We start from the raw sequence: 115,343 nt of genomic DNA, 5'->3' as shown, positions 1-115,343 counted from the left end.
TTCACTCACACAGACTTTGGAGACGAAGATGGCCAATCCGATCGCGCAGGGGCCGCACGCGCGCTACATCCTGCCCCAGTTCACCGAGCAGACCACCTACGGCGTCAAGACCTCCGACCCGTACAACAAGCTGTTCGAGGAGCGCATCATCTTCCTCGGCAACCAGGTGGACGATGTCTCGGCCAACGACATCATGGCCCAGTTGCTGGTGCTCGAGTCGCAGGATCCCGATCGCGACATCACCATGTACATCAATTCGCCCGGCGGCTCGTTCACCGCGCTGATGGCGATCTACGACACCATGCAGTACGTCCGCGCCGACGTCGTCACCGTCTGCCTCGGACAGGCCGCCTCCGCCGCGGCCATCCTGCTGGCGGCCGGCGCGCCGGGCAAGCGGGCCTGCCTGCCCAACGCCCGGGTGCTCATCCACCAGCCCGCGCTCTCGGGTATCCAGGGGCAGGTCTCCGATCTCGAGATCCAGGCGGCCGAGATCGAGCGCATGCGCAGGCTCATGGAATCCACGCTCGCCAACCACACCGGGCGCAGCGCCGAGGAGATCCGCAAGGACACCGATCGCGACAAGATCCTGACGGCCGAGGACGCCAAGGAGTACGGGATCATCGACCAGGTGTTCGGCTACCGTAAGCTCAGCGCGCAGAAGTAAGGCGCGATTCCGCTGTCGCGCGGCGGCGGGAACTCCTAAGTTGCTTTATGTCAGGGAGATCCGGCCGGGCGTTTCGTCGCCGACGAGCCGTCCGGCCGGATCTCACGACACGGTCGTTTCTCACGGTAGGCGTGGCGCCGCGCGGTGAGAACTCGCACAACGCGGGCGAGAAACATGCTCGAGTTGTCGACCTCCGTCGACCTCACCGGGTACGGTCGACCTAGGAACCTTTTGCTCCCGGTTGACGGCGTAGCTCGACCCGCCCGACAAGCTCGAAGTGTTCGTTAATACACCCGGGTGCGGCGGATAGCCTGTGACCTGGACGGATGGTTGCACGCGGACAAGGAAGTAGGGACCCACGAGATGGCGCGCATCGGAGATGGCGGCGATCTGCTCAAGTGCTCGTTCTGTGGAAAGAGTCAGAAGCAGGTCAAGAAGCTCATTGCGGGACCTGGGGTGTACATCTGCGACGAGTGCATCGATCTATGCAACGAGATCATCGAGGAGGAGCTCGCCGAGTCCAGCGAGGTCAAACTCGACGAGCTGCCCAAGCCCGCGGAGATCCGGGACTTCCTGGAGAACTACGTCATCGGGCAGGACACCGCCAAGCGCACGCTCGCCGTGGCCGTCTACAACCACTACAAGCGCATTCAGGCCGGTGACAAGGGCCGTGACAGTCGCGGTGAGACAGTCGAGCTGACGAAGTCCAATATCCTCATGCTCGGCCCCACCGGCTGCGGTAAGACCTATCTCGCGCAGACGCTGGCGAAGATGCTCAACGTTCCGTTCGCCATCGCGGACGCCACCGCGCTCACCGAGGCGGGCTATGTCGGCGAGGATGTCGAGAACATCCTGCTCAAGCTGATCCAGGCCGCCGACTACGACGTCAAGCGCGCCGAAACCGGCATCATCTACATCGATGAGGTCGACAAGATCGCGCGCAAGAGCGAGAACCCGTCGATTACCCGCGACGTCTCCGGGGAGGGTGTGCAGCAGGCGCTGCTGAAGATCCTGGAGGGCACCCAGGCGAGTGTGCCGCCGCAGGGCGGGCGCAAGCATCCGCACCAGGAGTTCATCCAGATCGACACCACGAACGTGCTGTTCATCGTGGCGGGCGCGTTCGCCGGACTCGAGAAGATCATCTCCGACCGTACCGGCCACCGCGGCATCGGTTTCGGCGCGGAGGTGCGCTCCAAGGCCGAGATCGACACCACCGACCACTTCGCCGACGTCATGCCCGAGGATCTGATCAAGTTCGGTCTTATCCCCGAATTCATCGGCCGCCTGCCGGTCGTGGCCTCGGTGACCAATCTGGACAAGGATTCACTGGTCAAGATCCTGTCGGAGCCCAAGAACGCCCTGGTCAAGCAGTACATCAGGCTGTTCGAGATGGACGGGGTCGAACTCGAGTTCACCCAGGACGCGCTCGAGGCCATCGCGGACCAGGCCATTCTGCGTGGTACGGGCGCGCGCGGTCTGCGCGCCATCATGGAGGAAGTCCTGCTGCCGGTGATGTACGACATCCCCAGCCGCGACGATGTCGCCAAGGTGGTCGTGAACGCCGACACGGTGACCGAGAACGTGCTGCCGACCATCGTGCCGCGCAAGGCGCAGCGCACGGAGCGCCGCGAGAAGTCCGCCTAGCACGGCTGTCCTTCGGATCTCGGCCCGGTGTGTTCTCGGACCCGCCGGGCCGCGGGCCGTTCCGGGGTGTGTCGCGTCGGACACGGTCGATGTGTGTAGCGGGCCGAGAAACGGGTATGCCTTATCGAGGGTTGAGTAGCCAGCCCGCCATTTCTCGCCGGTACCGGTCATCTCCGGGCTGCGCGCGACAGGACCGGGGTCCTCATGTCGACCGTCAGCACCACCACTCGACTCCCTCGCACCGAACGACGATTCGGCCCGCATGACCGGCTACAGGTTTCCGTCACCGCCCCGGGCAGCAGGGTGACCCTGTGCGCCGTCGCGGGGGAGGTCGATCTCTACACCGCGGACGTATTGCGCAGGGCTTTGTCCGTAGCGGTCCATGCCGGGGCCCCGACCGTCGTGCTCGATCTGTCGGGTGTGCTGTTCTTCGGCGTCGCCGGACTGCACGTGCTGATCGAGGCCCGCGAGCGAGTCGGACGCACCGGTCGACGGCTGTGGTTGGTGGCCGGTCCGCTGTGTGTCGACCGGGTGCTCGAGGTCGCCGACGATGCGGCGGTCTTCGAGCGGGTGCCCGATCTCGCGGCGGCGGTGCTGGATACGGCCTGAGCGAGGCGTATCAGACGGTTTCGGTGACCATGTCGTCCTGGCCCCAGTAGGCGCGCATACTCGTGATCCGGCCCTCGTCGTCGAATTCCATGACGTCGATCGGTGTGATGGTCAGGCGGTTGTCGCCGAATTTCGTGACCAGGCTGAACATGAAGGCGGCGTGGTTGCCCGCGATCCGCACGGTCTCCGGGCGCAGTTCGGTTTCGCGCTCGAGGTTGGCGATGACCTCGTAGAACTCGCGGATGGCGGCGTGGCCGCGGCGTGGCTCGGTGCCGATGGGGTCTTCGACGACGGCGTCGGGGGCGTAGAGATCGACGATCTGCTCGGTCGGACCCGAGCCGACCAGTTTGACGTACTGCTCGACCACATCGCGGATCTGTGCCATCGGAACTCCTGACGGATTGGAACCTGTTCTAGTTCTGAGACTAGCAGTGTTCCACCGCCGGATCTTCGGTATCGGAGGGGCCACGGGGGCGGGCAACGATTCGGCCAACCGATGCCCGGCCCGGGGATCGCCATTGATCTTCCTTGGTTCGCCATTGAACCGTTGCCCGTCGAGCCAATTGGCCCCCGTGGTGGTTGCTCTCTGTACTTCCTGTCGTTCACCGAGGTCGTCGCGTTACCACCCCCGGTCACGAGTCGGAGGAATGCGGTCTATGGTGTAAATCAGGGGATCGATAATTCCATGACCGGATTCCTTTCGTCCGATTCGCCCGCTCCGGGCGGGCGCCTCACCGGTTACGACGGCGCGGCTTCGGAAAACTCATCGCTACCTTCACCCGGTGTGTCGGCAGGGTGCTGTCGATGCCGTGCTGTTTACTCGGTCCGGTCAACCAGATGTTCGAGTGACGAGTGAAAGCGGAGGAGACATGGCACTGCCCACGATGACCGCCGAGCAACGCACCGAGGCGTTGGCCAAAGCGGCCGCGGTGCGCAAGGCGCGCTCCGAACTGATCGGCAAGGTGAAGGCGGGCAAGGTTTCGGTCGCGGATCTGCTGAAGAAGGCCGAGTCCGACGATCTGGTGAAGAAGACCAAGGTCGCGGCGGTCATCAAGGCGCTGCCCGGCGTCGGGCCGGTGAAGGCGGCCAAGTTGATGGACCAGGCCGAGATCCCGGAGGACCGCCGCATCGGCGGCCTTGGCGCCCGGCAGCGCGCCGCGCTGCTCGAAGCGCTGGACGCCTGAGTCACGGGTACCGTCTACAGATCATGACCTCGGAACGAACGCTCACGTCGGTCGCGTGGTTGTGCGTCGAGAACGGCAGGGTGCTCGCGGTCCGCACCGAGGGCCGAGACGCGTTCTACCTGCCCGGCGGCAAACCGGAGTCGGGGGAAACACTGGCGCGAGCGCTCGTCCGCGAGGTCCGCGAGGAACTCGGCGTCGACATCGACGAGAACGGCATCACGCCCGAGGTGACCATCACGGCTGCGGCTCACGGTCGCCCGGGCGTGCTCGTCGAAATGCACTGTTTCCGCGCACCCGGGCGCGGCACGCCCGCTCCGGCCGCGGAGATCGCGGAGATGGCCTGGTTCGGACCGGATGACCTGCCACGCTGCGCCCCGGCCGTCCAGCGCGCACTGCACCATCTGACCGCGGTCGGTGGATGGGACTGGAGTCCCTCACTCGCGGCCTAGCCATTGCGGGCGCGCCCGCGCGGGAACCGGAATTCGATGGGATCCGGATCGGCGATCCGGTCCACGGGCGGGGTGACGAAGATCAGGGCGAGTCCGAGTGCCGCCAGCGCGGCCGCGGCGATCAGGCTCAGCACGTAGCTCACCGTGGTCATCTCGGCGGGGCGGTGCGCGAGGTGGTAAATCAGATGCGGCAGCGCCATCACCGTCCAGCCGATGCCCGCGGCCCGCGCAGGCACATTCTCGCCACGCAGCAGCGCGAACAGCGACACCGCGCCGAGCGCCAGGAAGAACGCGCCGACATCGGCGGCGAGATGGTGGTTGAAGGGGCCGTCGAGTCCAACCCACCGCATACCGAACCCCGGGAAATCGGAATACCACGAATGCGGCGCGAACAACGCCCACAGGCCGACGACAATGCCCTGAACGGCGAGGATTCCCAGCATGATCCGCACCGCGAGCCACCGCCACCGATGCTGTTCGTAGCGCATGCGCACCCGCACGCCCCCGGTATTACCTTCCAGCGAGATACGCATGACGGCTCCATTCCCGCGCCGATGGTGCCTCCACCGTAGTTCGCGGTCACGCGGCGGGCAATGGGCGGCCGCCGGGTCCGCGATCCGGTCAGACGGGGTGCGCCGCCGCGGGCCGGGGCAGTGCGAGGCGTTCGGCTCCCGCGTAGACGTTCATAGTGTCCCCGCGCAGGAAGCCCACCAGGGTCGCGCCGGACTCCACGGCGAGGTCGACGGCCAGCGAACTCGGCGCGGATACGGCGCCGAGCAGGGGTATGCCCGCCATGACCGCCTTCTGGACCAGTTCGAACGAGGCCCGACCGCTGACGATGAGCACGAGATCGTGTGCGGGAATACGGTTTTCGCGCAGCGCCCACCCGATGACCTTGTCCACGGCATTGTGGCGGCCGATGTCCTCGCGCACGGCGAGCGCCGCGCCGTCGGGGGTGAACAGGCCCGCCGCGTGCAGGCCGCCGGTGGCGTCGAACACCGACTGCGCGGCACGCAGCGTGTCGGGCATCCCCGCCAGGACCTCCGCGCGAACCCGCGGGCCGTCGGCGCGCAGCGGATACCGGGTGGTGGTGCGCACCTCGTCGAGCGCGGTCTTGCCGCACACCCCGCACGCGCCGGTGGTGAGGAAGGCGCGCGGCCGGGTGGCGGCCGGATTGCGCAGGGTGATGTCGAGGACGTTGTAGGTATTGTGTCCCTCGGCGTCGACGCCCGCGCAATAGCGGGCGCTGACGATATCGTCGGCGACACCGATGATGTTCTCGCTCAACAGGAATCCGTGCACGAGATCGATATCGGCGCCCGGGGTGCGCATGGTCACGGTCAACGAGCGGCCGTGTAGCCGGATCTCGAGCGGTTCCTCCACCGCGAGGGTGTCGGGCCGGGTGAGCTCGCCGTGCGGGGAGACGCGGATGGTGCGGCGACGCGCCGTGACCCGGCTCACGACTGCGCCGAGCGATGGACATGGCGTTCCAGGCGGATCGGCACCGCCTTGGACACCGGTGTATTCGACCGCGCCGCAACGTGATCCAGGGGGACCAGCGGATTGGCCTCGGGATAGTAGGCGGCGGCGTTGCCGCGCGGGGTCGGGTAGATCACGATACGGAATCCTTCGACCCGGCGCTGTACGCCGTCGGTCCACTCCGAGACCAGGTCGACCGCGTCGCCGTCGGCGAAGCCGAATTCGGCGACATCGGCGGCGTTCATCAGGATCACCCGGCGTCCGCCGCGCACGCCGCGGTAGCGATCCTCCTGACCGTAGATGGTGGTGTTGTACTGGTCGTGGCTGCGCAGGGTTTGCAGGATGAGCCTGCCCGGTGGCACCGGGACCCAGCTCAACTCGTTCACCGCGAAATTGGCTCGACCCGTGCCGGTGCGGAACTCGCGGGCGTCGCGCGGGGGATGCGGCAGGACGAAGCCGTTGCGGGTCCGCACGCGGGTGTTGTAATCGGCGCATCCGGGCACGACCCGGGCGATGGCGTCACGGATCAGGTCGTAGTCGTCGCGCAGCCGCGCCCATGGCACCGGATGATCCGGGCCGAACAGGGTCAGCGCGAGGTCGCACACGATGGCGATCTCGCTGCGCAGTTCGTCGCTGACCGGGTCGAGGCGCCCGGTGGACAGATGCACCATCGACATCGAATCCTCCACCGACACCTGCTGTTTCAGCCCGCCCCGGACATCCTTGTCGGTGCGCCCGAGGGTCGGCAGGATGAGCGCGGTGCGCCCGTGTACGACGTGGCTGCGATTGAGTTTGGTGGAGATCTGCACCGTGAGCGCGCACCCGCGCAGTGCGGCCTCGGTGACCTCGGTATCCGGGGTGGCGGACACGAAATTGCCGCCCATTCCGACGAATACCGTGGCCCGGCCGTCCCGCATGGCCCGGATGGCAGAAACGGTGTCGTAGCCGTGCTCGCGCGGGCTGGTGATGCCGAATTCGCGGTCGAGCGCGTCGAGGAACGTGTCGGGCATCTGCTCCCAGATGCCCATCGTGCGGTCGCCCTGCACATTCGAGTGGCCGCGCACCGGGCACACGCCCGCGCCGGGTTTGCCGATCATGCCGCGCATCAGCAGCAGATTGGTGGCTTCCTCGATCGTGGCCACGCCGTGCCGCTGCTGGGTAAGGCCCATCGCCCAGCAGATGATGATGTTGTTCGCCTCGGCGAACAGGGCGGCGGTGCGCTCGATGTCCGTGCGCGACAATCCGGTGGCATCGACAACGGTGTCGAAATCGACGGCGCGGGTCTGCTTTTCGTACTGCTCGAAGCCCGCGCAGTATTCGTCGACGAACGCGCGGTCCACGACCGTGCCCGGTGCGCGATCCTCGGCTTCGAACAGTAGCCGGCCCAGGCCGCGGAACAACGCCATATCGCCGCCGAGGCGGATCTGTAGGAAGTCGTCGGCGATGGGGACGCCGCCGGTGAGGCCCGCGAGCGTCTGCGGATCGCGGAATCCGAGGAGTCCGGTCTCGGGCAGCGGATTGACCGCGACGATGCGCGCGCCCTTGCGCTTGGCATGGGCGAGCGCGCTGAGCATGCGCGGATGGTTTGTGCCGGGATTCTGGCCCGCCACGATGATCAGATCGGCGGCCTCGAAATCATCGATCGTCACCGAACCCTTGCCGATGCCGATGGATGCGGTCAGCGCCGCGCCCGAGGACTCGTGGCACATATTGCTGCAATCGGGCAGGTTGTTGGTGCCGAAGCTGCGCACGAGCAGCTGATAGAGGAAGGCGGTCTCGTTCGCGGTGCGGCCGGAGGTGTAGAAGACCGCTTCGTCGGGTGAGGCCAGGGCGCGCAGTTCGTCGGCGACGACGCGGTATGCCTCGTCCCATTCGATCGGTGTGTAGTGGGTCGCACCGGGGCGCAGCACCATCGGATGGGTCAGGCGGCCCTGCTGTCCGAGCCAGTAGCCCGACCGACCCGCCAGATCCTCGATCGAATGGGTGGCGAAGAATTCCGGGGTGACCGTGCGCAGCGTCGCCTCCTCGGCGACGGCCTTGGCCCCGTTCTCGCAGAATTCGGCGGGCCGCCGGTGCCCGGTGGGCTCGGGCCAGGCGCAGCCGGGACAGTCGAATCCGTGCACCTGGTTGACCCTGGCCAGCGTGCGCGCGGTGCGCACCACGCCCATCTCCTCGACGGAGCGCTTCAGCGCCACTGCCACCGCCGTGACGCCCGCGGCCTCGATCTTCGGCGCGGTCACGGTCAGCGCGGATTCATCGATGTCCTCGGTCGGCCCGTTCCGGTGCATATCCCAAGTGTCCTCTCCAAACCGGCGGTGGCGCCCGAAAGGCCCCGTCCGCATCGTAGGACCGTGGCCGGTCGCCGGACCGGGCGCACGGGTCGCCGCCGGGCGCGACGCTACTTGACGGAGGCCGTCGGGCCATCGGAGATGTCCTCGGCACGGTAGGTGATCAGGACCTTCTCGCCGATGCGGATACTCCAGCCGGGGGCGAGTTCGCTGGCCGAGGTACCGATCCGGGTCCAGGAGTCCGCGCCGGGCGCCGCGATGTAGGTGCCCGCGGGGGTGCCCGCGTCGCAGACGTAGACCTTGCCGCGTTCCACGGTGACGAAGGCGTGGATGCGCGAGACGTGGCGGTCGCGGGGAACCGACAGCGGCGCGGCGACGGCGGTGCGGACCGACTCGTCGCCGGCGGGAGCGCGGCCGATGACATACGGGCGGTCCAGGGGGTAGGCGGTCTCGTCGTAGACGAGTGCGCCGGGGGCGGTGGTGCCGTCGCTCTTGGCGATCACCCCGCTCGGGCGGGCCGGGCGGGTGCGGGAATCGTCCGGGGGCACCTCGGTGTGGAAGGCCGAGGAGCGGCTCGCGGCGGGGGTGTGCGGCCACGGCTGTGACATGGCCTTGGTGCCGACCGGTTCGGCGGTACGCGGCGTCGCCGCGCTGCCGCCCTCGGAGATCCGGCGCGGCTGCGCGGGTTTGCCCGCGGTGCGCGGAGTGCCCGAGCGATCGGCGCTCGACCGCTCGACCTCGGGTATCGAGTGGTCGGTTCGCGTGCGTTCGAGGGGTGCGTGCCCGGCCGACCGCGCGTGGCCGGCTTCGTTCGCGCGCGGCGGGCGCTCGTCCGCGGCGTCGTCGATCACCTCGAAGCCCGCGGGGGCGGTGGGCGCGGGCTCGTCCGCGCCATCCACCGATTTCACCAGGTCGGGGCGGTTGCCACGGGAGGACTTACCCGATCTGCGCGCGGCGATCCGCAATTCGAATCCGCCGCCGGGCACCACACCCGCGCGCAGGTCGGTGCGCGGGTGCACGGTGAGCGCCGCGCCGGTGTCGGAGCCGATGGCGATGCGGCGCACGGGTTCGCGCACGATCTCGTCGACCCACGTGAAGGCGCGTGCGCCGGAGATCGTGCGCACGCCCTCGGCGCCGTGAATCTCGGCGATCACCGGACCGCGCAGCAGGATGACGGTGCCGTCGGAGGTGGGGGCGAGCACACCGAACGGCGGCGGCTCCGACCCGCCGGCGAAAACCACCGCGGCGAGGCGCTGTGCGATGGCCGCACCGGGATGGTCGGCGTCCGCGACGGCTTCGATGGCGCCGAGAATTCGGTCGGTGGAGGCGGTTTCCCCGGCCAGATAGACGACTACCGCGTCGAAACGGGCGATCAGACCATCGCCCGGCGCGATCCCTACGGTCGACGGGTTCGTGCGCACCCGGCCTCCTTCCCGCGCGTATCGGCGTCCAGCATAGTGGCGGGTCGTCGCGGCCATTCCCGGTCGCGATAACGCGCGGTCGGCCCTCGCGCGGCGCACCCGCCCGGAATGTCGAACGCGGTTCGTGTCAAACGACGTTCGCGGCTGCGTAGTCTCGGCCGCATGGCAGAGCGCAGTGAGCGACCCACCGGTCCTGATGTCGCGGCAGTGCGGAAGGACGCCGAGCTATGAGTGCCGCGCCGGTCAGCCGCAGAGCCAGACCCGCCAAGGCGCCCTTGAGCCGCGAGGTGATCATCGAGACCGGATTGCGAATTCTCGACACCGACGGCTCGGCCGCCCTGACCATGCGGCGGGTCGCTCAGGAACTGGACACCGGTGCGGCCTCACTCTATGTCTACGTCGCCAATCGCGACGATCTGATGGCCGCCATGCTCGACGACGTGATCGGCGCGGTGCCCGAACCGGTCGGCGGCAGCTGGCGCGATCGGCTGACGACTCTGGTCGAGGACACCGTCGCCGCCATCAACAGGCATCAGGGTCTGGCCCTGGTGGCGCTGGCGTCGACACCCACCGACACCGTGCGTTTCCGGCTCATGGACCGGATGCGGGGGCTGCTGGCCGAGGGCGGGGTGGACGACCGCACCGCGCAGTGGGCGGTGGAACTGCTGTATCTGCATCTCGCGGCCTCCGCGGCCGACCGCGACGGACTCGACGCGGTCACCGCCGCGCGCTTGGCCGAGGTGTCGGGTCATCGGACCGGAGTGGCCGAGGAGAAGGCCCGCGCGCGGTGGTCGCTGCGGGTGCTCATCGACGGAATTCTGTCGACACCGGCGGGCTGAGCCCGCGATACTGCGCGGATGCAGCACATACGTGCGGCCACAGAGGCCGACCTGCCGATCCTGCGCGATATCGAGGACGCCACGGGCGCACCCTTCGCGGCCGTGGGCATGACCGAGGTCGCCGAGGACGAGGCGCCCTCGCTCGAGCAGCTACGAGGTTTCGCCGTCGCCGGGCGGGCGTGGGTGTGGGCCGATGACCATGACCGGCCCGTCGGATACCTGATACTCGGCATCGTCGATGGCCTGGCGCACATCGACCAGGTCTCGGTACATCCCGATCACGCGGGTCGCCGGATCGGTGCACGCCTGATCGCGCACGCCGCGCGGTGGGCGCTCGACCACGGGATGGACGCCATCACCCTGACGACCTTCACCGAGGTCGCGTGGAACGGTCCCTACTACGAGCGTCTCGGATTCCGTCGTATACCGGACGCGGACCTGTCCGAGCAGATGCGTGCCGTCCGCGCCGCCGAGGCCGCGCACGGGCTCGACCGATGGCCCCGTGCGGCCATGAGCGCGCCGCCGGCGGTGGTGATCGATTCGGCACGGGTCGTCGTGGCCGGGTCGGTCGCCGCGGACGGGTCCGCGACGGGCGATCCCGGTGCGGAGCGGGAGGATCGCGGCTCAGCCGTGGGCGGCGAATGCGGCTTCGGCGGCCGGTAGGGCGGCTCGGCGGTCGTCGGGGACGAGGCCGATCCGGGTGCGGCGGTCCAGGAGATCGTCGGGCTCGAGTGCGGCCTCGTGGGTCCGGGCGAAGGCGAATTCGGCCGCGGTGACGTCGATTCCGGGCGCGACCGGTGCGGCGAGCGCGGGGTCGCGGCGGATGGCGGCGACGATAGCCGCGGCGTGCGAGCCGTAGCGTTCGATCAGGATGGCGGGGGCGTCGAGACGGTCACGCGCCGCGCCGGACACCGCGCCGACCAGGGGAAGATGGCGGGTCGCGCAGGGGCGGGCGATCAGTCCGGCGGCCGCGATCGCGGCGTCGACGGCGTCCTCGGCCATGCGGCGGTAGGTGGTGAGTTTGCCGCCGACCACCGTGATCACGCCATTGGGGGCGCGCAGCACGGCGTGTTCGCGGGAGATGTCGGCGGTACTGCCGTCGGCGGTGCGCAGGAGGGGGCGCAGGCCCGCGAAGGAACCGCGGATATCGCCGCGGTTCAGCGGTTCTCGCAACACGGTGTTGATGGTGTCGAGGAGGAAGTCGATCTCGGCGTCGGTCGGCTCGGGCACGTCGGGGACCGGACCGGGCGCGTCCTCGTCGGTGAGACCCAGGTATACGCGGCCGTGCGCGGCGGGTAAGGCGAAGACGAAGCGGCCGACGCGGCCGGGGACGGGGACGGTCAGCGCGGCCGTGAGCCCGCCGAAGGCCGCGGCGTCGAAGACCAGGTGGGTGCCTCGGGAGGGGCGCAGATCGATACTCGGATCCACCTGATCGGCCCATACGCCGGTGGCATTCACCACGGCCCGCGCGCGCATGGCCAGACTCTGCCCCGTGCGGGTGTCGCGAAGTACGGCCGAATCGCCGGTCACCTCCGCGGCTTCCACCCGGGTCAGGACGGTCGCGCCGTGCGCGGCGGCGGTGCGGGCCAAGGTCACCACGAGGCGGGCGTCGTCGACGAGCTGCCCGTCCCAGGCCAGCAGGCCGCCGCGCAGCTCGGCGCGGCGGACCGTCGGCGCCAACCGCAGCGCCTCGGCGGCGGCCACCCGGCGCGACCGCGGCAGCAGCGCGGCGGGGGTGCCCGCGGCGCGGCGCAACGCGTCGCCCGCCGTGAAGCCCGCGCGGATCAGGCACTGCTCGGCGGCGCCGATATCGGGCAGCAGCGGCACGATCTGCGGCAGTGCGTGCACCAGATGCGGTGCGGTGGAGGCGATCATGACGCCGCGCTCCACCGCGCTCTCGTGTGCGATGCCGATGCGCCCGCTCGCCAGATAGCGCAGGCCGCCGTGCACGAGTTTGGAACTCCAGCGGCTGGTTCCGAAGGCCAGGTCGTGGCGTTCGACCAGTACGGTGCGAAGTCCGCGGCTCACGGCATCGAGTGCGACACCGGTTCCGGTGACGCCGCCGCCGATGACCAGCACATCGATATCCGGGCTGTCCCCGAGTGCGCGTAGGTCGCGTTCGCGGCGATTCGCGTCGAGCGCCGAACCGCCGTTCGTCGCCGAATTCGAGGTCATCACAGATCCCTTCCGGTGTGCGGACGCAGATAGCCCTCGATCGCGTAAGCGAGTTCGGTGTCGAGTTCGGGGCCGGGCAGCAGTGCGGCGACGGTGCCCGCGGACTGCACCGCCGACTGCGCGATCAGCAGCAGCATCGTGGCCAGCTGGACGGGATCGCCCGGGCGGATGGAGCCGTCGCGCTGACCCTCGCCGATCGTCGCGGCGAACAAGTCGATGAGCGTGCGCTGATTGCGGCCGAGCCGACCGAACACATAGGTGAGCATGAGATCGGTGTCGGTGCGGAAAATCTTGCCGAACAGGGCATTCGAGCGGATCTCGGCGGCACCGGTCACGATTCCGCGCACCAGTCGCGTGCGGGCGGCTCCGGTGGCGGGCATGGTGTCGGCCAGTATCGCGCGCAATTCGCGCACAAGGAGTTCGGCGATGAGCGCGCCGGTGTCGGGCCAGCGTCGGTACACCGTCGGCCTGCTCACGCCCGCACGCCGGGCGACCTCGGTGAGGGTTGTCCGGCGCACCCCGAACTCCTCGACGCAGGCGCGGGCGGCGTCGAAGATCGCCAGATCGGTGGGCGCGGGCGCGGCGTCGTCCGTACCGGCCGATGCGGCGCTCGACACGGTCACCGCCGGGCTCCCGTGGTGCGAGGGGTTGGTTCGGCGCCCATCGACTCATCCGCCTTCCGTGCGTCCGGTATGCGCGACGCACCGACCCCGAACGCCCGCGAGCCGAGCGGTGCGTTGGTCCGAGGGGTGCATTGCTGCGTGGTGCATTACCGCGTGGTGTATTACTGCTTGACAATCTATGTCAAACTGTAACGCATGGTCGAGACGCAGCACAGCGGCGGTGAATCCGCCCTCGAAAATCCGGGCGCGGTGGCGTCGGCAGCGAGTATGGTGTGGGACGCCTGGGGAATTCCGGCCGGACACCAGCCGCTTTCGGCACAGATCCGTGGCTTGCTCGCGCAGGTCTTCGGCGTATCCGGTACCCCGGTGGCGCGTCGCGATGAGGGTGACGTGCCACTCCGCGAGTCGACGCTGACGACGGCTCAACGAGACGGTTTGATCGCGGTGGTCGGTGTGGAGCACGTACGGACCGACCACCACGACCGGTTGCTGCGCGCGGGTGGAAAAAGCACCCCCGACCTGCTGCGACGCCGTCTCGACGGTCCGCAGGACGCCCCCGACGCCGTGGTCTTCCCGGCCGATCACGCCCAAGTGCTCGCGGTGCTGGCCTACTGCGCCGACAATGCCGTCGCCATGGTGCCCTTCGGCGGCGGCACCAGCGTGGTCGGCGGGGTCGAGCCCGAGCGCGGCCGATTCGCCTGCGTCATCGCCCTCGACCTGAGCCGTCTCGACGGATTGCGCGAGGTCGACCCGGTCAGCGGCACCGCCACCCTCGGTGCGGGCGTCACCGGCCCGCGGGCCGAGGAATTGCTGGGCGCGCACGGACTTTCGCTCGGCCACTACCCGCAGAGTTTCGAATTCGCGAGTATCGGCGGATTCGCGGCCACCCGATCCTCCGGGCAGGCGTCGGCGGGGTACGGCCGGTTCGACGACATGGTGCAGCGAGTGCGAATCGCCACGCCCAGTGGAGAATTGAATCTGGGCCGGGCGCCCGCTTCGGCGGCCGGGCCCGACCTGCGTGAGCTGTTCGTCGGCTCGGAGGGCGCCTTCGGAGTGATCACCGAGGTCACCGTCCGTGTCCACCCGAGCCCGGAAACCGTTGTGCGCCAGGCATGGTCGTTCCCGGATTTCGCCACCGGCGCGGCGGCGCTGCGCACGGTCGTGCAGACCGGCGCGGCCCCGACCGTGCTGCGGCTGTCCGACGAGGCCGAGACCGGTCTGAATCTGGCGCGCGCGGGCGATATCGGCGGCGAGGCGGTCACCGGATGCCTCGCGGTCACCACCTACGAGGGCACCCACGCCCACGTGCGGGCGCGAGTCGCCGAGGCGAACGCGCTGTTGCTCGCCGCGGGCGGGACGGCGCTGGGATCGGCTCCGGCCGAACAGTGGGAACACGGCCGGTTCGCCGCACCCTATCTGCGCGACGCGCTGCTGGATATCGGGGTGCTCTGCGAGACGCTGGAGACCGCGACGACGTGGTCGGCGCTGGCCGCGGTCAAAGCCGAAGTCACCGCCGCGCTGACCGATTCGCTGGCCGGGCAGGGCACTCCGCCGGTGGTGATGTGCCACATATCGCACACCTATCCCACCGGCGCCTCGCTGTACTTCACCGTGGTCGCCAAGCAGGCAGACGATCCGATCACCCAGTGGGGCATCGCGAAACGCGCCGCGGGCGCGGCCATCGTGGCCGCGGGGGCCACCATCACCCATCACCACGCGGTCGGCACCGATCACCGTCCGTGGCTGCCCGCTGAGGTCGGTGATCTCGGACTGCGCGTGCTGCGCGCGGTCAAACGCGAACTCGACCCCGTCGGCATCATGAATCCCGGGAAATTGGTCCGATGACGACGCGATCCGCACATCCCCCGCGCACCGCGCTCGTGGTGACCAACCGGCTCTCCGGCGCGGGCCGCGGTCACGACGCCGCCGCCGCGGCCGTGGGCAGGCTGGCCGAACGCGGCGTCGAGGTCATCGAGATACGCGCGCCGTCGGCCGCGGAATCGGTACGGCTGGTGAGCGACGCGCTCGCCGATCCGGCGCTGCGACCCGACGCGGTGATCTGTGTCGGGGGCGACGGACTGGTCAGCGTGGTGCTTCCCGCACTGGCCGAGTCCGGTGTGCCGCTCGGGCTGATACCCAGCGGCACCGGCAACGACCTGGCCCGCGCACTCGGCGTGCCCACCGACGATCCGGTGGCGGCGGCCGACCTGGTGCTCGCGGGCCGCGCGCGCGTGGTCGACCTCGGCCGTATCGAGGCCACCGGGGTCGAACCGATGTGGTTCGCCACGGTCACCGGCACCGGCTTCGACGCGCGGGTCACCCTGCGCGCCAATGCCATGCGCAGGCCGAAGGGGCCCGCGCGCTACAGCGTTGCCGCGCTCGCCGAACTCGCGGGCGGTCTCGCGGTGCCGTACCGCATCGAACTGTCGGGTGTCGCGCCGGGCGCGCTGGACAATCCACCGGGTGACACCGTGATCGAGACCGAGGCGGTCATGGTCGCGGTCGGCAATTCGCGCACCTACGGCGGCGGCATGCTGATCTGTCCCGACGCCGAGATGGACGACGGCCTGCTCGATCTGACCGTGGTCGGCAAGGTCTCCCGGTGGGAGATGCTGCGACTGCTGCCCGCGCTGTCGGCGGGCAAGCGCATCGACCATCCGGCGACCCGGCGCTATCGGGTGCGGCAGGTCACGCTGAGCGCGCCCGGCGCACCCGCCACCGCGGACGGCGAACCCGCGGGCATGCTGCCCGCGACCCTGCGCGCCGTCCCCGGGGCGCTCGTCGTACTGGCTCGCTGAGCTGGTTCGCTCGGTGTGGTTGAGCTGGTTCGCTCGGTGTGGTTGAGCTGGTCTGCCCGGTGTGGTTGAGCTGGTCTGCCCGGTGTGGCTGAGCGGGTCACCCGGCGTACTCGAGCAGGTCTCCCGCGTACTCGAGCAGGTCCCGCGCGTACTCGAGCAGGTCCCGCGCGTACTCGAGCAGATCCCGCGCGTACTCGAGCGGGTTCACCCGGCGAAGGTGATGCGGCGGATCGCGTTGACGGCGGGCCGGTCGACCAGCACCACCGAGACCGGAGTCGGGCCGAGCCGGGCGGGCGAACCCATCAGCCGCCGCCACCGGCGCACGTGCAGGCGGAAGGACACCCCGTTCACCCGCCGCCCGCGAGCGCGCTGTCCGGCCATGGCATCGGTTGCGGGCACATCGAGCATGACCAGGTGCACCTCGCGCCCGCACCCCGCGGCCCAGCGGCCGATCATGGTGCGCACCCAGCCGAAGGTCGCGCAGTCGTGGATGACCACCGGTCCGCGCGTATCGCGCAGGGCCGTCTTGACGGCCGCGTAGTGCACGACGTGCACGACCGGTCGCCACAGCGGATACGGCAGCCGTCCGAGTCTGTGCCGCCAGCGATTTCGCGCCTGATGGGAGTCGAGCACCAGCGCGCCGTTCGCGGCGCTCGGGTTCTCGTCTTCCGGGCGCGCGCCGAAGAACTTCGACAGCGCGGTGCTCTTGCCCGCACCGGGCACGCCCGCGACCACGAGGGCGGCGGTGGCGGGATAGCGCAATTCGTCGACCGGATCGCCGCGGAGATCGTGGACGGCGGTCGGCCGCATGATTCGTTCGGGTGCGGCGGGAATACGCGGTTCCGTGGATTCGGCGGAGAGTGCGTCGGAGTCGGCGGACAGTGCGTTCAACGGGGGGCTCATCCTATCCAGAGTCCACATTGTCCGTTTCTTCGGCAACCGGGAAAACCCTGAATTCACAGCGGAAACCGGCGTCCGTCGCCCAGATCCGCGGCGGCGGCGGCCGAACGCCGGGTAGCCCGCCCGATGCGACGGACGACACACTCGGCCCGAGCGGACCCGGCTCATGGTGATGCCGCGACGGCCCGTGCGGAGCGACGATAGGCACCACCATGCCGGAAGCTGAGAATTACTTATGGATTCCGAACCTGCCCCACGATCCCCGGTAAGCTGTGTGCATAGGCGGAGTGTTCGGTGTCCCTCATCCACCGAAGGCTCCGCCTTATTTTGTCCGTAGGCCCTTTTAGGCCCCGTGCGGCACCGGCCACTAGAATGCCGGGGTGACCAGCACAGCCCCTGACAACTCGCGTAATCGTGCCGATGCCCTCCCCAAGAGCTGGAACCCCGGCGAGGTGGAGGCCGAGATGTACGAGCGCTGGGTAGCCGCGGGGTACTTCGCCGCCGACGTCTCCTCCGACAAGCCCGGATACTCGATCGTGCTGCCGCCGCCGAATGTGACCGGCAGTCTGCACATGGGCCACGCCCTCGACCACACCCTGATGGACACCCTCTCGCGACGCAAGCGCATGCAGGGCTACGAGGTGCTGTGGCTGCCAGGTATGGACCACGCGGGCATCGCCACGCAGAACATCGTGGAGAAGCAACTCGCGGTCGACGGCAAGACCAAAGAGGATTTCGGCCGCGAGCTGTTCATCGAAAAGGTCTGGGACTGGAAGCGCGAATCCGGCGGTGCGATCCAGTGGCAGATGCGCGCCCTCGGCGACGGCGTCGACTGGAGCCGCGACCGGTTCACCATGGACGAGGGCCTGTCCCGCGCGGTGCAGACCATCTTCAAACGCCTCTACGACGCCGGACTGATCTACCGCGCGGAGCGACTGGTCAACTGGTCGCCCGAATTGCGCACCGCGATCTCCGATATCGAGGTGAAGTTCGAGGACGTCGACGGCGAGCTCGTCTCGCTGCGCTACGGGTCGCTCGACGACGACCAGCCGCATGTGGTGGTGGCCACCACGCGCGTGGAGACGATGCTCGGCGACACCGCCGTTGCGGTGCATCCGCAGGACCCGCGCTACCGCGCGCTCGTCGGCACCACACTCGAACATCCGATCACCGGGCGCCGGATCCCGGTCATCGCCGACGACTACGTCGATCCCGAATTCGGTACCGGCGCGGTCAAGATCACCCCCGCGCACGACCACAACGACTTCGAGATGGGGCTGCGGCACAACCTGCCGATGCCGAGCATCATGGACGAGCGCGGCCGAATCGCGGGTACCGGAACCGAATTCGACGGTATGGACCGGTTCGAGGCCAGGCGGGCGGTGCGCGAGCGGCTGGCGCGCGAGGGTCGCGTTGTGGCCGAGAAGCGCCCGTATCCGCACAGCGTCGGTCACTCCGAGCGCAGCGGCGAGGCGATCGAACCGCGGCTGTCCATGCAGTGGTGGGTCAAGGTGGAGGCGCTGGCCGAGGCCGCGGGTGACGCGGTGCGCAACGGCGACACCGTGATCCACCCGCCGAGTCAGGAACCGCGCTGGTTCGACTGGGTCGACAACATGCACGACTGGTGCATCTCCCGGCAGCTGTGGTGGGGTCACCGCATTCCGATCTGGTACGGCCCCGAGGGCGAAGTGGTGTGCGTCGGTCCGGACGAGACCGCGCCCGAGGGCTGGGTGCAGGACCCGGACGTGCTCGACACCTGGTTCTCCTCGGGACTGTGGCCCTTCTCCACCATGGGCTGGCCCGACAGCACCGCCGAACTGGCCAAGTTCTACCCGACCAGCGTTCTGGTGACCGGCTACGACATCCTGTTCTTCTGGGTCGCCCGGATGATGATGTTCGGCATGTTCGTCTCCGAGGACGCCGCGATCACCGCGGGCAAATCGGCGGACGCGGCGCAGGTGCCGTTCCGGGATGTCTTCCTGCACGGCCTGATTCGCGATCAGTACGGCAAGAAGATGTCGAAGTCGCGCGGCAACGGCATCGATCCGCTCGACTGGATCACCGAACACGGCGCGGACGCGCTGCGCTTCACGCTGGCCCGCGGCGCGCATCCGGGCGGTGACCTGTCGGTCGGCGAGGCGCACGCGCTTGCCTCGCGCAACTTCGTGACCAAGCTGTTCAATCTGGCCAAGTTCGCCCTGATGAACGGCGCGCGTCCGGGCGACCTGCCCGAGCGCGCGACGCTGACCGATGCGGACCGGTGGATTCTCGATCGGTTCGAAGAGGTCCTGACGGAGGTGGATTCCGCCTTCGACGCATACGAATTCGGCAAGGCGTGCGAGGCGCTGTACCACTACGTGTGGGACGAACTGTGCGACTGGTACCTGGAACTGGCCAAGGTGCAGTTCGCCGCCGACGACGCGCGGGTGGAATCCACCCGCGTTGTGCTCGGCACGGTGCTCGACGCGGTGCTGCGACTGCTGCATCCGGTCATCCCGTTCGTCACCGAGGCGCTGTGGCAGGCACTGACCGGTGGCGAGTCCGTGGTGATCGCGGCGTGGCCGCGGCCCTCGGGTGTGCCCGCCGACGCGGAGTCGGCGCGCCGCATCGCCGACGCGCAGTTGCTGATCACCGAGGTCCGCCGGTTCCGCAGCGATCAGGGACTCGCCGACAAGCAGAAGGTGCGCGCCCGTCTGACGGGTCTGGCCGAGGCCGGTATCGCCGAATTGGCCGAGGAGATCGCCAGTCTCGCGCGGCTGACCGAGCTCGAGGCCGACCGGCAGCCCAGCGCCTCGGTGGAGGTGCGCTTGAGCCGCGGCACCGTGGTGGTCGGCCTGAACACCGAGGGCGCGGTCGATCTCGACGCCGAACGCCGTCGCCTGGAAAAGGATCTGGCCGCCGCCGAGAAGGAACTCGCGGGCACCGACGCCAAACTCGGCAACGAGGCATTCCTGGCCAAGGCACCGGAGAACGTGGTCGACAAGATCAAGGCCCGCCGCGAGGCGGCCGCCGCCGATGTCGAGCGCATCGGCGCGCGGCTGGCGGAGCTGGCGAGCCGATGAACGACGAGCCGGAGCGTCAGTACCGGGACGAGCGCGGGTCCACCCGGCTCGGGTCCGGTCCGTCCCCGGTGGATCTGGCCGAGATGGCGCTGGTGGAGGCCGAACTCGACCGGCGTCGGCCGGAGACCGACATCGAGCCGTCGCTGACCAGGATCGCGGCGCTGATGGATCTGCTCGGGTCCCCGCAGCACAGCTATCCGGCGATCCACGTCGCGGGCACCAACGGCAAGACCTCGGTGGCCAGGATGATCGACGCCCTGCTCACCGCGCTGCACCGGCGCACCGGTCGGATATCGAGCCCGCATCTGCAATTGGCCTCCGAGCGGATCAGCATCGACAACCGGCCGGTGAGTCCGGCGCAATACGTCGACATCTACCGGGAGCTCCAGCCCTACGTGGAGATGGTCGACCGGCAGTCGGTCGCGGCGGGTGGCCCCGCGCTGAGCAAATTCGAGGTGCTCACCGCGATGGCATACGCGGCCTTCGCCGAGGCACCCGTCGACGTCGCGGTGGTCGAGACCGGAATGGGCGGCACTTGGGACGCGACCAATGTGATCGACGGCCAGGTCGCGGTCATCACCCCGATCGGCATCGACCACGTCGAATACCTCGGCGACGATCTCGCCTCCATCGCGGGGGAGAAGGCCGGGATCATCAAACGCGCGCCGGAGAGTCTGATCCCGCGCGACACCGTCGCGGTGATCGCCGAACAGGATCCGCAGGCCATGGACGTGCTGCTGCGGCGAACGATCGAGGTCGACGCCGCGGTGGCACGTGCGGGCTCGGAATTCCGGGTACTGACTCGTCAGGTCGCCGTCGGCGGTCAGCAGCTGAGCTTGCAGGGCCTCGGCGGGGTATACGACGACATCTTCCTGCCCCTGCACGGTGAGCACCAGGCTCGCAACGCGGCACTCGCGCTGGCCGCGGTGGAGGCGTTCTTCGGCGCGGGCGCGTCCCGGCAACTCGATGTCGACGCCGTGCGCGCCGGGTTCGCCGGGACAACCAGTCCCGGCCGGATGGAACGCATGCGCAGCGCGCCGACCATCTTCGTCGACGCCGCGCACAATCCGGCGGGCGCTCGGGCCCTGGCCGCCACCCTGACCTCGGAATTCGACTTCCGCAAATTGGTCGGCGTGATCTCGGTGTTCGCGGACAAGGACGCCGCGGGCATACTCGAGGCGCTGGAACCGGTCCTCGACGAGATCGTCGTGACGACCAACGGAGCCGCCCGCGCCCTCGATGTCGACCGGCTGGCCGATCTGGCGGTGCAGCGCTTCGGCGACGAACGCGTGGTGACCGCGCCGACCCTGGCCGACGCCATCGAGACCGCCATCGCCATTGCCGAGGAGGCGGGTGACGGCGACGAGATGGTCTCCGGCGCGGGCGTGGTGGTGACCGGATCGGTGGCGACCGCGGGCGCGGCCCGCGCCCTGTTCGGCAAGGACCCGGCGTGAGTCCCGCCGCGGCGGAAAGGAACCGAGCATGACCGATCGGCCCGACGAGCAGCCGCCACGTCCCCAGGTCCCCGATCCGTGGAAGGGCCTGCGCGGTGTGATGGCGGGCACCCTGGTCCTCGAGGCCATCGTGGTGCTGCTCGCGCTGCCGGTGGTCGCCGATGTCGGCGGCGGGATCACCTGGCTGTCCGGTTGTTATCTGGTGGCATTGGCGCTGGTCATGGTGCTCGGCGCGGGTATGCAGGGCCGGTCGTGGGCGCTGTCGTTCGATCTGGGCTTGCAGGTGCTGCTGATCCTCGGCGCGTTCATCCACCTCTCGATCGGCATCATCGGCGTCGTCTTCGCCGTCGTATGGGGCTTCATCCTGGTGCTGCGCCACGACGTGCGCAGGCGCATGGACGCCGGACTGCTGCCGAGCCAGCGGGTCGATCCGCGCGAGTAGCCGGGGCCGCACGGCGTGTCCGGCCCGGACCGCGGGCTCTGGTTCGTACCCGGCGGGGGTGCCCGATAGGCTGTGCGCCGTGACTGAGCAGACGTTGGTACTCATCAAGCCCGACGGCGTGGCCCGCGGACTGGTCGGCGAGGTGCTGGCCCGCATCGAGCGCAAGGGCCTGAAGATCGCCGCCCTCGAGCTGAAGCAGGTTTCCGAACAGTTGGCCGCCGAGCACTACGCCGAACATGTCGAGAAGCCGTTCTTCGGTTCCCTGATCGAGTTCATCACCTCCGGCCCCGTCGTCGCCGCCGTCCTCGAGGGGCCGCGCGCCATCGCCGCCTTCCGCCAGATCGCGGGCGGCACCGATCCGGTCGAGAAGGCCGTCCCCGGCTCCATCCGCGGCGACTTCGGCCTCGAGACCCAGTTCAACCTCGTCCACGGCTCCGATTCCCCCGAATCCGCCAAGCGCGAGATCACCCTCTGGTTCCCGGAATTCCCCGCCTGACCTCGTTCCGCTCCCGTCCCGGCCGACCCTTGACAGGACGGATTCGGCCGTGGCAGGGCCGCTGCCCGATCCCGCGCGAGCGAGTCCGCGCCGAGACGCAGCCGAGGTCTCGTCGAGTGCCGATGGAGAATCGTCGGCGCACGATGTGGGATACTGGGGATGGTTACCAACGGTTCCGACTGTTCGCGCAGGTACGCGGACTATCGGGTTACCGAGGCAACCGGATGACACCGCGGTTCGATGCCGATCATCGCTGCCACGGATATCGGCGCCCGCTTTCGGGGGCGCGGATGCCCGCGTCGGCACGCTGGATGAGGCGCTCGATCCGAGGAGTTCAGCCAACAGCCAGGCGCCGCGTGACCAGTTGGGCCCGAAGGACGAGATAACAGGGTATCGACCGGGTGCGCGACGCGAGACCACAAGACCTTGCGCCGCGGGCGTGAGGTGTACGGACAGCGCCCTCGCGTTGGCCGCGTCACTCCGTACCGGGAGGGACGCGCCCGGGGGCCCGAGGAGACTTCGTGGCCGATCAAGAGCCGCCGGAAACAACATCACAGGATGCCGATCAATTGCCGGAGCGAATCCGAGTTCACGCGCTTGCCAAGCGGCTGGGAGTGACGAGCAAGCGAATCCTGGCCAAGCTGACCGAATTGGGAGCCGACGCGCGCAGCGCGCAGTCGAACGTGGATCGGGCGGTCGCCGAATCGGTGCGCGACGCGCTCGGCACCGCGGAAGGCGCCGACGCCGCATCCCAGCCCGCCACCGCGGGTGCGCCTGCTGCCGAGGACACCGCGTCCGTGGCGGCGCCGGTCGCCGAGCCCGAGCCCGAGCCCACTTCCCAGCCGGGGCTGATCTTCTCGTCCTCGGATTCCGTCCACGCGGGCGTGGCCGAACCCCCACCGGCCCCGCAGTCGCCGGTGCGGCTGTTCACGCATGCCGTCACCGAGGAGCCGCAGGCCGCGGTGCCCGTGGTGTTCGAGTCCGCGGTGGCCGCGCCGCTGTTTCTCCCGCCGGATGCCACGGCCGTCGAGGAAGTGCGCAAACAGCGCCGTGCCGAGCGCGAGGCGCGCCGGGCCGAGGAGGCCCGGGTCGAGGAGGCCCGGGTCGAGGAGGCCCGGGTCGAGGAGGCCCGGGTCGAGCCCGAGATCGAGTCCGAGGACGACACCGAGACCTCCGACGACGATTCGGCCGAGCAGTCCGGTGACGTGGACGGTCAGCCGCGCCGTCGCCGCCGGGGCAGGCGCGGTCGCGGCCGGGGGCGCGGCGAACAACACGCCGATGGCGAGGGTGAGAGCGACGAAGATCACACCTACGCCGAGCACGAAGAGGACGGCGAGACGGCCGAGTCCGCGGAGTCCGACGAGTCGAATGCCGACGACGGTGAGGACGAGGACGAGTCGACCGCGCCGGAGGGGTCAAGCCGTCGCAGGCGTCGTCGCCGCCGCCGCAAGGTCGCGGGCGAGGGTTCGGAGTCCGAGGCCGCCGCCGAGGACGATCCGCCCAACACCGTCGTGCACGAGCGCGAACCGAGGAACAAGAGCCGCGGCCGCGCGGGCGCCGACGAGGTGCAGGGCATCACCGGATCCACCCGGCTCGAGGCCAAGCGTCAGCGCCGCCGCGACGGCCGCGAGGCCGGCCGCCGCCGCCCGCCGATCCTCACCGAGTCGGAGTTCCTGGCCCGGCGCGAGTCGGTCGACCGCGTGATGGTCGTGCGTGAGAAGACCGTCCCGGACCACCCCACCGCCACCCAGGTCGCGGTGCTGGAGGACAACATCCTGGTCGAGCACTTCGTCACCAGCACCGGATCGGCGTCGATGGTGGGCAACGTCTACCTCGGTCGCGTGCAGAACGTGCTGCCGAGCATGGAGGCCGCCTTCGTCGATATCGGCCGCGGCCGTAACGGCGTGCTGTACGCGGGTGAGGTGAACTGGGAGGCCGCCGGACTCGGCGGCAAGGAACGCAAGATCGAGCAGGCGCTCCGGCCCGGCGATCAGGTGCTGGTCCAGGTCTCCAAGGATCCGGTCGGGCACAAGGGCGCGCGACTGACCACTCAGATCAGCCTGGCCGGGCGCTTCCTGGTGTACGTGCCGGGCGGCACCTCCACCGGTATCAGCCGCAAGCTGCCCGATACCGAGCGCAAACGTCTCAAGGAGATACTGCGCGATATCGTGCCCGCCGACGCGGGCGTGATCATCCGCACCGCCTCCGAGGGCGTTGCCGAGGCCGAATTGGCCCGCGACGTGGAACGGCTCCAGGCCACCTGGCGCACCATCGAGGAGCAGGCCGCCAAGGAGAACGGCGCGCCCAAGAGCCTCTACGAGGAACCGGATCTGCTGGTCAAGGTCATCCGCGACCTGTTCAACGAGGACTTCTCCCGACTCGTCATCGAGGGCGAGCGGGCCTGGAGCACGGTCGAGAAGTACATCGGCACCGTTGCGCCGGATCTGCTCGCGCGTGTTTCCCGCCACGACAGCGGCGGTGCGGACGTCTTCGAGACCTACCGCATCGACGAACAGCTGGCCAAGGCGCTCGACCGCAAGGTGTGGCTGCCCTCGGGCGGCACCCTTGTCATCGACCGCACCGAAGCCATGACGGTCATCGACGTCAACACCGGGAAGTTCACCGGTGCGGGCGGCAGCAATCTGGAGGAGACGGTCACCAGGAACAACCTGGAGGCGGCCGAGGAGATCGTGCGCCAGATGCGATTGCGCGATATCGGCGGCATGATCGTCGTCGACTTCATCGACATGGTGCTCGAGTCGAACCGGGATCTGGTGCTGCGCCGCCTCACCGAGGCGCTCGGCCGCGACCGTACCCGCCACCAGGTCTCAGAGGTGACCTCGCTGGGCTTGGTCCAGATGACACGCAAGAAGCTGGGCACCGGACTGGTCGAGGCGTTCTCCAGCACCTGTGAGCACTGCCACGGGCGCGGCATCGTCGTGCACGCCTACCCGGTGGAACCGACCGCTTCGGAGGACGGCAGCCGCAAGGAGCCGGGTACGCGCAGGCGGCGCGGCCGGGACAAGAGCGCCGCCCAGCCCGCGCCCGCGCCCGCGCCCGTGACAGCGACCGCATCCGCGAGCAACGGCACCGCGCCCGCCCCGGAACCGACCGAGGACGACGCGGCCGTGAAGCGGGCCCATCCGGTGGCATTGGCGATGGCCGCGCACCAGCACACCGACGAGGATCTCGCCGCCGCCGACGAGGCGGCCACGGTGGAGTCGGCGGTGGTCGAATCCGTCGCGGAGACCGTGGATTCCGTGCTCGCGCCGCGGTCGCCGGAGTCCGGTGACACCGAGGCCGGGGCGCGGGTCGTCCGGGTCCCGGCGGAGGCCGAGGACACGGTGGTCGCCGAGATTGCCGCGGATGCGCTGAGTTCCGGTACGACCGCGGTCGTCATCACCGACACCGCCGATGCGGCGGAGGCAGGGACCGACGGTGGCGCGCGGGTCGATATCGCCGCGCGGGCCGAGGAACCCGAGGCCGTGGCGGCGGCTGCCGCGAGCAATGGCGTCGAGGCGGCCAGGCCCGCGCGACGCCGCAGGGTGGCGCGTTCGGCAACGGTGACGGCCGCGGACAGCAGCGCTGCGGTGTTCGTGGTGTCGGGCGACGATCAGCCGTCCGCGCCGGTCGTCGACTTCGACGAGCCGGTGCCCGCCGAACTGGTGACGCGCAGGCCGCGCCGCCGGGCCGTCGGGCGTCCGGCGGGTCCGCCGGTCGAGGACTGAGTGACCGCAACCCCGGTTCGCTGCTCGGTAGCCGGATAGCCGCCGAGCAGCGAATTGGGTTGTGGAGTAGGGGTCTGGTAGCCTTGGACGGTCGCTGCCTGGCGATGGGCACTACTTGATGCCCCCAGTCGCAGCAACCAGCCAAGACAGTAATTCAGTCAGGGTAAGGTCACGTCGCAACCCGCGACGTGACCAAGCACGAGTAGACATCGAGTGGAGGAAGCCGACCGATGGCAACGTACGCGATCGTCAAGACCGGCGGAAAGCAGTACAAGGTCGCGGTCGGTGACCTGGTGAAGGTCGAGAAGATCGAGGGTGAGCCCGGCGCGTCCGTGGCCCTGTCCCCGGTTCTCGTGGTGAACGGCGCCGAACTGACCACCGATGCGGCCGCGCTGGCCAAGGTATCCGTGGCGGCCGAGGTCGTCGAGCAGACCAAGGGTCCGAAGATCCGCATCCACAAGTTCAAGAACAAGACCGGCTACCACAAGCGTCAGGGTCACCGTCAGCCGCTGACGGTCCTCAAGGTCACCGGCATCAAGTAAGGCATCCGAGGAGAAACTGCTATGGCACACAAGAAGGGCGCGTCCAGCTCGCGGAACGGTCGCGATTCCAACGCCCAGCGACTCGGCGTCAAGCGCTTCGGCGGTCAGTCGGTCAAGGCCGGCGAGATCCTGGTTCGTCAGCGCGGCACCCACTTCCACCCCGGCGTGAACGTCGGCCGTGGCGGTGACGACACCCTGTTCGCCCTCGCGGCGGGCGCGGTCGAGTTCGGCGTCAAGCGTGGACGCAAGACCATCAACATCGTTGTTCCCGAACCGGTTCAGGCCTGACCGCCTGAATCACTTCGACAGCGTAGAGCGGGTCAGGGTCGCAGGACCCTGGCCCGTTTTCGTGTTCGCACACGCACCGTTCGACCCGCGTACCCGCCCCGCCCGCCTCGCGGAGCGCGAAACCGAGAAGGAGGATGATTCGGCGCATGTCCAAATTCATCGACCGTGTCGTACTTCACGTGCGTGCGGGTAAGGGCGGCCACGGCTGCGCCTCGGTGCATCGCGAGAAGTTCAAGCCGCTCGGCGGGCCCGACGGCGGCAATGGCGGCAACGGGGGCGATGTCGTCCTCGAAGTCGACCCGAATGTGCACACCCTCTTGGACTTCCACTTCCACCCGCACGCCAAGGCGGGTAACGGCAAACCCGGCGAGGGCAGCAACCGCGACGGCAAGCAGGGTGGCCCGCTGCTGCTGAAGGTGCCCGACGGCACCGTCGTACTCGACACCGACGGCGAGATACTGGCCGACCTGGTCGGCGCGGGCAATAGCTTCACCGCCGCGCGGGGCGGCCGCGGCGGACTCGGGAACGCGGCGCTGGCTTCGAAGGCGCGCAAGGCACCCGGATTCGCGCTGCTCGGCGAAGAGGGCGAGGAACGTGATCTCGTCCTCGAACTGAAGTCGGTGGCCGATGTCGGCCTGGTCGGATTCCCCTCGGCCGGAAAATCCTCCCTGGTCTCGGTGCTGTCGGCGGCGAAGCCGAAGATCGCGGACTATCCGTTCACCACGCTGGTGCCCAATCTCGGGGTCGTCGCAGGCGGCGACACCACCTTCACCGTCGCCGATGTGCCGGGGCTGATTCCCGGGGCCAGCGAGGGCCGCGGTCTCGGCTTGGATTTCCTGCGCCATCTGGAACGCTGCGCGGTGCTCGCCCACGTGGTCGACTGCGCGACGCTGGAGCCGGGACGCGATCCGGTCTCCGATGTCGACGCGCTCGAGGCCGAACTCGCGGCATACAAGCCCGCGCTGCGCGAGGCCGGACTCGGCGATCTGGCCGACCGCCCGCGCGTGGTCATCCTCAACAAGACCGATCTGCCCGATGCCGCCGAGTTGGCCGAGATGGTGACCCCCGAATTCACCGAACGCGGCTGGCCGGTATTCGCGATCTCGGCGGTGAGCCGGGCGGGCCTGCGTCCCTTGACCTTCGCGCTCGCCGAGATGGTGCGTCGGTATCGGGAGGACCATCCGAAGGCGGCGCCCAAGCGTCAGGTGATCCGCCCGATCGCGGTGGACGAGACCGGTTTCAGTGTGATCGCCGATCCGCAGGAGCCCGGCGGGTTCATCGTGCGCGGTCCGCGTCCTGAGCGGTGGGTGCACCAGACCCAGTTCGACAACGACGAGGCCGTCGGCTATCTCGCGGACCGTCTGGCGCGGCTGGGCGTGGAGGACGAACTGGTCAGGTTGGGCGCCGAACCGGGCGCCCCGGTGACCATCGGCGATGTCACCTTCGAGTGGGAACCGCAGATCACGGCGGGCATCGACCGGGTGCCCACCGGTCGCGGCACCGATATCAGACTGGAACGCAACGATCGGGTCAGCGCCGCGGAACGCAAGCACGCTTCGCGCGTGCGGCGCGGTCTGGTGCGCGAGGACGAGGAATAGTCGTGTGTCACACGGCATTCGGGCGCGTGCGTGGCATCGAGGCCGTGGCGCGCACCGGATGCCGGGCGAACCGGAGGTCGTGTCGGCGCAACGCGAGCCGCGCGGGGCTCCGGTGATCGGTTCGGATGTGGTGCAGGGAGTTGTATTGTGACCCAGATTAATTCGTCGACCGATATGACGTCCGCCGAGATCAGTCCGGCGCGCGCGGCCATCGCGGGCGCGCGCAGCGTCGTGGTGAAGATCGGCTCGTCGGCGCTGACCAGTCTGAAGGGCGGGCTCGACACCGCGCGGCTGGACCGGCTCGCCGACGCCGTCGAGGCCAGGATGCGGGCGGGCGCGGATGTTGTGGTGGTGTCCTCGGGCGCCATCGGGGCGGGCATCGCGCCCCTCGGTCTGTCGGCGCGACCGCGGGATCTGGCGACCAAACAGGCGGCCGCCAGTGTCGGCCAGCTGGCGCTGGCGCACGCCTGGGGCACATCCTTCGCCCGCTACGGGCGCACGGTGGGGCAGGTGCTGCTGAGCGCCGACGATTTCTCCCGGCGCGAACATCACCGCAACGCCCAGCGCACCCTGGACCGATTGCGCGCGCTCGGGGCGGTAGCGGTGGTGAACGAGAACGACACCGTCGCCACCGAGGAGATCCGTTTCGGCGACAACGACCGGCTCGCGGCCCTTGTCGCGCATCTGGTCGGCGCGGACGCGCTGGTGCTGCTCTCCGATGTGGCCGGACTCTACGACGGCGATCCGCGCAAAGGCGGGGCCGCCTTCATTCCCGAGGTGCGCAGCAGCGCTGATCTGGACGGGGTCATCGCCGGCACCGGCGGCGCGCTCGGCACCGGTGGTATGGCCTCGAAACTGTCGGCCGCCCGGCTGGCGGCCGACGCGGGCGTGCCGGTGCTGTTGGCCGCCGCCGCCGACGCCGCGGTCGCCCTCGCGAGCGGCGAGGTCGGCACCGCCTTCGCCGCGCGACCGGTTCGGCTGTCGGCCAGGAAGTTCTGGGTTCGTCACGCCGCCGACAGCCGTGGCGCGGTGCTCCTGGACGAGGGGGCGGTGCGCGCGGTGGCCCAGCGCCGCCGGTCGCTGCTCGCGGCCGGAATTGTCGGGGTGCGCGGCCGATTCCACGGCGGTGACGTGGTCGATCTGGTCGCGCCGGACGACTCCGTGGTCGCCCGTGGCGTCGTCGAATACGACAGCACGGAACTCGCGGGCATGCTCGGCCGCTCCACCAGGGAACTACCCGACACCATGCAGCGCCCCGTGATCCACGCCGACGACCTGGTCAGCGTCCAGTAGTCGCCGGTCCGCCGCGATTCGATCGCGCCGAGGGCGATCCGGTTCCCGTGCGGAACCCGGTGCGACGAGGGTACGCGTTCGCGACCGCCGCCGCGCCGCGGTCGATTCCGTGGCGCGGCGGGAGCAGCGACGCGATGTCAGCCGAGGTCGGCCAGTTGGGCGACGGCGGGCGCCATGTCCTCGATCCAGGCGGCGGGGCTGCCGGTGGTGGGGACGACGATGACCTGGTGTACGCCCAGTTCGGCGTAATCGGCCATGGCGCGGACGAATTCGTCGCGGGTATCGGGTGTGGGGCGGGGGTTGTTGGCCATCATGGTGATGCGCAACGTGTCGAAGTCGCGGTCGGCCTCGTCGCAGTGACGGCGCAGCACGTCGAGTTTGTGTTCGACGTCGGCGGGTGAGACGCCGAAGATATTGCAGGCGTCGCCGTAGCGGGCCACCAGGCGCAGGGTCTTGCGTTCCCCGCCTCCGCCGATGAGGATGTTCGGGCGGTGCAGGGGCTGCGGCGAGTTGAGGGTTTCGGCGAGCTGGTAGTGCTTGCCCTCGAAAGGCCCGTTGTCGTTCGGATCCCACATCTGCGTGCAGATGCGCAGCGCCTCCTCCAGCCGCTCGAAGCGTTCGGAGATGGGCGGGTACGGCACGCCGAGGCCGAGGTGTTCGCGTTCGAACCAGGCCGCGCCGATGCCGAGCGCCGCGCGTCCGCCGGAGAGCACGTCCAGGGTGGTGACGATCTTGGCGAGCAGACCGGGATGCCGGTAGGTCACGCCGGTGACGAGCAGACCGAGCTCGATGCTGGAGGTGTGCGCGGCGAGGTAGCCGAGGGTGGAGTAGCCCTCGAGCATATTCGCCTCGGCCGGTAGGCCGGTGGGCTCGATCTGGAAATAGTGATCCATGAACGACAGCCAGGTCGCCCCGGCGGCCTCGGCGGCCCGTCCAACTCGGGCGAGTTCGCCGGCGATCGCCGCGGTGCCGCCGTCGATATCGAAGATCGGAATGTGAAATCCGAGCTGCATGGATGCTTTCCTCCTGTGTCGACACATCCGTGTGGCACCACGCTATGAGCTGGAGTGCGCTCCAGGTCAAGCCGAAGTCGACTACCGCACCGCGCGCGTGATCGGATAGGCGACCGGGCGCCGCGTCACCGACATCGGTTCGGCGGTCGTTACCGGGACGTCGGAGGCGAACTGCGCCGGGGACTCGGTGAAATGCCGAGTCCAGCCACGAAGGCGCGGCGCGTCGCTGCTGCCGATCCGGCGGCCATTCCGCTACGGGCCGGGCTGGGGGACGACGCCCGGCTGGTTGGTGGTGGACTCGGCGGCCGGTGTCTGGCCCTGCTCGGGGATCGGACCGGTGACGCCCGGCTGTCCGCCCGGGTCGGGCAGCGGCGCGCCCGGGGCGGGTTGGGGCGGCGGGGCCGGTGGCGGCGGGGCCTGGGTCGACGTGGGCGGCGGCTGGTTGGTGGTGGGCGGCGGCTGGTTGGTGGTGGGTGCGGGCGGTGGCGCGTCCTGTGTCGTCGGCGGCGGCGCCTGCTGTGTCGGCGGCTGCTGCTGTGTGGTCGGCGGGGCTTGCTGTGTGGTCGGTGGGGCTTCCGTCGTTGTGGGCGGTGCCTGCGTTGTCGTCGGCGGTGCTTGGGTTGTCGTCGGCGGGGCCTGGGTGGTCGACGGTGCCTGCGATGTGCTCGGCGGCGAATCAGTAACCGGCGGTGGCGCTTGCGTGGTCGACGGCGCGGGCGTCACTGTCGGTGGCGCTTCGGATGTCGTCGGCGGCGCAGGGGACGGCTCGACGGTGCGCGGGGCGGCTTCCGGTGCGGGCGTGGGCGTTTCGAGTGCCGAGGGCGGCTGCTCGTGCGGAATGTCCCGCGGTGCGGCGTTGTCCGGCGGGACCGGCGACTGCTGTGGCGTCGCGCCGTAGCCGTGCCGCGGGGCCGCGGGGGCCGAACCGTTGTCCCCGGGCGCGGACCGCGGACTTTCGGGCAGGGCGGGTACCGCGGTGCCCGCCGCGCGGTAGGCAGGCTTGTAGATCATGTTCATGGCCATGACGGCCTCTTGGCGCAGTGCCTCCTGCGCCATCTGCGCGTCGATGACATGGGCCGCCTCGAGCAACTGCGCGATCGTGCCGATCGGCCCGACGCCGCCGGGCGGCGCGACGGCGACCTTGGTGGCCTCGGCGGCGGCGGCGACCGCGCCGAGACGCGCGCCGACCTCGCCGAGTACCGCCGACAGCTCGTCCACCGAGGCGGCGTAACTGCGGGTGCAGGCGTAGGCGGCCTCGGCCGCGGCGCCCTCCCACGCCATGCCGTTCATGACGCGATCGGCATTGCCGCGGGTCAGCGGGAAGGTGGCGGCCAGCGTGCCCGCGACTTCCAACCAGGTTGCGGAGGCACGCACGATCGCCGCGGCGTCGATCTGCTGCGCCTTGGCGTAGATCTCCTCGTGCGGCATGGACTCGAAATGCTCCATGGCGCCGATGTAGTCAGGATCGTTCCCGGTCACGACCGCACTACCCGCGACTCGACCGCCCGCAGCGCGGCGGCGTTGGCGGCGTCGGCCTCTTCGTAGAGTCCGGCACTGATCAGGAACGCCTCCTTCATGCGGTAGGCGGCCTCGATGTAGTGATCGAGCAGGGCGGCGGCGTCGCGTGCCTTGTGCGCGAATCCCGCCTGGAGTTGCTGGGCGGAGACGAATCCGCCGAAGCCGTCGAGTTCGGCCGCCGATTCCAGTTTCTGACGCAGGGTCAGCAGTCGGTCGGCCTGATTCTCGTACTCCTGGGCGCAACGTCGCGCCGCGTCGGGGTCGAACTTGATGGTGCCCGCTTGCGCGTCCTGCTTGAACCGTGCGATATCGGCACGGCTGTTCTCGATAGTCATGCGCACCCCCGGGATCGGTCGGTCCGCCTCAGCGTAACCGCAAGGTGTGTCCGCAGTCAGCAATAGCCGCGCTCATGTGACGCTCAGCGGGCTTGTGCCGGAATACGTTTCTGCAATTGCACCCCGATCTGCTCGACCGAGGCCGGTACCACGTGCACCATATCGCCCGCCTTGATCAGGTAGCGACCGTCCCCCGCGACGTCGATCCAGGTGTAGTGGATCGGCGGTGTCGGCTCGGACCGGTCCAGGCGCGGTTCGATACGGATATGTCCTTCCGCGGTATGCGGTTTCAGCAGCAGTTTGCGTATCGGGGCCGCCGCCGGGACGCGCGCGACCGTCTCGCTGTCGCGCACCGTCTCGGCGTCCGCGGTGCGCGCCGGATACCGCCCCGCCGGCGCCTTGGGCAGCAGCGCGGCCACCCTGGCGCCGAGTTTGGCGCTGTGCCCGATCGAGATGCGAACCGTCCCACCGAAATCCGGTCGCGTGCCCGGTTCCTGGACGGCGAGCACCGCGCGGTCGAAGACCGTGCAGGCCAGCAGCCGGATCTCACTGCCCGGTTCGTGCGCGCCGCCGATGGCGACGACGCGGGTGTGCGGTTCGGCCAGGATGCGCAGACATGCCGTCAGGTCGGGGTCGCCGCCGCGCGGTAGTCGTTCGGCGAGTGCGGCACGCAGCTTCTCGGCCGCGTCCTCTGTACGCGGCGTCTCGAGTATCCGCAGCGGGTACGGATGCCGATCCACCTCGGTCTCACGCCACACATGCGCGAATTCGTCCGGAGTGAACGTCCATCCCACGCCGAATCACTTCCTCACCGAGCCCACCGAGACGGATCGAGCATATCGGGTATCACGACGAATGCGATGCGGAGTTGTGAACCCGCACCCGGACATTGCGGGCTAACGTCACGATGGGTTATCGGATATATCCGTAGTGAGCCCCGGATCTCATCCGGCGGCGCCGGGTCTCGGGATCGTGTTCCGGCCCGCGGGAACGGGGATGATGGGAGAGCTGCTGTGCGAGTACTGGGTCCGTGGTCCGATCCGGGCACCGTGGACGCGCTGGCGGGCGGCAAGGCCCGCGGTTTGTACGCCTTGCACAACGGCGGATTCCGGGTGCCGGAGTGGGTCGCGCTCGGCACCGATGTCTTCGACCGATTCGCCCGCGATACCGGTCTGACCGATGTCATGGCCGAACTGGCGGCGGCCGCCGACCTGGAGACCGCGCTGGCCGCAGGCGCGGCGGTGCGGTCGGGTATCGCGGCCGCGGCACTGCCGGAGGCGGTGCGGGAGGTGATCGCGGCGGCCGCCGCGCGTCTGGGGGACGAGCCGATGGCGGTGCGGTCCTCGGTCGCCGCCGAGGATGGCGCCCAGCACTCCTACGCGGGTCAGTTCGATTCCTACCTCAACGTGCGGGCCGCGGCGGTACCCGCCGCCGTGCGCGACTGCTGGGCCTCGGCCTTCTCCGAGCGCGCCCTCCGCTACGGCTTCGCCCGCGGTCTGCCACCCGTCGCCGCGCCCGCGGTGGTGCTGCAACGGCTGGTGCGCGCCCGCGCCGCGGGTGTCGTGTTCACCGTCGACCCGGCCACCGGCAGGCGCGCCACGATGCTGATCAGCGCGGTGTACGGGCTGGGCGAGGGGCTGGTTTCGGGGGCGGTGGACGCCGATTCCGTGGTCGTCGACGCCGCGACCGGCGCGATCCTCGACACCGTCATCGGCGACAAGGATCGCAGTTACGCGCCCGCGGGGGAGCGGGGCTGCGAGGTTCGCGCGGTGGATCCGGCCGAGCGGGCCCGCGCGGTGTTGACCGCCGAGGAGGTCGCCGAACTGACCGAGTTGGGCCGCAAGATCGATATCGAGCGCGGCGGTCCGCAGGACATCGAATGGGCGATCGACGACTCCGGCATCTGGCTGGTGCAGGCCCGCCCGATCACCGCGGTCGCCGTCCCGGCGGAGGTGTCCGGGCCGTCGCTGTCGCCCGACCTGCTCGGTGCGGGCGAATCCGTACCCGACGGCGAACTGCGAATCTGGGACAACTCCAACATCATCGAGAGTTTCAGCGGTATCACCTCCCCGCTGACCTACACCACCGCCGCCGACATCTACGGTCGCGTCTATCGCGGTTACGCGCGCTCGCTGCGGGTGCCGCCGCGCCGGCTGCGCCAGATCGAGGCGTGGACATCGGTGCTGCTCGGCTACTTCCACGGCCGCGTCTACTACAACCTGCTGCACTGGTACCGCATGGTGGGGATCGCCCCGGGCTATCGGCTCAACCGCAAGGTGCTCGAGGCGGCGTTGGGCGTGGACGAGCCGCTCGCCGACGATCTGGCGAAGACCTTGCGCCCCTACACCTTCGACAACCCGCTCGCCCGGCTGTGTTCGCGAGCGGTCACCACCGTGACCTATCTGCGCAGGCTGTTCGGCATCGATGGGATGGTCGAACGGTTCACCACCGAGTTCTATCGCGTCTACGACGAATACGACGCCATCGACTACGCCGCGCTGACCGGCGAGCAGGCGTATTCCGCCTACCGCGCCGTCGACCGCGATCTGGTCGAGCGCTGGGGTCCGCTCATGGTGCTCGACGCGATCCTGCTGACCTGCACCGGCCTGCTGTTCGGACTGACCAAGCTGTTCCTGCCCAACGCCCCGGAATGGTTCCTCTACGCCGTGGTCGGTCCGGGCGCGGATGTGGAATCCGCCGAACCGGCTCGCGCCATGACCGAACTGGCCCGGCTGGTGCGTGCCGATCCGGAACTGACCGAACTGGTGAACACCACCGCGCCGCGGCACATGCTCGACACCCTCCGCGCGTCGGGTCGCACGGAATTCCTGGCCGCGGTGCGGGCGTATCTCGATCGCTACGGCTACCGCAGCCTCGACGAGCTCAAATTGGAGACACCCGACCTGCGCGAGGACCCGGCGAGCCTGTTCATCATGTTGCGCAGTGCCGCGGGCCGGGTGGGTGACACCGCGTCGCCGAATCGGTCGCGGGAGGCCGAGGAATATCTGGACGCGCGTCTGCGCGGTCCGCGCCGCCGGATCTACGAGCGGCTGCGGGCCAAGGTGTCGCGCTGCGCCGCCCACCGCGAACGGCTGCGGTTCTGCCGCACCCGCGCCTTCGGCATGGTCAAGCGGATGATCCGGGCGATGGGCCGCGACCTGGTCGCACGCGGCGTACTGGACGAGTTCGACGACGTCTTCCACCTGACGGTCCAGGAACTGCGCGGCTGCTACGAGGGCGCGGACACCGCGTCGCTGCGGGGGCTGGTCGCCGCGCGCAAGGCCCGCCGCGGCACGGACGCCGATCTGGTCGCCCCGGCTCGTTTCCGCACCTTCGGCGCCGACTTCGGTGCGGCCGCGCTCGCCGCGCAGGGCTGGGTGCCGGTGACCGACACCCCGCCCGCCGCCACGGGGACGGTCCTGTCGGGAACTCCGTCGGCGTCGGGCGTGGTGGAGGGCGATGCGGTGGTGGTGAGCGAGCCGCGGGACGTGGCGGGTGGCATTCTGGTCGCCTACCGCACCGATCCGGGGTGGGTCGCGGCGCTGCCGTCGGCCTCGGCGCTGGTGATCGAGCGCGGCAGTCCGCTGACCCATGTCGCGATCGTCGCGCGCGAACTGGGGGTGCCGACCGTGGTGCAGATCAAGGACGTCACCAAGAAAGTACGGACCGGTATGCGGATTCGGGTCGATGGGACCGGCGGAACGGTTACTGTGCTGTCCGAAGGAGGGCGGCCCGATGAAGCCTGACAAAAATGTTGCGGCCGTGCGTGATTGGCTGTCGAGCCCGACGCCCGACACCGGTGTCCACCTGGCCGACGAGTCCGACGGCTGGGAATACCGCAGCTACGCCGAGATCGCCGAGCAGACCTGGGCCATCGCCGCGCGGATGCGCTCGGCCGGATTCGGCAGCGGCGACGGCGCGTGCGTCATCATGCCCACCGGATTCCCCTGCGTGGCCGCCTTCTACGCGGTGTGGGCGTGCGGCGGCGTGTTCACCCCGGTCGCGCCGCCCATGTTCGGCGACCTCGCGCAGATCGTCGCGCACATCGCGGGGATCATCGAACAGGCCGCCCCGCGGCTCGTCGTGACCTCGCCGGAGTTCGAATCCTTCGTCGGCGAGGCCGCGAAACAGGCGGGCCGGGCCGACGAAGTGCTGGTCATCGACGCGGCTACGCTGCCGCGGGCGCCCGAGACCCGCGAATTCGGCGCGCCCGACGAATGCGCGTTGTTGCAGTTCACCTCAGGATCGACCGGTAACCCGCGCGGCGTCCGGGTGAGCTGGCGGAATCTGGCGAACAATATCGCCATGATCTCCGCGCTCATCGACTGGCGGGCGGGCGAGGCCATGGTGTCGTGGCTGCCGCTCTACCACGATATGGGGCTGGTCGGCGCGTTCCTGACCACGGTGACCAATCAGGGCGAGCTCTACCTCATGCGCCCGGATCAGTTCGTGCGCGACCCGGCCCGCTGGCTGCGCGCGATGGCCCACGCCCAGCACACGCCCTCGCCCTCCTTCGCCCTCGGCTACGTCGCGCACCGGGTACGCCCCGAGGAGATCGCCGACCTCGACCTGTCGGGCTGGCGCACGCTCGCGGTCGGCTCGGAACCGGTCGAGGTCGCCGATCTGCAATCCTTCGCCGACCTCACCGCACCCCGCGGCTTCTCCCGCTCGGCCTACACCCTCGCCTACGGCCTGGCCGAGGCCACGCTCATGGTGACCTCCTCGGCGCGCGCCCGCCCCGTCACCGCCCTGCGCATCGACAATCCGAATCTGCGCTTCGGGCAACCGGTTCCGGTGCTGGCCGAGGCGATCCTGGACGACGCCCACCGGGTGTCGGGCGGTGGCTGGATCACCGGACTCGGCTGTTCCACAACCGAGTCGCGGGTGCACGTGATCGACGAGGACGGCGTCGCGCTGCCGGACGGCACCCTCGGTGAATTGGTGGTGACCGGCGATTCGGTAGCGATGGGCTATTCCGGCGAACCCGCGACGGGGTCGTCCACGCGCATCGTCGACGGTGCGCTCTATTCCGGTGACGCCGGATTCCTCTACCGCGGTGAGGTATTCGTCCTCGGGCGGATGGGTTCGAGTCTCAAGGTGCGTGGCCGCTCGGTCTTCATGGAGGACATCGAGTCCCGGGTGGCGCAGGAAACCGGGCTCACCAAGGGCAAACTCGCCGCGGTCGCGCTGACCGCGGCGGGCGCGCAGGGGATCGCGCTGTTCGCCGAGGCCGCGCCCGGTGACTGGATCCCGCAGGCTCGCAAGGTGATCCGCGGTGAGCTCGGCCCGGCCCAGACGATCGAGATCGTCACCGGTCCGCGCGGAATCATCCGGCGTACGTCCAGCGGTAAGCCGCGCAGGCGGCACATGTGGCAGCTGTATCGCGACGGCGCGCTCGAGGGCGCCACAGCGCATGGCGTCGAGACGACCGAGGCGACCGAGAGCCGGTCGGCCCTGCCGCTGCCGCGTGTGCGCGAACTGCTCGACAAGGCACTGCGCGGTGTCGAACTGCCCGCCGACGCGGCCGTGGTCTTCGAGGGTTCGCTGGCCGAGGGATTCGGCAACGAGGGTTCGGACGTGGATTTCCTCGCCGTGGTACCGGGCGATGAGCAACTGCCGACCCTGCCGACGGTGCTGTTCGTGGACGGCCGCCGGGTCGAGGTGCGCACCCGGTCGGTCGCGCAACTGCGCGGGCAGCTGGAACAGGTCGCCGGCGAACCGGACGAGGATCTGCTCAATCGCTGCCAGCGTTTCCTGCGCGCGACGGTACTGCGGCACGGCGCGGTGGACGTGGACGCGCTGCGCGCCGTCGTGAGCCACGACGAACTCGCCGCGATCCTGGACCGCTGGTGGACCGCCCGCGCGGTGCGGGCCCTGCGATACGCGGTGGCGCTGAAGGCGTTCGGCGCGGTCGCCGAGGCCGCGGAATGGGCGCGTGACGGGATCACCCAGGCGGTCAAGGCATGGGCCGCGCGCCGCGGGGAGACCTACGTGGAAACCAAATGGCTGCCGAACCAATTGGACCGGATCGGCGAGCACGCGCTGATCGAGCGTTACCGCGAACTCGCCGACTCCGCCGCTCGGACCCCAGGGCGACCCGTGGGGGACGAGTCGTTCACCGGTGTTCTCGGTGACGGTCCGGCGCGCGCGCAGGCCGAACAGGCGGTCTGGTCGCAGGTCTGGGAACTCGCCGCCGACCTGGGCGTACCCGATGTCGAGGACGATCCGCGTCGAATCGTGTTCGCCCGCCGCGACAAGGTCACCACCTGGCCCATCGGGGGCCGGGTCCATGTACTGCGCGAGGACCGTGACGTCTTCGTCCTCTCCGATACCGCCGCGGCGGCGTGGCGATCGGTGGTCTTCCGCCATTCGGTGCGCGATGTCACCGCGCGGCAGCCCGGAATCGGGGGGTATCTGGCCGAATTCGTCGCACTCGGATTCGTCGGCCTGCAATGGCGCGGCGGACCGGTGATCGAACCCGCGCTGGCCATGTGCAAGTCCGCGCGGCCCTATACGCCCGCGCCCGCCGCCGTCGCGCCGGTGCTCGGGCTGTCGGGTGCGGCACGTGGGGAGGCCGAAGTCTGTCTGGCGCCGCTGCCCGCCGACCGATTCACCGAATGCGCGCTGAATCTGGTGTGGTCCAACGTGGTGCTGGAGAACGCCCGCGAGGATCTGGCCGGCGCGGTGAAGGACGGTCAGGGCGCGGTCGCCGATATCGCGGCGCACCGACTCGTCGCCATGGCGGTGCGGGTGCTGCTGTCCGCGTTCGGCGTCCACCCGCTGCCCGCGGATGTCGCGCCTGCCGAGACGGTCGCACGACTGCTGCCGTCACGCCTGCGCGACGAGCTGCTGCCCGCCCTCGACTCCGCACGCGGCGTGCGCTTCTCGGCGCTGCTCGCCGCCGGCGGCGACGCCCTCGCCGGACTCGCGACACTCGACGATTTCGTCGTCCGCGTGCGGGGGATCGCCGCGGGAGCCGAGTCCACGCGCGGATTCCCGGCCTCCTTCGATTCCCGCGAACAGTGGCAGCGCACCCTCGCCATCGGCTACGACTGGTTGCGGCTGGCGGGTTACCTGAATTCCGAACTGCCCCTGGACGAAGCGCGCGACCTGCTCGCTTCCGGTGGCCGACAGCCGCACCTTCGCGACGAGGAGGCGATATGACCGCCGACCGGGTGCGCCGCATCATCGCGGCCATGGCGCCCCAGCCGCCCGCCGAACTGGCCGACACCGATCGTCTCGTCGAGGATCTCGGCTTCGAATCGCTGCGGCTGATGGAGCTGACCGTGGCGCTCGAACGCGGTTTCGGGCTGCCCCGCTACCAACCCGAGGAATTGATCGGCGTCCGCCGCGTCGGCGATGTCGTCGCCCTGGTGCGGGGGAGTCTGGGCGAGCGGGTGCGCCCGTGAACGGGCGGGACGCCGTCCTGGTGACCGGAGCGGCCGGACTGGTCGGCGCGGAGGTGGTCGCCCGGCTAGCGGCCGCGAGCCGGCCGGTGGCCGCGGTCCTGCACGACAAGTCCGAGATCGTCCGCAACGACGGCACCGTCCTCGAGGCGGGCACCACGGTGGCAGGCGATATCCGCGTGCCCGGATTCGGATTGTCCGACCGCGACGCCGCGGATCTGGCCGAGCGGGTCGGTGTCATCGTGCACTGCGCGGCGACCACCGCCTTCGACGCGCCGTCGAGCGTCTACGAGGAACTGAACGTGCGCGGCGCGGCAAACGCGATCGAGCTGGCCCTGTCATGGGATGTCCCGCTGGTCCATGTCAGTACCGCCTACGTGTGCGGTATGCGCGGCGGGACCATCGGCGAGGACGAACTCGAGGCCGGGCAATCCTTCGGCAACGAGTACGAGAAGAGCAAATTCCGCGCCGAACAACTGGTGCGCGCGGCGGGCGGTCGCGGCCTCGACTGGGCGATCGTGCGGCCCGGCATCGTGACCGGTGACAGCGCGACCGGCGCGATCCGCGAGTACAAGAATCTCTATACGGTCGTGAAACTCATGGTCGAGGGCAAATTGCGAACCCTGCCCGGCCGCTACGACGCCACGGTGTCACTGGCCCCGGTCGACCATGTCGCCGATGTGATCGCCGCGGCGGTGCTCGACATCGATTCCGTCATCGGGCGCACCCTGCACGCGGTCGGCGGCGATTCGCTGTCGCTGCGCGAGATATCCGACGTGCTGGCCGAATACCCCTCCTTCGCGGTGGCGACCTTCGTGCCCGAATCCGGTTTCGACGAGGCCGATCTCGACCCCGTCGAGCGCGAGTACTACCGCCGCATCGGCTCGCTCTACACCAGCTATTTCCGGCGGCGGCCGGTGTTCGACACCACCCGGGCCCGGATCGCTTGCGGCAGGCCCGCGCCCGCCACCGGTAAGCGGTATCTGCGCCTGCTGCTGGATTTCTGTCTGGAGACCGGCTATCTCGGTGTGCCGCTGCCCTCGATCGACGAGGTGCTGTCGGCCACCGATATCGGCGGCGACCGATGAGCGAGGACGACCCGCGCGCGCTGCTGCGCACGCTGACCCCGACCCCGGCGAAGGTCGAGGCGTATCTCGGCGACACCTATCTGCTCGAGACGGTGGAGCATCTGCGTCGCCGCGATATCGACCCGGCCGCCTTCGCCCGCGGCCATTCGCTGCTGCTGCTCAAGCCGGACGCCATCGTGGCCAGGGCCGTGGAACCGACCCTGCGTTGGCTGGACGCGAACGGTTTCCGCCTGCTCGGGGCCTACCGGGTGCCGGTCGACCGGCATCTGGCCCGCGCGCTGTGGTATTTCGCCTGGAATATCGCCTCACCGGAACGCCGCCGTCTGGCCGATCTGCTGGTCGGCATCTCCGACGCGCTGGTGCTGCTGGTGCGCGGCGAGGACGCGGATCTGCCGGTGCCGGTGCGCCTGGCCGAGGCGAAGGGCCCCACCGACCCGCACAAGCGCCGCCCGGGGGAACTGCGGCATACGCTCGGACTGCACAGCTATCTGCTGAATCTGGTGCACTCGCCCGACGATCCCGCCGACGTGCTGCGCGAATTCGCCATCTATTTCGACGAGCGGGCCCGCGAGGCCGTTCTCGCCGACCTCGACGCGGACACCGCGGCGGGCGAACGGGCCGAGCGGCTGGCGCGCGATCTGTACCGGGGGGTGCCCGCGGGCAGTTTCGACCGCGCCGACGCGCTGACCCGGCTGCGCGCCGACGTCGGCGACGACACCGACGGCGCGTGGTCGGATGCCGACTGCGCGCGGCTACTGTATTCGGCCTGGGCGGATGGCCGCGACCTCGATCCATGGTCGGTGATCGTGCTCGGGTCCCACGTACTTCCCATGCGGGCCGGAACTCGGTCGCAGACCCTGCGCCCGGTCACCGCCGACGATTGGTTGGGAGCTCAGCCGTGACATCCACCGCCGCCGTGACGGCAACGCACGAACGCACCATCTCGCGAACGCTCGCCCACCGGTGCGCGGTCGCCGAGGTGTTCGTCACCTCGTTGGGCGCGGTCGCCGCCGACGAATTCCTGGTCGGCGCGCAACTACCGAGGATGCACGCCTACTACGGCGACCACGCGGGCGCGCTGGCCGACCGCTACGATCCGCTGCTGGTGATGGAGGCGGCGCGCCAGGCCGCCATCGCGCTCACCCACGAGTTCTACGCCGTGCCCCCGGAATCGGCCTTCGTCGTGCGCACCTTCAACGGCACCGGCGCCGATTCCGCGGCCTGGCGGGTCACGCCCGAACCGGCCGATCTGGAGATGACGGTGCGGGTGCCGCGCGAACACCGGCGCGGGGCGAGCATGCACGGCCTGGACATGGTGCTCGACATCTCCCGTGCGGGCGAACCAATGCTGACCGTCGACGGCTCCTTCTCCTGGACCACGCCGGGGCATTGGGCGGCCATGCGCGCCGGATTCCGCGACGGTCTCGGACTCGGCGCGTTCGCGGGGGCCGAACCGCCGGGGGAGCGCGCGCCCGTGGCCCGGGTGGGCCGGGAGAGCCGGCGCAATGTCGTCATCGGGCCGCCGGACACCGACGGCCGTCGCGCCCGTGCCGCGGTGGTCGCCGACCCCGCGCACCCGTTCCTGTTCGACCACCAACTCGATCACGTCCCCGGCAGTCTGCTCATCGAGGCGGCCCGGCAGACCGCGCTGGCGGCGCTCGGACCCGACCTGCCGCGGCTGGTGTGCGTGGCGAGCACCTTCGACGCCTTCGTCGAACTGGACCTGCCCGCCGAATGCCGGGTGGAGATCACCGATGCCGGGGCGCAGGACACCGTCGTGCACTGCGAGATCCACCAGGCCGCCGCGGTGGCCGCCCGTATCGATCTCGAATTCGCCGAGGGCGCGGGCGGGACGGCCGCGTGATCGACACCGAACTGCTGACCACGACCCGGGCCTTCCGCAGGCGACTGGATCTCGACCGTGCGGTGGACCGACAGGATCTGCTGGACTGCCTCGAGATCGCGGTGCACGCGCCGAGCGGCACCAATCGTCAGCCGTGGCGGTTCGTCGTGGTCACCGATGCGCGGCTGCGCCTGGGTATCGCCGAGTACTACCGCAAGGGTTTCGCGGCCTATCTCGCGGCGCGCGCCCCGCGGCCGGATCAGATGGCCGATCTCGCCTCCGGCCGGTATCTGGCCGAGCACCTGCACGACGTGCCCGCGCTGGTGCTGGTCTGCTCGGTGGGCCGCCCGCCCGCTCAGCCGTCGGCGCTGCGGTTGGCGAGTTTCTACGGGTCGATCTATCCCGCGGTGTGGAATCTCGTGCTCGCGCTGCGCGCCCGCGGACTCGGCTCGACCATGACCACCGCGCACCTCGCCCACGAACGCGAGGTGGCCGAGCTTCTTGGCATTCCGTTCGACGAGGTCACCCAGGTCGCTCTGCTTCCGGTGGCGCACTTGCGCCCGGGCTCGGTCTCGCCCGCCCGCAATCGAACTCCCGCCACGGAACTCACCGGATGGGACCGATGGCCCGGGTGAGCGCCGCCGCGCCGCCGGAACCCTTCGCGGGCGCGCTGCGCATCGCGCGGTTCACCGCGGTCATGTACAAGCCGCACTATCTGCTCTACGGCATCCTGTGGGTGCTTGCCCTCGAGGGCACCGCGGCACTGGTCTCCCAGCCGGAGACCGCGTGGCGCCCGACCGGCGCGACCGTGCTGCGCATCGTGATCGTCGCCTTCGTCCTGCTCTATCTGCGGATGATCGACGAACAGAAGGACCTCGACTACGACCGCGTGCACAATCCGTCTCGTCCGCTGGTCACCGGTGCGGTGCGCGCGCTGGATCTGCGCGTCGCCATGGCGGTGATCGCGGCGGGCGCGCTCGCGGCGAGCCTGACACTGTCGATCGTCTCCGCCGTCGCGATCGCCGCGGTGCTCGGCTACGGTCTGCTGCTCTGGTGGCTGGAGCGGGAATCGGCGGCGGTGCGCACGGATATCCTGTTGAACCTGGTCGTCACCTATCCGGTGCAGCTACTGGTCACCGCCTACGTCGTGGTGTCGGCGATCGGTACCGGCGAGGTGTCGTGGCGCGCGTCGGTGCTTGGTGTCGCGGTGATCTTCGCGGGCGCGTTCCTCCAGTTCGAATTCGCCCGCAAGACCTCCCGGTCGTATCGGCCGGGCGAGCTGTACTACTCGAATCCGCTGGGCGCGACCGGGAGTGTGGCCGCGTCGCTGGCGTGCGCGGTCGTGGCGGTCGTCGCGGAACTCGCGCTGGTACGCCCGTGGCAGTGGGCCGCGCCCGCCGGGCTGCTCGCCTGGATTCCCTTGGCGCTGCCGCTGATCCCGGTCGCGGGGGCGTGGTCGTCGCGCCGGTCGGAGCGGGTGGACTATCCGGTGGCGCCCGCGGTGCTGTTCATCATTGCCCTGTATCTCGTCCTCATCGCGCAGGCGGCGGTGCTGACCGGTCGTTGAGACGGTTCAGGCGAGCGCCGCCTCGATCACGTTCTCCGGCGACACGGTTTCGACGGTCCGCAGCAGCGTGAAGCCCGAACGGGCCAGCAGGGCGCGGTATTCGGATTCGGTGCGCTCGCGGCCGCCGGTGTTGACGAGCATTTCGAGGTCGATGTACTTGCCCGGATGCGGTCGGCGGTGTTCGGGCAGGACCAGTTCGATCAGCAGCAGGCGCGCCCGCGGCGACATCGCCGCGCGCAGCGTGCGCAGAATGGCCGCGATCCGTTCCTCGTCCCAGTCGTGCACGACGTGTTTGAGCACGTAGGCGTCCCCGCCCGCGGGCACCTCGTCGAAGAAGGACCCGGCGCGGATCTCGCACCGGTCGGCCACGCCCATTTCGGCCAGTCGCGCGGGCGCGCCCGCGACCACCTCCGGCAGGTCGAACAGGATGCCGCGCGATCGCGGTGTGCGCCGCAGGATTTCGGCGAGGAAGCGGCCCTCGCCGCCGCCGACGTCGACCACCGTGTCGAAGCGGGCGAAATCGAAGCCGCGCAGCAGCGGTTCCACCGACATGCTCGCGATGCTGGTCATGGCGCGGTCGAAGACCTCGCCGAGTTCGCGATCGGCGGCGACGCGATCGAAGAAGGACCCGCCCCCGCCCGTGGCGTCGACCGAGGCGCCGGTGCGCACCGCGTCCACGATGCGGGTCCACTGCCCGCGGTGGAATTCGGTGCCGAAGAACAGGATCGCGTCGCGCAGCGAGACCTCGGCATCGCTGCGCAGCGCCCGCGCCGCCGGGGTGAGCCGATAGCGGCCGCGGCGATCGATGCCGAAGACCCCGTGGCTGACGAGCAGGCGCAGCAGCCGGTGCAGTGCGTCCTCGTCGGCCCGCACGGCGAGCGCCAGTTGCGCGCCCGTGCGGGGGCCGTCGGCCAGCGCGTCGGCGATGCCGAGTGCCGCCGCCGCGTGGATGGCCTGCGTCAGCCACCCCGCGGTGAACATCTCCATGAGCGCGAGATGTCCGGGTACGAGCTTGCGGTGCAGTGTCACCAGGGTGGCGCGGAGGAGTTCGACGGCGCGGACGGCAGGAAGGGGCGGCTGCCCGATCGACGGCACGGTGACTGCCTCCTCGCGCGCGGAACGTGGTCGTGAGCGGAGTGATGCGTGGTGCGTGGTGCGTGCCGAAGAATAGCCGTTGTCCGGTCTCCCGGCTACGGTCGCGCGCCGGAACGACGAAGACGACCGCGACAATTCGCCCTTATCGCCCGATGGTCGAAGGTGCCATAGTGATAACTGTCTGATTGCTCAATGAGTGTCGGCGGCCGGATCGAACGATGCCCGGACTCGCGCGCCGACCCGGGCGACCCGATGCGCGCGGGCCGCGCCGGGCCGCGCGCGCGACGAGAAAGATAACGGTTGAGTCGTTATGTGGATGGGAGAGCGAGGAATTGGGAAAGTATTGGTACGCGTCATGCGAGCGGAATGAGGTGCCTCATGAACACGTTGGTGTGCGGCGACTGCTGGCGACAGGAAAATCTGACGTTCGCGCAGCGATTGGATCCGGCCTTCATCCGGCCCGGAATCCGGTACCTGTGCCCCGAACACATGGCCAGGCAGGACGAACTGCTCGGCAGGCCCGGAATACGGAAAACGGCGGCGTGACCAGCTGAGCGACGCGTGCCGCGCTAATCGGCGCGGCGCGGCGCGTTGCCCGCGCGGGCGCGTTCGCGTTCGGCCGCGGTGGCCAGATAGTCACCGAGTTCGCGGCGCAACGTGACATCGAGCGATCGCGCCAGCGTGCTGTGCACCGAGGCCACGGCGAGCTCACGCATCTTGTTGAGCATCGTTGTGGTGTCGGCGATCTCGGCGCTGGTCTCGGGCAGCCACCCCGCGCCGTGTTCGCCGACGATGTGCTCGCGCGCGGCGCTGATCATGATGTGGGTGATGTCATCGATGCGATCGGCCACCTTGGCGTAGATCTCGATGAGAGTGCGCAGTTCCAGGCCGTATTCGTGCAGTTCGGCGAATGAGGTCAGCAGCTGGGTGTCGGTGAAGACGACCGTATCGCCGTCGAGGCGGACCAGCTTCATCTCGACCAGCCGGTCAACGAGTTCCTCGGCCTCCGCGCCGAGAATGGTGCCGATGAGTTCGCGGGAGACCTCGAAGGTCTCCTCCTCGGCCCACGGCGCGGTGAGCGCGTGCTGAAGTCCGAGCACCTCGGTGAGGTCCTTGCCGGTCTCCCAACTGGTGATGAAGTCGGCGATGTGCGCGGTGGTGAAGCCGCGCTGGAGCAGGGCGTCGATGAGGCGCAGGCGTTCGAGATGGACCTGTCCGTAGATACTGGCCCGACCATCCCTGCCGAGCGGCGGCGGCAGCAGCCCGCGCTCCTGGTAGGCGCGCACATTGCGCGTGGTGGTACCCGCGGCCCGAGCCAGATCGTCGATCCGGTACTCCACCGGCGCCTTCACCTCCTCACCCCTGCCCGTCGCCCGCGCACCGGCGATCCGGTGACTCGGCTGAGGCGAGTCTAACCGCCGGATCGCCGAGCGCCCTCACCTGGGAACGGCAGCCTGTCGCGGCTGGTCGGCGCGCGCCGCGAACGGCTCGGCCTCGTAGTCGCGCGGGTCGAATTCGCGCAACTGGCCCACGTACTGGGTGGCGAAGCCCGGATACATGGTGGCGTTGAAGCCGTCCTCGGTGAGATACCAACTGCGGCAGCCCGAATTCCAGGTGGTGGCGGCGAGTCTGCGCTGGATGGCGGCGTTGTAGCGGTCCTGGCGGTCGCGGCGCACGTCGAGCAGCCGCAGGTCGCGGCTGAGGATCGTCTCGATCGCGCCGACGATGTAGTCGATCTGGGCCTCCATGTAGACCAGCGCCGAATTGTGTCCCGGACCCGAATTCGGACCGAAGGTGAGAAACAGATTCGGATAGCCCGACACGGCGACGCTCCGGTAGGCGTACGCGCCGCGCGACCACTCCCGCGCCAGCACGCGCCCGTCGCGCCCGACCACCGGAATCGGCGTGCCGGTCTTGGAGACGTCGAATCCGGTCGCGAAGACGATGCAGTCGGCCTGGTGTTCCACGCCTTCGGCGGTGCGGATGCCGTGTTCGCTGATGCGGGCGATCGGCCAGGTGATGAGCTTGCAGTTCTCGCGTTGCAGCGCCGGGTAGTAGTCGTCGGTCATCAGCAGCCGTTTGCAGCCCGCGCGGAAGTCCGGGGTGAGCTGACGGCGCAGCCACGGATCCTTGACCTGCCTGCGCAACTGCGCCTTGCCGACCAGTTCGACCACCCTGGTCAGCGGGGTGTTCCACACCACGCCGAGCGCCACCGACTCGTGACCGTAGAACCACAGCTGCCGTGCCAGGGTCTGGGTCGCGGGCACCCGCCGGTAGATCTCCTTGGTGAGTGCACCGGTGCGCCGGTTCACCCGGGGCAGCACCCAGCCGGGCGTGCGCTGGAACACCTTCACCGCGGCGGCCCGCTCCACGAGTTCGGGAATGATCTGCACGGCGCTGGCCCCGGTGCCGACCACGGCCACCCGCTTGCCGGTGAAGTCGTAGTCGTGGTCCCAGCGGGCGCTGTGGATCATATGACCGCGGTAGTCCTCGATACCACGGATCGGGGGCAGGCTCGCGTTGGCCAGCGGGCCCGAGGCGAGCACCACCGTCCGCGCCCGCACCGGCTCCGCGCTCCCCTCGACCCGAACCTCCCACAGTCCGGCGGCCTCGTCGAAGGCCACACCGGTCACCGTGCTGTCGAATCGGATATGCGGGGCGAGATCGAAACGCCGCGCCATCGACTCGATGTAATCCAATATTTCGCGGCTGCCGGAATAGGTGTGCGACCAGTGCGGATTCGGGGCGAACCCATAGGAGTACAGCCGTGACGGAATATCGCAGGCCGCGCCGGGATAGGTGTTGTCGCGCCAGGTGCCGCCGAGCGCGCCGGCGCGTTCGAGTATCACGAAATTCGTGATGCCGCGCTGACGCAGCCGGATGGCCGCGCCGACACCCGCGAATCCGCCGCCGATCACGGCCACGTCGAGTCGGCCGGGTGCCCGAACCGAGTTCTCGCCCACGGTCGCGGAATCCTTTCGCCCGTTCATGCCGCGGGCTCGTAGGTGAGTTCCTTCGACCATGTCGGGTCCTCGCGCAGCAACCTCTTCGGCACTCGCGCGGTGATCCGTACCAGCGCGTCGGCGAAAAGGTGATACGGGTGGCCGCGGTCGACGACCCAGCCGCCGTGCGTCTTCACGATCTGGTACATGGGCAGGCGGCGGGCGAATTCGCTGCGCTCACCGACAGTGCGGTAGCGCTTGAGCGCGGTATAGAGCTTCTCCTCGTCCACGCCCATCGCGACGATATTGTCGCGCATCTTGTTCAGCAGCGGCACATAGCTGAGCACGCCGATGAGGAACGTCGGCTTGACCCACCCGCCGACCAGTTCGATCATCAGTGTGCGCAGCCGCGCGTGACCGAGCACGTCCATCACGGCGAAATCCACGGCGAGATGCCGGGATTCGTCGGCGTTGATGCGCTTGAACACCTCCTGGCAGACCGGGTCGTCGATCTCGTCCATGATGAATTTCACCAACGCGCCGTCGAGGGCCACCTCGAGCATGGGGATGACGGTGCCGAGGAACGACAGCGACATCTCGTCGGAATACTTGTCGAGGAAATCGATGACGAGTTTGACGTTCACATTCGGCTGCGGGATCGCGTCACCGTCGAGCATGCCCCACCGTCGCATGAGCGCGAGTTCGGCATTGGCGTGCTTCTGCTCCTCGGCGTGGAAATAGCGGTAGATCTCGCGCAGCGTCTCGGTCGGTGCCTTCTTGGCCATGGCGGCGAAACCGCGCGCGCCGACATTCTCGATCCACATCAGATCGGCCATGAAAGGCGCTAGCCGGGCGTGCAATTCGGGCGAGACGGTGTCCGCGCCGGGCGCGTCCCATTCGATATCGGCCAGCGCCCATTGCCGATCCTTGATCTTGGCGAGCATATCGTCGAAATCCATGGCGATGGCCATGTCAGACTCCCGTCTTGTCGGCGAGCGCGCGGTCGCCGGTGGTGGATGCCTGCTGCGGCAGCAGCCGGTCCAGCAGGCCGAGGGCGTAGGTGTACTGGGCGGGGAACCAGCGTTTGAGCCGCCAGACCACGTGCGCGTCGAACTGCGGCAGCACGTAGAGCGTGCCGCGGTCGTGCGCGTCCAGGGTGATGCGCGCGACCTGGTCGGGGCCGAAACCGGTCCAGCGCATGAGGGTTTCGGCCAGGTGCCGGGAACCGTCGGTGATGCGGCCGTCGTGGGCCACATTGGTCTTGACGAAGGTCGGGCACAGCACGGTCACCGCGACATTCGAGGCCGCCAGCTCGGCGGCCATGGTCTCCGACAGTGAGATCACCGCGGCCTTGGAGGCGTTGTAGACCGCCATCGAGGGCGCGGCGGCGAATCCGGCGGCGGAGGCGACATTGATGATGCCGCCGCGGCGCGCGGCGCGCAGTTGCGGTGCGAAGATCTCGCAGCCGTGCACCACGCCCCACAGGTTGATGCCGAGCGCCCATTCCCAGTCCGCGAAACCGATATCGCCGACGTGTCGGCCGCCGATGCCGACGCCCGCGTTGTTGACGACCAGGCTGACCGGTCCGTCGAATACGGTCTCGGCGAAATGGGCGAGCAGTTGCATATCGTCGCGCCGGGCGACATCGCAGGCGAAGGCGTGGGCGACGCCCGGATGGTCGCGTTCGATCAGCGCAACCGTCTCCGCCGCCCGCGTGCTGTCGATGTCGGCGCAGATCACCCGCCCGCCGCGCGCCGCGATCTGCACGGCGAACGCGCGGCCGATTCCGCTGCCCGCGCCGGTCACCACCGCGCGCGCGTCGCGGGTGCGCGGTGATCCGCCCGGCAGCAGTCTGTCCAGTCCGAATATTCCCATGTCAGCTCGCTTCCGTGCTCGCGCGTTCGGTCATGGCGGCCCGCAGGAACGCCGCGGCCCGGTCCAGTGCGGGATCGGCCTGCGGTGACAGCAGCGGCAGCGCCTGGAAGACGTGCACCTGACCCGGCCAGATCTCCAGTTCGCAGGTTCCGCCCGCCGCGCGCACCATGTCGCGCAGCGCCCGTGCGTCGGCACTGAGCATTTCCGCGCCGCCCGCTTGGACGAGGATCGGCGGTAGGTCGATGCCGTACGGAACCCGCAGCCGCAGGCGGGGCGTGTCGTCGGGGAGGCCGCGAGTGTAGTGGCGGGGAAGCCGAGCCGCGGCCGCGGCGGAGATGAGCGGATCGCGACGGCGCCGTTCCGCGGCGGCGGCCAGGGTGAAGGTCAGATCCAGCAGCGGGGAGAACATGGCCACGGCCGCCGGTTGCGGCCGCCGTGCGCGCTCGTTCTCGACGAGCAGGTCGAGCGCGAGATGTCCGCCCGCCGAATCACAGGCGATGACAATGTCTTCCGCGCGGATACCCCCGCCGAGCAGCCAGCGGTAGCCCGCCTCCACGTCGTCGGCCGCGGCCGGGAAGCGATGTTCGGGGGCGAGTCGGTAGTCGGTGAGGAAGACCGGCAGTCCGGTGCGACGGGACAGTCGCGAGGCGAGTGCGCGATGGGTGCGCACCGAGCACAGCACGTATCCGCTGCCGTGGATGTAGTAGACGGCGCGCGGTCCGAAACCCACACCCGCCGCCCGCACCCATTCGCCCCGGACCGCGCCCGTCGAGACCGAGGTGACCGAGGTGCCAGTGGGGACCGGCCCCGCCGTCGCCATGATGCCTGCGATGAGCGCGCGGGCGATGCGGATGCCGGGGGGATTGAGCGGGATCGCGCAGTTCACCGGTCGCATCAGGTACTCGGCGGCCACGGCGGCGAGTACGGCTCGCGTCGACGGCGGGGGGATCGAGGTCGTCGTTGACCATGTCATGAGCTAAGGATCATTTATTAATGTGCCAGTTGTCAATGGCTCATTGATAAAAGGTGTTACTTGAGGTGTCGGACAGTGTGATTCTCGCGGGTCAGTACCCGCGAGCCGGATCGATCGGGGCCAGCAACTCCCGGCCCTCGGTGAACCGACGTACGTTCTCCGCGACATGGTCGGCGAACGCGGCCATCCGCAGCTGCGGCGGATTCGAATCATGCGGCGTGACAATGATGTTCGGCAGCGTCCAGAGCGGATGGCCGTCCGGCAGCGGTTCGGGGTCGGTGACGTCGAGTCCCGCACCGCCGATAGCGCCCGAGGACAACGCCGCCACCAGCGCGTCGGTATCGATGAGCGGACCGCGCGCCACGTTGATCACCCACGACGAGGGCTTCAGCCGCGACAGTACGTCGGCATCGATCAGATGGTGGGTGTCGGGCGTCGAGGGCGCGGCCACCACGACATGATCGGTGCGCGCCCACACCTTGTGCAGCTGATCGGCGGGCAGGGTCTCGACCGCGTCCGCGATCCCGGGGCCGGTGATCGGGTGACCGGACCTGGTCACCGCGATGATGTGCGCGCCCAGCGGGGTCAGCAGGGGGATCAGCGCGCGGCCGATGCCGCCCGCGCCGACGATCGTGATCGTCTTGCCGCGCAGCGAGCCGACGTGCGGGAAGAAATCCTGTTGCCGCCAACTGCGCGCCCGCAGTTGTTCGGGCAGATAGCGCACACCCGCGAGCAGCAGCATGAGCGCGTGTTCGGCCACGCTGGCCGCGAATGCCCCCGCGGCGGAGGTGAATCGGATTCCCGGCAGCCGTGTGAATACTCCCGCGGCGAACCAGTCCTCGACACCGGCCGCGGGCAACTGCACCCATTCCACCGTGTCGGGCAGCTCGCGCGGGAAATCGGCCGGACGGCCCACCCAGATCAGGCCCCTGGCCTCCGCGAGGTCGGTGAGCGCCGCGCCGCCCTCGACCACCGCCTTCGCGAGCAGTGTCGGCGCCTGCCCGACCGGGCCGATCGCCACCGGTACGACCGGATCGCTCATCGCGGGGACCTCCTCGCCGAATACCGACCACGGCCGGTCGGGTCCCTCCCCGCCGACCTGGACGGGCCGATACCCGTCACCGCCGAACCTATCACCGCGCCCGCGACCACCCCGGCGCGCCGACGTCCTCGCCGCCACGGGTCCGGCCGTCGCGCGCGTGCCCGGCGCGCGGTCACTCCTCCGGCGGATCCTCGAGCCGGTCACGATCGGCCCAGGCCAGCAGGGGCGCGATATCGAAGACCGCGTCATCGATGCCCGCGTGCAGGTCGCCGATCTCGGCGTAGCGCCGCGGCACGGTCGACATGGTGAAATCACGCGGATCGATATTCGGGATCTCGTCCCAGCGCACCGGTGTCGACACCGTGGCCGCGGGAACCCCGCGCACCGAGTACGCGGCGGCGATGGTGTGATCGCGCGCGTTCTGGTTGTAGTCCACGAACAGCATGCGCGGATCGCGGTCCTTGCGCCACCACGTGGTGGTCACGTCCCGCGGCGCGCGCCGCTCCACCTCGTGCGCGAAAGCCAGTGCGGCGCGCCGCACTTCGGCGAATCCGTAGTCGGGCCGAATACGCACGTAGACGTGCAGCCCTCGGCCGCCGGAGGTCTTGGGCCAGCCGACCGCGCCGAGTTCGTCGAGCACCTCGTGCACCACGCCCGCGACCCGCCGCACCCGCGACCACGGACAATCCGGCATGGGATCGAGATCGATACGCCACTCGTCGGGACGTTCGGTATCGAAGCGCCGGGAGTTCCAAGGATGGAACTCCACCGTCGACATCTGCACGGCCCAGATGACATCCGCCAATTCCGAGACGCACAGTTCGTCGGCGTGGCGGCCGTAGCGCGGGAAGAACACCCGCACGGTCGGAATCCAATCCGGCGCTCCCGCGGGCAACCGCTTCTGGTGCACCTTGTCGCCCGCGAGCCCCTTCGGAAATCGGTGCAGCATGCACGGCCGGTCCCGCAGCGCGTTGACGATCCCGTCGCCGACGCTCAGGTAGTACCGCACGAGATCGAGTTTGGTCGCGCCGGACTCGGGGAAATACACCCGGTCCGGATTGGAGATGCGCACCCGATGCGGTCCGACATCCAGTTCGATCGCGGGCGTTCCCGACTTACCGGCCACCCTGCGACCCTAGCCTTTACATCCAGCCCGTACTCGCCGACACGATTCGGGTGTCCGCGCGGCGCGAGCAGGCCGAGGCATCCGCCGAGTGGGAACGCTCGGGGCGGAATGCCCGCTCGCGTGGGCCGGACTAGGTGACGGTGGCGAGGGCGAAGGGCAGGACCGCGGGTGCGCCCGCGGCGCGGAGAGCGTGGGCGGCGAGGGTGAAGGTCCAGCCGGTGTCGGTGAGTGCGTCCACCAGCAGGATCGGACCCCCGACGTCGGTGAGGTCGGGCACCTCCCACGCCTCGTAGAGGCCGGCCACGCGGTGGGCGGAGTTGGCCGCCGAGACCGGTGGACGGTCCGGGCGGCGGATCAGTGTGCCCAGGTCGGTCAGGCGGCCCACCTCGGCGAGCCGGGCGGCGAGGGTCGCGGTGAGCACCGGGTGGGTCGGGGACTCCAGTGCCATGACGGCGACCGGGCGAGTGGCCCAATCCCATTCGCGCAGCACCGTGACGCAGGCATCGAAGACGGCGTCGGGCACCGGATCGTCGGGTGCGTCGAGCAGGGCGCGCAGGCGCTGACCCCAGCCGAGATCGGTGAGCCTGCCGAGCGCCCGACCGACCTGGGCGCCCGCGGTGATCTTGCCCGACAGGGGGATGCCGAGCGTGTTCAGTCCGGTCGGCCACTGTTTGCGGGGGGCGAGGTCGAGACCCGGGCGCGTCAGGCGGGCGCGGGTCGCGGTGACCGAGGCGGCGTCGACGGTGATGTCGGGCCGCACGCCGGTGCAGTTGTCGCAGCGTCCGCAGCCAGGCGCGGAATCGGCGGGCAGACCGGGATCGTCGAGTTGGCGGCGCAGGAAGTTCATGCGGCAGTCCGCCGTGGACTGGTAATCGACCATCGCGCGCTGTTCGGCGTCGCGGGCGGCGGCGAGCCGTTCGTAGCGTTCGGCGTCGTAGACCCAGTCCGAGCCGGTGGCGATCCAGCCGCCGCGGACCCGGCGCACCGCGCCGTCCACGTCGAGCACCTTGAGCACCATCTCCAACCGGGAGCGATTCAACTCGACCCGAGGTTCCAGCGCCGCGGTCGACAGTGGCCGGTCGAATTCGAGCGCGTCGAGCACCGCGCGCACGACGTGCTCGCGCGGGAAGGCGACCGAGGCGAAATAGCTCCAGATCCGCGCGTCCTCCGGGCCGGGCAGCAGGATCACCTCGGCACGGTCGGTGCCGCGGCCCGCGCGCCCCACCTGCTGGTAGTAGGCGATGGGCGAGGAGGGCGCGCCGACGTGCACCACGAAGCCCAGATCGGGTTTGTCGAAGCCCATCCCCAGCGCCGAGGTCGCGATCAACGCCTTCACCTCGTTGTTCAGCAATGCCGCCTCGAGCGCTTCGCGTTCGGTGGGATCGGTCTGACCGGTGTAGGCGGCCACCTTGTGACCGCGGTCGGCGAGCACGTCGGCCAGATCGTGCGCGGCGGCCACGGTGAGCGTGTAGACGATGCCGGAACCCCGCAGCGCGGGCAGATGATCACCGAGCCACGCCGTGCGCTCCACGGCGTCGTCGAAGCGGATCAGCGACAGGTGCAGCGACTCGCGGTCGAGAGTGCCGCGCAGCACGAGTGTTTCGGCCGAACGGCGTCCCGAGGCCGGGTCGAATTCCGGGCCGATCTGGCTCGCGATATCGGTGACCACGCGGTCGTTGGCCGTCGCCGTGGTGGCGAGCACGGGGATATCGGCCCCGAGATCGGCGACCAGGGTGCGGATGCGCCGGTAGTCGGGCCGGAAGTCGTGACCCCAGTCCGAGACGCAGTGCGCTTCGTCGATCACCACCAGACCGGCGTCGGCGGCCAGTTCCGGCAGGACCTGATCGCGGAAGTCGGGATTGTTGAGCCGTTCCGGGCTGACGAGCAGCACGTCGACCGCGCCCGCCGCGACCCGCCGGTGTATCTCACCCCATTCGGTGACGTTGCCGGAATTGATGGTGGCGGCGACCACGCCCGCTTGTTCGGCCGCCGCTACCTGATTGCGCATGAGCGCGAGCAGCGGCGACACGATCACTGTCGGCCCGCGGCCCGCGCCGCGCAGCAGTTTCGCGGCGATGAAGTACACCGCCGACTTGCCCCATCCGGTGCGCTGCACGACCAGCGCCCGCTGCCGACGCACCACCAGCGCCTCGATGGCGGTCCACTGGTCCTCGCGCAGTCGCGCGGACGGCCCGGCCAGGTCGCGCAGCAACTGTTCGGCCCGATCCCGCAGGTCGTAACTCACCGAGGTCATGGGGTCCATCGTGCCGCAACCGACCGACAGGTGAGATCCGGCCGGAGCGGGTCAGCCCTTCACGCACAGGACCTGACGCAGGGTCGCCACCACGTCGACCAGGTCGCGCTGGGCATCGACCACGGCATCGATGTCCTTGTACGCCCCCGGGATCTCGTCGACCACGCCCGCGTCCTTGCGTGACTCGACCCCTGCGGTCTGGGCGATGAGGTCGGCCACGGTGAACTGGCGCTTGGCGGCGTTGCGGCTCATGCGCCGACCCGCGCCGTGCGAGGCCGAGCAGAACGAGGCCGGATTTCCCTTACCGCGCACCACGTAGGACCGGGTGCCCATGGAGCCGGGGATCAGCGCGAGATCGCCCGCGCCCGCGCGCACCGCGCCCTTGCGGGTGACCAGCATCGGCACGCCGTCGATCTCCTCCTCGCTCACATAGTTGTGGTGGCAGGAGATCGGGGCCTCGAACCGCACGTCCCGCTCACCGAACTCGTCCCGGATCGCACCGCAGACCAGGGCGAGCATGACCGCGCGATTGCGCGCGGCGTACTCCTGCGCCCAGGTCAGGTCGCGCCGGTAGGCGTCCATCTCGGCGGTGCCGGAGACGAACACCGCCAGGTCGCGGTCGGGCAGATCGCGGTTGTGCGGCAGCGTCCGCGCCACGGCCATATGCCGCTCGGCGAGTTCCTTGCCGATATTGCGGCTGCCGGAATGCAACAGCACCCACACCCCGTCGTGCTCGTCCAGACACACCTCGATGAAGTGGTTGCCGCCGCCGAGCGACCCGAGCTGCTTACCCGCCTTGCTCTGCAAGCTCTGCACATCCGGGTGCAGAGCGCCGAAGGACTGCCAGAAGCGCTGCCAGCCGTTGACCCGGCGCGCCGACTCGCCGTGCGAGACGCCCGAGCGCGCGTTCAGCTTCGCCACGTCGACCGGCTCGCGGTGCGCCTGGAAGCCGACGGGTACGGCCGCCTCGATCCGCCGGCGCAGCGAGCGCAGGTCGTCGGGCAGATCGGCGGCGGTGAGGTCGGTCTTCACGCTCTCCATACCGCAGCCGATATCGACGCCGACGGCCGCGGGGGCGACCGCGTCGCGCATGGCGATGACCGAACCGACCGTCGCGCCCTTGCCGAGGTGCACATCCGGCATCACGCGCACGCCGTGTACCCATTCGAGTTGCGCGATATTGCGAAGCTGCCGCACCGCGGCGGGTTCGATCTCGTGCTCGTTGGCCCACATCAGCGTCCGCGCCCGGGTACCGGGCAACTCGACGGGAAACATCGTTCGATCCTTTCGATCTCCTACCCCGTCCACGGTAGAAAGCCGGACGGTCGCCGCGCATCCGAATTTCGCTCGGACGGCCGCGGGCGCGGGGGTAGACGCGCTCGGCGTTACCGGAGGCCGCCGCCGCGACCGGCGCTCCGGCACGCGTCGGTGATCACCTCAGAATCGCCACAGGGTCTGTTCCACCAGCTCGCGCGGTGTCGCCCCGTCGCAGCGCCGCGCCTCCGCGCGCCGCACGGTCACCAGCGCGTCGTGCAGTTCCGGCCCCATCGCCGCGGCCAGCACCGCGGAGTCGGCCAGGTGTGCCGCGGCCTCGGCCGGGCCGGTGGGCAGTCGCGGGACCGCGGAGTCGGGGTCGAGGTCCGCCGGATCGCCGGTGATCTCGGCGGGCAGGCGCAGGTCGTCGGCGATACCCGCGAGTCCGGCGGCGATCACCGCGCCGACGATCAGATACGGATTGCCGGTGGCGTCGAAGCATTTGATCTCGGCATTGGCCGCCCATTCCTCGGTGCCGCGCACTCCGGTCACGAAACGCAGTGCCGCCTCGCGTGTTTCGCGTCCCCAGCACTGCCAGACCCCCGCCCACCGGGAGGGACGCATACGCAGGAACGACGCGGGATTGCCCGCTCCGACCGCGACCAGGGCGGGCAGTTCCCGCAGCACTCCCGCCAGGAAGGCCGCGCCGCGCGCGTGCATGCCGTAGGGGCCGGGGCCGCCCGCGAACAGCGATCCCTCGGCGGTGTGCACCGAGAAGTGCAGGTGCGCGCCGGAACCCGTGCCCTCGGCTTCCACACAGGGGGCGAAACTGGCGCGCCTGCCCGCGTCCGCGCTCACCTGGCGGATGGTGTGCCGCAGCAGGACCACGGCGTCGGCCGCCGCTACCGGACCATCCGGGGCCAGCGACAATTCCAGTTGCGCAAGTGCGTATTCCGGATGGAACTGCTCGACCGTGAGACCCTGCCTGCCAAGTGTCGCCACCAGATCCAGGGCGTAGCCCGCGACCGATCCGAGTCGGGTGATGCCGTAGGCGGGGCCGTAGAAGGCGGGGACGAAGTCGCTCGTACCGGCCATGCCGAGCGACCACTCGGTTTCGAATGCCATGGACAGCCGCAGTCCGGCCGCCCGCGCCGCCTCGACCTGCCGCGCCGCGAACGCGCGTTGGCATCCGACGAATCGGTCGCCCTCCTGGACGTACTTGTCGGCGGGCGCCCACGCCCACCCCGGCTGGCACGCCAGCACCGTGAGTGCGCCGAGATCCGGGATGATCCGCAGGTCGCCGTCCGGGCCGCCCAGATACCGTCCCATCGACATCACGTCGTCGAAGGTGAAGGTCTCGAAACAGGGCGAAACCCCGACACCGAAGCGCGCCGCGCGGGTCAACCGCGCGGCGGGCACCGTCTTGACCCGGGTGATGCCCGCGTTGTCGACGAACGACAGTGCGATCATCTCCGCGTCGACGTGACCGATCGAGGCGTCGTGGTCGGGGATGCACTCCGGGGTGGTCGGCATGGTCGTCAACGATAGGCGGCGCACCGGCTCGCGACCGGCAGCCGCGATCGAATACGCTTCGCGCGCCGGTCCGTTCGCGTGTCGCGCGGCGCGTTCAGCGTGCCGCCCGACCGGCGGCGACCGGTAGGTCGGCGCGCGGCGCGATCGGTGCGGGCGGCACGGTGCCGAAGGTTTCGCGCACCTGCTCGCAGGCGAGAACGATCCGCTCGACGTCGACATCGGACAGACCCGCGTGCAGGGCGAAGCGGATCAGGGTCCGGTGCCGCGGGGTCGACGGCGGGCACAGCACGGTGCCGAATACGCCGCGCTCCTCGAGGAAATCGCGGATGGCGATGGCCCGCTGGTCGGGTCCGCCGGGCAGGGCGATCAACGGGGAGGCCACCGCGCCGATCTCGAAGCCCATCGCGGCGAGCGCGGTGCGGACCTGTCCCGACACCTCGCGCAGTCGCTCCCGCCGCCAGTCGTCGGCGCGCACGATATCCAGTGCCGCGGCCAGTCCGGCGATCTCGTGCGGCAGCGGATCGGTGGAGAAGACCGTCGGATAGGACTCCATCGTGAAGTAGTCGACGAAGTCGGTGCCGTTGACGCAGACGAATCCGGCGCGGCCCGCCATCGCCTTGGACAGACTCGCGGTGCGGAAGGGCACCCGCTCGGCGAGTCCGAGTGCGACCACACCGCCCGCGCCGAGCGGCCCGTCGGTGCCTAGGGTGTGCGATTCGTCCACCACCAGCAGACTTCCGGTCTGTTCGGCCACGTCGCACAGTTGTGCTAGCGGGCTGCGACTGCCGGTGCCACCGTACATGGCCTCGACCACGATGACGCCCGGACCGTAGGTGCGGATCTTCTCGCGCAGATCGGCGGGGAAATTGTGGCGGAACGGATGCAGGGGCGCGCCCGCGACCTTCGCGCCCTGCCACAGCGACATGTGCGCGAGACCGTCGATGTACACCGGGGTGCGTGGATCGGCGATCGTCTGCAACAGCCCGATATTCGCCTGCCAGCCGGATTGACAGAGCACTCCCGCGGGCGCTCGCATATGGTCGGCCAACGCGCGTTCCAACGCGGGTTTGGCCGAGGTGTCCGGCGGTGCGGCCACGGCGTCGCCGATCGCTCGCGCGATGCGGTCGTCCCCGGAGATGCGTAGGTAGTCATCCTGATTCAGCAGTACGGCGTCGGGCCCCGGTGTGCGGCCGTGCGCGACGTGCCTGCCGCCCCATTCGCCGACCACCCGGCCGTACTGGAAACGGTCGACCCGGAACTGCACCTGCTCCGCGACAGTGGGAATCACGTAGAACTCCCTTCACTGGATATAGCTATCCGAGAGCACACATCGTGCTGATTCAACCACCGTGGCGCGTGGCGCGCGGCGCTTCCGTCGAACGCGCGGGCTCCTTCGGCGGCATCGCGCGCGAGGCTCAGGAGCGGCCGAGTAGCGAGTCGATGGCCGCGGCCGTCGGGATCGAGCGGCTCGCGCCGAGTGTCGTTGTGGCCAATGCCCCGGCCGCGCAGGCGTACTCCAGTGCCGCCTCGGGTCCGCGATGCCAGGCGGCGGCCAGCGCGCCGGTGAAACTGTCACCCGCACCGGTGGTGTCGACCACCTCGACCCGAAAACTCGGCCGAGCAATGACCAGACCGTCCGGTCCGCGGTACCGCGCGCCGTCACCGCCCAGCGTGGTCACCACGTGCGCCACCCCCGCGAGTGCCGCGCCGAGTTCGCGCGCCTCACCCGAATTGACCACGGCCACATCCACATCGGCCCACACTTCGGCGGGCAGTGCGGCCACCGGTGACGGATTGAGCACGACGGTGGTCGCGTGCGCCGCCGCGTGCGCTATTCCGGCCGCCACCGTGTCGAGGGGAATCTCCAACTGGCACAGCAGGATATCTGCGGCGGCGATGACCGCGAGATCCGCCGCGCCGAGTTCGGTGAGCGCGGCGTTGGCGCCGCCGACCACGATGATGCTGTTCTCCCCGTCGCCGTCCACCACGATGGTGGCGACTCCGCTGGGACCGGGTTCGGTGCGCAGGTGACCGATGCCGATCCCGGCCTCGGTGAGCGTCGCGCGCAGTGCGGGCGCGAAGACGTCGTCGCCCACCGCGCCGACGAAATCGACCCGCGCGCCCGCCCGCGCCGCGGCGACGGCCTGATTGGCGCCCTTGCCGCCGGGCACGGTGGCGAACCCGGTGCCGCGCACCGTCGCACCCGGTCGCGGGCGGTGCTCGGTGGTGGTGACCAGATCCATGTTGATGCTGCCGAGTACGGCGATCGACGGCAGGTCGCGTCCGGTGGTCATACCGGCCGACGCTATCCCTATCGCACGCGGGGCGCGGGTCATCGCCGATCAAGGGGGCACCGGCCAAGGGCACGGCCCGGACGAGCCCCACACGCGCGCGGGGGATGTGCCCGGCGCGGGTGCGTGCGCGCGGGGGAACAACGCGTCCGGATAGCCCCATAGCCCCGCACGCGCGCGCGGGGGATGTACGGCCGATCAGTAGGCTGTCGGGTATGACGGCAGCAACGACGACCGAGTCCGATACCCGTGAGGCGGTGCACGGGGCCGCGCGCCGGGCTCGTGTCGCGTCCCGGGCCCTCGCCCGGCTCACCGCCGCGCAGAAGAACGACGCGCTGCATGCCGCCGCCGACGCGCTGCTCGCCGCCGCCGACACCGTGCTGGCCGCCAATGTCGATGACATCGCGACCGCGCAGGCCGCGGGCACCGAGGAGGCGCTGCTCGACCGGCTGCGGCTGACCAAGGCTCGTATCGACGGCATCGCCTCGGGTCTGCGCCAGGTCGCGGGCCTACCCGACCCCATCGGCACGGTGGTGCGCGGTTCCACGCTGCCCAATGGTCTCGAGATCCGGCAGGTGCGGGTGCCGCTCGGTGTCGTCGGCATGGTCTACGAGGCCCGCCCGAACGTCACCGTCGACGCCTTCGGTCTTGCCCTGAAATCCGGCAACGCCGCCCTGTTGCGCGGGTCGTCCTCGGCCGCGCATTCCAATGCCGCGTTGGTCGCCGTGCTGCGCGATGCACTCGCCGCCCAGGGCGTACCCGCCGACGCGGTGCAGTTGCTGCCGAGCGCCGACCGGTCAAGCGTGACCCATCTGATCCAGGCGCGCGGCTTGGTCGACGTGGTGATTCCGCGCGGAGGCGCGGGCCTGATCAATGCCGTGGTCCGCGACGCCACGGTGCCGACCATCGAGACCGGCACCGGCAACTGCCACATCTACGTGCACGCCGCCGCCGATCTGGATATGGCCGAGCAGATCCTGATCAACGCCAAGACCCGCAGGCCAAGCGTCTGCAATGCCGCCGAGACGGTGCTGATCGATGACGCCATCGCCACGGTCGCCGTGCCGCGGCTGATCGAGGCGCTGGAACGGCACGGGGTCACCGTGCACGGCGACCTGCCCGGCCTCGTTCCCGCCGACGACCGGGACTGGGGTGAGGAATATCTCAGCCTCGATATCGCGCTCGCGATCGTCGCGGATCTGGACGCCGCCGTCGCGCACATCGAGACGTGGGGCACCGGCCATACCGAGGCCATCGTCACCGCTGACCTGGCCGCGGCCCGGGAATTCACCGGTCGCGTCGACGCCGCGGCGGTCATGGTCAACGCCTCGACCGCCTTCACCGACGGCGAGCAGTTCGGATTCGGCGCCGAGATCGGCATCTCCACCCAGAAGCTGCACGCCCGCGGCCCTATGGCGCTGCCGGAGCTCACTTCGACAAAATGGATCGTGTGGGGCGAAGGTCAGATCCGGCCCGCGTGATCTAAGAGAGAAGGATACGACGTGGCTTCGCAGCAGAGCGCGACCCAGGAGCCGATCTTCGGCTCGGTCGACGATGTGGTCGAGCGGCTGGCCACCACCGGCTACCTCGCCGACAAGGGCACCGCCACCTCGGTATTCCTCGCTGACCGGCTCGGTAAACCGCTGCTCATCGAGGGACCGGCCGGGGTCGGCAAGACCGAACTGGCCCGCGCGGTCGCCGAGACCGCGGGCGCGGAACTGGTGCGGTTGCAGTGCTACGAGGGTGTCGACGAGGCCCGCGCCCTCTACGAGTGGAACCACGCCAAGCAGATCCTGCGCATCCAGGCATCCAGCGAGAACGACTGGGCCGAGACCAAGGCCGACGTGTTCACCGAGGAATTCCTGCTGTCGCGCCCGCTGCTGACCGCGATCCGCCGCACCGACCCGACGGTCCTGCTCATCGACGAAACCGACAAGGCCGATGTCGAGATCGAGGGACTGCTACTCGAGGTGCTCAGCGATTTCGCGGTCACCGTGCCCGAACTCGGCACGATCACCGCCCAGCGCCGCCCCTTCGTCGTGCTCACCTCCAACGCGACCCGCGAACTGTCCGAGGCGCTCAAACGGCGCTGCCTGTACCTGCACCTGGACTTCCCGGACGAGGAACTCGAGCGTCGCATCCTGGCGAGCCGGGTGCCGGAGCTGTCGGCCGCGGTGGCGGCGCAGCTGGTGCGAATCGTGCACGTGCTGCGCGGTATGCAGTTGAAGAAGCTGCCCTCGGTCGCCGAATCCATCGACTGGGGCCGTACGCTGCTCGCGCTCGGACTGCGCGATCTGGACGACAGCACGGTGCGCGCCACCCTCGGCGTGGTGCTCAAACACCGCAGTGACCATCAGCGGGCGCTGACCGAGTTGAAGTTGGCCTAGCCGTGGTCACCGGATCGGGCGGCGAGACCGTGTCACTGGACGCGCCGCACGGGCTGCCCGGTCATCTCGTCGGATTCGTGGAGGCGCTGCGGGCCCGCGGCATACCGGTCGGGCCCTCGGAGACCGTGGACGCGGGCCGGGTGGTGACCGTGCTCGACCTATTGGACCGGGAAGTGCTGCGCGAGGGGCTCGCTTGCTCGCTGCTGCGCCGCACCACCCATCGCGCGACCTTCGACGGGCTGTTCGACCTGTGGTTCCCGGTGGCGATCGGCGAGCGGCGGGCCGCGTACGAAGAGGTCGAGATTCCACGCAGGCCGACCGGTCAGGTCGATATACCGGCGTTGCGCGATCTGATCGCCGATCTGCTTGCCCGCGACGACGCCGCCGCCCTGCTCGAACAGCTCGCCGCGCAGTTGGTCGAACAACTCGGGCAGTACCAGTCCGCGCGCGGGCCGTCCTTCTCGGCATATCAAGCGCTCAAGGAGGTCCAGCCGCAGACCCTGCTTGCCCGCATCCTGGCCGGACTCGCCGCGGGCCCGGACACCAGCGAGTTCGATGCCGAGATCGCCCGCCGCGCCGCCCGCGGTCGCATCGACGCCTTTCGCGCCACCGTCGAGGCCGAGACCCGCAGGCGGGTGGCCGAACGGATCGGGCGCGAACGCGTCGCCGGATACGGCGTCGCCCGCCAGGCCGAGGACGTGGATTTCCTGCGCGCCTCCGAACGGGAACTGGTCGAGCTGCGCCGCAGCAGTCAGCGTCTGGCACGGATACTGGCCTCGCGGCTCGCGGTGCGGCGCAGGCATTCCCGCCGCGGGGAGATCGATCTGCGCCGGACCTTGCGCAAATCCATGTCCACCGGCGGCGTTCCCATCGATCTGGTCAATCGCAAACCGCGCCCCGGTCGCCCCGAACTCGTACTGCTGTGCGACGTCTCGGGTTCGGTGGCCGGATTCAGCAACTTCACGCTGCTGCTGGTGAGCGCGCTGCGCGAACAGTTCTCGCGGGTGCGCATCTTCGCCTTCGTCGACCGCACCGCCGAGGTCACCGAATTCTTCGATCCGCACACCCAACTCGACAGCGCCATGACCAGGATCTTCACCGAATCCGATGTGGTGGGCTACGACGGCCACTCCGATTACGGCACTGCGCTGACCACCTTCGCCGCCGAATTCCCGGAGGCGGTGACCAGTCGCAGTTCGCTGCTCATTCTCGGCGACGCCAGGACGAATTACCGCGATCCCGAACTGGCCACCCTGCGGTCGCTGGTCGGTGTGGCCAAACACGCGCACTGGCTCAATCCCGAACCGGTGAATCAATGGGGCTCCGGCGATTCCGCGGCCGATCGCTATCGCGAAGTCATCGAGATGCACGAATGCCGTTCTGCCCGACAATTGACCGAGGTGGTGTCCCGGCTGCTGCCGGTGTGAGGCGCGGATGATGTTGCGTCTCGGCGCGGTCGCGCGATAACCCGGTATTCGGTGCGCGGGATTTCGCGCGCCCGGCTCGAAAGCATTCCTTAAGGAAATCGTTGGACCCGGTGTCCACGATCCACACTCATGGTGCAGACGACACCGGAGGGCGCGGACGATCCGGCCTTCCCGAAGACCGCGGTGCAATCGCCGTGCGGTCGTGCGCTGCCGATGACCAGCCGTCCGCCGCGTCGCGCCGACACCGTCCCGCCCGACCGGGCCTCCGGCGGGTTCTTCGGCCGGGCGACCCGGCGCGCGGCGGGGGACGAGGCGTGAGCGAGACGCTCGAGAGGTGAGTGTGGAAACCACGGAGATCATGGCGGAGTTGACGCGCGCCCGCGCACTGCCGCGGGGACGCGCGCTCACGCGGCGACTGCGAACCCTGGCGTCGGCCGCGGAGTCGGGGCCCGATCGGGAGCTGGAGGGTCGGGTGCTCATCGAACTGGCCACGGCGTACGCCAACGCGGGAGAAGAGGATCTGGCCCCGGTCGCCTACGCCCGACTGCTGCACATCTACGACGAGTTCCCGGCGGAACTCGGCCCATTGACCCATTCGGTGCACTGGCATCTGAAATGGATGACCGCGACGCTGGTCGACAGTCCCTCGGTCCCGCTGGCGGTGACCCGCCGCTGGCTCGACGAACTCGAGACGCGCTACCGCGTCACGGGCTACAGCGCGCGCCCGGTGCTGGCGCTGCGCGCCGGTCTGGCCCGTGCGCTGGGCGAACACCTCGAGGCCGCGCGGCTCACCCGCGCCGCGTTGTTCGCCGAACGTGACACCATGTCCGACTGCGACGCCTGTGAACAAGACAGTTGGGGCACCACCGCCGCCGCGGCCCGCGACGACGCCGCGGCGCTCGACTACTGGCGGCCGGTCCTCGACGGCGAACGGACCTGCGCCGAGCAGCCGCACCGGGTCGCGTCGAAGGCACTGCTGCCGCTGCTGCGCACCGGCCGGATCGCCGAGGCGCGCCATGCCCATCTGATCGGCTATCCGCTGGTCCGCCACGTCGAGAGTCTTCGCGACGCGCTCGCCCGGCACCTGGAGTTCTGTGCGCTGACCGGGAACGAGGCCCGCGGACTCGAACTGCTCGTCGAACATGTCGGCTGGCTCACCGATCCCGGTGCCGACGCCGCCGCGCGCCTGTCCTTCGTCGTGGGGGTCTGCGTACTGCTCGACCGTCTGGCCGAACTGGGGTTGGCGGCGGTGCCGCTCGGCGCGGGCACCATCGCCTCGGTGCGCGCCGACCTCGGCGCGGAGATCGCCGCGCTGACCGCCCGCTACGACCGCCGCAACGGCAGCGACGTGGTCGGATCGGCGGTGGCCGCGCGCCTGGCGCAGCGTCCGCTGGTCGATCAGTTGCCGCTGGGCATTCGCGCCGGACGGGCCGAACGCATGCTCATCCCGCCTCCCGCGCCCGCCGCGGCCGATCCGCGGGACGCCGATCGCGGCGAGGTCGCGCTGGAACTGGCCGCCGAGGCGGCGACCCATCTGCTCGACGATCCCGCGCTGGCCGAGGAGCGGTTGCGCCGCGCGCTGGCGCTCGGCGCGCGGGCGCTGCCGCCGGAACATCTGGCGCGACTCGGATCGCAGCTGGTCATGGTGGTCTCGGGTCAGGCAGGCCGTGAGGAGGAACTCGCCGACGTTGCCCTTCAGGCCGCGGCGCGCTGGGACGGCATCTCCGATGCCGATGCCACCCACCTGACCTTCGTGGCGGCCCGCGCGTTCTTCCGCGCGGGCCGCCACGGTGCGGCCGCGGCGCTGTTCGAACAGCCGCTCGTGGCGGGCGCGCGGCCCTATCCCGACACCGAGATGGCGGTGCTGCGCTCCCAGTACGGCAAGTCCCTGACCATGCTTGGCCGCCACCGCAGCGCGGCGCGGCAGTTCGTCGAGGCGGCGCGACTGGTCGAGCACACCCCCGACCTTCTGTTGCGCGCCGAACTCGCCGCCTCGGCCGCCTCGGCACTGGACGCCTGCGGTGCGGACGATCAGGCGCGGGTGGCCTATCTGCGCGCCGCCGATCTATGGGGGGCGCTCGACCGGGTGGCCGCGCGGTCGCGCTGTCTCCGTTCGGCCGCGTGGCTGCAATTCTGGCGCGACACCACCCCGATCGGCGAACAGCAGGCGCTGACCACGCTGCGGGATCTGCTCGCGGAACTGGAAGGGCTCGATCCCGGCCCGGAGGTGACCGTCGAGCTGGCCCAGACCCGCCGTCAGCTGGCGAATATGGAGGCGCGCGAGCAGTGATCGGGACGTGGTGATCGCGACCATTGGCCGATCGTTAGAAGGTCTTTGGCGCGATGGCCGATGGTGGACTCGACGCGGGGAGGGACCCGGCGCATCGAGTATCCGGAGCAGACAATGAAGAAGATCGCCGCCGCAGTGGCCATCGCCGGGATCATGACCGCGACGCTGACCGCGTGCGCGGCCGGGGTGGATCAAGGCGCCTCCGCGTCGCACGCGGGCATTCCGCAGGCCGCGCCGGGCGCGTTCGCCGTCTCGTCGGTCCGCCTGCAAGGGCCCAACTACACCGTCGACGTTCCGCAGGTCACCGGGGGTTCGGACGCCGCGCGCACCGAGTTCAACGACGCCATGCGCGCGCTCGCGCAGACCTGGATCGACCGCGCCGACGCCACCACCACTCTGCAACCCGGATACGGACAGGTCACCTACACCGGAACCCGGGTGGTCAGCGGCCTGCTCGTGGTCAGCGTCTACAGCGAGGGCGCCGCCCATCCGAACAATTCCATGGAATCGCACGTGACCAACGGCGATACCGGCCGGGCGATCACCCTCGCCGATCTGTTCACCGATGTGCAGGCCGGATTGAACCTGCTGGCCGAACAGGCCGCCATCGAGGTCCCCAAGACCCGCGCGGGCGATACCTACTTCAAGAGCGGTATCGAGGCCACCGAGTTCAACTATCGGCTGTGGCTGGCGACCCCCGGCGGAATGGAGATTCACTTCGGGGAGATCGCCTCGCACGCCGCGGGTGACATCGTCATCACCGTGCCCTGGTCGAAGCTGGATTCGGCGCTGAAGCCTGGCATCCGCGACATCGTCGCCGGCTGAGCATCCGGCGGCCCGCGCCGCGCGGGCCGCCGCCCCGGACCCACCGGTTAAGCTCGTCACTCATGCAAGAGACAGGGCGGTCCGGCCGCAAGCTGGGCGTCATGGGTGGCACCTTCGATCCCATCCACCACGGCCACCTGGTCGCGGCCAGTGAAGTCGCCAATCGGTTCGACCTGGACGAGGTCGTCTTCGTCCCGACCGGACAGCCGTGGCAGAAGGCGGACAAGCAGGTCAGCCCCGCCGAGGACCGCTATCTGATGACGGTCATCGCAACCGCGTCCAATCCGCGGTTCACGGTCAGCCGGGCCGATATCGACCGTGGCAAGGTCACCTACACCGTGGATACCCTGCGGGAGATGCGCGCCCAACATCCCGACGCCGAGCTGTACTTCATCACCGGAGCGGACGCACTGGCCAACATCCTCACATGGCAGGATTGGTCGGAACTGTTCGAACTGGCGAAGTTCGTCGGAGTGAGCCGACCGGGGTACGAGCTGAACACCGATCATCTGCGGGAACATCTACGCGATCTCCCCGGTGACGCGGTGACCATGATCGAGATCCCGGCGCTGGCGATCTCCTCGAGCGAATGCCGTCGCCGCGCCGCCGAGAACCGGCCGGTGTGGTACCTCGTCCCCGACGGCGTGGTGCAGTACATATCGAAGCGGCACCTGTACGTGCCCGCGGAGCGGAAGGTAGCTGAATGACGGCATCTGTCGAGTCGGTCGAGATCGCGCAGGTCGCCGCGCGTGCGGCGGACGAGAAGCTGGCTTCCGACGTCGTGGTGCTCGACGTCTCCGAACAGTTGGTCATCACCGATTGCTTCGTCATCGCCTCCGCGCCGAACGAACGTCAGGTCAATGCCATCGTCGACAATGTCGAGGAGAAGCTGCGCGAAGCGGGTCACAAGCCGGTGCGGCGCGAGGGCACTCGCGAGGGGCGCTGGGCCCTGCTCGACTACGTCGACGTGGTTGTGCACATCCAGCACAACGATGAGCGCAATTTCTATGCGCTGGAACGGCTCTGGAAGGATTGCCCGGTGGTTCCCGTGGACGGCGTCGGCGCTCCCCGCACGAGTGAGTGAGCGGCTCGCCGGATACATCAGCTCGTTCACCACGGAGGCAGGGCAAGTGAGTAAGTACGCAGGCGTGCGCACGTTGATTCTGTTGCGCCACGGGCAGACCGAATGGAATGCCACCGACCGGATGCAGGGTCAGATCGACACCGATCTGACCGAACTCGGCCGCAGACAGGCGAAAGAGGCGGCGCGCGAACTGGTCTCGCGCAATGCCATCGCGATCGTGTCCTCCGACCTCAAACGCGCGCGCGACACCGCGCAGGCGCTGTCCGACCACACCGATCTGCCGGTCGCGCTCGATCCGCGACTGCGCGAAACCCACCTCGGCGACTGGGAGGGGCTCACCCACCTCGAGGTCGACGCCGACTTTCCGGGCGCGCGAATCGCCTGGCGGCTCGACGCGGAGTACCGGCCCCCGAACGGGGAGAGCAAACTCGAGGTCGGCGCGCGTTCGCTGCCGGTTGTCCAGGAATTGTTCGCCGAGCGACACGATTGGCCCGGCCGGACTATCATCCTGGTGGCGCACGGCGGGCTGATCGCGGGCTTGACGGCCGCGCTGCTCGACCTGCCGCCGCGCAACTGGCCCGCCCTTGGTGGGCTGGCGAACACCAGCTGGGTGCAGTTGAGCAGCCACGGCCCTGCCATCGAACAGCCCGGGTGGCGCCTCGATGTGTGGAATGCGGCGGCGAAGGTAGCACCCGATGTCCTCTGAAGACCCGATCCGGTCGGTGCCGGATGAACTGTTCCGGCAGGTGACGGCCAAACCGGAACGTCAACTGCCGGACGCGTTGTTCGGCGGCCCGAGCGCACGCGCGACGACGGCCGAGGTGGCCGAGCCGGATGACGAACCGCCCGACGCGGATGCGGAACATACCGACCGGGCATCCGAGGCGATGCCCGCCCTCGATGCCGAGGCCGGTTCCGTCCTCGACGACGCCACGAAGGGTGACATCGCCGCGGATTCGAGCGCCGGGGCCGAGCGGGACACGGTTTCCGTCGAGGTCGGCGAACTCGACCTTCCCGAGGAAGAAGCGGTGACGGCCGCGGGGGCGGAGTCACCGACGGCTCCCGCCGCGGCGCCCGCGCGTCCGGTGCTGCTGGTGATCGCCGACTCGCTGTCCTACTTCGGGCCCAAAGGCGGTCTACCCGCGAACCATCCGCGGATCTGGCCGAATCTGGTCGGGGCGGAACTGGATTGGCAGGTCGAGTTGGTCGGTCGGATCGGCTGGACCTGCCGTGACGCGTACTGGGCGCTCATCGGCGATCCCCGCGTGTGGGCGGCGGTGCCGAATGCGGGCGCGGTCGTCTTCGCCGTGGGCGGAATGGACACATTGCCCTCGCCGCTGCCGACCGCACTGCGCGAACTCATCCGCTACGTGCGCCCCGCGTGGCTGCGTCGCGTCGTGCGCTCCACCTACAACTGGTCGCAGCCCAAGCTGTCCAAACTGGGTCGGCCGGTGGCCTTGCCGCCGAAGGTCAGCATCGACTACCTGGAACAGTCGCGGGAGGCGTTGGCGCAATTGCGCCCGGATCTGCCGTTCGTCGCGGTGCTGCCCTCGGTACACGATTGCGCGGCCTACGGCCACGTCCACCGGGGCCGTCCGCGCGCGGTGAAGGCGCTGCGGGAATGGTCGGCACGTACCGGGGTTCCGCTGGTGGATCTCGGAGAAGCGGTGCGCGACAACATCTTCTCCGGCGAGGCCAATCCCGATGGCATCCACTGGGGCTGGGCCGGGCACAGCGCCGTGGCCACCGCGATGGTGAAGACCATACAGGAGGTTCGGTAGTCCCGTGGCCGTCGTGGTCGTCACCGATTCGTCCGCAAGCCTGCCTGCCGAACTCACCGCCGAGTTGGATATCGCCGTCGCGCCTCTGCACGTCCTGGTCGGCGACCGTACCGTGCGAGAGGGTATCGATCCGATCGATATCGACTACGGCGCCGACACCGTCACCACCTCCGCGGCCTCGCCCGGCGAACTGCGCGAAGTCTACGAACGGGCGCTGGCCCGCAGTGACGGCGACGGCGTAATCGCGGTGCACCTGTCCCGTCAGCTCTCCGGCACCTGGGAGGCGGGCCGACAGGCCGTGCGCGATATGGACGCCGAGCAGTCGGTGCGGGTCATCGATTCACTCGGCGCCGGACTCGCCACCGGTATGCCCGTCCTCGCGGCGGCGCGGGGCGCGCGTTCGGGCGCGTCGCTGGACGCCGTCTACGATGCGGCCGTCGGTGTCGCGACCCGGGCACGCACCTTCATTCTGGTCAATCGCACCGAACAGTTGCGCCGCGGCGGCCGGTTGAGCACCGCGGCGGCGTTCTTCGGAAGCGAACTGGTCACCAAACCGCTGTTGCAGATCGTGGAGGGCCGCCTGGAACTGCGGGAGAAGGTCCGCACTCGGTCGAAGGCGTACGGCCGCCTCGTCGCGGCGGCGGTGGAGGCCGCGGGTTCCGACGGCGCGGCCGTGGCGGTGCAGCATCTCGGCGCACCCGAGGCCGCCGAGATCGTCGGTGCGCAACTGCGCGAACAGATCCCTCGCATCCGGGAGTTCATCGTGGCCGAATTCGGGCCCGCCCTCGGTGTGCACCTCGGTGTCGGCGCGGTCGGTGTGCTGGTCGTCCCCGGCGGATGCGGCCGGTGATGCGAAACTCGGTGAGCACGACGCATACCGCGTCCCTAGGCTGTTCAGCGTGGTGGACATGACGAACTCCTTGCGCCCGGCGCTGACCGTGACCGTCGTCGACTGGGATCATCCCGACGCGGTAACGCTGCGCGAGGAGATGGCCGACGAGATCGGCCCGCGCTACGCCTACCTGTCGGAGTCGCTCGCGGGCAGCGATCCCCACGCCGTCGACCCCGAGACCGTGTACCGGACCTTCGTCGTGTACTCCGACGAGCCCGCCGGCCACGCGGCGGTGCGGTGGAACGGGCAGGATCTGGAGCTCAAACGCATGTTCGTGCGCCCCGGACACCGCGGTTCCGGTGCCGCCGAGCAATTACTCGAGGCCGCCGAGAACGCCGCCCGCGAACTCGGCCTGCCCCGGCTGATCCTCCAGACGGGCCATCTGCAACCCGACGCGGTGCGGTTCTACGAACGCAGCGGATACCACCGCATACCGATCTTCCCGCCCTACGAGGTGCTGCCCGAGTCCAACTGTTATGCCGGAGATCTGTGAGGCGATCCGTCACGCGGTGACCGGTCGCTCCTCCCACAGCCGCGCTTCGCGTCGACCGACCAACGCCGCCACGCGTGCGACGAAAGGCGCGACCAGCTGCGGATCAAGACGGCGACCATCGCGCAGGCGGACCGCGACGGTGCCGTCCTCGGCTTCGGCCGCGCCGAGAATCACCTGGTAGGGAACATATCTGGCGCGCCGGATGCGCGCGCTGAGACTGCCATGGTCCGGCGGCACCACCTCGACGCGCAGATCCTCGTCGACAACGCGCCGCGCCAATTCCCGCGCGTACTCCAGCTGATCGTCGGCGATCGGCAATATCGCGATCTGGACCGGGGCCAGCCAGGCCGGGAACGCGCCGCCGTGCCGTTCGAGCAGATGGGCCACCGCCCGTTCGACACTGCCGATAATGCTGCGGTGCACCATGATCGGGCGGTGCTCGCCGCCGTCCGGACCGATATAGCGCAGGTCGAACTGTTCGGGCTGATGGAAATCGACCTGCACGGTGGACAGGGTGAATTCGCGGCCCGCGCTGTCGGTGAACTGCACATCGATTTTCGGACCGTAGAAGGCGGCCTCGTCCGGGGCGGGATCGTAGGGCAGGCCGGAGGTGTCGAGCACCTCGGTCAGCACTGCGATCGCCCGATCCCACATGTCCGGCGCGGACACATATTTCCCACCCGGTCCGGGCAACGACAGCCGATAGCGGGCGGGCGCGATGTCGAGCGCGCGATGCGCCGCGCGGATCATCTCCAGCGCGCCCGCGACCTCGGTCGCCACCTGGTCCGTAGTGCAGAACAGATGGGCGTCGTTGAGTTGGATGGCGCGCACCCGGGTCAGGCCGCCGAGCACACCGGATGGCTCCGAGCGGTACATACCGCCCAATTCCGCCATGCGCAGCGGCAATTCGCGGTAGCTGTGCGAACGGGACCGATAGATGAGCGCGTGGTGTGGGCACAGACTCGGCCGCAGCACAACCTGCTCACCGCCCAGCGGCATGGGCGGGAACATGTCCTCGCGGTAGTGCGCCCAATGTCCCGATATCTCATAGAGTTCGCGTTTACCGAGGACCGGGGAGTAGACGTGCCGGTACCCGGCGCGGCGTTCGGCACCGCGAATGTAGTCCTCCAGGGTGGAGCGGACGGCGGCGCCGTCGGGCAGCCAATAGGGCAGACCCGCGCCCATGAGCGGATCGGTATCGAATATGCCGAGTTCACGGCCGAGGGTGCGATGGTCGAACACGGGATCTCCTCGCGAACAGGGGCGAGGGACCACGAGCGGAAGCTCCGGGTTCTCGCCCGGGCTTCGGTGTGACAGAGGTCAGCGCGCCGGGACGATGTCCGGCGTCGTCGTCATAGCAGCGCGCTTCACGGCGGCTACCCTAGCAGGAGGCCGACCGTGCACGCAGCCGGATTTCCCCGGGCGTGGCGCGCGCCGAGCGTGTCCGAGCCGACCTCTAACATTTCCGGGTGACCGCATACGACGACGCCTTCGACCATCTCGACACCTCCACGCTGCCGCCGCGCCAGCAGCGCATTCTCGTCACCATTCGCGACTGGGTGCTGCGACACGGTTACGCGCCCAGCGCCCGCGAAATCGGCGACGCGGTCGGACTGCGCTCGACGTCCTCGGTCTCGAAACATCTGAAAAGCCTGGAGGACAAGGGTTTCCTGCGACGCGGCGGCACCGTCTCGCGCCCGATCGATGTCCGTCTGTTCCTGCGCGCCGAGGCGCCGCGCGCGGAATCGGCCGACGCGGTCTGTGTCCCGGTCCTCGGCGACATCGCCGCGGGCGCTCCCATCCCGGCCCAGGAACACGCCGACGACAGTCTGCTGCTGCCTCGCGAACTCGTCGGCCGCGGCACGGTATTCGGCCTGCGGGTCCGCGGTGACTCGATGATCGACGCCGCCATCTGCGACGGCGACATCGTGGTCGTCCGCCGCCAACAGGAAGCCCATTCCGGCGAGATCGTCGCCGCCATGATCGATGACGAGGCCACCGTGAAGGTCTACCGCGAACGCGGCGGCCACATCCACCTCGAACCCCGCAACCCCGCCTACGAGGTCATAGACGGCGACAACGCGGTCATTCTCGGCAAGGTCGTCTCGGTCATGCGCCGCGTGTGAGCGCGGTTCCTCCACAACACCCGGCTTATCCACAACCCTGACAAAGGCCCAGGTCGACCCGCGAATACGCAACTCACCCGCCACTACCGTCGTCCCCATGCCACGACACGAGGAACGCGAGCGCATCCGTCGGAGACTGGGCGCGCTCACCGCAATCCCCACCGACCGCGCCATCGGCAAACACCGCCCCGCCCCCGTGCTCCGAGCCGCCCACCGCCCCGACTCCACGCGCACTGCCGTACGAGAGGGCGAGCCCCGGCCCGGTACGCGCCGCCGAGCCGTCCCCGAATACCGCACCGGCAGTTGGCATCTCGACGAGCTCCCGCGCGAGTCCCCGATCGGTGCGTGGCATCGAGGGGCCGGGAGGGTGGCGGCCGATTCCGGTGCGGAGCCCGAGGCATCCGAGGAAGGAGCGATTCGTTCGAAGGGGTTCGGGGGCGCGACGGTGGATGCGGACCGACGGCGGGCGGACGAATCGCCGGCTGGTCGTCCGAAGTCGGATGCCGCGTCCGGTGCGGATTCGTGGCCTCCCGGATGCGCCGACGAAGACTTCGGTCCGCGCGATGCCTGGGAAGCCGTTGATGCCGTAAATGCCTGGGGTGCACCGGATTCGCGGGGTCGCCTTGCGCCATCTGGTGCATGCGCGGATGCGGATGATGAGGACCCGGTGCGGTCACCGGGCTGGTTGGACGATGCCGATGGTGAGGCCAGGTGGTGGGATCGGTTGATGCCGGAGCGTTTTCGTGGCGCGCGTCTGGATCCGGGGCGGCGCGGGGTGATGACCTTGGCGATCGTCGGACTGATCGCGGCGATCGTGGCGGCGGTCGTCGTGTTCCGCGAACGGCCGATCGCCCAAGCGGTCCCACCGGTGCCCGCGATCCGCACGAGTTCCACGGCAACCGCCCCGAGCGACCCCGCGCCCGAACCCCGTGCCGCGGGCTCCGTCGACAATGCACCCGTAGACGCCGCCGCGACCGCGGGCGAACTGGTCGTGAGCGTAGTCGGCTCGGTGCACCGGGCGGGCCTCGTCCACCTCGGCGCGGGCGCCCGCGTGGCCGACGCCGTAGCGGCGGCGGGCGGGGCCGCCGAGGGCGCGGACCTGACCACGCTCAACCTCGCCCAACGCTTGGGCGACGGCGACCAGGTCATCGTCGGCACCCTCGACCCGACCCCAGGCACCCCACGGCTCGGCAGCACCACGCTCGGCGCCAACGCCCGGGGCGCTACCACGCCACCCTCGAACGCGGCCACTCCCACCACCCGGCTCAGCCTCAACCGAGCCACCGAATCCGACCTCGACGCCCTCCCCGGAATAGGCCCGATAACCGCCCGCGCCATCATCACCTGGCGAATCACCAACGGCCGCTTCACCGACATAGAACAACTGGGCGACATAGACGGGATAGGCCCCACCCGGCTATCCCGCCTCCGAGAGTTGGTGACGCTATGACGTTTCCGCCGCCTCGGCCGGGTGCCGTCCTCGGTGGCGGGCAGCGGCGGGGATGCCGCGCCACCAGGATCAGCATCACCGTCGCTCGTGAAATGGGGAGTCGGTTCAGTAGGCCGTGAAGGGGGTGCGGGAGTGTTCGGCGGTGGCGAGTGGAAGACGCGGCTGCGGCGGTGGGGCTTGGAGCGGGAGGACTCGGGGGCGGAGGGGACTGCCGAGACACTCGATGCGCGATTGGCGCCGGCCGCGGCGGCTTGTTGGAGTGTGACGATTGCGGTCGTGACCCTGGGGTGGCGGGTCGGCGTCGGCCTCGCGGTGATGTCGGTGGTTGGCGCGGTGGGTGTGTGCGCTGTCTATCGCCGTCGGCGGGCGAGGATCGCGGTGGGGGAGCGCGGGAGAGAGAGGGGTTCGGGCCCGGGTGGTGGGCGGCGCGGTGTCGCGGGCGTGGTGTCGGCGGCGTTGTTGATCGGGGCGGGGTTCGCGGTGGCGGCGGTGTGGCGGGAGTACGGGGTGGCGGAACATCCATTGCGGGATGCGGTGGGTGGGTCGGTCTCGGTGGTGTCGACGGTGCGGGATGATCCGAAAGTGGTGCGGGGTAAGGGCTTCGGAGGGCAGCGATTGTGGGTGGTGCACGCGGAGCTCGAGCGGTTTCGGGGGCGGGACGGGGCCGTCGTCGCGGGTGGGACGGTGGTCATTCTGGGGGAGGGGCAAGGGTGGGGGCGGGTGGTGCCGGGGCAGGCGGTCGAGTTCCGTGCCCGAGTGGAGCCTGCTCGGTTCAGGGATCTCACCGTAGCCGCGCTGCGGGCCACGGAACCGCCGCGGCCGGTCGGTGGGGTGTCGTGGTGGCAGCGCGGGGCGGCGGCGGTGCGTGCCGCGCTGGCCGCGGCCGCGGGGCGGGCATTGTCCGAGCGGGCGGCGGGATTGTTGCCCGCCCTGGTGGTGGGAGATACCTCGAGGCTGTCGGATTCGGTGCGGACCGATTTCGAAACCGCCGGCCTGCAACATCTTTGCGTGGTCAGCGGGGCGAACTTCACGATTCTGCTGACCGTCGTGCTGTTCGTGGTGCGGACGGTCGCGCTCGGTCCGCGCTCGGCCGCGGCGCTCGCGGGGGTGGCACTGCTGCTGTTCGTCGTGGTGGCGCGTCCCGATCCGAGTGTGCTGCGGGCGGCGGCGATGGGGGCGGTCACCGTGCTGTCGCTGGTCACCGGACAGCGCAAACAAGCGTTGCCCGCGTTGTGCGCCGCGGTCATCGGTCTATTGGCGATATGGCCGGAACTCGCGGTGAGTGCCGGATTCGCGCTGTCGGTCGTGGCGACCGCGGGGTTGATCCTGTTGGCTCCCAGCTGGGCGGATTGGCTGCGGGCGCGCGGATGGTGGCGCTTGCCCGCGGAGATCGTCGCGGTCTCGGCGGGTGCGTTCGTCGTCACCACGCCGATTCTGGTCGCGCTGACCGGTCGGCTCAGCCTGATCGCAGTACTCGCGAATATCCTGGCCGCTCCCGTCGTCGCGCCGATCACCGTCATCGGGGCCCTCGGTGCGGCGACCGCCTGGATCTGTCCTCTCCTCGCCACACTGATCCTGCGCGCTTCCGCTCCGCCTATGTGGTGGTTGCTGGAGGTCGCCGAACGCACCGCCGCCCTGCCGGGCTCATCGATCGCGGTTCCGGGTGGCATGGCCGGCGGGCTCGTCGCCGCCGCGGTGGTCGTCGCGATCGTCTGGGGATTGCGTATCGCCGCCGTGCGGAGGCTCGCGGTCGCCGCCATTGTCGGATGCGCGTTGGTATTGGTTCCGGTCCGCATCTGGCATCCGGGGTGGCCTCCGCGCGATTGGGTCTTCGTCGCCTGCGATGTGGGGCAGGGTGACGCGCTGGCACTGGCGGTCGGTGACGGCTCGGCGATCGTGATCGACACCGGTCCCGACCCGCGTCTCGTGCATTCCTGTCTGAATCGACTTCGCGTCCAACACATTCCGCTCCTCGTCCTGACCCACCCGCACGCCGACCACATAGCGGGCCTCGCCGGCGCACTCGACGGCCGCTCGGTCGCGGCCATCGCCGTGGCACCACACGAACTCGATCTACCCGCGTCGGCTTCGGGGCGGCGGGCGGACGGCTCGGGCGCGGTCGCGGTAGCCGACGCCGCCCTCGCCGCGAGTATCCCGGTCCTCGAACTCTCCGCGGGCCAGGTCCTCGGATTCGGCTCGATCGCGCTCGAGGTTCTCGCCCCCACCCCCGCGTCCCGACCCGATGCCGAGGCGAACGCCAATGATCGATCGCTGGTGATCGCGGCCGAGACGCCCGCGGGCCGGATACTCCTGACCGGCGACGTCGAGGCGGCCACCCAACGCCGACTCCTGGCCACCGGCCGGGAGCGCCTGCACGCCGATGTACTCAAGGTCCCGCATCACGGCTCCCACACCACGGCGAAGGAATTCCTGCGCGCCGTGCGCCCGCGCGTTGCGGTGACCTCGGTCGGCGCGCAGAACACCTTCGGTCACCCCGATCCCGAAATCCTCGCCGAACTGGATTCCCTCGGTGTCACGGTCCTGCGCACCGACCGGGACGGCGACATTCTCGTACTGGGATCCGCGCCCGGCCTCCGAATCGCCACAACGCGACGGCGGATCAAGACGGGTGGGCGAGTGCGCGGAGCGCGCGCCGCAAGCGATCCCTCGCGGCGATGGGGCCGGGGCGAGCCGCCCGATGACCACACGGCTACCACCCGCCGAGCGCGGACACCCTGATGCCGAACCCGCGTGCCGAGACGCGGCGATCTCGGCGACATGTCGGGGCCGGACCGTAGGATCGCCTCCGTGAGCGAACATCCCCCCGCGGTTCACCTGGTGCTCGGTGAGGAAGAATTGCTGGTCGACCGGGCGATCGCCGACATCGTCGGTCGGGTGCGGGCGGTGGCGCCCGATGCCGACGCGGTGCCGGTTGATCGGTTGCGGGCCGGTGACGCGAGCACCGCGGAGTTGTCGGAACTGTTGAGTCCGTCGCTGTTCGCGGAGGACCGGGTGATCGTGCTGGAGTCGGCGGCCGAGGCGGGGAAGGACGCGGTTTCGGTCATCACCGCCGCGGCGGCGGATCCGCCGGAGGGCGTGGTGCTGGTCGTGGCGCACTCCGGCGGGGGGCGGGCCAAGGCGTTGGCGCCCGCGTTGCAGAAGGCGGGCGCGGTCACCCACGATTGCGCGAAATTGACCAAGGCGGCCGAGCGGGTGGAGTTCGTGCGCGCGGAATTCCGGGCGGTGGGGGTACGCATCGGCGGTGAGGCCGTGCAGGTGCTGCTGGAAACGGTGGGATCGGATCTGCGCGAGCTCGCCGCGGCCTGTTCGCAGCTCGCGGCCGATACCGGCGGCAAGGTGGACGCGGCGGCGGTGCGCCGCTACTACTCGGGCAAGGCGGAGGTCACCGGATTCGACGTGGCCGAACTCGCGGTCGTGGGGGACCGGCCCGCCGCGATGGAGGCACTGCGCTGGGCCACCGATCGCGGTGTGCCGCACGTACTGCTCGCGGACGCGCTCGCCGATTCGGTGCACACCATCGCCAAGGTGGGTTCGGCGGGTCGCGGTGACCCGTTCAAACTGGCGCAGCAACTCGGTATGCCGCCGTGGAAGGTGAAGAAGGCGCAGGCGCAGGCCAGGGGATGGAACCCGGCCAGTATCGGCACCGCGCTCCAAGTTGTCGCCGCGCTCAACGCGGATGTGAAGGGCGGCGCGGCGGATGCGAACTACGCGCTCGAACACGCGCTGACCCGCATTCTCGACCTACACGGAGCGGACTGACCGTCGAGTATGGCTAATGTTCGGCTACCGTTTGCGTGTCACACTGGAAGTCGGACATGGACGACGACACCACCACCCGGATTCCGCGTATCGATCGCGGTGAGCGACCGCCTCGGAGGACCGCTCGATCCGGCCGCGCCCGCGCTACGGGGCGAATGGCGGGCATCGCGGCACGGGTGTGCGCGGGCGGGCTGTCCGCGGTGGTGCTCGCGGGTACCGCGATGGGCTGGGCCACCGAGAACGGCTTCGACAACGGGTTCCTGCGCTCGAACGCGATAGGCGACGACGCGCCGCATTCCCTCGACGGCGATATGAACATACTGCTCATCGGCCTGGACACCCGAAAGGACCAGGACGGCTCGGATCTACCCGCGCAGATACTCGACCAGTTGCACGCCGGTGACGGCGACGAGGGCGGCTACAACGCCAATACCCTTATCCTGGTGCATATTCCGGCGAATATGGACAAGATCACCGCGGTGTCGATTCCGCGCGACGACTACGTCGCGGTGACCGGAATTCCCGGCTATACGCACGCCAAGATCAAGGAGACCTACGGTCTGAAGAAGGCCGCGGTCCAGGATCAACTGATGGCGAAGGGTGAAACCGACCGGGCCGCGCTGGAACACGCGGGTCGGGAGGCGGGCCGGGCCTCCGTCATCCAGGCGGTGCGCAGCCTGACCGGTGTGCCCATCGACCGGTTCGCCGAGATCACCCTCGGCGGTTTCTACGACGTGGCCAAGGCGCTCGGTGGCGTCGAGGTATGCCTGAGGAATCCGGTCCGCGACACCGAGTTCTCCGGTGCGGACTTCCCCGCCGGCCGTCAACGCCTCGATCCGGCGCAATCGCTGGCCTTCGTGCGCCAGCGCCACGGGCTGACCAATGGCGATCTCGACCGCACCCATCGCCAACAGGCATTCCTCACCGCGGTGGCCTCGGAGTTGCGCCAGGCGGGCACCCTGACCGATGTGGGCAAACTGTCGGCGCTCATGGATGTGGCGCATCGCAATGTCGTGTTGTCCGACGGTTGGAACGTCACCGACTTCCTGCGCACGGTCGGTTCGGTCGAGAGTCCCGAGGTGGAGTTCCGAACCCTGCCGGTGGTGCGCTACGACGTCATCAACGGTCAGGACGTGAACATCATCGACCCGGCCGCGGTCCGTCGCGAGGTCCGCGCGGCCTTCGGAGTTTCCGCGACGTCCACTACCCCCACGCCCACGCCGACCGCGCCCACGCCCACTGCGCCCACGCCGACCGCACTCACGCCCACCGCCCCCGCACCCACCGCACTCACGCCCACGCCCACCGCGCCCGCGACCTCGAACCGATCGCCCGCCTCCGCGCCGACCTCCGTGGTGGATGTCGTCGCAGCGGGAACGACACGCGCGGCGGCGGCGGTGGTGTCGAGCGCGGTGACCGATCGCGGCTATTCGCGGGGATCGGTGACCACAGCGGGCGCCGACGGCACGGCGAGTGCGGTGTACTACGGGCCGGACGGTTCGGTGGAGGCGGGCGCTATCGCCGAAATGCTGGGCGGCCTGCCGGTGATCGCGTCTCCGCGAGTGCCGACCGGGCGCATCGAGGTCGTGATAGCAGGTGATTTCGTCCTACCCGCGGACATAAGCGCCACGACCTCGACGGTGACTCCCACTCCTGCCGCGTCGGCGACGGACTCCGCCCCGCCGACCCCGAACGTCGGGCGACCGGTGGACGCCTCGATCTCCGGCGACAGCATCCCCTGCGTGAACTGAGGTCCGGGCCCGCGCGAAAATCCTGACGAGCGCCGGCGGGACCTCGACGGCGGATAGCCCTTCGACGCGACGAACCTCACTCGGCGGTGGTGAGTACCAGTTCGTCCTCGTCCTCGGTCCCGTCGTAGCGACCGTCCCAATCCTCGTACGCGGGCACCTCTTCGTCCCGGGTGACGATCCACTCCAGCGAGTAGCCGCCTTCGTCATCGGGCACGAGGACGTTCTCGATCTTCAGCCCGAACCCCAACACCTCGGCGGCCCGGATGACATCCGGCAGATCCTCGGCTCTGACCACAGTCTGATTCGCGTAGACGGTTACCATGCGCCGAATCGTAGCTTCCCGCACCGACATACCGGCTACTACCGGGTGAACTCGCCCGAGATCGATCTCGGGCGACCGACTGTGGCAGGGCACGACAAAACCGCCGCGGTCATCGAGGCCACGGCGGTCGCGCGAGCATGAGGTATCGGATTCCGATACCGGAAAATCAGATCTTGTTGAGCGCCAGCGCGAGGGCCGACTTCTTGTTGGCGGCCTGGTTGGCGTGGATGACTCCCTTGGAGGCGGCCTTGTCCAGCTTGCGGCTGGCGAACCGCAGACGCTCGGTGGCGACTTCCTTGTCACCGGCCGCGGCCGCCTCACGGAAGCCGCGGATGGCGGTGCGCAACGCGGACTTGACCGACTGGTTACGCTGACGCGCCGCCTCGTTGGTGCGGATCCGCTTCATCTGGGACTTGATGTTGGCCACGCCTGTTTCCTCGTGTTCCTGTCGCTCGAGTGGTGTGCTGGGCAGAAATTTCTCTGACTGAATTTCCGACTAAGCCTTCGCGTGCGACACGCCCGGACTAACCAGGTATCGCAACGCCGAATGTCAAGGCTACCAGCCCCTCTTCGGCAGGCGAAATCGGCGCGCCTTACCACCGCGCGGCCCGCGCCGCGACCCGGTAATCGACCGTTTACAACCATCCGGTCCTTCAACCGGATTTTCGATGTGTGCCGTCGAGGTGATGCAAGAAATTTACCTGTGTCACACACGGCATTACCGCTGGGTGATGCACGATTTTGGGCATGACTTCCGCCTCCCCGCCGCGTTCGGGCCGAACCTCCGCACCGAGCCCGAAGGGGTCGAACGGACAGGTCAACGGACATGCTCGCGCCATCACATCGGGCCTGTTCGAGGGGTACAAACCGGGGCGCTACGCCGGCGCGTTCGACGAGATGTTCGATGCCTCCGGGCGAGTCCGCCAGCCCTATCGCGGAATCTTCGCCGCGCTGGCGCCGATCGACGTGGCCGACCTCGAGCGCCGCTCCGACGCGCTGGACCGGGCCTTCATCGATCAGGGCATCACCTTCTCGCTGTCGGGGCAGGAACGCCCCTTCCCGCTCGACCTGGTGCCGCGGGTCATCGCGGCGGCGGAGTGGAACAAGCTCGAACGCGGCATCAAGCAGCGCGTGGTGGCACTCGAACTGTTCCTGGCCGACGTCTACGGCGAGCAGAACATCCTGCGCGACCAGGCCATACCCAAGCGCCTGGTGACCTCGTGCCAGCACTTCCACCGCGAGGCCGCCGGACTGGTGCCGCCCAACGGCGTGCGCATCCACGTCGCGGGTATCGATCTGATCCGTGACGAGCGCGGCGACTTCCGTGTGCTCGAGGACAATCTGCGCTCGCCATCGGGCGTGTCCTATGTCATGGAGAACCGCCGCACGATGGCGCGGGTTTTCCCCGACCTGTTCTTCTCCCACCGGGTGCGCGCCGTGGGTGATTATCCGGCGTTTCTGCTGCGCGCGCTGCGGGCCTCGGCGGCACCGAACGAGGCCGATCCGACCGTGGTGGTGCTCACCCCGGGCGTCTACAACGCCGCCTACTTCGAACATTCGCTGCTGGCGAGGCAGATGGGAGTGGAGCTGGTCGAGGGGCGGGACCTGTTCTGCCGCGACAATTTCGTCTACATGCGCACCACCGAGGGTGAGCGTCAGGTCGACGTGATCTACCGGCGCATCGACGACACCTTCCTCGACCCGATGCATTTCCGCCCCGATTCGGTGCTCGGCATCGCGGGTGTGCTCAATGCGGCGCGGGCGGGCAACGTGGTCATCTCCAGCGCGGTCGGCAACGGCGTCGGTGACGACAAGCTCATCTACACCTATGTGCCGACCATCATCGAGTACTACCTCAACGAGAAGCCGGTGCTGCCCAATGTGGACACCTACCGCTGCTGGCTCGACGAGGAACGTGCGGAAGTGCTCGACCGCATCGAGGAACTGGTCATCAAGCCGGTGGAGGGTTCCGGCGGGTACGGCATCGTCATCGGACCCGACGCCTCCCAGCGCGAGCTCGACGCGGTGCGCCGCAAGGTGCGGGCCGACCCGCGTGGGTGGATCGCCCAGCCGGTGGTGCAGCTGTCCACCGTGCCGACGAAGATCGGCAACGAACTGGTGCCGCGGCATGTGGATCTGCGCCCGTTCGCGGTCAACGACGGCGACGACATCTGGGTGCTGCCTGGCGGACTGACCCGGGTCGCGCTGCCGGAGGGCTCGCTGGTGGTCAACTCCAGTCAGGGCGGCGGCAGCAAGGACACCTGGGTGCTGACCGGGCGCGCCTCGCCCGAGGAACGAGAACTGGCGGGTGAGGAGTTGGTGAGCGATCCGCCGCAGTCCGACGCCTTCGAACTCGGTCGCGAACTCACCGCGGCCCAGGCCAATCAGCAACAGCAGCAACAGCAGCAGGAGCAGCGCACGCTTTCGGAAGACGGGCCGCGGTGATGCTGGCCCGCAATGCCGAATCCCTGTATTGGATCGGCCGCTATGTCGAGCGCGCCGACGACACCGCGCGCATCCTCGATGTCGCGGTGCACCAGTTGCTCGAGGACGCCACCGTCGATCCCGACCGCACCTCTCGGGTGTTGCTGCGGGTGCTCGGCATCGAACCGCCCGAGGGCGAGCTCGATGTCTGGTCGGTGACCGATCTGGTCGCCTTCAGCCACGACCACGGCGGCTCGATCATCGATTCGGTCTCCAATGCCCGCGAGAACGCCCGCGGCGCGCGCGAGGTGACCTCGAGCGAGATGTGGGAGTGCCTCAACGCCACCTACATCGGTCTTGCGGCCACCGAGAAGGCCGCGCGCAGCGTGGGCCCGCACGAGTTCTTCCACTACATCAAGGATCGCGCGGCGATGTTCGCCGGACTCTCGGATTCGACCCTGAGCCGCGACGACGGATACCGCTTCCTGCTGCTCGGCCGCTCCATCGAGCGGGTGGACATGACCGTGCGCCTGCTGCTCTCGCGCGCGGGCGACCGCACCTCGTCGCCCGCCTGGGTGACGGTGCTGCGTTCGGCGGGCGCGCACGACACCTATCTGCGCACCCATCGCGGCGCGCTCGACGCCCACCGGGTCGCGGAGTTCATCCTGCTGGACCGGTTGTTCCCGCGGTCGGTCTTCCATTCGGTGCGGGTGGCGGAGAACTGCCTCGCGGAATTGGATCAGCGCCCGAGTAGCCGAGTCGGCGCGCGGCACGAGGCGCAGCGGCTGCTCGGGCGGGCTCGCAGCGAATTGGAGTTCCTGCCGCCGGGCGTGCTGCTCGAGGATCTACAGCAGCGGCTGCTCTCGTTGCAGAAGACCTGCCGTGAGGTGAGCGAGGCCATCGCGTTGCAATACTTCCACGCCGCCCCGTGGGTGGCCTGGACCGACCTGCGCAGCAGTCAGGACAGCCGAGTGCAGGTGGAGGGCGAACTATGAGTTGGCGGATCAGGGTGGTGCACACCACCGGATATGTGTACGACGCGCCGGTGACCCGGTCGTTCAACGAGGCCAGACTCACCCCGCGCGCCGACAGCAGGCAGAACGTCATCCTGAATCGTGTCGAGACGGTGCCCGCCACCCGGTCCTATCGTTACACCGACTACTGGGGCACCGCGGTGACCGCCTTCGACCTGCACGCCCCGCACACCGAACTGGAGGTCACCGGCGCGTCGGTGGTGGAGACCGAGCCGTTCGCCGGACCGGCCGAGGAACTGTCCTGGGAGCAGTTGCGCAACGAGCAACTCGCCGACCGATTCGACGAGATGCTGGCGCCCACCGGCTATGTGCCGCGCGATCGCAAGCTCACCGCGGTCGCCCGACAGCTGTCCAAGGGGGTGCCGCCCGCCAAGGCCGTGGTGCGCGCGGCCGAATGGGTGCATCAGGAGATGGACTACATCACCGGCACCACTTCCGTGCACACCTCGGCGGTGCAGGCGTTCGCCGACCGCCAGGGCGTGTGCCAGGACTACGCGCATCTCACGCTGGTGCTGTTGCGGAGCATGGGCATTCCGAGCCGGTATGTCTCGGGATACCTGCATCCGAATCCCGCGGCGGAGATCGGGGTGACGGTGGCGGGGCAGTCGCACGCCTGGATCGAGGCGTGGACCGGCGCATGGTGGGGCTACGACCCGACGAACAATATCGCCATCAACGAACAACACGTCTCGGTCGGCGTCGGCCGAGACTATGCCGATGTGCCGCCGTTGAAGGGGATTTTCTCCGGCGGCGGCTCCACGGATCTCGAGGTCGTCGTGGAAATCACACGATTGGCATAATGCGTGTTGTGCCACGAGGTTGCCGGCTGAACTCGTAGCCTTCTGAGCAGTACCCAGAAATTTCGCTGCGGCCCGCCAGGGTCCGATCTCGAAGGGACTGCTGCCCTATGTCGCCCACGGCTCAGGAAGTTGTCGAGGAGGTCGCCGAAAACGGCCCGGTGCCCGACGTCAAGAAGTGGGGTGCCGAGGCGATCGGCACCTTCGTGCTGGTGACGAGCGGTGTCGGCACCGCCGTCCTGGCCGGTGAACGGGTCGGCCCGCTCGGTATCGCCCTCGCGTTCGGCCTCGCCCTGATGTTCCTGATGTATTCGATCGGCCCGATCTCGGGCTGTCACGTGAATCCGGCGGTGACGCTCGGGCAGTTGTTGCTCGGCCGTGTCTCGGCCGTGGTCGCGGCCGGCTACATGATCGCTCAACTGATCGGCGCGTTTCTCGCCGGACTCGTGATCTTCGCGATCGCCAAGAATTTGCCGTCCTATGACCGCAAGGTCGATGGTCTGGCCGCCAACGGCTGGGGCGCGCACAGTCCCTCGGCGCAGAAAGGACCGCTGGGCGAGGTGGTGATCCAGAACGGCTACGGCATGGCCGCGATGATCATCATCGAGGTGATGCTGACCGCGCTGCTGGTGTTCGTGGTACTCGCCTCCACCGACCAGATCTCCGATGTCCCGCTGGCCGGCCTGAGTATCGGCGTCACGCTGGCGGTGATCCACCTGGTCTCGATCCCGGTCGACAACACCTCGGTCAATCCGGCGCGCAGCCTCGGGGTGGCCTTCTACCAGGTGGGCGCGGGGGCGCAGGTGTGGGCATTCGTGGTGTTCCCACTCATCGGCGGTGCGCTCGGCGCCTTGGTCTACGGCCTGCTGTTCGGGCGCTCGCGCGACACGCTCGACTGAACTCGGCCCGCGCGAAGGCCGTCCGGTCGCTCCGGGCGGCCTTCGGCCGTTTCGCGGCTCAGCTCCACTGGTATTCGGCGACCAGCCGATGGGCCACCAGGTCGAAGGTCTTGCGCGCCAGGATCGCGCCCTCGCGCCGGATGCCTGCCTCGGGGACGTCGAGCACCCGGTCCAGGCGGACCCAGCTCGGCCTGCCCTCGTGATCCCAGCTCCCGCTGCCGATGCCGATCCAATTGTGATCGTCGGCGCGGTCCGTATTCGACGACAGCATCAACCCGAGCAGGGTCTTGCCGTCGCGGCCGACGACGAGCACCGGGCGGTCCTTGCCGTTGGCGGGGTCCTCCTCGTAAGGCACCCAGGTCCATACGATCTCGCCCGGATCGGCGCGGCCGTCGAGCCGCGGGCAGTAGACGATCTGACGGGCGCGTTCGCGGGTGGGCACCGGCGTGGAAGCGGTCGGGCGCACCGACGGCGAGGAGACACGGCGTCCGCTCAGGCCGCCCATCAGCTTCTCGACGAGTTTGGGTCCCTGCTGCCGGACGACCTTGGGACCCTGCGTCTTGGCGATTATGCCGAGTTGCTTGCCGAGGGAGTTCCAGGTTCGGGCCATCATCGAAGGATAACGGTGCCGTCACGAGTTCACATCCATGACGCGATCGCCCGGTCGGGACGCGGATTCGCGCGGCATTCGCGGCGGCCCCGCGGGCGACGACCTACCGCCCCAGCGCCCGCACCGGTCGCGCATGGGACGATGGACGGCAGTCTGCCGATACCCATGAGGAGTGGAGTGCCCGCCAGCTTCGCCGATACGACGTTCACCGATCCCTCGCGGATCCGTAACTTCTGCATCATCGCGCACATCGATCACGGCAAGTCGACGCTGGCCGACCGGATGTTGCAACTCACCGGTGTGGTCGAGGAACGCGCGATGCGCGCGCAGTACCTGGACCGGATGGACATCGAACGCGAACGCGGTATCACCATCAAGGCGCAGAACGTCCGACTGCCGTGGCAGGTGGACGGCATCGACTACGTGATGCACCTCATCGACACGCCCGGCCACGTCGACTTCACCTACGAGGTCTCGCGCGCGCTCGAGGCTTGTGAGGGCGCGGTCCTGCTGGTGGATGCCGCGCAGGGCATCGAGGCGCAGACCCTGGCCAACCTGTACCTGGCCATGGAGAAGGACCTCACCGTCATTCCGGTGCTGAACAAGATCGACCTGCCCGCGGCCGATCCCGACCGCTACGCCGCCGAGCTCGCGCGACTGGTCGGCTGCGAACCCGAGGAAGTGCTGCGGGTTTCGGGCAAGACCGGCGTCGGCGTGCCCGATCTACTCGACCAGGTGATCGCCCAGGTGCCGCCGCCGGTGGGCGAGGCCGACGCACCCGCGCGGGCCATGATCTTCGATTCGGTCTACGACACCTACCGCGGTGTCGTCACCTATGTGCGCGTGGTGGACGGCAAACTCACCCCGCGCGAGAAGATCAAGATGATGTCCACGGGCGCGACACACGAACTGCTCGAGATCGGCATCGTCTCGCCCGAGCCGAAGCCGACCCAGGGTCTCGGCGTCGGCGAGGTCGGTTATCTCATCACCGGTGTGAAGGACGTCCGCCAGTCGAAGGTCGGCGATACCGTGACCGCGGCGCGCGGGGGTGCGACCGAACCGCTCACCGGCTACCGCGAACCGCGTCCGATGGTCTACTCCGGGCTGTATCCGGTGGACGGCTCCGACTATCCGGATCTGCGCGACGCGCTGGAGAAGTTGCAGCTCAACGATGCCGCGCTCACCTACACCCCGGAGACCTCGGTCGCGCTCGGCTTCGGTTTCCGGTGCGGGTTCCTCGGACTGCTGCACATGGAGATCACCCGCGAACGCCTGCAACGCGAATTCGACCTCGACCTGATCTCCACCGCCCCCAATGTGGTGTACCGGGTGGAGATGGAGGACGGCGCCGAACACATCGTCACCAATCCCTCGTACTGGCCCGAGGGCAAGACCCGCAGCGTGTTCGAGCCGATCGTGAAGTGCACCGTGATCGCGCCGAGCGAGTTCATCGGCTCGATCATGGAGCTGTGCCAGTCGCGCCGCGGCGAGCTCGGCGGCATGGACTATCTGTCCGAGACCCGGGTCGAATTGCGCTACACCATGCCGATGGCCGAGATCATCTTCGATTTCTTCGATTCGCTGAAATCGCGCACCCGCGGCTACGCCTCGCTCGACTACGAGGAGGCCGGCGAGCAGGAGGCGCAGCTGGTCAAGGTGGACATCCTGTTGCAGGGCGAGGCCGTCGACGCCTTCAGCGCGATCGTGCACCGCGACGCGGCGCAGGCATACGGCCACAAGATGACCACCAAACTGCGCGAACTGATTCCGCGCCAGCAGTTCGAGGTGCCCATCCAGGCGGCGATCGGGTCCAAGATCATCGCCCGCGAGAACATTCGCGCCATCCGCAAGGACGTGCTCGCCAAGTGCTACGGCGGCGATATCAGCCGTAAGCGCAAACTGCTCGAGAAGCAGAAGGAGGGCAAGAAGCGCATGAAGACGATCGGGCGGGTGGACGTGCCGCAGGAGGCGTTCGTCGCCGCGCTGTCCTCCGACGCGGCCGCCGACAAGCCCAAGGACAAGAAGTAGCGGTCGCGCGCCTCATCGTGCCGCGATACGCACGGTGAGGCGCGCGCCGCCGAGCGGGCCGTGCCCGAGTTCGGCGGTGCCGGAATGCAACTCGGCCTGTTGGCGCACCAGCGCGAGGCCGAGGCCCGAGCCGGGGGAGCCCGGCCCCTTGACGAAACGGTCGAAGACGGTGCCGCCCAGCTCGCCGTGCGGGCCGCGGCCGTCGTCGTCGACGGTGATCTCGATATCGGGCCCGTTGGCGCGCGCCGCGACCGCGACGGTACCGGCACGACCGTGCTGGACGGCATTGGCGACCGCGTTGGTGACGATCAGCATGAGCCCGCCCGGCAGTCCGGTGAGCGTGACCGGGGCGCATTCGACTAGTTCGACGGTGATATCGGGATGGCGGCGGCGCGCATGCTGTACCGCGCGGTCGAGGGTGTCGCACAGGTCGAAGCTCTCGTAGGCATCGGGATCGGCGAGCTCGCCCACGGCGAGGCGTTCCAGGTCCGTGAGGGTCTGCTCGATGCGTTCCTCGGTGCGCAGGACCTCGTCGAGGACGGTCGCGCGCTGCTCGGCGGGCAGGTCCTTGGTGGCGAGCACCTGGAGATCGGTGCGCAGCGAGGTGAGCGGGGTACGTAGTTCGTGTGCGCAGACGGCGGCGAAATCCCGGGCGCTCGCCAGCGCGCGGCCGGTGTCCGCGTGCGCGGTCTCCAGGCGGGCCAGCATGCGGGTGAGGGCGTCGGACAGTTCCTCGGCTTCGCGCGCGCCGCGACCGGATAGCGGCGGCAGGGTCTCCAAGGTGTCGATCGCGTGCGCGGCGCCGGCGAGTCTGCGCAGCGGGCGCGCGACGAGTCCGGCCAGTACCCAGCCCAGCGCCGCCGCGATCAGCACACCCGCGACGGCGACGCCGATGCCGACGAGTCTGCTGCGGGCGACGGCCGAATCCACCGCGGCCAGATCGGGTCTGAGGACGACCGCCATGCCCGGCGCGCCCGCCACCGGCGCGACGGCGGTGTCCGCGAAACGTATCGTCCGCGGTCCGGTGTCCGGCGGGTCCGGGGGCGGCGCGATCGAATCCGGCGGCGCGGACCGGATGTCGATGCGCACCGGTGGCCCCTTCGGCGGGTCCGGCACGGCGGGCAGATCGGCGGGTCCGGCGACCCTGACCTCCATCGTGTCGACGGTGCGGTCGAGTTGGCGGTTGCTCGCGGTGTCGAGCAGGGCGATATAGGTCAGTGCAAGACCCACCGCGACCAGCGCCGCCACCCCGCCGGAGACCAGCGCGACCCGCGCCCGCAGCGACGGCGACCGGCGCGCCCTCACGGCTGGTCCCGCAGGACGAATCCGACGCCGCGCACCGTGTGCACGACCCGCGGCACGTCGCCCGCCTCCAGCTTGCGGCGCAGATAGGAGACGAAGACGTCGACCACATTGGTGTCGGTGGGGAAGTCGTACCCCCACACCGAGGACAGGATCTGCTCCCGCGTGAGCACGATTCCCGCGTTGTCGGCCAGCACCGCCAGCAGGTCGAATTCCCGTTTGGTCAACTCGACCGGCCTGCCGTCGGCCCACACCCGCCGCCCCGCCCGGTCCAGCTGCACCCGGCCGACCCGCAATGTCTCGGCGGGCAGGGCGGTCGCCAGTGGCCTGCGGCGCAGCAGCGCGCGCAGCCGAGCGACGAGTTCGCCGAGGTCGAAGGGTTTGGTGAGGTAGTCGTCGGCCCCGCGTTCCAGGCAGGCGATGCGGTCGCTGACCGCGGTGCGCGCGCTGAGCACGCATATCGGTATGTCATTGCCCATCGCGCGCAATGCCGTGACCACGCCCGCCCCGTCCAGGTCGGGCATGTTCACGTCGAGCACCATGGCGTCCGGCGCGGCCGTGCCGACCAGGGTGAGCGCCTGCGCGCCGCCCGCCGCGGTCACGACCTCGAAATCGGAGAGTTCGAGGCCGCGCCGCAGCGAGGTGAGCACCCGGATCTCGTCGTCCACGACCAAGATGCGCTGACCGGTCATGGGGCCACCATAGAGCGGTCCGACGCTCAGTTGTCGACGCTGCCGGTGGGGCCGGTCCGCAGCACCATCGGCCCGTCCGGTCCCGGGACCGCGCCGTCGAGGTCATGGCAGCCGTCCGGCGCGGCGCCGGGCGGGAGCTGTTCGAAACGCTGGTTGTAGATATGGGGTTGCGCGCCGTCGGGCAGCGGTCCGAGTTCCTCGATGTGGATCTTCGGTCCGTCGGGTCCGCCGGGAGCGATACAGGTGATGACGGGTGCGCCCGGTGTGCCGGGTGGGGCCGGTGCGATCACCGTTGGTTCGGCGACGGCCGTTCCCGCCGCGAAAAGGGCCGCGGCGCAGGCCGCGGCGCCCGCGGCCGCGATCCGTATGCGGTCATAGCGTGGGGCTGTCATGGATATCTCCTATTCGTCGAGGCCGCCTTCGACCGGACGCGGTGCGGCGAGATCGACAGTAGGAGTGCGATCTTCGGGGGTTCTCCAGTAATCATTAGAGTTCTCTCAGGCTTTGCGGCCACGCTCCCCGCGGACTTCCGCTGCTCGATCCGGGCCGGCATAGTGCCAGGTGCGAACGCTGTCGCAGGGTTATCCGGTAATCGGTGCCAAGGAAAGCGGGGCTTCCCATGAACGCCGTGCGATGGCAAGGTTGCCGGAGAATGTGACAGTTGGGTTCTTCGGAAATATCGTTAGATGGTCTTCACTCGGTCGGCCCGGCGCGGTGAGGATGCTGGAATCCGAGATGTGGAGTTTGGATGTCGCGTGATCTGCCCTTCGACGGCGACGCCGCCGAGGTGACCGACCCGTCAGGAGATACCGCGTATCGCGTCGCGAACGGCGTGGCCCGCGTCGCGCGCGCCGGAGCGTATGTCACCGGCGGCGCGCTCGTCGCGTCCAATGGCGGCGGCGTTCCCGCCGCGCCGGGCGGGCAGCGCCTTGACAGCTGGCACACCGGATGGTCCGGGAACAACGATCCCGATCCCGATGTGCCGAGTCCGGTGATGACCTTCCCCGATCCCGAACCGGATTCGGCGCCGCCCGCGCCCTCGCGGACCACGCTGGCCGCGCACACCGATCAGACGCACGGCGTGTTCCAACCCGGCGCCTCGGCCGGTGACACCGCGGTCGACATGCGGGGCGGCGCGCCGCATCAGGATGCCGTCACCGGATTCGGGACCGACGATTTCCCCGGCGCGCCCAGCTTCTTGGACGCCGCGCCCGGCTACGACGGGACCGACGCCCAGACCTGGTCCACCGCGACGCCCGAGGCGGGCCTGCCGGATTGGTGGACCGACGCCGCGACCGCTCCCGCGCCGGTACCCGGTTCGCACGGACTCGGTCTCGGCCTGCCCGATGGGGGCAACTTCCTGACCGATCCGAGCGCGACGCTGTTCGGGCTGCCGAAACATGCGGCGGCGGAGCGGGCGCGGGTGGGCGAGCTCACCGAGACCGTGGACGACAATGCCGCGCCGGGCAATTCGCTCGGCTTCGGCCATTCGGTGCCGTGGGCGCCGACCCAGCCGGTGGATGGCGCGCACGCGGCCCAGATGCTCGACGGGCTCGATGATTTCGGTGTCTACGTCGGCGTCGACGCCTTCGCCTCGCTCTACACCGAACTCGAGATCGACTTCGGTGTCGGCCCCAATGGCGCGTATCTCACCACCGAGATGAAGGTGGAGGCGTCGGCGGGGATGACGATCAAGACCGCCGCGGGATCGAATATCGGCGATCAGCTCGACAATCTCACCAACTGGCTCGACGGCAAATCGACCACCGGCGCGGGCCGCGCCACCACCGACCAGCACGGAATCGGTTCTGGCGCACTGGGTTCGGGGTCGGCGACGGCCGGTGTCTCCGGCGGTGTCGCGCCCGTCGCACCTGCCGCCGCGTCCGCTCCCGTGTTCGCGCCGACCGCACCGGTCGCCATGACACAGGCGCCGGTCGCCCCGCCGGCGCCCGCGCCGATGGCGGCCGCCCCGGCCGCGGCGCCGGTGGTGGCGGTGACGCCGTTGCAGACCACGATCCAGCCCGAGGCCGCGTCCTCGCCGATCGCGAATGTGCTCGCACCGCCGTCGGGCACCTCGCCGCTCACCGCGCCCGCCGCGGCGGTGCCGGCGCTGTTCGACCAGCAGCACTCGCCCAAGCCGAATCCGTACACGCCGGTGCAGCCAAAGCCCGTCGACACCGGCGCGGATAACCACCAGCCGACCGTTCCGGTGACCAAGATCCCGACCACGTTCGGACCGGGCGCCTCGACGCCGGGTGTGGATCACACCGCACCGGATCCGGTGAGCACGTCGGTTCCGCTGCCGACCAAACTGCCCGGCGTGGACGGCAAACCGACGATGCCGAGCGGTGATATCGACATCACCACCACCAAAGTGCCGGGCGCGACCCGGCCCGCCCAGCAGCCGTCCACCCCCGACGGGACCGGCACCGGCACGGGCGGTACGCAGAGCAACCCGCCGTCGCAGACCCATCCGAGCACCGACGCCCCGAGCGCCGAGGTGCCCACGGTGTCGGTGCCGTCGACCTCGCACAGCGTGCCGACGTACTCGCCGTCGCAGCCGTCGACCATCGACGTGCCGACCGTGGACGTGCCGACGGCCGAGGTGCCCTCGGCGGAGTTGCCGACTCCCACGTACTCGGCGCCGCATCCCGCGCCCGTCACCCCGATCAAGCCGCAGGTCGGCACGAACAACAAGCCCATCAGCGATCAGTGGGATTCGTCACACGGGTACCTCGCCCACCCCGCGGCCGCCTCCTTCACCGTCGATGCCGACCACATGAGCACGGCGTTCGCGGGCGGCGGACTGTCGGCGGGACTGCTGCCGGGCGGGGGGCCGTACGACCTCGACGCGACACACGGCACACTGGATCATCACTCGCTGCTGCATTAGCGCGTCCACGGTGCGAAGGGAGGACGCGCCGTCGATGTCGTCGCGCAGCGGATACGAAAGAGAGTTAGGAGGAGGGTTGTCTGCCGCAGCCGGGCTGGAGTCCGTGACGGTGAAACATCCGGACGCGATGGCCCCGCTCATCCGTGTCCTCGATGAATTGCGGGAGATGACCAGAGCCGCGGGTCGTGACGATCTGACCGGACGGCTCAGCATGGTCCGGGCCAGGGTCGCCGATCCCCGGGTGCGGCTTGTCGTGGTCGGCGAGCCGAAGAACGGGATGAGCACCCTGGTCAACGGTCTGGTCGGAGCACAGGTCAGCGCCACCGACAGCCCGCTGAGCGTGCCGGTGATCGCCGAATACGGTCCGCGCTCCACCGCCACGCTGGTGAAGGCGATCCCGGGCGGCCGCACCGAGCGCCAGCCCGTCGACCCGCTCGACCCCGGACCCGCGCTGCGCGCCGAAGGGGTGATCCGCGCGGAGTTCACCGAGCCGAGTCCGCTGCTCGCCGACGGCATCGTGGTCATGGACGCCCCGGGCGCGCCCGCCGACGAGCACGTCAAGTGGTCGATGATCGCGGCCGCGGACGCGGTGCTCTACGTGGCCGACGCGCGCTCCGAACTGACCAAGGAGCAACTCGCCTATCTGGAACGGGTGCAGCGGCTGTGTCCGACCGTGGTGTGCGTGCTGAACAAGATCGACCAGTATCCGCACTGGGCCCATGTGCAGCAGCGCAACCGGGAACTGCTCGACGCGGCAGGCCTCGGCTTCGCCGTCGCCCCGGTCTCGGCGCTGCAACATCGTCAGCATGGCGCGAACTACCAGCGCGATATCGAATCCGGTATGCCGCAGTTGATCGACCATCTGCGCGACTACGTGGTCGGCCATGCCGATTCCATGGCGATCGAGGCCGCGGTGCGCGATATCCGGCTGGTAAGTGACCACCTGGCGATGACACTGCACAGCGAGGCCGAGGCCTTGCGTGATCCGCGTCGCAAGGCGCAGATCACCGAATCGCTCGTCGTGGCGCGCGATCAGGCCGAACAGTTGCGCCAGCGCACCGCCAATTGGCAGGTCACCCTGGTCGACGGCAGTACCGAGTTGATGGCCGATATCGAACACGACCTGCGTCATCGCCTGCGCAATCTGGTGCGCGACGCCGAAGCCGAGATCACCCAGACCGATCCCGCGCGCGGCTGGAAGGAATTCGCCACCGATCTCGACGCGCGGATCTGCGAGGCCGTGGAAGAGAATTTCGTGATGGCGCACTACCGTTCGGTGGAACTGTGCGATCAGGTCGCCTCGAAGTTCCCGGCCGACAATCGCACACCGCCGCTGCCGGATCTGCGCCTGGAGAATCCGGGCGAGGTGCTCGAACCGGTGGCGCCGCTCGAGCCGCTCGACAGCGCCGATGCCGGTGTGACACAGCAGTTCCTGTCCGCGCTGCGCGGTTCCTACGGTGGCATCCTCATGGTGGGTCTCGCCACGAGTCTGCTCGGCATGTCACTGGTGAACTGGTATTCGGCGGGTGCGGGTGTGCTGTTGGGCGTGAACGCGCTGTGGGACGACCGCAAGAATCGCAAGACCCGGCGGCGCGCAGAGGCGAAGGTCGCGGTGGCCCGGCTCATGGACGACGTGATCTTCCAGGTGAGCAAGGAGTCGCGCAATCGCCTGCGCGCCATGCAGCGAACGCTGCGTGACCACTTCACCGAGATCGCCACCGAATCGCTGCGCACCGCCGAGGACGCCCTGCGCGCCGCGGAGGAGGCGTTCGGGAAATACGGCGACCGCCGTGAGGAGCGCATCGCCGAACTCGATACGCGCCTGCGCGCCCTGCGCGGGGTGCGCGATCGCGCCGACCGGTTGGTCGGCGCCTGATCCGGTGTCAGTGCGGATGCGACGCCGGGGTGTGCGCGGGCTGGAAATCGCCGACCGCCCGTGACTCCTCGGCCCTGATCACATGGGTGACGGCATTGATGAGCGCGAGATGGGTGAACGCCTGCGGGAAGTTGCCCAGGTGGCGTCCGCTACGCGAATCGATCTCCTCGGCGTAGAGCCGCAGCGGGCTGGCGTAGCCGAGCAACCGCTCGCACAGGTGCCGTGCCCGGCGCACCTCACCGATCTCAACCAACGCCGAGACCAGCCAGAACGAGCAGATCGTGAAGGTGCCCTCGGCGCCGGTGAGGCCGTCGTCGGTGGTCTCGGTGCGGTAGCGCAGCACCAGACCGTGTTCGGTGAGTCTGTCGGCGATCGAAAGTACGGTGGCCCGCACCCGGTGGTCGTCGGGCGGCAGGAAGCGCACGAGTACCACCAGCAGCAGGGAGGCGTCGAGGGTCTGCCCCCCGTAGGTCTGGGTGAAGACCCCGTTCGCGTCGACGCCGTTGGCGAGGATGTCGTCCTTGATCTCGTCGGCGACGGTGTGCCACTCGGTGGCGCGTTCGAACTGGCCGTGCATCTCGGCAAGTTTCGCGCCGCGGTCGAGCGCCACCCAGCACATGATCTTGGACGAGGTGAAATGCTGCGGCTCGCCGCGGATCTCCCAGATGCCGCGGTCGGGTTCGCGCCAGTTCGCGACGGCGGCGTGCACCTGACGTTCCAGCAGCGGCCACAGCGACTCCGGCACCTGTCCGCGTGACTTCACGTGCAGGTACACCGCGTCGAGCATGGTGCCCCAGATGTCGTGCTGATCCTGGTTGTAGGCGCCGTTGCCGATGCGCACCGGACGCGCGCCGTCGTAGCCGCGCAAATGGGTCAGTTCGATCTCGGTGAGGTCGCGTTCGCCGCCGATGCCGTAGAGCACTTGGAGCGGGACCGCGTCGCCGTTGTTTCCGGTCGACGCGTCGTTGAGGAAGGCGAAGAAGTCGTCGGCCTCACGGTCGAGGCCCAGCGTGTACAGGCCCCACAGGGCGAAGCTGGAATCGCGCACCCAGGTGTAGCGGTAGTCCCAGTTCCGTTGTCCGCCATGGGTTTCCGGCAATGACGTGGTGGCAGCGGCCATGAGCGCGCCGGTCGGCTTGTAGGTCAGGCCCTTGAGGGTCAGCGCGCTGCGTTGCAGGTAGTTGCGCCACGGGTGGTCCGGGAAGTTGCCGAGGGTGATCCACTGCCGCCAGCATTCGGTGGTGGCCCACATCTTCTGCGCGGCGTCGGCGAAGGTCTTCGGCGCGGGCAGTTCCGACCAGGTCAGTGCGACGTAGACCTCGTCGCCCTCCTGCATGCGGGTGCGCGCTCGGGCCTCGCGGCCCTCGAGTCCCAGACGCAGATCGGTGGTGAGTACCAGTGTGGGGCCGACGGTCGGGTCGTTGGTGCGCACCGCCGTGGCCTCCTCGTAGACCTTGCCGGTGTACTCCCAGGTGGTCGTCGCGCGGTGGTAGTCGAAGGCGGGTTCACAGCTCATCTCGAGTTCGACCGTGCCGTTGACGCATTTCACGGTGCGCAGCAGCATGTGCTCGGCGTCCCAGTCCATGGGGGTGCGGCGGTGGGTGCGGCTGCGCTGGTCGTTGTTGTGCCAGGGGCCGAGGACCAGCGCGTCGCGCACGATGAGCCAGCCGGTCGGGGTCTGCCAGGTGGTCTCCAGGATCATGCCGCCGGGCAGGTAGCGGCGCGCGGCGGGCACATTGCGGCCGTACGGGCCGATACGGAAATGTCCCGCGCTGCGATCCAGGATCGCGCCGAAGACGCTGGGGGAGTCGGGGCGGGGCACGCACATCCATTCGACGGCGCCATTGCTCGCGATGAGGCAGTTCGTCTCGCAGTCGGAGAGAAAGGCGTAGTCGTCGATCGGGGGGAAGGCGCCGTGGCGTGCGCCGGTCAACGCGGTCGGCACCGGCAGATCGTCGGGCTCATCGATTGTGAGGTCATCGGTGGGAGACGCCATAGACCCATCTTGGGTTGCTCCGGTCGTGCCGTCCACCGCCCCCCACGGGGTCGGCGGATACCACGGCGCGCGGACTAGGCTGGAGTGGTGCATCGCATTGCGGGTTGGTGGGACGGCTTCGAGCTGTGGATCGCGGGTTTGCCGTTCATCCCGCAGTTCCTCGTGGTGCTGGTCGGCATGGTGCCGATCAGCTTCGTGATCGCGCTCGCCCTCGACCGGACCCTGCGCGAGGTCATGCGGTTGCTCGGCCGCGACCGGGTCGAGGCCGTCGCGGTCGCGGCGCGGGTCGCCGCCCCGGTCGCGCCCTCCGCCGACGCGACCGCTTCGATGTCCGGGCCTCCCGCGCCCTCCGAATCCGCGTCACGTCGGCCCGCGCGGAGCGGAGCGCTGTAATGCCCCGTTCCCGCGTTCAGCTCGCCCTCGTCGCCCTGCTCGTGCTGATCGTCATCGCCTGGCTGGTCACTCGCTGACACCGAGCCCGGTGACGGTCTCCCCGTGACCGACCGAGCCCACCGCCGCGCCCGCATCCCCGTCCCGGTCGCGCATCCGCGCGGATCGCCGGACCTGCGAGGTGTCGAGGTTCTGCTCGTGTCCGTCTCCTCGATCCACGTCCCCCGCTTCGGTATTCGCGCCGCTCCCGCACCGCACGTGTTTCATCCGTGCGATTCGGCGGTATGTCGCAGATGTGAGGGGTTCATGGTTTTCCGGCATTTTCGCCGGTTTGCTGGTCGTCGCGGGCCTCGTCGGCCCGGGGCGGGTCGCGGCGGCTCCGCCAGGCCCGCAGGTTGTCGGCGAGCTTCCGCTCGGCGGTTCGGCCTATCGGATCGATGTCTACTCGCCGTCGATGGACCGCGTGGTGAGCAATCGGGTGCTGAAGGCCGCGGGCGGGCCCGCGCCGACGCTGTACCTGCTCGCCGGGGTCGGCGGCGGCGAGGACGGCATCTCGTGGTGGGACGATACCGATGTCGCCGCGTTCTTCGCCGACAAGCACGTCAATGTCGTCATGCCCATCGGCGGGGCCTACAGCATGTACACCGACTGGGTGTCCGACGATCCGAGGATCGGACGGGCCCGCTGGCAGACCTATCTCACCGCCGAACTGCCCGCGGCTCTCGATCCGCGACTCGGCGCGACCGGCCGCAACGGGATCGCCGGTGTGTCTATGAGTGCCGGTTCGGCGATCGACCTGGCCATTCAGGTACCGGATCGCTACCGCGCGGTGGCCGCGTACAGCGGATGTCCGTGGTCCACCGATCCGTCCGGAATCGCTCTGGTCGCCGCGCAATTGGTGCGCGGCGCCGCGAATCCGGTGAATATGTGGGGTGTGCCGGGCGGGGACGGATGGCGCGCGCACGACGCGTTCGCCCGAGCGGGAGAGCTGACCGGCAAGACCGTCTACCTGTCCTCGGCCTCCGGCCGACCGGGCCCCATCGATGCGGGCGGTTTGCCGTTCCCGCCGGTCGAGGCGATCGCCGATTCCTGCACGGGGGCGTTCGCGGGTCGGCTCGCGGCGCTCGGGGTGCCCGCCGTGCACGTGGCGCGGCCGCAGGGTTCGCACACCTGGGGGCAGTTCCAGACCGATCTGCACGACTCGTGGCTGTATCTGGCCGGTGCGCTCGGCGCCTGACCCGGGTCCCTATCGGTCCGCCGCGCACTGTTCGCGCAGGAAGGGCAGCAGGTGGTCGGCCACGGCCCGCGGGTCATCGATGAAGCACCAGTGACCGAGTCCGTGCAGCACCTCGATGCGACTGTCCGGCCAGATCATCGACTGGAGGTGCGCGTGCCGGGCGGGCAGCCACGGGTCCGCGCCGCCCCAGAGCACGAGCGCGGGTACCGCGGTGGGAATGGTCGCCAGTGATTCGGTGAGCATGGCCTCGGGATCACGCGCGGCCCGGTAGAGGGCGAGCACCGTTTCGCGGGTGTGGGCGTCGTAGTTGTCGTAGACGCTGTCGATGTAGTCGAGCGGCAGGCGCGGATTCGCGCGGCGCAGCAGCCACCGCATACCCCACCGATTGGTGAGGCGCTGGGTGAGTTCGCCCAGGATCGGCGTCTGCCAGATACGCGCGTAGACGTGCCAGCGGTACTCGTGCATGGCGCCCGCGTTGATCATGGTCAGGAAGGCGAGCCGGTCGGGGTGGGCGGCGGCCCAGGCCAGGCCCCACGGCACGCCGAAGTCGTGGCCGACGAGGTGCACCCGGTCGATGCCGAGTCCGTCCATGGTGCGCGACAGATAGGTGCGGTAGTCGCCCTCGACACGGTGGTCGAAGCCCGTGAAGGTGCGCGCGGACCCGAACCCGGGCATGTCGAAGGCGACCGCCCGAGCGAATTCGCCGGTGCGCCACAGGAATTCCCGCCAGTCCTCGGCGCTGCCCGGCGAACCGTGCAGGAACACCACCGCTTCGGTGGCCGACGGGTCGCCGGATTGCAGTACCGCCGCACTGACCTCGTGGGCGCGCATCTGTCCCGCGGTGATGCTCGCCATCGGCCACGCCTCCGAAATCCCGTCGGGCCCAGCGCCGTTCGCTGGTGATGACACCGCCGCCCGCCTCGATCCCCCTCCCGCGACCGGAGGGCGGCCTCATCACGAGTGAGCGTATCGACCGGGTGCGCGGGCCGACATCGTGCCGGAAACGGGTTCGGTCTCCACCCACGGTCGGAGGTGGGCTACGTCCACGGGCGGGGGCATACGTGGCATTCCCCCGGGACGATTCGGCGGGTCCGGGGGAATGCGCGCGCTCAGGCCCGTAGGAAGGCGAGCAGATCCTTGTTGAAGCGCTCCTTGTAGCCGGGAACCATCGCGATGCCGTGCGGGCCGCCCTCGTAGACCGTCAGGGTCGCGTCGGGGATGAGCCGGGCCGCTTTGCGGCCGGTGGCGTCGATGGGCACGATCTGGTCGTCGTCGCCGTGCACCACCAGGGTCGGTACGTCGAATTTCTTGAGATCGTCGGTGAAATCGGTGTAGGCGAAGGCGTCGACGCAGCGCACGCCCGCTTGGAGGGATTCCTGCATCGCCATGAACCAGAAAGCGTCGCGATTGCCCTGGGTGGCCTTGGCGCCGGGCCGGTTGGCGCCGAAGAATCCCTCGGAGGTGTCGCGCCAGAACTGTGACCGTTCGGCGAGGATGCCGTCCTTGATGCGGGTGAACACCTCGTCGGGCACGCCCTCGGGATTGTTCTCGGTCCTGACCATCAGCGGCGGTATCGCCGAGAGCAGCACGGCCGAGCGGACCCGTTCGGTGCCGTGGCGGCCGATGTAGCGGGCGAGTTCGCCGCCGCCCATGGAATGCGCCACCAGGGTCGCGTCGCGGATGTCCAGGCCTGTCAGCAGATCGTTGAGATCGTCGGCGAAGGTGTCGAAGTCGTAGCCGTTCCACGGTTGGGTCGAGCGGCCGTGCCCGCGCCGGTCGTGGGCGATGCCGCGAAAGCCGTTGTCGGCCACGCATTTCATCTGGTCGTCCCAGGCGTCGGCATTGAGCGGCCAGCCGTGGACGAAGACCACCGGCCGCCCCGAACCCCAGTCCTTGTAATAGATGTCGACCCCGTCACGCGTCGTACCCACAGGCATGGAACCGATTCCTTCCCTGTCGTGCGGCCCGCCGACCGGAGCGGTCTCCGGCCGTGCCTACGAGACGCCCAGTCAACGATAGTGAGCCGGTTACGGGGGTGGCTATTTCACTCAGCAAAGATTCCGTTACTTTTGTGCGGCTTCCGGCGGCGGCCGGGTCCGTAGCCGCGCGGTGATGGCCTTGACGTGACCGACGTCATCGCGGCAGACTACCGACCCAACCGGATACTACTGTCCGGTAAGGCGTCCCGCGCCATCGATCGCGCGGACGTCGGCACGGCCGATCCCTTTTCACGAAAGCCTGGTTATGCCATCAATTACGCGCCGGTCACTGCTGACCGGGGCCGCCGCGGCGGGTGTTCTGCTGGTAAGTGCGCGCACCACCGGCCCGACCAACGGTGTCGCGGCTCGCGTCGACAGCGTCCCTCTCACGCGCGAGGATCATCGCGTCGTGATCATCGGATCGGGATTCGGCGGCGGTGTCACCGCGCTGCGGCTGGCCGAGGCGGGGGTGCCGGTCCTTGTGCTCGAACGCGGTATGCGCTGGGCGACGGGGCCGAACGCGGACACCTTCCCTCGCTCGTCCGCACTGGACAAGCGCCTGCTGTGGTACAAGTCCAGCCCGAACGTCTTCGGCACCCCGCTGATCTTCGACCGCTACACCGGACTCATCGAGGCCATTCCCGGCGAGAACATGACCACCCTGTGCGCCGCGGGCGTCGGCGGTGGCTCGCTGGTCTATCAGGGCATGTCCCTGCAACCGAACGAAGCGGTGTTCAACACCCATTTCCCGCAGGAACTCGACTGGGCGACCATGAACCGGGTGCACTACCCGCGGGTGTCGCGCATGCTGGGTCTGGCGGTGGCGCCCGACGAACTCGTCGCGAGTCCGCAGTACGCCGCGGCCCGCGTCTTCGCCGACCACGTCCGGGCGGCCGGGCTCCCGTTGGAGAAGATCCCCATGCCCATCGACTGGAATTACGCGCTCGCCGAACTGCGCGGTGAGATGAAGGCGTCCTACACCAACGGCGACGGCGCGATGGGCGTCAACAACGGCGGCAAGCATTCGGTGGACGTCACCTATATCGCGGCGGCCGAGGCCACCGGACGGGTGAAGGTCGAGACCCTGCACGAGGTCACCGATGTCGGGCGGGCGGCCGACGGCAAGTGGACAGTCGAGGTCCAGGTCATCGCCACCACCGGCGCGGTGGTGGCGAACAAGATCATCACCGCGGGCACGCTGGTGATGGCCGCGGGCACCATGAACACCACCCGTCTGCTCATGCGTGCCTCCGCGAAGGGACTCATCCCGGATCTGCCCGACGAGCTGGGCCGGAACTGGGGCTCCAACGCCGACCGGATCTACATCTGGAACAACCCCGCCGCCGGCTTCGGCGCCGAACAGGGCGGCCCGGTGGTGTACGGCAGCAAGAACTGGGCAGGCGACCCGTTCGCGGCGCACACCGTCATCCAGGCGTCCATTCCGCCATTGCAGGTGGACCCGGGCAGCACCATGATGGTCGGCTACGGCGTGAGCACCGGTCGCGGCCGGTTCCACTACGACTCGGCCACCGAGGACGCGGTGCTGCACTGGCCGTTCGAGGGCGACCACGACATCCAGGAAAAGCACATCGGCCCGACCGCGCACAAGATCGCCGGACCGGGCAGCACCCTGATCGACACCAACGCGCTGTTCCCGTCGACCTGGCACCCGCTCGGCGGCGCGAGCATGGGCACGGTCTGCGATCTCGACGGCCGTGTCCTCGGCCAGCGCGGCCTCTATGTCCTCGACGGCGCGCTCATGCCCGGCAACACCGCCGCGTGCAACCCGTCGATGACGATCGCCGCGGTCGCCGAACGGGCGCTGGACAACCTGGTCCGCCAGGACGTCGGCTCGGTGATCTGACCGTATCTCGATCGCGGCGTGGGACGTCGCGGATCGGCCCGGCACGGGATCGGGGTGATCCGCGACGAGAGGCGGGGGCGACCGCTCTGCTACAGTCGCCCCGTGTCTTCGAGTGCCGTGCCGCTGGTCCGCCATGAATTGGCGTTGATCGCTGTCGGTAACCTCGCGGTCGCCGACATTCTCTGTCGCTGATCGGTCCCCGGGCACGTCTGCGCCCTTCTGCCCCGTAGACTGGCGTGCACTTTTCCGCAGACCTGTCCGTCCCACGGCCCCGTCCGGGTCCAGTCGCGCCACTGCCGTATTCCCCGGTAGGTCTACCCGACATGTCTCTTTGTCCCGTCGCGGGCAGGTTCGCCGGTGACGATCCGCAGGAAAGGTCCACCCCGTATGTCTCGCACATCATGGCTCACCCAGCGCCGCCGCTATGCCGCCGCCGCGCTCACCGCGCTCGCGGCGGTAGCCCTCACCGCATGCGGTGGTGGAGCCAGTGACACCGTGGGCGGCGACGTAGCCGACGGCAGCGGCGGCACGCTGAACCTGTACGCCTACGCGGTGCCCAAGCCGGGCTTCGACAAGGTCGTCCCCGAATTCAACAAGACCGACGCGGGCAAGGGCGTCGTGGTCAACGGCTCCTACGGCGCTTCCGGTGATCAGTCCCGCAAGGTCAAGGACGGCGCCGAGGCCGATGTGGTGAACTTCTCGGTCGAACCCGACATCACCCGTCTGGTCGACGCGGGTCTGGTGGACGTGGACTGGAATGCCGACGCCAACAAGGGCATTCCGTTCGGTTCGGTCGTCGTCATCGTGACCAGGCCCGGCAACCCCAAGGGCATCAAGGACTGGGACGACCTGCTCGCGCCCGGCGTCGAGGTGGTCACCCCGAATCCGTTCAGTTCGGGTTCGGCCAAGTGGAATCTGCTCGCCCCGTACGCGGTCAAGTCCGAGGGTGGCGCCAACCCGCAGGCCGGTCTGGACTACCTGAGCAGGCTGATCTCGTCCGAACACATCAAGGTGCAGCCGAAGTCGGGCCGCGAAGCCACCGAGACCTTCCTCCAGGGCACCGGTGACGTGCTGCTGAGCTACGAGAACGAGGCGCTGTTCGCCGAACGCAACGGCGACAAGATCGAGCACACCGTCCCGCCGCAGACCTTCAAGATCGAGAATCCGGTCGCGGTGCTGAAGAACAGCAAGAACCCGGAGAAGGCCGTCGCCTTCCGTGACTTCCTGTTCACCCCGGCCGGTCAGCGCGCCTGGGCGCAGGCGGGCTTCCGTCCGGTCGACCCCGCGGTCGCGGCGGATTTCGCCAAGGACTTCCCGACGCCGCGGAAGTTGTGGACCATCGGCGACCTGGGCGGCTGGAAGAAGGTCGACAAGGAACTGTTCGCCCCCGACACCGGCTCCGTCGCGGTGATCTACGACAAGGCCACCAAGTAGTACCGGCCCTGACCGGGCCGGATCCGATGGCGTTCGTCCCCGCTCCGTCGCGGGGCGGGGGCGGCGCCGTCACCGAACACGGGATACTGGACGACTGTGAGTGAGAGCAGCACCGACGAGACCGAGCGCGCGTCCGCTCCCGTCGGCGTCGAGAAACTCGAGAAGATCGATCGAAACGAAGCCGGACAATCGGCGACACCGGGCGATTGCGCCCCGGTCGATGTCTCGCCCCCCGTTCGCGGCCGCCCGCGGCTGCCGTCCTGGCTCCAGGTGAGCGGTTCGGTGGGGCCGCTCGGCATTGCGACGACGGTGTTGTGGCTCAGCGTCATCGTGCTGCTGCCACTGGCCGCGCTGACCGTGACCGCCTTCGACGACGGCTGGTCCGGGTTTTGGGACGCGGTGACCGCCCCCGCCGCCCTGGACTCGCTGCGCATCACGGTATTCGTGTCGGTGGTGGTGGCGCTGGTGAATGTGGTGATGGGCACACTGGTCGCCTGGGTGCTGGTCCGCGACGAATTCCCGGGCAAAGGCATCGTCAACGCGCTGATCGATCTGCCCTTCGCGCTTCCGACCATCGTCGCCAGCATCGTGCTGCTGTCGTTGTACGGCCCGCAGAGCCCGGTCGACATACACCTCAATGCCACCCAGCCCGGCCTCGTGGTGGCACTGGCCTTCGTCACGCTGCCGTTCGTGGTGCGCTCGGTGCAGCCGGTGCTCATCGAGGCCGACAAGGAGGTGGAACAGGCCGCGGTCTCGCTCGGCGCCGACAACTGGACCACGTTCCGGCGCATCGTGCTGCCCACGCTGACCCCCGCCATCATCAGCGGCGGCGGCCTGGCCTTCGCCCGCGCGATCGGCGAGTACGGATCGGTGGTGCTGATCGGCGGCGCGATTCCGCGCAAGACCGAGATGGCCTCGCAGTACATCCAGAAGCAGATCGAGATCGACCGGCCGGTCAACGCCGCCGCGGTCTCGGTCGCGCTGCTCGCGATCGCCTTCGTCACCCTGCTCACATTGCGCCTGCTCGCCGATCGCAGCGCGCGCAAGGAAGAGGCGAGTCGATGAAAGTGTCCGCGCTCACGCGCATCTCGTTGCGCACCCTCGCCCTTGCCTACCTGTTCGTCCTGCTCGTCCTGCCGCTGATCATCATCCTGTGGCGGACCTTCGAGAACGGCTTCGTGGCCTTCTTCGAATCCATCACGACGCCGGCGGCCATCTCGGCCTTCCAGCTGTCGGTGCTCATCGTCGCGATCGTCGTGCCGGTGAACGTGGTGTTCGGCATCGTCACCGCGCTCGCGCTGGTGCGCGGCAAGTTCCCCGGCCGTAATCTGGTGCAGGGCATCGTGGATCTGCCGTTCGCGATCTCGCCGGTCGTGGTCGGCGTCGCGCTGATCCTGCTGTGGGGTGCGGGCGGCTGGTTCGGCGGACTCGAGGACCTCGGCTTCAAGGTGATCTTCAACCTGCCGGGCATGGTGATCGCCACAATTCTCGTGACGTTGCCGTTCGTCGTGCGCGAGGTGGAACCCGTGCTGCACGAGATCGGCGACGATCAGGAACAGGCGGCGGCCACACTCGGCGCCTCGGGTTGGCAGACCTTCTGGCGGATAACGCTGCCCGCGATCCGCTGGGGCCTGACCTACGGCGTGGTGCTGACCGTGGCGCGCGCGCTCGGTGAATTCGGCGCGGTGATCATGGTCTCCTCCGCGCTGCCCGGCCGGTCGCTGACGCTTACCCTGCTGGTGCACGGCCGCTACATCAACGACCACAACACCTTCGGCGCGTACTCGGCCGCCACGCTGCTGATGGCGATGGCGCTGGTCGTCCTTGTTCTCATGACCCTCCTCGAACGCAAGCGGGCCGCAAAATGATTACCGTGACCAACGCGAAGAAGAACTACGGTTCCTTCGCCGCCCTCGACGACGTCTCCCTCGAGATTCCCTCCGGCGAGCTGACCGCGCTGCTCGGCCCGTCCGGTTCGGGCAAGTCCACCCTGCTGCGTTCCATCGCGGGGCTGGAGTCGCTGGATTCCGGCGTGGTGGTGATCGCCGACCGCGATGTCACCAGGGTGCCGCCGCAGAAGCGCGATATCGGCTTCGTCTTCCAGCACTACGCGGCGTTCAAACATATGACGGTGCGCGACAATGTCGCCTTTGGGCTGAAGATCCGCAAGCGACCGAAGGCCGAGATCGCCAAGCGGGTCGACGAATTGCTCGGCATCGTCGGACTCGACGGGTTCCAGCATCGCTATCCCGCGCAGCTGTCCGGCGGTCAGCGTCAGCGCATGGCGCTGGCGCGCGCGCTCGCGGTGGACCCGCAGGTGCTGCTGCTGGACGAGCCCTTCGGCGCGCTCGACGCCAAGGTCCGCGCCGATCTGCGCACCTGGCTGCGTCGCCTGCACGAGGAGGTCCACGTGACGACCGTGCTGGTGACCCACGACCAGGAGGAGGCGCTCGACGTCGCCGACCGGATCGCGGTCATGAACAAGGGCCGCATCGAACAGGTCGGCAGTCCGGCGGACGTCTACGACCGTCCGGCCAACGAATTCGTCATGTCCTTTCTCGGCGATGTCGCCCGGCTCAATGGACATCTGGTGCGCCCGCACGATATTCGGGTCGGCCGCGACTCGAGTATGGCGCTGGCCGAGCACGAGGGCACCGCGGAGTCGGCGGGGGTGACCCGCGCGACCGTCGAGCGCGTCGTGCGCCTCGGTTTCGAGGTGCGCGTCGAATTGCGCAACGGCGCCACCGGCGATCTGTTCGCGGCGCAGGTCACGCGCGGCGACGCGGAGGCGCTGAAGCTGTCCGAGGGCGAGACCGTGTACGCCCGAGCCACTCGCATCCCGGAGTTGCCCGCACGGTAGCGCCGAGTCATGGCCGAGGCGGCAAACTTCTAGCGGTCGTCGGGTGAAAAATTCACCGGCCGAGCGAAATTGGTTCACAGTGCCACTGCTTATGCTTAATTGGCTGGTCAGGGTCGTATAGAGCGGTGGATTGGACCGCCGCTCGGCGTCTTTCGGGTGCGGCGGTCTGCGGACAACCGCGTGTCCGGTGGTTGGCATAGCGATCGCGCGATGGTTGCCTGTGCACGTTCGAAGCAACTCGGCACGGCGATCAGGTGGATTGCGATGGCGGTTGGTCTCGGTCTCAGCATCGGCACGGTGAACACGGTTTCGGCGGTAGCGGAGGAGGATTCGGCCAAGCGGCCGTCGAGACGGCGCCGCGATAGTCGCGCACCCGCCATGACCCGGCGGACCACACTCACCTTCGACAGCACCGGCTCGGCCCGGTTGGGTCTGATACCCCGGCACGGTCGCGCGGTCACCGAGTTCGCCGATCTCGGCCGCCGTGGGGCCACCTGCGCCCGCGTGCGCAATCGCGCGCTGACGCCCGCTGATCTGGTCGCGCTGGTGGCCGACTGTCTGATCAGCGAGATCCGATGCGAGCGCGGATTGTCCGACGCCGGTATCGCGCTCACCCATCCCGCCGGTTACTCCGAGGATCAGGTGCACGCGCTGCGCACGGCGCTGGACGGTATCGGCCATGACGGTGTCGCCCTGATCGCCGAACCGGTCGCCGCCGCGACCTGGCTGGAGTCCGAACGCGGGCCGCTCGGCCCGGGGCTCGCGCTGGTCTACGACCTGGGCGGGGCCAGCCTCGACGTGACGCTGGTGCGGGTCGGCGCCGGTCGGCCGCACGACCCGATCGTCGGGACGTCGCTGCGGTCGGAGGAATACGGCGGCCGTGCCTTCGGCGCGATGGCGGCCCGGCGGGCGGCGGAGGGGGCCGATCCCGACGCCTTGCGCGCCGGGCACGTGCGCGCCTCGCTGGAGGTCGTGTACCGCTGTCTGCGTACCGCCGACGTGACCATGGCCGATGTCGGCTGCGTCCTGGTGGTCGGCGGGGCGGCGAGGCCCGCCGAGGTGGCGCGGGTGCTCGGCGCGGAGCTGGCGCGTCCGGTGGTGATCGCCGCCGATCCCGAACGCACCGTCGCCGACGGCGCGGCGATCATGGCGCGCCGCCGGGCCGCGGCCGCCGAACAGGAGCGGCGGCCGCGGGAACCGCGTCTGCGGCGCAGGTTGACCAGGGTGGCGGCGGCGGCGGGCATGTCCGCGGTCGGGGTGGGTATCGCGGTCGGTGTGCCCGCCGACGCGGTCATCACCGCATTCGGTATCGGTTAGTTCGGCGCGAAACGGCGACCTGGGCCGATGCCCGGTCGCCACCCCCGCTTCGGATGCCGGGTTGACGTGACTCCTCGTTGGTGTAACCATTGGGTACAGATAATTGGTCCCCGAGGAGAGGCAGTGACGACGATGTCGACAGCCGTGACGCCCGCCATCGACCCCGATCTGGCCAAGGCGCGGGAGTACGCCGCCAAGCTGCTGCTGCTGTCGGAGGGCTCGGTCAATCGGCACTTCGACCCGTTCGAGGACATCGATTGGGACAACCCCGATTTCGATCCCGACGCCGGTCCGCAGCGCTGGATCCTGCCCGTGTCCGGTGATTCGCTCGGCCGCCATCCCTGGTATCAGGCGCTGCCCGAGGAGCGCAAGATCGCCATCGGCAAATACCGCCAAGCCAATGTCGCCAAGGTCGGTCTCCAGTTCGAATCCATCCTGATCAGCGGCATGGCCACGCACAACTTCGGCCTGCCCAACGGTTCGCCCGAGTTCCGGTACTGCTCCCACGAGATGATCGAGGAGCACAACCACACCCTGATGTTCCAGGAGATGGTCAACCGCATCGGACTCGACGTGCCCGGTATGGGTCCGCTGGTCTCGAAGTTCAAATACCTGGCCGCGCCGGTCGCGGCGAAGTTCCCGAACCTGTTCTTCATGGCCGTGCTCGCGGGCGAGGAGCCCATCGACCACATCCAGAAGGCGATCCTGCGCTCCGGCGAAGAGGTGCACCCCATCATGCGCGGCGTGATGGCCATCCACGTCGCCGAGGAGGCGCGCCACATCTCCTTCGCCCACGAATTCCTCGAGCAGCACGTGCCCGAGCAGAACGCGGCGAACAAGTTGGTGCTCTCCATCGCCATGCCGATCGTCATGTGGATTCTCGGGCGCTCGATCTACACCCCGCCGCGGTCGTTCTGGCAGGAATTCGACATTCCTGCCGATGTCCGCAAGGAGCTGTTCTATGGCAGCGAAGCGGCGAAGCGGGAATTCGCCGACTTCTTCGGCGATGTGCGCGCGCTCGCCGAGAAGACCGGGCTCATGAACCCCGTCGCCCGCCGCGTGTGGAAGATGCTCGGGATCGACGGACCCGCCACCAGGTACCGGTCGCAGCCGTTGCGCGGCAAGACCGCCTGAGCGGCGGATCGAGAATGCCCTACGTCGTCACCCAATCCTGCTGTAGCGACGCCTCCTGCGTCTACGCCTGTCCGGTCAATTGCATCCATCCCACGCCCGACGAACCCGATTTCGGCACCGCAGAGATGCTCTACGTGGATCCGGCCGCCTGTGTGGACTGCGGGGCGTGCGCCACGGCATGTCCCGTGGACGCCATCACCTCCACGAAGAAGCTGACCGCGAAAGAGTTGCCGTTCATCGAGATCAACGCCGATTTCTACCGGGAACCGCGGTCGCGTCCACTGCTGGCCCGGCCCGTTCCCGCGCCGGAGATCCACACCGGGCGCGAACCGCTGCGGGTGGCGATCGTCGGCTCGGGTCCTTCGGCCATGTACGCCGCCGACGAATTGCTGACCCAGCCGAAGGTCTCGGTGACGGTCCTCGACCGGCTGAGCGTGCCCTACGGTCTTGCCCGCTTCGGCGTGGCCCCCGACCACGGGCGCACCCGGCAGGTCAGCGAGCTCTTCGACGTGATCTCGGCGCAGCCGGGCTTCGGTTCGTACCTGAATGTCGAAGTGGGCCGCGATATCTCGCACGCCGATCTGCTCGACCACTTCCACGCGGTGATCTACGCCGTCGGCGCGTCCTCGGACCGCAAACTCGACATACCGGGCGCGGGACTGCCGGGCAATGTCTCCGCCACCGACTTCGTGGCCTGGTACAACGGCCACCCGGATCATGCCGCGGACGCCTTCGAACTGTCGCACCGGCGCGCGGTCGTGGTCGGCAACGGCAATGTCGCTCTCGATGTGGCGCGCATCCTCACCGCCGATACGGAATCGCTCGCCTGCACCGATATCGCGCCGTACGCGCTGACCGCGCTGCGCGAGAGCGCCATCGAGGAGGTCGTGATCCTCGGGCGGCGAGGTCCGGCCGAATCCGCCTTCACCGTGCCGGAATTCGTGGGTCTGCTCGGCGCGGACGTGGATATCGCGGTCGAGGGCGAGATACCCGAACCCGAGGCTGCGATGCCCTACCGAGTGGAGCAGAAGCTGAAACTGCTGCGCGCGGTGCGCACTCGGCCCTTCGGTGCGCGCAGGCGGATCGTGTTCCGCTACCTGAGCTCGCCTGTCGCGGTGTTCGGCGCGGACGCGGTGTCGGGTGTCGAGGTCGTGCGCAACGAACTCGTCATCGATGCCGACGGTCGCGTGACGGCGGTCGCGACCGGTGACACCGAGCGGATCGAGGCCGGACTCGTGCTCACCTCGGTGGGATACCACGGTGTGCCGCTGCCCGGTCTGCCGTTCGACGACCGGGCCGGTGTCATCCCGAATCTGGACGGGCGGGTGCTGGACGGCCCCGGCGGTGCGGCGCTGCCCGGCAGCTATGTCACCGGTTGGATCAAGCGCGGACCCACCGGGTTCATCGGCACCAACAAGTCCTGTGCGCAGCAGACCGTGCGCCTGCTCGCCGAGGACTTCAACGCCGGTCGGCTGCGCGAACCCGTCGGCAGTGCCGCCGATTTCGACCGACTGGTGCGCGGGCGACGGCCGCAGGTCCGCGCGGGCGGCGCCGCGTCGCCGCCGGACGGCGGACTGCGCCGCCTACTCACCCGCGTCTGACGGTCCCGACGCGGCGGCGTCGCCGGTGCGAAATACGCGCCATCGGCAATGCATTGGTTACCGACTGGTCGGTGTGCGCCGACTGCCGTGCGCGGGACGGTCTCGAGATGTTCTGCGGCCCCGCCTATTCGGCGTCACGGATCGCTGATAAGTAGCGGAATCGGATCTCGCGCAGCGATTCTGCGGCGTGTCGGTACGAAGAGTCGGTTATCCGGCGACCGTCTCACCTGGGCTTTTCCGATGAAGGCGCTGTCTTCGGCGCTTTTCATATCAATTCCCTATCCCGATCTGTCGAATAACAGCTAACCTGTGTCCGCTGTTTGGAAGACGACCGCGGCCACCGAGCTCCACCGTGTGCTGGGCGTGGTCACGGTGCGTTGACGGGATGGCGATGACTACAGGTCTGGGTTTAAGCATTGGTTCGGTGAACTCCGTATCCGCGGCGGTGACCGACGCGCGGCTACGTCCGTCCGTGCGGACGCGGCGCACCGCGCTGACCTACGGTGACGGCCGCGGATTCGATCTCGCCGGAACCGAATTCGCGGATCTGAGTCGCGACCCGGCACCGGTCGAGGCGGGCGGGCGGATCTATTCGCCGGCCAATCTCGTCGCGTCGGTGGCGGCCGGGCTGGTTCAGGGCGCCGGGCCCGCGGCCGGCGCGGTGGCCACCTATCCGGCGGTGTACTCCGACAAACAGGTCGCCCTGCTGCGTCAGGCGCTCGACCTCTCCGGTTCGCGCGAGGTCCTGCTGGTGCCCGAACCCGTCGCCGCGGCGGAATGGCTCGAGTTCGAACAGGGTCCGCTCGATCCCGGATTCGTCCTGGTCTACGATCTCGGCGCGACCAGCCTCGACGTCGCCGTCGTGCGGGTCGGACCCGACTGGACCGATCATCCCGTGGTCGGGAAGCCGTTGCGCTCCTACGAATTCGGCGGCAGGCCACTGGGATCGCTCATCGCGCGCTATGCCCGCGCCGCGACACCCGACGGCATGGTCGCCTCGCTGCCCGCCCGCGATATCGAGGATCTGCGGGTCGCGCACATCAGGAAATCCTTCGGGCTCGTCCGAGCCTGTGTGCGTTCCAGCGGGCGCGCCTTCGCCGATATCGACCACATCCTGGTGGTCGGCGGCGCGGCCCGGCCCGCCGAGGTCTCCTACACCCTCACCGAATTGGGCAGGCCGGTCGTCATGTCGGCCGATCCCGGCCAGTGCTGCGCGGCGGGTGCGGCGCATTTCGCCGCGCGCGTCTTCGCTCCCGCCGAGACCACGGCCAAGGCGCCGCGAGTGGCGGTGTTCTCCAGCGCCGCGGTGGCTTCGGCGCTGGCCATGTCGGCGGCGACGGTCTTCGGCGGGTCCGTGCAGCAGGGCTCGTCGCCGATTCTGGAAATCCTGCCCGGTACCGACGTACTCACCGACACGCTGCTCTACGATCCGCGCGGCGACACCACCTTCGACCGCCTGATCCGCGATGGCGTTCCGCTGGCACTGGAACGGACCGTCGCGGCGGTGCGCCCCGTCCACCGCGGCTACGGACAAACCCTCGCCTCGACGACCCGCAACGCGTTGATGGGTCCCACCATCGAGGAATCGGGCGGCTCCCGCCTCGACCCGCACGCCACCTCGCTGGGAAACGGCATGCTGTACGGCGATCCCGCGAACTTCGTGAACCCGATACCCTTCAAAATTCCCGCACCTCGGATTGATTTACCCGACGACGAGGACTCCCCGCACCACCCGCGCTCGGCCGAGCCCCACGACAAGCAGATCCCCGAGGTCTCGTTGCCTCCCTCCCGGACCACCTCGGAGTCCGGCGGCACCGCCGCACCGAGCGATATCGCGGGACACGGCTCGCAGGCACCGGGCAGCGGACACGACCACGGCGGCTCGGGCGCATCGGAGGGCGCCGCGTCCTCGGGCGGCGCATCCACATCCACCGACGACGGCGACACCTCCCCGGGCGCTTCGGGGGGATCGGGCGGCGGCGGTTCGGATGGCGGCGGTTCGGATGGCGGCTACGGCGGCGGTGCGTCCTCGGGCGGCGGTGACGCGGGAGCCGCTGGCTCCGGCGACGGTGGCAGCACTGGCGGTTCGGCCGCTTCGGGTGGATCCGCTTCGGGCGGCGCGGGTTCCGGCGGTCCCGCCGGCGGCGGGGCATCGGGTGGCGGCGCATCCGGGGGCGGCGCATCGAATGGCGGCGCATCCGGTGGCGGACATTCACACGGCAACCCGTCCGGCGGCGCGGGCGGAATGGGCGGCAAACTCGGTGGCGGTGGCGGTGGCGGTGTGGGTGGCGGGGGCAAGATCGGCGGCGGGGGTATGGGCGGCCTCGGCGGCGGTGGGGGTATGGGCGGAGGCATGGGCGGCGCGCGCGGCAAGTGAACCGCCCCTGTCGAATTCGACCGAGTCGCGAGGGTTCCGTATCTCGATTCCGGTGGATGGGCGCGGTGCGCGCGGCGGCCGGGCGGCCCGCTGACGCGGTGCGGGATCGATTCCCGTATCGATGACGACGTCACAGTTCGCACTGCACAATGAGCGGATGGATGTTCTCGGGGGAGGGCCTCGCCTCATCGCGCTGGATGTGGACGGAACCTTGCTCGAGACCGGTTCGCCGATCAGTGCGCGCGTGGTCGACGCGGTCGGTGCGGCGGTCGCGGCGGGGGCGCACGTGGTGGTGACGACCGGGCGGACCCTGCTGACCACCCGTCCGGTGCTCGCGGAATTGGGACTCGTGGACGGTCACGCACTGTGTTCGAACGGCGCGGTCCACATCGATGTGGCGCGCGGCGAACCCGTCGCGGTACAGGCGTTCGATCCCCGGCCTGCGGTCGCGGCACTGCGAAAGTTGTTCCCGGAGATGATCTTCGCGGTGGAGAAGGTTGGCATCGGCACCTGGGCGACCGGGACGAGTCCGGGGGATTATCCGATCGGCGAATACGAGTTGGTCGATCACGAGGCATTGAGCAGTGAGCCGACGCCGCGGCTGAACGGCTGGTGGCCCGACGGGTCTCTCGAGGACATGGTGAGCCTGTTGGGGACCTTCGAGGTGCCGGACGCGAGTTGGGAACACGGCGAATTCGGTCCGTGGCTGACGGTTTCGCGCCGCGGCGTCAGCAAGGGTTGGGCACTCGAGCGGCTGCGCACCGCGCTCGACGTGCCGCGCACCGCAACCCTCGCCATCGGCGACGGCTACAACGACCGGGAAATGCTGCGGTGGGCGGCGCATTCGGTGGCGATGGGCA

Annotated in this window: 100 protein-coding genes (1 of these 100 running past the window's edge); 64 read left to right on the top strand and 36 right to left on the bottom strand. The window is 69.3% G+C overall.

Going from position 1 to position 115,343, the window contains the following annotated elements:
- The first annotated feature begins 28 nt into the window (after positions 1 to 28).
- From APZ21_RS13165 to APZ21_RS13155, 3 genes are all read left to right on the top strand, one after another.
- The gene (locus tag APZ21_RS13165; RefSeq protein ID WP_054813555.1) at positions 29 to 664 is read left to right on the top strand and encodes an ATP-dependent Clp protease proteolytic subunit; all 636 of its coding nucleotides are present in this window, start codon (positions 29 to 31) and stop codon (positions 662 to 664) included.
- 363 nt (positions 665 to 1,027) lie between these two features.
- Positions 1,028 to 2,308, top strand: coding sequence for an ATP-dependent Clp protease ATP-binding subunit ClpX (gene clpX, locus APZ21_RS13160; RefSeq protein WP_054813645.1), 1,281 nt, complete (start codon positions 1,028 to 1,030; stop codon positions 2,306 to 2,308).
- 204 nt (positions 2,309 to 2,512) lie between these two features.
- Positions 2,513 to 2,917 carry an STAS domain-containing protein gene (locus APZ21_RS13155; RefSeq protein ID WP_054813554.1) on the top strand — a complete coding sequence of 135 codons (405 nt, stop codon included), beginning with the start codon at positions 2,513 to 2,515 and terminating at the stop codon, positions 2,915 to 2,917.
- 10 nt (positions 2,918 to 2,927) lie between these two features.
- Here APZ21_RS13155 and APZ21_RS13150 read toward each other — a convergent pair whose 3' ends face one another.
- Positions 2,928 to 3,302: a nuclear transport factor 2 family protein gene (locus APZ21_RS13150; RefSeq protein ID WP_054813553.1), complete on the bottom strand. Its 375-nt coding sequence runs from the start codon at positions 3,300 to 3,302 to the stop codon at positions 2,928 to 2,930.
- Positions 3,303 to 3,786: 484 nt separating this feature from the next.
- On the opposite strand from APZ21_RS13150, the gene mihF reads away from it, so the two are divergent.
- Together mihF and APZ21_RS13140 are read left to right on the top strand one after the other, a co-directional pair.
- Positions 3,787 to 4,101, top strand: coding sequence for an integration host factor, actinobacterial type (gene mihF / locus APZ21_RS13145; protein WP_054813552.1), 315 nt, complete (start codon positions 3,787 to 3,789; stop codon positions 4,099 to 4,101).
- A 23-nt stretch (positions 4,102 to 4,124) separates the two neighbouring features.
- On the top strand, positions 4,125 to 4,550 hold the full coding sequence (locus tag APZ21_RS13140; RefSeq protein WP_082393059.1) for an NUDIX hydrolase: 426 nt from the start codon (positions 4,125 to 4,127) through the stop codon (positions 4,548 to 4,550).
- Here the strand turns inward: APZ21_RS13140 and APZ21_RS13135 are convergent.
- The 4 genes from APZ21_RS13135 to APZ21_RS13120 all read right to left on the bottom strand — a co-directional run bounded on the left by APZ21_RS13135 (position 4,547) and on the right by APZ21_RS13120 (position 9,738).
- A complete protein-coding gene (locus tag APZ21_RS13135) occupies positions 4,547 to 5,083 on the bottom strand; it encodes a hypothetical protein (protein ID WP_054813551.1) in 537 nt (178 codons plus the stop codon). The two genes, APZ21_RS13140 and APZ21_RS13135, sit on opposite strands and share 4 nt — an antisense overlap.
- Positions 5,084 to 5,171: 88 nt before the next feature.
- Positions 5,172 to 6,011, bottom strand: a complete 840-nt coding sequence (gene fdhD, locus APZ21_RS13130; protein ID WP_054813550.1) for a formate dehydrogenase accessory sulfurtransferase FdhD — start codon at positions 6,009 to 6,011, stop codon at positions 5,172 to 5,174.
- Positions 6,008 to 8,317 (bottom strand): FdhF/YdeP family oxidoreductase, encoded by a 2,310-nt coding sequence (locus APZ21_RS13125; RefSeq protein ID WP_054813549.1) that lies wholly within the window; start codon positions 8,315 to 8,317, stop codon positions 6,008 to 6,010. The genes fdhD and APZ21_RS13125 overlap by 4 nt, the downstream gene beginning before the upstream one ends.
- A gap of 110 nt (positions 8,318 to 8,427) precedes the next feature.
- Positions 8,428 to 9,738 carry an FHA domain-containing protein gene (locus APZ21_RS13120; RefSeq protein WP_054813548.1) on the bottom strand — a complete coding sequence of 437 codons (1,311 nt, stop codon included), beginning with the start codon at positions 9,736 to 9,738 and terminating at the stop codon, positions 8,428 to 8,430.
- Between the two features lie 227 nt (positions 9,739 to 9,965).
- Here APZ21_RS13120 and APZ21_RS13115 point away from each other — a divergent pair, with 227 nt between their 5' ends.
- Positions 9,966 to 10,577, top strand: coding sequence for a TetR/AcrR family transcriptional regulator (locus APZ21_RS13115; RefSeq protein WP_054813547.1), 612 nt, complete (start codon positions 9,966 to 9,968; stop codon positions 10,575 to 10,577).
- Positions 10,578 to 10,595: 18 nt separating this feature from the next.
- A complete protein-coding gene (locus tag APZ21_RS13110; protein ID WP_156371046.1) occupies positions 10,596 to 11,240 on the top strand; it encodes a GNAT family N-acetyltransferase in 645 nt (214 codons plus the stop codon).
- Here APZ21_RS13110 and APZ21_RS13105 read toward each other — a convergent pair.
- Positions 11,202 to 12,752 (bottom strand): glycerol-3-phosphate dehydrogenase/oxidase, encoded by a 1,551-nt coding sequence (locus APZ21_RS13105; RefSeq protein WP_054813644.1) that lies wholly within the window; start codon positions 12,750 to 12,752, stop codon positions 11,202 to 11,204. The genes APZ21_RS13110 and APZ21_RS13105 overlap by 39 nt on opposite strands.
- A complete protein-coding gene (locus APZ21_RS13100; RefSeq protein WP_054813643.1) occupies positions 12,752 to 13,369 on the bottom strand; it encodes a TetR/AcrR family transcriptional regulator in 618 nt (205 codons plus the stop codon). Before APZ21_RS13100 ends, APZ21_RS13105 begins: the two co-directional genes overlap by 1 nt.
- A 273-nt stretch (positions 13,370 to 13,642) precedes the next feature.
- Between APZ21_RS13100 and APZ21_RS13095 the strand changes: the two genes are divergently transcribed.
- Positions 13,643 to 15,220 (top strand): FAD-binding oxidoreductase, encoded by a 1,578-nt coding sequence (locus tag APZ21_RS13095; RefSeq protein ID WP_054813642.1) that lies wholly within the window; start codon positions 13,643 to 13,645, stop codon positions 15,218 to 15,220.
- Positions 15,217 to 16,173, top strand: coding sequence for a diacylglycerol kinase family protein (locus tag APZ21_RS13090; protein ID WP_054813546.1), 957 nt, complete (start codon positions 15,217 to 15,219; stop codon positions 16,171 to 16,173). The genes APZ21_RS13095 and APZ21_RS13090 overlap by 4 nt, the downstream gene beginning before the upstream one ends.
- A 204-nt stretch (positions 16,174 to 16,377) precedes the next feature.
- Here the strand turns inward: APZ21_RS13090 and APZ21_RS13085 are convergent, their stop codons facing one another.
- A complete protein-coding gene (locus tag APZ21_RS13085) occupies positions 16,378 to 17,076 on the bottom strand; it encodes a TGBp1 family protein (RefSeq protein ID WP_239476606.1) in 699 nt (232 codons plus the stop codon).
- Positions 17,077 to 17,453: 377 nt separating this feature from the next.
- On the opposite strand from APZ21_RS13085, the gene APZ21_RS13080 reads away from it, so the two are divergent.
- The 9 genes from APZ21_RS13080 (at position 17,454) to proB (ending at position 29,976) form a co-directional block, all read left to right on the top strand.
- Complete coding sequence (locus APZ21_RS13080) at positions 17,454 to 20,135, top strand: valine--tRNA ligase (RefSeq protein ID WP_054813545.1); 2,682 nt, start codon at positions 17,454 to 17,456, stop codon at positions 20,133 to 20,135.
- Entirely contained in the window at positions 20,132 to 21,589 is a 1,458-nt protein-coding gene (gene folC / locus APZ21_RS13075) for a bifunctional tetrahydrofolate synthase/dihydrofolate synthase (RefSeq protein WP_082393057.1), read from the top strand. The genes APZ21_RS13080 and folC overlap by 4 nt, the downstream gene beginning before the upstream one ends.
- A gap of 28 nt (positions 21,590 to 21,617) precedes the next feature.
- Positions 21,618 to 22,031, top strand: coding sequence for a DUF4233 domain-containing protein (locus APZ21_RS13070; protein ID WP_054813544.1), 414 nt, complete (start codon positions 21,618 to 21,620; stop codon positions 22,029 to 22,031).
- 79 nt (positions 22,032 to 22,110) lie between these two features.
- Positions 22,111 to 22,527: a nucleoside-diphosphate kinase gene (ndk, locus tag APZ21_RS13065; RefSeq protein WP_054813543.1), complete on the top strand. Its 417-nt coding sequence runs from the start codon at positions 22,111 to 22,113 to the stop codon at positions 22,525 to 22,527.
- Between the two features lie 521 nt (positions 22,528 to 23,048).
- Positions 23,049 to 26,255 (top strand): translation initiation factor IF-2 N-terminal domain-containing protein, encoded by a 3,207-nt coding sequence (locus APZ21_RS13060; RefSeq protein WP_054813542.1) that lies wholly within the window; start codon positions 23,049 to 23,051, stop codon positions 26,253 to 26,255.
- Positions 26,256 to 26,485: 230 nt separating this feature from the next.
- Complete coding sequence (gene rplU, locus APZ21_RS13055) at positions 26,486 to 26,797, top strand: 50S ribosomal protein L21 (protein WP_054813541.1); 312 nt, start codon at positions 26,486 to 26,488, stop codon at positions 26,795 to 26,797.
- Between the two features lie 21 nt (positions 26,798 to 26,818).
- Positions 26,819 to 27,085 (top strand): 50S ribosomal protein L27, encoded by a 267-nt coding sequence (rpmA, locus tag APZ21_RS13050; protein ID WP_054813540.1) that lies wholly within the window; start codon positions 26,819 to 26,821, stop codon positions 27,083 to 27,085.
- Positions 27,086 to 27,231: 146 nt separating this feature from the next.
- Positions 27,232 to 28,683, top strand: a complete 1,452-nt coding sequence (gene obgE, locus APZ21_RS13045) for a GTPase ObgE (protein WP_054813639.1) — start codon at positions 27,232 to 27,234, stop codon at positions 28,681 to 28,683.
- Between the two features lie 174 nt (positions 28,684 to 28,857).
- The gene (proB, locus tag APZ21_RS13040; RefSeq protein WP_156371055.1) at positions 28,858 to 29,976 is read left to right on the top strand and encodes a glutamate 5-kinase; all 1,119 of its coding nucleotides are present in this window, start codon (positions 28,858 to 28,860) and stop codon (positions 29,974 to 29,976) included.
- A 137-nt stretch (positions 29,977 to 30,113) separates the two neighbouring features.
- Here the strand turns inward: proB and APZ21_RS13035 are convergent, their stop codons facing one another.
- From APZ21_RS13035 to APZ21_RS13020, 4 genes are all read right to left on the bottom strand, one after another.
- Positions 30,114 to 30,989, bottom strand: coding sequence for an LLM class F420-dependent oxidoreductase (locus APZ21_RS13035; protein ID WP_054813539.1), 876 nt, complete (start codon positions 30,987 to 30,989; stop codon positions 30,114 to 30,116).
- Between the two features lie 252 nt (positions 30,990 to 31,241).
- The gene (locus APZ21_RS13030) at positions 31,242 to 32,468 is read right to left on the bottom strand and encodes a hypothetical protein (protein ID WP_054813538.1); all 1,227 of its coding nucleotides are present in this window, start codon (positions 32,466 to 32,468) and stop codon (positions 31,242 to 31,244) included.
- The gene (locus APZ21_RS13025) at positions 32,465 to 32,842 is read right to left on the bottom strand and encodes a hypothetical protein (RefSeq protein WP_054813537.1); all 378 of its coding nucleotides are present in this window, start codon (positions 32,840 to 32,842) and stop codon (positions 32,465 to 32,467) included. Before APZ21_RS13025 ends, APZ21_RS13030 begins: the two co-directional genes overlap by 4 nt.
- A gap of 83 nt (positions 32,843 to 32,925) precedes the next feature.
- The gene (locus APZ21_RS13020) at positions 32,926 to 33,636 is read right to left on the bottom strand and encodes an ESX secretion-associated protein EspG (protein WP_054813536.1); all 711 of its coding nucleotides are present in this window, start codon (positions 33,634 to 33,636) and stop codon (positions 32,926 to 32,928) included.
- Between the two features lie 219 nt (positions 33,637 to 33,855).
- Here APZ21_RS13020 and APZ21_RS13015 point away from each other — a divergent pair, with 219 nt between their 5' ends.
- The 8 genes from APZ21_RS13015 to APZ21_RS12980 are packed head-to-tail and all read left to right on the top strand — an operon-like array spanning position 33,856 to position 44,746.
- Positions 33,856 to 36,588 (top strand): phosphoenolpyruvate synthase, encoded by a 2,733-nt coding sequence (locus APZ21_RS13015; protein WP_054813535.1) that lies wholly within the window; start codon positions 33,856 to 33,858, stop codon positions 36,586 to 36,588.
- On the top strand, positions 36,578 to 40,006 hold the full coding sequence (locus tag APZ21_RS13010; protein WP_054813534.1) for an AMP-binding protein: 3,429 nt from the start codon (positions 36,578 to 36,580) through the stop codon (positions 40,004 to 40,006). Before APZ21_RS13015 ends, APZ21_RS13010 begins: the two co-directional genes overlap by 11 nt.
- On the top strand, positions 40,003 to 40,251 hold the full coding sequence (locus APZ21_RS13005; protein WP_054813533.1) for an acyl carrier protein: 249 nt from the start codon (positions 40,003 to 40,005) through the stop codon (positions 40,249 to 40,251). Before APZ21_RS13010 ends, APZ21_RS13005 begins: the two co-directional genes overlap by 4 nt.
- Positions 40,248 to 41,336 (top strand): SDR family oxidoreductase, encoded by a 1,089-nt coding sequence (locus tag APZ21_RS13000; protein WP_054813532.1) that lies wholly within the window; start codon positions 40,248 to 40,250, stop codon positions 41,334 to 41,336. Before APZ21_RS13005 ends, APZ21_RS13000 begins: the two co-directional genes overlap by 4 nt.
- Positions 41,333 to 42,238 (top strand): nucleoside-diphosphate kinase, encoded by a 906-nt coding sequence (locus tag APZ21_RS12995; RefSeq protein ID WP_054813531.1) that lies wholly within the window; start codon positions 41,333 to 41,335, stop codon positions 42,236 to 42,238. Before APZ21_RS13000 ends, APZ21_RS12995 begins: the two co-directional genes overlap by 4 nt.
- Positions 42,235 to 43,200 carry a ScbA/BarX family gamma-butyrolactone biosynthesis protein gene (locus tag APZ21_RS12990; RefSeq protein ID WP_054813530.1) on the top strand — a complete coding sequence of 322 codons (966 nt, stop codon included), beginning with the start codon at positions 42,235 to 42,237 and terminating at the stop codon, positions 43,198 to 43,200. Before APZ21_RS12995 ends, APZ21_RS12990 begins: the two co-directional genes overlap by 4 nt.
- The gene (locus APZ21_RS12985) at positions 43,197 to 43,814 is read left to right on the top strand and encodes a nitroreductase family protein (protein ID WP_054813529.1); all 618 of its coding nucleotides are present in this window, start codon (positions 43,197 to 43,199) and stop codon (positions 43,812 to 43,814) included. Before APZ21_RS12990 ends, APZ21_RS12985 begins: the two co-directional genes overlap by 4 nt.
- Positions 43,793 to 44,746 carry a hypothetical protein gene (locus APZ21_RS12980; protein ID WP_239476605.1) on the top strand — a complete coding sequence of 318 codons (954 nt, stop codon included), beginning with the start codon at positions 43,793 to 43,795 and terminating at the stop codon, positions 44,744 to 44,746. The genes APZ21_RS12985 and APZ21_RS12980 overlap by 22 nt, the downstream gene beginning before the upstream one ends.
- A gap of 6 nt (positions 44,747 to 44,752) precedes the next feature.
- Here APZ21_RS12980 and APZ21_RS12975 read toward each other — a convergent pair whose 3' ends face one another.
- Positions 44,753 to 45,841, bottom strand: a complete 1,089-nt coding sequence (locus APZ21_RS12975; protein WP_054813527.1) for a methyltransferase — start codon at positions 45,839 to 45,841, stop codon at positions 44,753 to 44,755.
- Between the two features lie 378 nt (positions 45,842 to 46,219).
- Between APZ21_RS12975 and APZ21_RS33980 the strand changes: the two genes are divergently transcribed.
- Positions 46,220 to 46,387, top strand: a complete 168-nt coding sequence (locus APZ21_RS33980) for a hypothetical protein (RefSeq protein WP_156371044.1) — start codon at positions 46,220 to 46,222, stop codon at positions 46,385 to 46,387.
- Between the two features lie 23 nt (positions 46,388 to 46,410).
- Here the strand turns inward: APZ21_RS33980 and APZ21_RS12970 are convergent, their stop codons facing one another.
- The 12 genes from APZ21_RS12970 to APZ21_RS12915 all read right to left on the bottom strand — a co-directional run bounded on the left by APZ21_RS12970 (position 46,411) and on the right by APZ21_RS12915 (position 61,134).
- Positions 46,411 to 47,193, bottom strand: a complete 783-nt coding sequence (locus APZ21_RS12970; protein ID WP_239476604.1) for a MerR family transcriptional regulator — start codon at positions 47,191 to 47,193, stop codon at positions 46,411 to 46,413.
- 84 nt (positions 47,194 to 47,277) lie between these two features.
- Positions 47,278 to 48,804: a flavin-containing monooxygenase gene (locus tag APZ21_RS12965; RefSeq protein ID WP_239476603.1), complete on the bottom strand. Its 1,527-nt coding sequence runs from the start codon at positions 48,802 to 48,804 to the stop codon at positions 47,278 to 47,280.
- A 23-nt stretch (positions 48,805 to 48,827) separates the two neighbouring features.
- On the bottom strand, positions 48,828 to 49,748 hold the full coding sequence (locus tag APZ21_RS12960) for a hypothetical protein (RefSeq protein WP_054813636.1): 921 nt from the start codon (positions 49,746 to 49,748) through the stop codon (positions 48,828 to 48,830).
- Between the two features lie 7 nt (positions 49,749 to 49,755).
- On the bottom strand, positions 49,756 to 50,658 hold the full coding sequence (locus APZ21_RS12955; RefSeq protein ID WP_054813525.1) for an SDR family NAD(P)-dependent oxidoreductase: 903 nt from the start codon (positions 50,656 to 50,658) through the stop codon (positions 49,756 to 49,758).
- Between the two features lies 1 nt (position 50,659).
- Positions 50,660 to 51,631 (bottom strand): alpha/beta hydrolase, encoded by a 972-nt coding sequence (locus tag APZ21_RS12950; protein ID WP_054813524.1) that lies wholly within the window; start codon positions 51,629 to 51,631, stop codon positions 50,660 to 50,662.
- Between the two features lie 91 nt (positions 51,632 to 51,722).
- Complete coding sequence (locus APZ21_RS12945) at positions 51,723 to 52,673, bottom strand: D-isomer specific 2-hydroxyacid dehydrogenase family protein (RefSeq protein ID WP_054813523.1); 951 nt, start codon at positions 52,671 to 52,673, stop codon at positions 51,723 to 51,725.
- 172 nt (positions 52,674 to 52,845) lie between these two features.
- Positions 52,846 to 53,799, bottom strand: coding sequence for a non-homologous end-joining DNA ligase (gene ligD, locus APZ21_RS12940; RefSeq protein ID WP_054813522.1), 954 nt, complete (start codon positions 53,797 to 53,799; stop codon positions 52,846 to 52,848).
- 130 nt (positions 53,800 to 53,929) lie between these two features.
- Positions 53,930 to 56,053 (bottom strand): RecQ family ATP-dependent DNA helicase, encoded by a 2,124-nt coding sequence (locus APZ21_RS12935; RefSeq protein ID WP_054813521.1) that lies wholly within the window; start codon positions 56,051 to 56,053, stop codon positions 53,930 to 53,932.
- A 51-nt stretch (positions 56,054 to 56,104) separates the two neighbouring features.
- The gene (locus tag APZ21_RS12930; protein WP_054813520.1) at positions 56,105 to 57,328 is read right to left on the bottom strand and encodes an RtcB family protein; all 1,224 of its coding nucleotides are present in this window, start codon (positions 57,326 to 57,328) and stop codon (positions 56,105 to 56,107) included.
- A gap of 162 nt (positions 57,329 to 57,490) precedes the next feature.
- On the bottom strand, positions 57,491 to 58,840 hold the full coding sequence (locus tag APZ21_RS12925) for a type I glutamate--ammonia ligase (RefSeq protein WP_054813519.1): 1,350 nt from the start codon (positions 58,838 to 58,840) through the stop codon (positions 57,491 to 57,493).
- 94 nt (positions 58,841 to 58,934) lie between these two features.
- Positions 58,935 to 60,128 carry an aminotransferase class I/II-fold pyridoxal phosphate-dependent enzyme gene (locus tag APZ21_RS12920; protein ID WP_054813518.1) on the bottom strand — a complete coding sequence of 398 codons (1,194 nt, stop codon included), beginning with the start codon at positions 60,126 to 60,128 and terminating at the stop codon, positions 58,935 to 58,937.
- 127 nt (positions 60,129 to 60,255) lie between these two features.
- Entirely contained in the window at positions 60,256 to 61,134 is an 879-nt protein-coding gene (locus APZ21_RS12915; protein WP_054813517.1) for a ribokinase, read from the bottom strand.
- 212 nt (positions 61,135 to 61,346) lie between these two features.
- Between APZ21_RS12915 and APZ21_RS12910 the strand changes: the two genes are divergently transcribed.
- The 12 genes from APZ21_RS12910 (at position 61,347) to APZ21_RS12855 (ending at position 72,310) form a co-directional block, all read left to right on the top strand.
- Entirely contained in the window at positions 61,347 to 62,612 is a 1,266-nt protein-coding gene (locus APZ21_RS12910; protein WP_054813516.1) for a glutamate-5-semialdehyde dehydrogenase, read from the top strand.
- Positions 62,613 to 62,633: 21 nt separating this feature from the next.
- Positions 62,634 to 63,518 carry an AAA family ATPase gene (locus APZ21_RS12905; protein ID WP_054813515.1) on the top strand — a complete coding sequence of 295 codons (885 nt, stop codon included), beginning with the start codon at positions 62,634 to 62,636 and terminating at the stop codon, positions 63,516 to 63,518.
- Positions 63,519 to 63,520: 2 nt separating this feature from the next.
- On the top strand, positions 63,521 to 64,945 hold the full coding sequence (locus APZ21_RS12900) for a vWA domain-containing protein (RefSeq protein WP_054813514.1): 1,425 nt from the start codon (positions 63,521 to 63,523) through the stop codon (positions 64,943 to 64,945).
- Positions 64,946 to 65,074: 129 nt separating this feature from the next.
- Entirely contained in the window at positions 65,075 to 65,263 is a 189-nt protein-coding gene (locus APZ21_RS12895) for a hypothetical protein (protein ID WP_054813513.1), read from the top strand.
- A 16-nt stretch (positions 65,264 to 65,279) separates the two neighbouring features.
- A complete protein-coding gene (locus APZ21_RS12890; protein ID WP_054813512.1) occupies positions 65,280 to 67,235 on the top strand; it encodes a hypothetical protein in 1,956 nt (651 codons plus the stop codon).
- A 114-nt stretch (positions 67,236 to 67,349) separates the two neighbouring features.
- On the top strand, positions 67,350 to 68,060 hold the full coding sequence (locus tag APZ21_RS12885) for an RsiV family protein (protein ID WP_054813511.1): 711 nt from the start codon (positions 67,350 to 67,352) through the stop codon (positions 68,058 to 68,060).
- Positions 68,061 to 68,122: 62 nt separating this feature from the next.
- Positions 68,123 to 68,767, top strand: coding sequence for a nicotinate-nucleotide adenylyltransferase (gene nadD / locus APZ21_RS12880; RefSeq protein WP_082393053.1), 645 nt, complete (start codon positions 68,123 to 68,125; stop codon positions 68,765 to 68,767).
- Positions 68,764 to 69,144 carry a ribosome silencing factor gene (rsfS, locus tag APZ21_RS12875; protein ID WP_054813509.1) on the top strand — a complete coding sequence of 127 codons (381 nt, stop codon included), beginning with the start codon at positions 68,764 to 68,766 and terminating at the stop codon, positions 69,142 to 69,144. Before nadD ends, rsfS begins: the two co-directional genes overlap by 4 nt.
- Before the next feature lie 46 nt (positions 69,145 to 69,190).
- On the top strand, positions 69,191 to 69,850 hold the full coding sequence (locus APZ21_RS12870) for a histidine phosphatase family protein (protein WP_054813635.1): 660 nt from the start codon (positions 69,191 to 69,193) through the stop codon (positions 69,848 to 69,850).
- Between the two features lie 238 nt (positions 69,851 to 70,088).
- Positions 70,089 to 70,925, top strand: a complete 837-nt coding sequence (gene octT, locus APZ21_RS12865; RefSeq protein WP_371852347.1) for a diglucosylglycerate octanoyltransferase — start codon at positions 70,089 to 70,091, stop codon at positions 70,923 to 70,925.
- Positions 70,926 to 70,929: 4 nt separating this feature from the next.
- A complete protein-coding gene (locus APZ21_RS12860) occupies positions 70,930 to 71,775 on the top strand; it encodes a DegV family protein (protein ID WP_054813508.1) in 846 nt (281 codons plus the stop codon).
- Between the two features lie 58 nt (positions 71,776 to 71,833).
- Entirely contained in the window at positions 71,834 to 72,310 is a 477-nt protein-coding gene (locus tag APZ21_RS12855) for a GNAT family N-acetyltransferase (RefSeq protein ID WP_156371043.1), read from the top strand.
- A 9-nt stretch (positions 72,311 to 72,319) separates the two neighbouring features.
- Here APZ21_RS12855 and thrS read toward each other — a convergent pair whose 3' ends face one another.
- Positions 72,320 to 73,552: a threonine--tRNA ligase gene (thrS, locus tag APZ21_RS12850; RefSeq protein ID WP_054813507.1), complete on the bottom strand. Its 1,233-nt coding sequence runs from the start codon at positions 73,550 to 73,552 to the stop codon at positions 72,320 to 72,322.
- A 227-nt stretch (positions 73,553 to 73,779) separates the two neighbouring features.
- Here thrS and lexA point away from each other — a divergent pair, with 227 nt between their 5' ends.
- From lexA to APZ21_RS12820, 5 genes are all read left to right on the top strand, one after another.
- A complete protein-coding gene (lexA, locus tag APZ21_RS12845) occupies positions 73,780 to 74,436 on the top strand; it encodes a transcriptional repressor LexA (RefSeq protein WP_054813506.1) in 657 nt (218 codons plus the stop codon).
- A gap of 727 nt (positions 74,437 to 75,163) precedes the next feature.
- Positions 75,164 to 75,886 carry a ComEA family DNA-binding protein gene (locus tag APZ21_RS12835; protein ID WP_204249094.1) on the top strand — a complete coding sequence of 241 codons (723 nt, stop codon included), beginning with the start codon at positions 75,164 to 75,166 and terminating at the stop codon, positions 75,884 to 75,886.
- Positions 75,887 to 76,162: 276 nt separating this feature from the next.
- Complete coding sequence (locus tag APZ21_RS12830; protein WP_275426202.1) at positions 76,163 to 78,625, top strand: ComEC/Rec2 family competence protein; 2,463 nt, start codon at positions 76,163 to 76,165, stop codon at positions 78,623 to 78,625.
- A 39-nt stretch (positions 78,626 to 78,664) separates the two neighbouring features.
- Positions 78,665 to 79,666 (top strand): DNA polymerase III subunit delta, encoded by a 1,002-nt coding sequence (gene holA, locus APZ21_RS12825; RefSeq protein ID WP_054813632.1) that lies wholly within the window; start codon positions 78,665 to 78,667, stop codon positions 79,664 to 79,666.
- 56 nt (positions 79,667 to 79,722) lie between these two features.
- Positions 79,723 to 81,417 carry an LCP family protein gene (locus tag APZ21_RS12820; protein WP_082393052.1) on the top strand — a complete coding sequence of 565 codons (1,695 nt, stop codon included), beginning with the start codon at positions 79,723 to 79,725 and terminating at the stop codon, positions 81,415 to 81,417.
- 76 nt (positions 81,418 to 81,493) lie between these two features.
- Here APZ21_RS12820 and APZ21_RS12815 read toward each other — a convergent pair whose 3' ends face one another.
- Both APZ21_RS12815 and rpsT read right to left on the bottom strand, forming a co-directional pair.
- Complete coding sequence (locus APZ21_RS12815) at positions 81,494 to 81,739, bottom strand: hypothetical protein (protein WP_054813630.1); 246 nt, start codon at positions 81,737 to 81,739, stop codon at positions 81,494 to 81,496.
- Between the two features lie 166 nt (positions 81,740 to 81,905).
- Positions 81,906 to 82,166 (bottom strand): 30S ribosomal protein S20, encoded by a 261-nt coding sequence (gene rpsT / locus APZ21_RS12810; RefSeq protein ID WP_054813502.1) that lies wholly within the window; start codon positions 82,164 to 82,166, stop codon positions 81,906 to 81,908.
- Positions 82,167 to 82,636: 470 nt separating this feature from the next.
- Here rpsT and APZ21_RS12805 point away from each other — a divergent pair, with 470 nt between their 5' ends.
- The 4 genes from APZ21_RS12805 to APZ21_RS12790 all read left to right on the top strand — a co-directional run bounded on the left by APZ21_RS12805 (position 82,637) and on the right by APZ21_RS12790 (position 86,893).
- Positions 82,637 to 84,184, top strand: a complete 1,548-nt coding sequence (locus tag APZ21_RS12805) for a circularly permuted type 2 ATP-grasp protein (RefSeq protein WP_239476613.1) — start codon at positions 82,637 to 82,639, stop codon at positions 84,182 to 84,184.
- On the top strand, positions 84,184 to 85,158 hold the full coding sequence (locus APZ21_RS12800) for an alpha-E domain-containing protein (RefSeq protein WP_054813501.1): 975 nt from the start codon (positions 84,184 to 84,186) through the stop codon (positions 85,156 to 85,158). The genes APZ21_RS12805 and APZ21_RS12800 overlap by 1 nt, the downstream gene beginning before the upstream one ends.
- Positions 85,155 to 85,997 carry a transglutaminase family protein gene (locus APZ21_RS12795; protein ID WP_054813500.1) on the top strand — a complete coding sequence of 281 codons (843 nt, stop codon included), beginning with the start codon at positions 85,155 to 85,157 and terminating at the stop codon, positions 85,995 to 85,997. The genes APZ21_RS12800 and APZ21_RS12795 overlap by 4 nt, the downstream gene beginning before the upstream one ends.
- Before the next feature lie 107 nt (positions 85,998 to 86,104).
- Positions 86,105 to 86,893 (top strand): aquaporin, encoded by a 789-nt coding sequence (locus APZ21_RS12790; RefSeq protein WP_054813499.1) that lies wholly within the window; start codon positions 86,105 to 86,107, stop codon positions 86,891 to 86,893.
- Between the two features lie 58 nt (positions 86,894 to 86,951).
- On the opposite strand, the gene APZ21_RS12785 is transcribed toward APZ21_RS12790, so the two are convergent.
- Complete coding sequence (locus APZ21_RS12785; protein WP_054813498.1) at positions 86,952 to 87,503, bottom strand: type II toxin-antitoxin system PemK/MazF family toxin; 552 nt, start codon at positions 87,501 to 87,503, stop codon at positions 86,952 to 86,954.
- Between the two features lie 141 nt (positions 87,504 to 87,644).
- On the opposite strand from APZ21_RS12785, the gene lepA reads away from it, so the two are divergent.
- Positions 87,645 to 89,531, top strand: coding sequence for a translation elongation factor 4 (gene lepA, locus APZ21_RS12780; protein ID WP_054813497.1), 1,887 nt, complete (start codon positions 87,645 to 87,647; stop codon positions 89,529 to 89,531).
- Positions 89,532 to 89,543: 12 nt separating this feature from the next.
- Here lepA and APZ21_RS12775 read toward each other — a convergent pair whose 3' ends face one another.
- From APZ21_RS12775 to APZ21_RS12765, 3 genes are read right to left on the bottom strand one after another with little or no spacing between them, the layout of a single operon-like run.
- Positions 89,544 to 90,836 carry a HAMP domain-containing sensor histidine kinase gene (locus tag APZ21_RS12775; protein WP_054813496.1) on the bottom strand — a complete coding sequence of 431 codons (1,293 nt, stop codon included), beginning with the start codon at positions 90,834 to 90,836 and terminating at the stop codon, positions 89,544 to 89,546.
- Complete coding sequence (locus tag APZ21_RS12770) at positions 90,833 to 91,525, bottom strand: response regulator transcription factor (RefSeq protein WP_054813495.1); 693 nt, start codon at positions 91,523 to 91,525, stop codon at positions 90,833 to 90,835. Before APZ21_RS12770 ends, APZ21_RS12775 begins: the two co-directional genes overlap by 4 nt.
- 26 nt (positions 91,526 to 91,551) lie before the next feature.
- The gene (locus tag APZ21_RS12765) at positions 91,552 to 91,917 is read right to left on the bottom strand and encodes a hypothetical protein (RefSeq protein WP_054813494.1); all 366 of its coding nucleotides are present in this window, start codon (positions 91,915 to 91,917) and stop codon (positions 91,552 to 91,554) included.
- Positions 91,918 to 92,273: 356 nt separating this feature from the next.
- Here APZ21_RS12765 and APZ21_RS12760 point away from each other — a divergent pair, with 356 nt between their 5' ends.
- Positions 92,274 to 94,418 (top strand): hypothetical protein, encoded by a 2,145-nt coding sequence (locus APZ21_RS12760; protein WP_054813493.1) that lies wholly within the window; start codon positions 92,274 to 92,276, stop codon positions 94,416 to 94,418.
- Positions 94,419 to 94,494: 76 nt separating this feature from the next.
- The gene (locus APZ21_RS12755; RefSeq protein ID WP_082393050.1) at positions 94,495 to 96,294 is read left to right on the top strand and encodes a P-loop NTPase family protein; all 1,800 of its coding nucleotides are present in this window, start codon (positions 94,495 to 94,497) and stop codon (positions 96,292 to 96,294) included.
- A gap of 7 nt (positions 96,295 to 96,301) precedes the next feature.
- Here the strand turns inward: APZ21_RS12755 and APZ21_RS12750 are convergent, their stop codons facing one another.
- Complete coding sequence (locus APZ21_RS12750) at positions 96,302 to 98,290, bottom strand: glycoside hydrolase family 15 protein (RefSeq protein WP_082393049.1); 1,989 nt, start codon at positions 98,288 to 98,290, stop codon at positions 96,302 to 96,304.
- Positions 98,291 to 98,377: 87 nt separating this feature from the next.
- Between APZ21_RS12750 and APZ21_RS12745 the strand changes: the two genes are divergently transcribed.
- Entirely contained in the window at positions 98,378 to 98,683 is a 306-nt protein-coding gene (locus APZ21_RS12745) for a hypothetical protein (RefSeq protein WP_082393067.1), read from the top strand.
- A 66-nt stretch (positions 98,684 to 98,749) separates the two neighbouring features.
- Here the strand turns inward: APZ21_RS12745 and APZ21_RS12740 are convergent, their stop codons facing one another.
- Positions 98,750 to 98,899 carry a hypothetical protein gene (locus APZ21_RS12740; RefSeq protein ID WP_156371041.1) on the bottom strand — a complete coding sequence of 50 codons (150 nt, stop codon included), beginning with the start codon at positions 98,897 to 98,899 and terminating at the stop codon, positions 98,750 to 98,752.
- Positions 98,900 to 99,011: 112 nt separating this feature from the next.
- On the opposite strand from APZ21_RS12740, the gene APZ21_RS12735 reads away from it, so the two are divergent.
- Entirely contained in the window at positions 99,012 to 99,917 is a 906-nt protein-coding gene (locus tag APZ21_RS12735; RefSeq protein WP_239476600.1) for an alpha/beta hydrolase, read from the top strand.
- 9 nt (positions 99,918 to 99,926) lie between these two features.
- On the opposite strand, the gene APZ21_RS12730 is transcribed toward APZ21_RS12735, so the two are convergent.
- Both APZ21_RS12730 and APZ21_RS12725 read right to left on the bottom strand, forming a co-directional pair.
- The gene (locus APZ21_RS12730) at positions 99,927 to 100,772 is read right to left on the bottom strand and encodes an alpha/beta fold hydrolase (protein ID WP_054813490.1); all 846 of its coding nucleotides are present in this window, start codon (positions 100,770 to 100,772) and stop codon (positions 99,927 to 99,929) included.
- 254 nt (positions 100,773 to 101,026) lie between these two features.
- Complete coding sequence (locus tag APZ21_RS12725) at positions 101,027 to 101,854, bottom strand: alpha/beta fold hydrolase (RefSeq protein WP_054813489.1); 828 nt, start codon at positions 101,852 to 101,854, stop codon at positions 101,027 to 101,029.
- Between the two features lie 307 nt (positions 101,855 to 102,161).
- Between APZ21_RS12725 and APZ21_RS12720 the strand changes: the two genes are divergently transcribed.
- The 11 genes from APZ21_RS12720 to APZ21_RS12675 form a co-directional block, all read left to right on the top strand.
- A complete protein-coding gene (locus APZ21_RS12720) occupies positions 102,162 to 103,760 on the top strand; it encodes a GMC oxidoreductase (protein WP_054813488.1) in 1,599 nt (532 codons plus the stop codon).
- A gap of 102 nt (positions 103,761 to 103,862) precedes the next feature.
- Positions 103,863 to 103,952, top strand: a complete 90-nt coding sequence (locus tag APZ21_RS36185; protein WP_332873269.1) for an Ms4533A family Cys-rich leader peptide — start codon at positions 103,863 to 103,865, stop codon at positions 103,950 to 103,952.
- 195 nt (positions 103,953 to 104,147) lie between these two features.
- Positions 104,148 to 105,194, top strand: coding sequence for a sulfate ABC transporter substrate-binding protein (locus APZ21_RS12715; protein ID WP_054813487.1), 1,047 nt, complete (start codon positions 104,148 to 104,150; stop codon positions 105,192 to 105,194).
- A 252-nt stretch (positions 105,195 to 105,446) separates the two neighbouring features.
- Positions 105,447 to 106,259, top strand: coding sequence for a sulfate ABC transporter permease subunit CysT (gene cysT, locus APZ21_RS12710; protein ID WP_054813625.1), 813 nt, complete (start codon positions 105,447 to 105,449; stop codon positions 106,257 to 106,259).
- Positions 106,256 to 107,062 carry a sulfate ABC transporter permease subunit CysW gene (cysW, locus tag APZ21_RS12705; RefSeq protein ID WP_054813486.1) on the top strand — a complete coding sequence of 269 codons (807 nt, stop codon included), beginning with the start codon at positions 106,256 to 106,258 and terminating at the stop codon, positions 107,060 to 107,062. The genes cysT and cysW overlap by 4 nt, the downstream gene beginning before the upstream one ends.
- The gene (locus APZ21_RS12700; protein WP_054813485.1) at positions 107,059 to 108,054 is read left to right on the top strand and encodes a sulfate/molybdate ABC transporter ATP-binding protein; all 996 of its coding nucleotides are present in this window, start codon (positions 107,059 to 107,061) and stop codon (positions 108,052 to 108,054) included. The genes cysW and APZ21_RS12700 overlap by 4 nt, the downstream gene beginning before the upstream one ends.
- Before the next feature lie 264 nt (positions 108,055 to 108,318).
- A complete protein-coding gene (locus APZ21_RS12695; protein ID WP_054813484.1) occupies positions 108,319 to 109,371 on the top strand; it encodes an Hsp70 family protein in 1,053 nt (350 codons plus the stop codon).
- A gap of 132 nt (positions 109,372 to 109,503) precedes the next feature.
- On the top strand, positions 109,504 to 110,505 hold the full coding sequence (locus tag APZ21_RS12690) for an AurF N-oxygenase family protein (RefSeq protein ID WP_054813483.1): 1,002 nt from the start codon (positions 109,504 to 109,506) through the stop codon (positions 110,503 to 110,505).
- Positions 110,506 to 110,519: 14 nt separating this feature from the next.
- On the top strand, positions 110,520 to 112,106 hold the full coding sequence (locus APZ21_RS12685; protein ID WP_054813482.1) for an FAD-dependent oxidoreductase: 1,587 nt from the start codon (positions 110,520 to 110,522) through the stop codon (positions 112,104 to 112,106).
- Positions 112,107 to 112,530: 424 nt separating this feature from the next.
- Positions 112,531 to 114,483, top strand: coding sequence for an Hsp70 family protein (locus APZ21_RS33975; RefSeq protein ID WP_156371040.1), 1,953 nt, complete (start codon positions 112,531 to 112,533; stop codon positions 114,481 to 114,483).
- Between the two features lie 157 nt (positions 114,484 to 114,640).
- Positions 114,641 to 115,343, top strand: partial view of an HAD family hydrolase gene (locus tag APZ21_RS12675; protein WP_054813624.1) — the 5' portion only. Its footprint extends 98 nt past the window's final position; the window shows 703 of its 801 coding nt (coding positions 1–703); it begins with the start codon at positions 114,641 to 114,643; the stop codon falls past the right edge of the window.

It is taken from the genome of Nocardia arizonensis, from assembly GCF_001310275.1.
Classification (GTDB): domain Bacteria; phylum Actinomycetota; class Actinomycetes; order Mycobacteriales; family Mycobacteriaceae; genus Nocardia; species Nocardia arizonensis.
Note: the sequence above shows the minus strand (reverse complement) of the source record. Positions and strands in the feature narration are given on the sequence as shown.

Excerpts from the sequence above, each read along its gene's own strand:
- APZ21_RS13165 (WP_054813555.1), top strand. The coding sequence starts at position 29 with ATGGCCAATCCGATCGCGCAGGGGCCGCACGCGCGCTACATCCTGCCC.
- clpX (WP_054813645.1), top strand. The coding sequence starts at position 1,028 with ATGGCGCGCATCGGAGATGGCGGCGATCTGCTCAAGTGCTCGTTCTGT.
- APZ21_RS13155 (WP_054813554.1), top strand. The coding sequence starts at position 2,513 with ATGTCGACCGTCAGCACCACCACTCGACTCCCTCGCACCGAACGACGA.
- APZ21_RS13150 (WP_054813553.1), bottom strand. The coding sequence starts at position 3,302 with ATGGCACAGATCCGCGATGTGGTCGAGCAGTACGTCAAACTGGTCGGC.
- mihF (WP_054813552.1), top strand. The coding sequence starts at position 3,787 with ATGGCACTGCCCACGATGACCGCCGAGCAACGCACCGAGGCGTTGGCC.
- APZ21_RS13140 (WP_082393059.1), top strand. The coding sequence starts at position 4,125 with ATGACCTCGGAACGAACGCTCACGTCGGTCGCGTGGTTGTGCGTCGAG.
- APZ21_RS13135 (WP_054813551.1), bottom strand. The coding sequence starts at position 5,083 with ATGCGTATCTCGCTGGAAGGTAATACCGGGGGCGTGCGGGTGCGCATG.
- APZ21_RS13125 (WP_054813549.1), bottom strand. The coding sequence starts at position 8,317 with ATGCACCGGAACGGGCCGACCGAGGACATCGATGAATCCGCGCTGACC.
- APZ21_RS13115 (WP_054813547.1), top strand. The coding sequence starts at position 9,966 with ATGAGTGCCGCGCCGGTCAGCCGCAGAGCCAGACCCGCCAAGGCGCCC.
- APZ21_RS13110 (WP_156371046.1), top strand. The coding sequence starts at position 10,596 with ATGCAGCACATACGTGCGGCCACAGAGGCCGACCTGCCGATCCTGCGC.
- APZ21_RS13105 (WP_054813644.1), bottom strand. The coding sequence starts at position 12,752 with ATGACCTCGAATTCGGCGACGAACGGCGGTTCGGCGCTCGACGCGAAT.
- APZ21_RS13095 (WP_054813642.1), top strand. The coding sequence starts at position 13,643 with ATGGTGTGGGACGCCTGGGGAATTCCGGCCGGACACCAGCCGCTTTCG.
- APZ21_RS13090 (WP_054813546.1), top strand. The coding sequence starts at position 15,217 with ATGACGACGCGATCCGCACATCCCCCGCGCACCGCGCTCGTGGTGACC.
- APZ21_RS13085 (WP_239476606.1), bottom strand. The coding sequence starts at position 17,076 with ATGAGCCCCCCGTTGAACGCACTGTCCGCCGACTCCGACGCACTCTCC.
- folC (WP_082393057.1), top strand. The coding sequence starts at position 20,132 with ATGAACGACGAGCCGGAGCGTCAGTACCGGGACGAGCGCGGGTCCACC.
- APZ21_RS13070 (WP_054813544.1), top strand. The coding sequence starts at position 21,618 with ATGACCGATCGGCCCGACGAGCAGCCGCCACGTCCCCAGGTCCCCGAT.
- rplU (WP_054813541.1), top strand. The coding sequence starts at position 26,486 with ATGGCAACGTACGCGATCGTCAAGACCGGCGGAAAGCAGTACAAGGTC.
- rpmA (WP_054813540.1), top strand. The coding sequence starts at position 26,819 with ATGGCACACAAGAAGGGCGCGTCCAGCTCGCGGAACGGTCGCGATTCC.
- obgE (WP_054813639.1), top strand. The coding sequence starts at position 27,232 with ATGTCCAAATTCATCGACCGTGTCGTACTTCACGTGCGTGCGGGTAAG.
- proB (WP_156371055.1), top strand. The coding sequence starts at position 28,858 with ATGACGTCCGCCGAGATCAGTCCGGCGCGCGCGGCCATCGCGGGCGCG.
- APZ21_RS13035 (WP_054813539.1), bottom strand. The coding sequence starts at position 30,989 with ATGCAGCTCGGATTTCACATTCCGATCTTCGATATCGACGGCGGCACC.
- APZ21_RS13025 (WP_054813537.1), bottom strand. The coding sequence starts at position 32,842 with ATGACTATCGAGAACAGCCGTGCCGATATCGCACGGTTCAAGCAGGAC.
- APZ21_RS13010 (WP_054813534.1), top strand. The coding sequence starts at position 36,578 with ATGAAGCCTGACAAAAATGTTGCGGCCGTGCGTGATTGGCTGTCGAGC.
- APZ21_RS13005 (WP_054813533.1), top strand. The coding sequence starts at position 40,003 with ATGACCGCCGACCGGGTGCGCCGCATCATCGCGGCCATGGCGCCCCAG.
- APZ21_RS12995 (WP_054813531.1), top strand. The coding sequence starts at position 41,333 with ATGAGCGAGGACGACCCGCGCGCGCTGCTGCGCACGCTGACCCCGACC.
- APZ21_RS12980 (WP_239476605.1), top strand. The coding sequence starts at position 43,793 with ATGGGACCGATGGCCCGGGTGAGCGCCGCCGCGCCGCCGGAACCCTTC.
- APZ21_RS33980 (WP_156371044.1), top strand. The coding sequence starts at position 46,220 with ATGAACACGTTGGTGTGCGGCGACTGCTGGCGACAGGAAAATCTGACG.
- APZ21_RS12955 (WP_054813525.1), bottom strand. The coding sequence starts at position 50,658 with ATGGGAATATTCGGACTGGACAGACTGCTGCCGGGCGGATCACCGCGC.
- APZ21_RS12950 (WP_054813524.1), bottom strand. The coding sequence starts at position 51,631 with ATGACATGGTCAACGACGACCTCGATCCCCCCGCCGTCGACGCGAGCC.
- APZ21_RS12945 (WP_054813523.1), bottom strand. The coding sequence starts at position 52,673 with ATGAGCGATCCGGTCGTACCGGTGGCGATCGGCCCGGTCGGGCAGGCG.
- APZ21_RS12935 (WP_054813521.1), bottom strand. The coding sequence starts at position 56,053 with ATGACCTCGGTGAGTTACGACCTGCGGGATCGGGCCGAACAGTTGCTG.
- APZ21_RS12930 (WP_054813520.1), bottom strand. The coding sequence starts at position 57,328 with ATGTTTCCCGTCGAGTTGCCCGGTACCCGGGCGCGGACGCTGATGTGG.
- APZ21_RS12925 (WP_054813519.1), bottom strand. The coding sequence starts at position 58,840 with ATGCCGACCACCCCGGAGTGCATCCCCGACCACGACGCCTCGATCGGT.
- APZ21_RS12915 (WP_054813517.1), bottom strand. The coding sequence starts at position 61,134 with ATGACCACCGGACGCGACCTGCCGTCGATCGCCGTACTCGGCAGCATC.
- APZ21_RS12910 (WP_054813516.1), top strand. The coding sequence starts at position 61,347 with ATGACGGCAGCAACGACGACCGAGTCCGATACCCGTGAGGCGGTGCAC.
- APZ21_RS12895 (WP_054813513.1), top strand. The coding sequence starts at position 65,075 with ATGGTGCAGACGACACCGGAGGGCGCGGACGATCCGGCCTTCCCGAAG.
- APZ21_RS12885 (WP_054813511.1), top strand. The coding sequence starts at position 67,350 with ATGAAGAAGATCGCCGCCGCAGTGGCCATCGCCGGGATCATGACCGCG.
- nadD (WP_082393053.1), top strand. The coding sequence starts at position 68,123 with ATGCAAGAGACAGGGCGGTCCGGCCGCAAGCTGGGCGTCATGGGTGGC.
- rsfS (WP_054813509.1), top strand. The coding sequence starts at position 68,764 with ATGACGGCATCTGTCGAGTCGGTCGAGATCGCGCAGGTCGCCGCGCGT.
- APZ21_RS12855 (WP_156371043.1), top strand. The coding sequence starts at position 71,834 with ATGACGAACTCCTTGCGCCCGGCGCTGACCGTGACCGTCGTCGACTGG.
- APZ21_RS12835 (WP_204249094.1), top strand. The coding sequence starts at position 75,164 with ATGCCGGAGCGTTTTCGTGGCGCGCGTCTGGATCCGGGGCGGCGCGGG.
- holA (WP_054813632.1), top strand. The coding sequence starts at position 78,665 with ATGTCGGGGCCGGACCGTAGGATCGCCTCCGTGAGCGAACATCCCCCC.
- APZ21_RS12820 (WP_082393052.1), top strand. The coding sequence starts at position 79,723 with ATGGACGACGACACCACCACCCGGATTCCGCGTATCGATCGCGGTGAG.
- APZ21_RS12815 (WP_054813630.1), bottom strand. The coding sequence starts at position 81,739 with ATGGTAACCGTCTACGCGAATCAGACTGTGGTCAGAGCCGAGGATCTG.
- APZ21_RS12805 (WP_239476613.1), top strand. The coding sequence starts at position 82,637 with ATGTTCGATGCCTCCGGGCGAGTCCGCCAGCCCTATCGCGGAATCTTC.
- APZ21_RS12800 (WP_054813501.1), top strand. The coding sequence starts at position 84,184 with ATGCTGGCCCGCAATGCCGAATCCCTGTATTGGATCGGCCGCTATGTC.
- APZ21_RS12795 (WP_054813500.1), top strand. The coding sequence starts at position 85,155 with ATGAGTTGGCGGATCAGGGTGGTGCACACCACCGGATATGTGTACGAC.
- APZ21_RS12790 (WP_054813499.1), top strand. The coding sequence starts at position 86,105 with ATGTCGCCCACGGCTCAGGAAGTTGTCGAGGAGGTCGCCGAAAACGGC.
- APZ21_RS12785 (WP_054813498.1), bottom strand. The coding sequence starts at position 87,503 with ATGGCCCGAACCTGGAACTCCCTCGGCAAGCAACTCGGCATAATCGCC.
- lepA (WP_054813497.1), top strand. The coding sequence starts at position 87,645 with ATGGACGGCAGTCTGCCGATACCCATGAGGAGTGGAGTGCCCGCCAGC.
- APZ21_RS12770 (WP_054813495.1), bottom strand. The coding sequence starts at position 91,525 with ATGACCGGTCAGCGCATCTTGGTCGTGGACGACGAGATCCGGGTGCTC.
- APZ21_RS12765 (WP_054813494.1), bottom strand. The coding sequence starts at position 91,917 with ATGACAGCCCCACGCTATGACCGCATACGGATCGCGGCCGCGGGCGCC.
- APZ21_RS12760 (WP_054813493.1), top strand. The coding sequence starts at position 92,274 with ATGTCGCGTGATCTGCCCTTCGACGGCGACGCCGCCGAGGTGACCGAC.
- APZ21_RS12750 (WP_082393049.1), bottom strand. The coding sequence starts at position 98,290 with ATGGCGTCTCCCACCGATGACCTCACAATCGATGAGCCCGACGATCTG.
- APZ21_RS12730 (WP_054813490.1), bottom strand. The coding sequence starts at position 100,772 with ATGGCGAGCATCACCGCGGGACAGATGCGCGCCCACGAGGTCAGTGCG.
- APZ21_RS12725 (WP_054813489.1), bottom strand. The coding sequence starts at position 101,854 with ATGCCTGTGGGTACGACGCGTGACGGGGTCGACATCTATTACAAGGAC.
- APZ21_RS12720 (WP_054813488.1), top strand. The coding sequence starts at position 102,162 with ATGCCATCAATTACGCGCCGGTCACTGCTGACCGGGGCCGCCGCGGCG.
- APZ21_RS12715 (WP_054813487.1), top strand. The coding sequence starts at position 104,148 with ATGTCTCGCACATCATGGCTCACCCAGCGCCGCCGCTATGCCGCCGCC.
- cysW (WP_054813486.1), top strand. The coding sequence starts at position 106,256 with ATGAAAGTGTCCGCGCTCACGCGCATCTCGTTGCGCACCCTCGCCCTT.
- APZ21_RS12700 (WP_054813485.1), top strand. The coding sequence starts at position 107,059 with ATGATTACCGTGACCAACGCGAAGAAGAACTACGGTTCCTTCGCCGCC.
- APZ21_RS12695 (WP_054813484.1), top strand. The coding sequence starts at position 108,319 with ATGGCGGTTGGTCTCGGTCTCAGCATCGGCACGGTGAACACGGTTTCG.
- APZ21_RS12690 (WP_054813483.1), top strand. The coding sequence starts at position 109,504 with ATGTCGACAGCCGTGACGCCCGCCATCGACCCCGATCTGGCCAAGGCG.
- APZ21_RS12685 (WP_054813482.1), top strand. The coding sequence starts at position 110,520 with ATGCCCTACGTCGTCACCCAATCCTGCTGTAGCGACGCCTCCTGCGTC.